Raw genomic sequence first — 115,343 nt, forward strand, 5'->3', positions numbered from 1 at the left:
TCAAAGACCCAGGTTGATGTGACGACATTGTCCATAAAAGCACGGTCATGCGAGATCAGTAGCAGGGTGCCTTTGTATTCCGCCAGCATTTCTTCCAGCAGTTCTAGCGTCACCATATCCAGATCGTTGGTCGGTTCGTCCATCACGATCAGGTTGGATGGTTTCAGTAATAGTTTGGCGAGCAGAATACGGTTGCGTTCACCACCTGAAAGGGCTTTAACTGGCGTACGGGCACGTTCTGGGGAGAACAGGAAGTCTTGTAAATAGCTATAGATATGACGACGTTGGCCATTCACATCGACATGATCTGAACCTTCCGAAACGTTATCTTTAACTGATTTTTCCAGATCCAGCACATTACGTAGCTGGTCAAAATAAGCAATTTCCAACTGGGTACCGGTTTTGACTGTACCGCCATGCTCGATTTCTCCCAGAATGGCTTTGATTAGTGTAGTTTTACCGACACCATTATCACCCACCAGACCGATCCGATCGCCACGCATTACCAGCGCCGAGAAATCATTAATGATCGGTGCATTGTCACCAAACTTCACGCTGAGATGTTCAATCTCGAACACCACTTTGCCTGAACGCTGTGCTTCCTGAGTCGACATGTTGACTTTGCCTTGCTGGAAGCGGCGTGCTTTAGACTCTTCACGCAATTCTTTCAGAGCACGGACACGACCTTCGTTACGGGTACGACGTGCTTTAATGCCTTGACGAATCCAGGCTTCTTCTTCAGCGAGTTTTTTCTCGAACAGGGCATTCTGTTTTTCTTCTGCTTCCAGCTGCTGAGCTTTTAGGTCGAGGTAACGTGAATAGTTGCCTTCATAGCTACGCAAAATACCACGGTCCAGCTCGACAATACGGGTCGCAATACTGTCCACAAAGGCACGGTCATGCGAAATAAACAGTAAGGTCAAGTTATTCTGCTCGAGCAAGAATTTTTCCAGCCATTCAATACTTTCGACGTCCAGATGGTTCGTCGGTTCGTCGAGTAACAGCACATCAGGTTGGGTGAGCAGGGCACGTGCCAATAGGACACGGCGTTTACGACCGCCAGATAAATCGGCCAGATCCGCTTCAGGATCCAGTCCCATTTTACTTAGGATTGAATTAACCTTAGTTTCTAAAGCCCAGCCATCCAGCTGATCCATCTGATGCTGCAAATGTCCCATGCGATCACAGGCTTCCATATCGCCCAGCACGCAAGCTTCACTGGCTTCATGATAGGCACGCAACACTTCTGAAGCTTCACCAGCGCCGTCGGCAACAATATCTGCAACCTTGCCAGAATCCATCGGCACGTCTTGGGCCAGCATGGAAATGGTGATGCCATTTTGTAACGAAACCTCACCACTATCCGGAAGTAAACTTCCTTCAATCAGTTTAAGTAAGGTAGACTTACCCTCACCATTACGGCCAATCAAACATACTCGTTCACCGCGTTCCAAATTAAAGTTGGCGCCGTCGAGCAAGGCAGGTCCGCCAAATGCCAGTTGGACATCCCTTAAAGTAATATAGGCCATAATGTTAATGTTTCCTGAAATCCCAAATGAGGACTTAAAATGACTAAACAACAAAATCTAAATGATCAGGCGTCATTTTCCGCACCCATTGAAGATTTGCAAGTGCGAATTGCATTTTTAGATGATTTAGTTGAACAGCTGAATCAGCAAGTCACTCGCCAGAATCTGGAAATTGCCGATTTAAAAAAACAAATGCAGTTGTTATATCAACGTGTTGAGTCTGCAGATTTGTCCGAAGGGATTGATGCTTTTGATCCGGTCACCAACCGTCCACCGCATTATTAATTTACAAATAATTTTTAAAAAGAAAGCAAAAAGAAAGCCCTCCAGTCGCGAGGGTTTTCTTTTAAGCTGGTGAAGCTCGATAAACCTAAACCAAGTCGCTACTTTTATTCCGTCCAAGATGATCTTTAAAATCTAAATATCGTCATGGAAGGTGGAAACTATTTGACCTTTCACACACTTCCTACTCTAATAGTATTTTCTAGCTCAGTTTTTAATCTTGCCTTATGCGCCAAAAAGTTGTCCTTCTTGATCTCGAAAATAACTTTCCTACAGCCAAACTGTTACGTGACATCGTTGAACATTATCCGACCTTGTATCTGTTTAACTGTGCCGGAAAATTCGAGTTTGCTCTAGAAGAACTGACTGAGTTGGCGAGCTGGATCAGCAGTGGACAAATTATCATTCTGGATGTCCCGGAAGCAGAGCATAAGGAATATGAATATGCTGTGATTGTGGGTCAGCTGATGGCTTTGCTGGAAGCAGATACTCAGGTCGAGCTGATCTCAGCTATGGATAGCAGTGAAATGCTAATGCAGATGCTGCAGGCTTCAGATGTTGATTGCAGCCTGATTCAGGTCCTACCAGAGGATGCATCCACAGAGACTCAAGATAAACCTAAAATCCAGTTGCCAAGTATTGAAGCCATTAAAGCAAAACCAGCTTTACAGCTGGTGAAAAAGTACTGTGATGCGCTCGGCAAGATGAGTGGCAAACCGACCACGCTCGACACCTTAAAAAATTCAGTCACTAATATTCTGCAAGTTTTACCAAGCAAAGCCCAGCATGTAGTTGGCATGCTGATTAATCTGAAAATAGTCAAACGCTATGACGAGCAGATCAGTTTCCGTAAAAAAGTGCTGAAACAGTGGGTGCAGCTAGATCTCAATGAACATGTATCCGCTGAAAAACCAGCTTTGGATCAGGTAGTCTCGAAGCTTAATCCTGAAGAGCCTGTTGTTGAGCCTGTTCAATCTCCAATCCAGTCTGCCCAGCAAGGTCTGTTCAAAAACTTTAATAAAATTGATCCGGTACAGCTTGAAGTCGCACGCAAGCTGCGCGAATTACAGGGAAATAAGCCTAAAGATATTTATGAATTACGTGATTTACTCGAGCAGTTATTTCCAAAGTCAGATGTCCGTCTTTTACTTAAAGAGTTGATTGAAAAAGGATATATTTATTGGAATGGTCACGAAGTGTTATATAGTCATGAGATGTTTCTAAATTAGAATAATCTCATGAGGGCATATGAAAAAAATACTGTTATTGGATATTGAAAATCAGCCTAAAACAGAAAATGAGTTACTCAGCCTGCTCAAATCCTATGCCCTTGTTTATCTGGTTTATGCAAAATCCCCTGTAGCCTTGAGTCTGGATGGATTGCAAAATCTGTCTGCTCATGTAGTTCAAAAGCGTCTGGTCTTAATTAAAATGCCAAAAACCGGACCTGATGCTGCTGATTTTGGCTTGGCATTTGTAGCCGGGCAGTTGTCTATACAAATGCAGGCATCTGAAGCTGAATTTGATGTCATGTCGAATGACAAGAAATTTGAATATATTGTCGATTTACTCAAAGTGATGGGGTTTCAGGCACAACAGAAGAAAAAAGAAATTCAGTCCACATGTTCCACTAAATTATCTTTAGAGCACATTCATCCAGAAAAAGCCGAATTCAAACTGCTTTTCGCTGCGGTTAAACTATTAGTAAAAAATCAGCCTAAACAATTTAACTCTCTAAACAATGCCTTAAAGTCTTGGCTAAAAGGAACTTCTGCCACTATCAAGCAGGTCATTGGCCAGTTAAAAAATTATCAGCTGATTCAGATTCAGGATCAAAAAGTAAGTTATGAGCTAAATCGGATGCACGAACTGTTAAAACTGGAAGCGCTCAAACAATCGAAACCCATAGCGATTACTCTACCAAGTATTGCTGATATTCAGTTAAAGCCTCATTTACAGCGGGTCAAAATCTATAGTGATTATCTGGCGAAGAGTGGAAGTAGCCGTCCGGCCAAAACTGCAAGTTTATTAAATTCAGTACGCTCAATCTTAGGCTTAGAACACCAGCAAGCGGCGCAAGATTTCATTCAGGTTTTAAAGAAGCAGGATATTCTCAAACAGGACAATACCAAGTTGATTTATAACAGCCTGCTCATACAGGCTTGGGCTAATCTGGATAAGTCCTGCCTGATTCCAATGGCGATACAACCGCATATCATCAATCAGCCAAACACTGAAATCTTATCTTAAAACAAAGACGTAAAAGTAATAAGTACAGAGAATAAAATAGTATTTCGCAAGCGGTGCTTGCCTTTTATAGCGGGCTTATGCAAATCTAATATAAGAACATAAAGGTTGAACTATGGAAAATACCGGAATCTGGGTGGCAGTTGTCATCATCGTTTTCGTACTGGGGTCTATTTTTGGTCTGCGTGTGAGTCCCAGAGAAAAGGCATTAGGACTCATGCGTGATAAAGCCCGCAAGATGGGCTTACATCCACGTCTGGTGGTTGCGCCGGACTGGACCAATATTCCCAAGGCGACTGAAAGTCGTGCCAGTATGGTGGCCTATTACAGTGTGCTGCTTCCAGATGCCCGTTTACCGCTGATGCGTGCCCGCGTGGTTGATAACAAACTTGAACTGGTGCATGGGGATGACAAATTTAAAGATTTTCCCATTGCATTAAAGGGCATTTATGCTATTGATATGCAGGCAAACTGTGTAGGACTCTATTGGGATGAAGAATCTGATCTTAGAGCCACACAACTTGATGACATCAAGGCACTATTACATTCTTTGGCTGAACTTTAATTTTAGAAATAAACAGGATTAAACGGTTAATATGGCGAACGCTCCTCGGTCCACATCAAAAAGCAGCACGGCGAAGTCTTCCGACGCTGGAAGTAAACGTGCCTTGGTGATTGTGGAGTCGCCTGCAAAAGCGAAAACAATCAACAAGTATCTCGGTTCAAACTACATCGTGAAATCCTCGGTGGGTCATGTGCGTGACTTGCCGACGGGCGGCTCTGCGAAAACTGCAGAGAAAAAACCGGTGACCCGAACCAAGCTGACTGAAGCAGAAAAAGCGGAAAAATCACAGCAGGCGTTGATTAACCGGATGGGTGTCGATCCAGAACATGACTGGAAAGCCAAATATGAAGTCCTTCCGGGCAAGGAAGGCGTAGTCGCTGAACTGAAAAAACTGGCATCGCAAGTCGATGAAGTGTATCTCGCAACGGATTTGGACCGTGAAGGGGAAGCGATTGCCTGGCATTTAAAAGAAGTGATCGGCGGCGATGATTCACGCTATCAACGTGTGGTCTTTAACGAAATTACCAAAAATGCCATTCAGGAAGCGTTTAAACAGCCCTCACGTCTAGATACCAATAAGGTCAATGCCCAGCAGGCACGCCGTTTCCTGGATCGTGTCGTCGGCTTCATGATTTCGCCACTGCTATGGGAAAAAATTGCCCGTGGTCTGTCTGCGGGGCGTGTACAGTCTGTCGCTGTAAAGCTGGTCGTGGAACGCGAACGTGAAATTCGTAAGTTCATTCCTGAAGAATACTGGCAGGTTTTTGCAGATACCAAATCCAAGAAAGATGATATTCGTCTGGAAGCGGTCAAGCAAAATGGCAAGACTTTAAAGCTGCATAATAAAGCTGAAACAGATGCTTTACTGAATCTGATTAAAGACGCTGAATATAAAGTTATTAGCCGTGAAGATAAGCCGACCAAGGTGAATCCAAGCGCGCCGTATATCACGTCTACCTTGCAACAGGCCGCAAGTACCCGTCTAGGTTTCTCGGTGAAAAAAACCATGATGCTGGCGCAGCGCCTGTATGAAGCTGGTTTCATTACCTATATGCGTACTGACTCCACCTTCCTGAGTGATGATGCAGTCAATATGGTGCGTGGTCATATCGAGTCTGAATATGGCGAGAAATATCTGCCAGCCAAGCCGAACCGTTATGGTAATAAAGCTGGTGCGCAGGAAGCCCATGAGGCCATTCGTCCATCCAATGTGGCATTGAAAGGCGATAGTCTGGCTGGAGTGGAACGTGATGCACAGCGTCTGTATGACCTGATCTGGCGTCAATTTGTAGCTTGTCAGATGACACCAGCAGAATATTTATCATCGACTATTTTAGTGGATGCGAATGGTGTTGAACTGAAAGCCAAAGGTCGTACTCTGGTATTTGATGGTTTCACCAAAGTTCGTGGCCAGAACAAATCTGATGATGATGTACTGTTGCCTGCTGTGAAAGTTGGTGAAGTGCTGAAGCTGGAAAAACTAGATCCATCTCAACATTTTACCAAACCACCGGCACGTTTTACTGAAGCATCATTGGTAAAAGAGCTTGAGAAAAAAGGTATTGGTCGTCCTTCGACTTATGCTGCCATTATCTCGACCATTCAGGATCGTGGTTACGTAAAACTGGAGAACCGTCGTCTCTTTGCTGAGAAGATGGGTGAGATCGTCACCGATCGTCTGGATGAAAGCTTCAATAACCTGATGAACTATGACTTTACTGCAGACCTTGAAGGTCAGCTGGATAAAGTGGCAGATGGTGAGCGTAACTGGAAAGATCTGTTAGATAGCTTCTATGGTGACTTCAAAAAACGTCTGACCAATGCTCAGGGTGAAAACGGCATGCGCCGCAATCAGCCTGTAGAAGTTGAAGCTGTACACTGTAAAGAATGTGACCGTCCGATGCAGATCCGTACCGGTACAACAGGCGTATTCCTGGGTTGTTCGGGTTATAACTTGCCACCGAAAGAACGTTGCAAAGGTACATTGAACCTGACTCCGGTTGAATCTCTGGCAGCACTGTCTGATGATGATGCAGCAGAAACCGCTGACCTGATGTCGAAGAAACGTTGTCCAGTCTGTGGCACTGCAATGGACAGCTATGTGATTGATGGCGGCCGTAAACTGCATATCTGTGGTAATAACCCGGACTGTACAGGTTATGAGCTGGAAGAAGGCGAATTCAAGATTAAGGGTTATGATGGCCCAACCATTCCATGTGATAAATGTGATGGTGAAATGCAGCTGAAAACTGGCCGTTTTGGTCCATATTTTGCCTGTACCAGCTGTGAGAATACCCGTAAAGTCTTGAAGAATGGTCAACCTGCGCCTCCGCGCGTTGATCCGATCAAGATGGAACACCTGCGTTCAACCAAGCATGACGATTTTTTTGTTCTGCGTGATGGCGCAGCCGGTCTGTTCCTGGCAGCGAGCAAGTTCCCGAAAGTCCGTGAGACTCGTGCACCGAAGGTGGCAGAGCTGCGTACTGTGGCGGATCAGCTGGATCCAAAATATCAGTTTATTTTGCAGGCGCCAGATGTGGATCCTGAAGGGAATCCAACCTTGGTGAAATTCAGCCGTAAGAACCAGTCTCAATATATTGGTTCGGAAACCCCTGAAGGCAAGCAAACCAAATGGTCGCTGGTCTATCAGGATGGCAAATGGGTTGAGGCCTAAGCTATAAGACATCAAGAAAATGCTGACGAAAGTCGGCATTTTTTTATGATGGACTATTTTTGATCAATATAGTTCTAGGATATTCTAGGCGTTAAATAATAAAAGATTAAAGTAGGAATCATGCATGACTTGGGTAGATAAATTCCTGTTCTTAAGTATTGGATTAGGATCTATCCTCTATTTCATGCTTAAAAAGATTAATGAAATGGGTATTCCTATGGATCGGGGAATGCTGATGATTCTGGTGATTATTATGTCACTGGTTAGTTTGAGCTGTGTTTTATATCTGCGCTCTGAAGATCAAAAAACGAAACAAAAATAACATTTAAATTAACTCTCTATTGGCATGTTCATATGTGGAAAAAAATCCGAATCCTGATTTTATTGATGATTTTGTTTGTGGTGGCAGTAAATGCTTATCGAGATCAGAATCAGGACTGGAACAAACCAATCTTTGTTCTGTTGCATCCGATCAATGCAGATGGATTGGCGACCACACAGCAATATATTCAGCAATTATCTGCTCAGGATCTAAAAGGAACACAAGAATATTTGGAAAAAGCGGCCCAGCAGTACCGTGGACAGCCCACTTATTTTTATTTTAATCTGGGACGTGAACTCAAAGAATTGCCACCTAAAGTGCCGGAGCAGGCCTCCTTACTTGGCACCATTTTATGGAGTCTGAAATTCCGTTTCTATGCCTGGCAACAGCAGCAAGGTTCAGATCCTTCATCGAATGTTACTCTCTTTTTAAATTATTATGATCCTGCACACACCCAGCAGTTAAAACATTCAACGGCTCTGCAAAAAGGCCGGATTGGTTCAGTCAATCTATTTGCTTCAAGCAGACAGTCTGACCAGAATAAGATTGTCCTAGTGCATGAATTACTGCATGCCTTTGGAGCTTCAGATAAATATGATCTCGCCACAGGCCAGCCGATATATCCCGTGGGTTATGCTGATCCGAATCAGCAGCCTTTATTTCCCCAAACCAAAGCTGAGCTGATGGCGGGTCACATTCCGGTATCGCAAAGCACCAGTAAAATGCCGGAATCTTTAAATCAGACCCTGATTAATGAAATCACGGCAATTGAAATTGGCTGGAAAAAATAATTAACAAAGTGCTGAATAAACCGGCATAACTTACTATTTTTATAGATAAACTCAGTGAGTTTCTAACAAATTTCTCCATGATTTAAGAGCATAATCAAAGTTATAGCCAATGACTTGAGAAGAATATGAAGACTGTTGGAAATGATCTGGTTCGGCATCAATTGCATGAAAACCGTAAATGGTATTTAGGCCTGGGTGCCTTATTAGTGTTATTTGGAATCGTACTGTTAGCATCACTGCCTTTTGCCACCTTATCCGTAGTATTCCTGTTTGGTGTCCTGATGATGATAGGTGGAGTAGTTCATCTGATCGCCGGGATTAAAATCTTCGATGGGGCATTTCGCTGGCTCTGGCTGCTATTCGGTATCATCTATTTTATTACGGGCTATTATGCCTTTAGCACGCCAGCGAAAACTGCGATTGTACTGACCAATCTGCTTGCGATTGCTTTGCTTGTGGCGGGAATAATTCGCGTCTTGAATGCTTTTATCTTTAAAGCATTCCGCGGCTGGGGCTGGACTTTATTTTCCGGGATTTTGACTTTAGCTACAGGTATCCTGATTCTATTGTCACCGAATGCACCGTTCTGGGTTCTAGGTGCTTTTCTGGCAATCGATATTTTGTTCCAAGGGATTAACTATCTGACTTTGGCTTCCTATATCAAGCATCGTGTACCAAAAAGCTCCGCAGATCTTTAAGTAAGACCAGTATAAAAAGAGTGCAATGAGCGCTCTTTTTTATTGGCATGTTCAGCTTTGGCTGTAAGATGGGTATGCATTTCAAATTAGTATATAACCTATCACGCGGCCGATCATATTCATGAAAACCTTTGTTCTAGCTCCAGATTCTTTTAAGGAAAGTATGACTGCCGAGCAGGCTTGTCAGGCGATGCAGCGTGGTATTTTGCAGGTCTTTCCGGATGCAAATTGTATCACTGTACCAATGGCAGATGGTGGTGAGGGAACTGTAGATGCATTAATTTCAAGCCTAAAGGGTGAACGAGTAAAGTGCCAAGTCACCGGGCCATTAGCCAGTCAGTCGATCGAAACTTACTTTGGCTTGGTTGATGCTGGTCAGACCGTAGTGATTGAAATGGCCAAGGCAAACGGGATTCATCTGCTCGAAGTTGCTCGGCGTAATCCTATGCTGACTTCAACCTATGGGACGGGTGAAATGATCAAGCAAGCACTGGATCTTGGTGTAAAGAAAATCATTATTGGACTTGGTGGCAGTATCACTAATGATGGTGGTTCCGGGATGGCGCAAGCATTGGGTGTGCAGTTTTTTAATGCTACAGGTGAAGTCATGCAGGTCTGTGGCGGTAATCTCAACCAGATTGATCGAATTGATTTTTCTCGCTTAGACTCCCGGTTAAAAAATACAGAAATCCTAATCGCTTCAGATGTGAATAATCCACTCTGTGGACCGAATGGTACTTCAGTGATCTTTGGGCCGCAGAAAGGTGCAACATCGGAAATGGTGCAACAACTGGATCGAAATCTAAGACATTTTGCTGATCTGGTTGAAACAAGCTTAGATATTTCTTTTAAAAACTTTCCCGGCGCAGGGGCAGCCGGTGGGTTAGGTTTTGGGTTGATGGCGTTTGCAGGAGCAAAGCTGCAATCCGGTGTAGCGTTAATTATGGAACAAAATAGGCTAGCGGAAAAAATTGCAGATGCAGATTATGTCTTCACTGGCGAGGGCAAGATTGATCATCAGACCGCTTTAGGAAAAACCCCGTTTGGCGTAGCGCAGGTCGCCCAGCAATTGAATAAACCGGTAATTGCTTTTGCAGGTTTGGTCGGTGAGGGGATTGAGTCGCTGTATCAGGCTGGATTTAGTCAGATTGTGGGGATTAATCCACCAGATTGTTTATTGAAAGATGCCTTAAAGAATGCAGAAATCAATCTGAAAAAAGCGGTTGTTCAAGCTGTTCAAAATATTCAGGAACAGGGTGTTTGAGTAAGATGGTCATTGCCGCAAAAGCTTTATAAAAAGATAAATATATACGCGTAAGCAGATTTTACTTTTCAGGGATGAGCATCCTCAAAATATATTTTGAGTTCGCAAGGTAACAAAAATCCTTGGCTAGGTTGAGAGTATATCCCTATACCCCCAATCCAGTAGACGGCATCCATGCCGTCAACCCTATAGCTAATTAAGAATAAAAGTTCGGTCTGTTTCAGAGCAGCTCAAAGCTATAATAAGAGTGATCTGTTAAACTACACCTATCCACAAATTGATGAGTGACCATGAGTTTAGCCTCCCTGATTGATGAACTGAATCCGCAACAAAAGCAAGCTGCGACGACAGAAGCAAAGCACAGTTTGGTTTTGGCTGGGGCAGGCTGTGGCAAGACCAAAACTATCGTGGCACGTGCAGCTTATCTGATTGATCAAGGCGTACCAGCGAATCAGATTCAGATTCTGACCTTTACTCGTCGTGCGGCGAGTGAAATCGTGGCACGGGTGGAACTGGCACTCGGTGAACAGGCCAAAGGCTTACGTGCATCTACGTTTCATACCTTCTGTATGTATCTGCTGCGCCGGATTCCAAAGGCTTTTGGTCTGGAACAGTTTTCAATTATTGACCGTGATGATCAGCTGATGATGTTCCGCCTGATTCGCGGGCGTGATGACAAGAAAAATCCGAATTATCTGCCGAAGCCACAGGAACTCTGTGACCTATATTCCTTTGCGCGGAATACCCGGCAAAAACTGAGTCTGGCTTTGGAGAAACAGATGCCGGAATATCTGGCACTGAAAGACCAGATTGCCGACATCATGAAAGAATATGAAGCGCGTAAGCGTGCGCGTAGTTTTCTGGATTATGACGATATCCTCGCTGTGGTAGCGACTGCTTTGGCACAGTCCGAAGGTCTGGTGGACTATGTGGCTTCGATCTGTCGGCATATGCTGGTGGATGAAATGCAGGATACTAACCCACTGCAATGGGCATTACTCGAACCTCTCAAAGAACATATTAGCCTGTTCTGTGTTGGAGATGATGCGCAGTCAATTTATGGTTTCCGTGGTGCCGATTTTGAAAATATTCATCATTTCAAAGAGCGTGTCCCTGATGCCCAGATTTTTAAATTAGAAAAGAATTATCGTTCAACCCAGGAAATTCTGGACTTGTCCAACTGGCTGCTGGATCAATCCGAAATCAAATATGATAAGCGTCTGGATGCGCATCGCGGTGAAGGCATCAAGCCAAAGATGCATATTTTCCCGAATGAGTTTGATGAAGCGAAATGGATCGCGATTGATATTAAAGAGCGCCATTATCTGCAAGGCAGCAAATGGTCCGATCATATGGTGCTGGTACGTTCCAGTTATGCAGCGCGACATATTGAAGCAGCCTGTATCGCGGCCAATGTTCCGTATCGATTCATCGGCGGGATGAAACTGTTAGAAACTGCACATGTAAAAGATCTGCTCAGCCTGTTGCGTGTGGTGGCCAATCCGCTGGACGATATTGCCTGGATGCGTTTTTTAACGTTGTGGAATGGCGTCGGTGATGTGGGTGCCAGCAAACTGTCTCAACAACTTTTAGCTGAGCCAGAGATGGAAAAGATTGCCGACAAGCTAGAAAAATTCGGCAAGATTCCGCTAGAAACTATTCTGATCATGAAACAAATGGCGGTACTCAAAACCGAAGTACAGGCTTGTGTTGGTTTGGCGGTACAGGCGATTGAAGCACAACTGGCCGAGAACTATAAGAAAGACTGGAGCCGCCGTCAGGGGGATTTCGAATTGGTAAAACAGCTGGCTTCCAAGCATGCACAAGTGAGTGAATTTCTGGAAGAGTATGTGCTCGATCCGGTCTCTATTTCCGAAATTGAACGCCAGTCGGATACAGATGTGGTGACCCTCATTACCATTCACTCGGCCAAGGGTACGGAACAGAAAGTCTGTTATGTGGCCAATGTCACGCCGGGACAATATCCGCATGCACGGGCGCAAGGGGATTTCGATGATGTCGAGGAAGAGCGTCGTGTGCTATATGTAGCTTTGACCCGTGCACAGAATGAACTGATTCTGACCAAGCAAAACCTGAATCACTGGGCACGTGAAACGGTGGATGAGCAGGGGCGTAAAATTGAAAGCTATTTTCTCAATGATTTGACCCGCAATTTATGTGTCACAGAAACCCATTACAAAACCCGTCAACAGACTGTGAAAAGTGCTTTAATTGAGCGCCAGTCGATTAATTTAGATTTTGGGATTGATCTCGATTAAACTATCCCTTCTGGGTTTGACGCAAAAAGTAGGGTAGGCACGTGCTTTTTGATTATTTTTGCCTATCTTCTTAAGGTTATCCGATGAAAATTTTAGTTCGTAACTTGGCACGTACAGTAACAGAAGCTGAATTGCTGACCCTGTTCCAACAGTACGGTACTGTTGAATCTTGTGCGCTAGTCATGGATGCAGAAACAGGCAAGTCTAAAGGTTTTGCTTTCGTAGAAATGCCACATGGCCGTGAAGCTGTTAAAGCAATTAAAGGTTTAAATACACTGCGCCTGCATGGTCAGGGGGTTCGTGTGAAGCAAGCTGAAGAAAAGCCACAGGCTTAAATAACAGCTGATAAAAAAGAGCATGTATGATGCTCTTTTTTTTGCCTTTAAAAAGGCCTAGATTTTTACTGAAGGGTTAATATCAGCAGTCTGAAGTATCAAGATCATGCAGAATAGAGCGGCAGCGTAGACAATCTTGCATTGCGTAATACGAGCGGACGTTTTACTTTATAAGAGCCAAAATTTGTTTTAATGCTTAGGAAATCTCGATGACACGAGTTGCTCGCTATCATGCGGACCGTACCAATCAAAAACTTTATTTCGCCCGTCTGGCCTGTCAGCAGGCTGAACAGACTGATCATGTGCAGCAGGCACAAGCTTATCGTGAAGCTGCTGTATTCCATCTGCATGGGGCACTGCTGGCCTTTTTACAGGAACTGGTACGTTATTACCGTCTGAATGACCTGAACCCGACGCTGAAATCGATTGAAGAGCTCATGGCGGCTAAGGGTCAGGTGTCACCTGAAGTGACCGTATTACAGCATTTATCCAAAGATGGTTTTTTGGCTGAACTGAAACGTGCTTACCGTCTCTGCCAATATGCGCCAGAGCCAAGTTCGCCACAACCCGAAGACGAAACTTCTTCAAATCTCATCATTAAAGTCACACAGACACCACAAGCCTGGTTACCTGATACTGCTATATTACGAGAATGGCATCGTGACCTGACGCAGCTTATTGATGGTTTTCGTAATGAGATGGTTGAATTTTAATCTGATCAGCTGTACTTGAAATTGCGATTATTAACCCTATATCAATTACTCTAATGATGCAAAGTGCAATCGCTCTTTGCCACCATGTTGAACATGGAGGATATATGTCTATAGAACAGTTGAAAGATTTATTTGGTAATCAAGACGCGATTTTGGAACTCGTTCAACTTGAAGGTGGCGCGTTGGCATTACGAAATGCGGGCTCAAAAAAACAGCCATTAGTCATGATTCAGTTTAATGACGAGGTGAAAGCCCTGTTGGGTGATCAAACGCCTGTGATTGCACAACACATGATTCAGGCCGCTTTATATGGTTTGCTGGAACAGCAGGTCAATGAATGGCAAGCTGAAGTTGTGGATGTAGAGCCCAAATATATGAGCTAAATTGCCTACCCTGGCGAGCAGGAAAGCACACTTGAAGTGTGCTTTTTTGTGTTTATAAAATGAAAAAAATAGAGAATAAGAGAAAAAAATTAAGTCTATTAAACAGAAAAGTAATCTGAAATTTTATGGTTTGCCGATGTGATAAATTCCAGTCCAATCAATAAAAAAAGAAGTTGTCAATTTTGACAACTTCTTTAATGAATCAGCCTGAATAATGCGTAGGTGGATGGTTATGTGCAATCTCGATCTGGTTCAAAATATGATTGCTCATATTTCTCGCCATTTCCTCTTTGGCATAGTACACCTCGCCAATATTGTCACGGCGAATCACTTCGGCTTCTTCCTTGCTTTCCGCACATAGCAGAATCTGAATAGCAGGGTTTAGGGTCTTGGCAATATCCACGATTTTATGGATATCAATAATATCCATCGGTGAGATCACCAATAGACGTGCATGCTGAATGTGAGCCTGAATCAACACACCGGGTTCAGTTGCGACACCAGAAACTGCCGCAATGCCTTTTTTACGCAAGTTCTCTACGATCTCACGGTTTTCTTCGGCAATGACTACCTTAATATCTTGCTCCATTAGAGATAAGGTAATTCGACGACCGACTTCACCATGCCCCACAATCACCACCTGATCACGCAGATAGTCCTGCGAGACCTCATCCGGTAGCATGGCAAGTGGATCACCACTACGCTCCAATAAGCGCGCTAGAGACGAACGTTCGCGGATCCATTTTTGTACCGGTTCTACTGCTGAGAAAATAAACGAGTTCAGGGTAATCGAAATCAGGGCACCCGCTAGAATCAGGTTTTGTCCATCGAGTGACAATAGATTTAGCGATACACCAAGTGCGGCCAGAATAAAAGAGAATTCACCGATTTGTGCCAGAGATGCACCGACGGTGAGTGCCGTATTGATTGGGTAGCGGAAGAACAGCACCAGTGCCATCGCTGCGATGGTTTTACCAATCATGATAATACCGAGCACCGCCAACACATGAAGTGGCTGATCCATCAGGATACGCGGATCAAACAGCATACCGACGGACACAAAGAACAGAATCGAGAAGATTTCACGCAGCGGTAAGGTTTCTTCTTCGGCACGGTGGCTGAAGTCAGACTCTTTCACTACCATCCCGGCAAAGAACGCACCGAGTGCCATGGATACGCCAAAGACCTTATAAGCCCCAAAGGCAATCGATACGGCTGCAGCTACGACGGTTAAGGTAAATAGCTCACGTGAGCCTAAACGTGCCACCACCTGCATGATCATTGGCACTAAACGTTTACCAATAATCAGCATGAAAGCAATAAAGCCGGCTACTTTGAGCAAGGTAATGCCTAAGGTGATCCAGACATTCTGATCGCTACTACTGCCTTCCAGAGCCTGACCACCGAGCAGTACTGCAGTTGCGGGTAATAATACCAGTGCCAGAACCATAACCAGATCTTCAACCAGAAGCCAGCCGACTGCAATTTTCCCGTTAATGGATTCGAGCAGGCCACGATCACCCAGGGCTTTGAGAAGTACAACAGTACTGGCACAAGACAGGCTTAAACCAAAGATCAAGGCAGAGCCAAAATTCCAGCCCCAGAGCATGGAGACCCCGACCCCGAGCAGTGTCGCGACTGCAATCTGCAAGACTGCACCCGGCAAGGCAATACGCCTGACCTGCATCAGGTCATTCAGAGAAAAGTGCATCCCGACACCAAACATCAGGAACATGACGCCAAGTTCGGCCAGCTGGTTCGCCAGATGCACATCTCCAACCACGCCTGGGGTGTTCGGGCTAATCAGAATCCCGGCAACCAGATAACCAATCAGTGGGGGAAGGCGTAGACGTGCAGCGATATAGCCAAAAACCAGGGCCAAGCCAAAACCGACAGCTAACAGGATAATGAGCTCTACGTCATGTGGCACTAAACACTCCTTTAAAATAAATTTTATGAAATTTCAGTTTTTTATGGGAAATAAGCACAGAAAATGCCAGAAGAAACAGAAAGTTTATCAAGTCGCATAAAAAAAATGCAAAAAAAAACGACCGAGAAGGTCGCTTTTTTCAAAAAACTAAAATTATTTGATTTTAGCTTCTTTGAAGATTACGTGTTGACGGATTTTTGGATCAAATTTTTTGATTTCCATTTTTTCCGGCATAGTACGTTTGTTCTTAGTAGTGGTATAGAAATAACCTGTACCAGCTGAAGAAACTAAGCGAATCTTATCACGCATTGTCCTGACTCCTTACTTAGATCTTTTGACCTTGAGCACGAAGGTCAGCAACAACCTTTTCAATGCCCAATTTGTCGATAATACGCATACCTTTAGTGGTTAAACGAAGACGTACAAAACGTTTTTCGCTTTCTAACCAGAAACGGTGGTGGTGCAGGTTCGGCTCGAACCGGCGCTTAGTTTTGTTGTTGGCGTGTGAGACGTTGTTACCAACGACTGGACGCTTGCCGGTAACTTGGCAAACCTTAGACATGGTGTAACTCCATTGATTTAGCCAACAGCAAATCTGTATGGCCAGTCAAAAATAAACGGATTGAATTCATTCAAGGGGCGTTTTATATCAAAAATGCGCTTAAAAGACAAGCGATTTTGTCTAAAACGAAGCATGAGCCCGTGTGATAGCTCATGCCTTGATCATTTATCGAAGAAGTGTCTTCGAAATCAGCTTATGGATCGGCTTATTAAACGGAGGCAGAATGTATTTCAAGCTATACAGCTTAGGATTCGACATTACAGACCGTTCATGCGACAAACTGAAGAAGCCTTCTGGCCCATGATATTTACCCATACCGGAAGCACCGACACCACCAAATGGCAGGTCATCCTGTGCGACATGGGTTAATACAGTGTTTTGCCCGAAATGCCCTGAATGGGTACGCTGTGCGACATAGTCAGCACGCGCCTGATCAAAGTCGAAATAGTATAATGCAAGTGGACGCGGACGGCTATTAATAAAGTCGATAACGTCGTCAATTTGATCATATTCCATGATCGGCAGGAGCGGCCCAAAGATTTCATGCTGCATGATCTGCATGCTTGGCATAACATTGGTCACGATGGTCGGTGCAATTTTACGCAGGTCTGCTGGCGATTCATTACGTGGATTGATTTCAATAATCTGCGCGCCTTGCTCACGGGCATCATCCAGATAACCTTGCAAACGATTGTACTGCTTGTCATTGATAATCGAGGTGTAATCCTGATTATGGCTGATGTCCGGATACATGCTTTCGACACAGGCTTTAAAATGATCGATAAACTCGGCAGTTTTGCCACGCGGCAGGAACATATAATCCGGTGCCACGCAGGTTTGACCCGCATTCCAGAGCTTGCCCACGGCAATACGCTGAGCCACATCACGCAGGTCAATCGATGGATGCACCAGTACAGGGGATTTGCCACCCAGTTCTAGAATTACTGGTACCAAATTTTCCGCAGCTGCCGCCATCACGGTTTTACCGACAGCCGTTGAGCCGGTAAAAATCATCTTGTCAAAAGCCAGTCGGCAGAAGGCATCGGACACCGTACCGCCACCATTCACCACGGCAACCAGTTCTTTAGGAAAGGCTTCAGCTAAGGCTTTTTCCAGTACCTTGCCAAAAGCAGCCGATGAACTGGAAATCTTGATCATGGCATGGTTACCCGCAGCCAACGCACAGATCAGAGGACCAATAGATAATAATAAAGGGTAGTTCCACGGTGCGATGATGCCGATCACGCCCAGAGGTTGATACTGTACCCAGGCTTTTGCCGGCTGGTGAATAATACCGACATGACGCTTGGATGGTTTCATCCAGCTGGTCAGGTTTTTGCTGTAATATTTAATATGTTCAAGACAAGTCAGTAACTCGCCAATTTTGGTTTCCCCGATAGAGCGGTTACCATAGTCTTGATTAATTGCATCGGCAAATTGATCTTGATACTTAACTAAGATACGCTTAAGCCGAGCTAAACGATCTATACGTTCCTTTGCAGTCGGCAGTGGGTAGCGTAAGTAGGCGTATTTTTGTTGAGCCAGAATTTCATTGAGGTGCTGGCTATCAAGAAAATGTGGTGTCATTGAAGTTGTTTTTGTGTGACTGTTCATGCCGCACTACCATTATTCAAAATCGATTAATTAATTTTTAGAGCAAATACTCTAATTAGTCAAGTTACTTTGTGTGTTAGTCTACTAATGCATGAACTGAATGGTTATTTTAGGATGTCCCAAACCAAAACGTTAAAAACCAAAGAGCGTATCTTACAGCTCAGCTTGCAGTTGTTTAATGAACGTGGCGAACGATCTGTAACCACCAACCATATTGCTGCTGAACTCGGCATGAGTCCGGGTAATCTGTATTACCATTTCCGTAATAAAAATGAAATTATCAAGGAACTGATGGAGCAGTATCAGCATCAGACGCTGGAAATGCTGGCACTTCCGGAAGACCGTGCTCTGGATGCCAATGACAAGATTCATTATTTTCAGGTACTGAGCAGTCAGCTTTGGGCTTATCGTTTTCTGCACCGTGATGTATACCATCTGGTCGAAAATAACGAAGATTTCCGCAAGCTTTATCCGCGTTTTGCCGGACAGGTGATGCAGCAGGGACAAAAAATTTATAAAGCCTTCGTAAATGCCGGCCTGATGGAAATGACCGATTCAGAAATTGAAGCGCTGATCATTAACCTCTGGATCGTGCTGACCAACTGGACCAACTTCCTGTATATGTCGGGTCATATTACCGATTCCAACACTCTGGAAGAAAAATGGGTCTGGCAGGCACTGCGTCAGATGGTGTTCCTGGAAGGTGCTTATCTGCGTGGTGAAAGCCGTCAGACGTATGAAAGCTTACTTAACTCGTTCGGTTCTTCAGAGCTATTTGCCAGTCTGTCGTCGCCTAAACCGCCTGAATCTGAACAAACTATTCAGAATATCTAAGAAACGCGTTAGAATACTCGGCTTATTTTTTTAATTTAACTAATTAGTGACCTTAACCAACATGAATATGACGACTGCTAATACCGCACGTTTATTGATTACTTGTGAAGACAAGCCAGGCATCGTGCAGGCTGTTTCAAGCTTCTTGTATCATCAGGGTGCCAACATTACGGCGCTTGATCAATACGCGACAGCAGCGCAGGGCGGACGTTACTTCATGCGTGTTGAGTTTGAACTGGACAATCTGCAAAGCCGTAAAGAAAGCCTGTTGCAGACTTTTGCTGGCAATGTTGCAGAGCGCTATGGCATGCACTGGCGTCTGGCACTGGTCAGTGATGTGAAAAAGGTCGGTATTCTGGTTTCTAAAGTCGACCATGCGTTGCTTGAGCTGCTATGGCGTCATGCACGCGGCGGTCTGCCATGTGAAATTACTAAAGTGGTATCTAACCATGAGACTCTACGTGAATCAGTAGAAAACTTTGGTATTCCGTTTGAAGTGGTTCCGGTGACCAAAGAGAACAAACGTGAGGCTTATGCACAGATTGATGAACTGATGCAGGGTAACGATCTGCTGGTATTAGCCCGTTATATGCAGATTCTCGATGAAGAATTCGTAAGTAAATGGGAAATGAAAGTGATCAATATTCATCATTCATTCCTGCCAGCATTCGTGGGCGCCAATCCATACAAACAAGCTTACGACAAAGGTGTAAAACTGATCGGTGCAACTGCACACTATGTGACAGCTGATCTAGATCAGGGTCCAATCATCGAGCAGGATGTGGAGCGTGTGAATCATGACTTTACTGTTGAACAGCTGCGTGAATTGGGTCAGGATGTTGAACGTAATGTGCTGGCACGTGCAGTGAGATGGCATCTGGAAGACCGTGTGATTGTCGACGGCAATAAAACTGTCGTGTTCCAATAAGCGCTTGCATCTCGGTTTAAAAAAGGCATACTTTAAGTATGCCTTTTTTGTTTGAAACAAAAATAATGGAGAAAAGTGGGATTAGTAGTTGCAAATGAAAACACTTCTCATTTATTATTGGCGTACTTTAATTGTGCTAACCGATGAGCTTGATAGTTTGTTTCGCATCATCTCTTCGAGGTAAATAGATTTAATGAGTCAAGTTGCTGCTCCCATGACACCACCACCGTCAAATCAGATGAAAAAGAAAGTCGTTTCTATTCTGGCGGCGGTTCTGGTTGGACACGTGGGTCTCTTATGGGCAGTCAGCCAGATGGAAGCACCTGAACTGAAACAGGTCGATAAAGAACCTTTAAAGGTTCGTTTCGTCAAACTTCAGGAAGCCCCAAAACCTTTACCACCGAAGCCAAAGCCGCCAGAGCCTAAACAAGAGCCACCAAAGCCGAAAGAAGTTAAAATTGTAGAAAAACCGCTGCCACCGCCACCCAAAAAAGTAGAAAAAATTGAGCAGGTGAAAAAAGCAGAAACGCCTAAACCTGTTACTGCACCGCCAGTTGAGGCCAAACCGGCACCAAGTCCAGTGGTTCCTGCGGTTGTGACTGAAACTAAAAAAGTGGCACCTGCGCCTGTGCCGGTTGCGCCACCCGCACCTGTCGCACCGCCGACTCCACCTGCACCGCCAGCACCGAAAAGTGTTGCAATTGGCGGCGGCGTATCTTGGCAGCGTGCACCAAAAGTGTCGCTCTCGGCAGGAGAGTTAAAATCAGCCTGTTCATTGGTGGTGGATGTATCTGCAAATGAGCAGGGGAAAGTGGTCTCTGCGACCGCACGAAATTCGAGTTGTAGTCCGGCCGTTACGCGCAAAGTTGAATCAGCGGTACGTCGTGCACAACTGACCAAATATGTTGAAAATGGTGTGGCTTATCCAACCCGTGTGGAACAGCCTTTCGATTTTCAGATTACCAAATAACGGCTAACCCATTAGGAGTTCGAATATGAACTTTTCAGTTTATTGGCAACACGCTGATGCAGTCAGTAAAACACTGTATTTCGTGTTATTGGCAATGTCGATTGCGACATGGACCATTTTTGTGCTGCGTTTGATGGGCACTCGCCAACTTAAACAGATTGCCTATGCTCAATTATCTAAAGCATTAGGACAATTGAAAAATAAAATGGCTCCTTTGGCATTTGAACAGCGTAAGGCAGTAGCTGAACAGGCTTTGTTACGTCAGATCGCATTAGAAAAAGGCAATGCAGAAAAAGGTGTATCCGTCCTAGGTACCATCGCTTCAATTTCACCCTTTGTCGGTCTGTTCGGTACAGTATGGGGGATCTTCCACGCACTGGTTGCCGTGGGTAAGAGTGGTCAGGCAGGTCTGGCACAAGTAGCAACTCCAGTGGGTGAAGCGCTGATCATGACCGGTCTGGGTCTGGCTGTGGCGATTCCTGCGGTACTTGCATATAACATCTGTGTACGTGTTAACCGTACTTTAAGCAATGAACTGCAAGACCATGCGCATAGCTTATTGATTGACACCATGTTGCAACAGGATTCTTCTGCAAAGAAGGCTGATGCAAAAGTAGCACAAGACAGTTTAGTTGGAGGTCAAGCTTAATGGCTTTTCAATTGGGTGAAGACAACGATACAGGCATGAATGAGATGAATCTCATTCCCCTGATCGACATTATGTTGGTATTGATGATCATCTTTCTGGTGACAGCGACCGTTGCGAACCCATCAATTCCATTAACCTTGCCGCAAACCACTGCAGAAATTATTGACCTGCCACCGGAAAATGTCACCATCAGCATCAATGCCAAAGGTGATGTAGCATGGAACGGCGATGTGCTGACCTTGGAACAACTTGAAACCCGTTTCAATGAGGCGAGCCAGGCACAGCGTCAACCGACCATCGTATTGAAAGCAGATAAAGAATCACGTTATGACACCGTTGCTCAAGTGATGTCACGCGCGAGTGGAGCCGGACTCAGCGATATTGCCTTTGCAACTGATAACTAATTTTTTACTCTCAATGAAAAAAGCGACTGATCTCAGTCGCTTTTTTATTACCTTAATTTAAGAGGGCATTTGATCAAGCCGCATCCAGATTAATGAGTTTTGAGCAGCGTCATAAACTTATGTTGTAATTTGTTCAGCTTGGGCGGAATCGCGAAATTACAGTAGCCCTGATTCGGATTCTTGGCAAAGAAATTCTGGTGATATTCTTCAGCAGGGTAGAAAGTCGGTGCAGGGCTAAGTTCAGTCACAATATTCAATCCTTCAGCTTTCAATGAGTCTATTGTGAGCTGTGCAGTTTCTTTCTGCTCATCATTAAAATAATAAATCACAGAACGATACTGCGTGCCGACATCATTGCCCTGACGGTTTAATGTCGTTGGATCATGGGTTGCGAAAAAGACTTCGAGCAACTGACTATACGTAATCTGATTTTCATCGAAATCGATCAGGATCACTTCGGCATGATTGGTATCACCGCCGCAGACTTGCTCATAGGTCGGATTAGGATTTTGTCCACCCGCATAGCCGCTGACGACCTTCTGTACGCCCTGAAGCTGTAAAAATACTGCTTCGGTACACCAAAAGCATCCACCACCAAATAGTGCTTGTTGCATGGTTAAGTCCTCATCATTGTAGAGTGCTGATTATTGAATGTTCATATGAGTATGAAAGATATAAAGCCTGCACGACACAGGTTTTTTGTAGTCAAAACTTAGCGAGGCTGTACTGCACTTTCTAACTGAATGAGTAAATTGCCATGACGGTCCATTAATTTCAGGGTTTTACCATAGACCTGATAATGAGTCACTTTGCTCAGTGCCTCTTTAAATTTCTGATCCAGACCTGCATTATCCAGACAAGCCATTTCGGTACTCGCCATCTGGCTTAAGTTAAGGGTGTCTTTGCCGGCAGTGTAGCTGCCCATTATACGGTTACAGCCATCTGCGCCAGACACGCGTTGAGTCGCTGCATCGAATTGCAGACTTGGAATATTGCGTGTTGTCGGTGTTGTAGTAATTTCGGTATTACCAATCTGGTTCACAATCCAGGTGCGATTTTGCAGGAGCTGTAAATTATTTTCAGTTTTGACTGATGAAGTACTCGGTACGGTTTCACAACCTGATATAGCAAAGACTGAACCTAAAATCATGATTGCTGTTAATTTTTTTAGCATGAGAGAGACTCTAATTCTGAGTTAGCTATTTGTATATAAACAAAAAAATGCAATATATGCCAGTTGATTTTGTATCTTTCTTTAAGTTGGATAACTTAGAAGATTATCTGGAACTCGGCTCAGGTAGGCCCTGACGCAGGCGTTGTGAATACTCCTGACTGGAAATCTGACCGGTATCTCTAACTCGTGGATTAACGTGTGCACGCTGATACCAGGTTTGTATATCCCAGCGTTGATCTAGCGCTTTTAAATCATATAAATAATCAGGTAAATACCCAGAAGCCAGCAAGCGGTAATCTGAAGGAAGCTGTTGTTGAGATACTGCCTGAGCCATATCAAAGACCAGCGTCGTGCAGTTACTGCTCAAGGTGTTATACCATTTAGGTTCTTTGGCCAGTTCATCAGCCTTACGCAGATATTCTTTAAATAGGGCCTGAGCTTCTGCTTGCGGCATTTTTACCGGAAAAAAGTAGACCTGCTCGCCACGAATATTGCTACGCGTATATACAATATCTTTCTCATCTGAGGCGACCAAACTCAGTTCATATTTTCGGAAGAAGCCACCAATAGCAGAAAATTTCTCATCCTTTTCTTTGCGAATTTCGATCGAGAAGGCGAGCGGTTTCTGATTGGCAAAATCAAAACTGACCAGCGTATGGGCAATTTTAGGTCCCATCCAGTAAGAGGTAATAATGTTTACCCCGGTAATGTCGTTTAGATCAAAACTCCGGCTTTCCCAGCGTTCGGTATATTGACCCTCTGCTTGCCAGTCAAAATTACGGATATTGTGCAAGGTGACTTGATTGCCTTGCTGCTCATAGGAGAGCAGTCGGGAAACTTCAGGATTCCAGTCACGATCCTGACGAGGTTCTATGCTTAAATAAGCCAGTAAGCTGACCAGAAAGGCTAGCAGATAAAGCACTGTATCCACCTGGCGGGAAATCAGATGCTTGGTGAAATAAATGCCCAAGACCACACAGGCAAATAGAAGCCAGAGACCGATCAGAATGATGCTGCCAATTTTACCTAAGGGTTGTTGCACCCAGAGCATCAGGCTCAGCCAAAGACTTGAACACAGGACAAATACACTAAACAGACTCCCTAATAACCACAGGCTCCAATGCTTTTCTGAATGGTCTTGTCCTTGCATGTTCAATCTTTTATAGAAAATAGGCTTTATTTTCTGTATGTTGCGAACTCAAATGCAATACCGGTTTTGTCATCGATATGTTGTTCTGATGCAACTTTTTTGAACTCGGCTGGAATTTCCGGATAGTAGGCGTGACCTTGCACATCCAGTTCAACATGGGTCAGTTCCAGACGATCAGCGATCTCCAGAGTCTGTTTAAAGATTTCACCGCCGCCAATGATAAAAATAGCATTCGGTTTCTCTGAAGCCTGCACATCGGCCACGGCTTGAGTCAAGGCATCTTCAATCGTATACGCAACTTTAACACCTTCAAAAGACCAGTCAGGATCGCGGGTAATGACCCAGTTCACACGTTTAGGCAACGCACGGCCCATCGACTCAAGCGTTTTACGACCCATGACAATCACGCCACCCTGGGTAATTTCCTTAAAGTGCTTGAGATCTGCTGAGATATGCCAAGGCAGATCATTGTCTTTACCAATACAGCGCTGCTGATCCATTGCCACGACATGAACGACTTCTAAATCCTGAAATGCCATACCCATACTCAAAAACAGATAAAAATTATTGCTATTAAAATGCAAAATCCCACTTTAAGCAAAGTGGGATTTGAATATTTTCCGGGGCTTAACCAGAATTAAACTGCAACTGGTGCTTTAATTCCTGGATGTGATTCATAACCGACAATTTCAATATCTTCGAATTTGAAATCAAACAGGTCTTTAACTTCAGGATTCAGTTTTAACTGGCATAGGCCTAAAGGCTCACGACTGAGTTGAAGTTTGGCCTGTTCAAAATGATTGGCATATAAATGCGTATCACCGCCCGTCCAGACAAAATCGCCTACATCCAGATCACACACCTGTGCAATCATATGAGTCAATAGGGCATAGCTGGCTATATTAAATGGAACGCCAAGGAAAACGTCAGCACTGCGTTGATAAAGCTGGCAAGACAATTTGCCATTATGTACAAAGAACTGGAACAGGGTATGGCAAGGCGGTAAAGCCACCTGACTCGCTTCATTCGGATTCCAGCCAGACACAATCAGACGGCGTGAATTTGGATTGGTCTTGATCTCATTGATCAGCCATTTGATCTGGTCAAAACCATCCTGATTGTAGCTGCCATCTGCATTTTGAGTGGCACCAAAATTACGCCATTGATGGCCATAGACTGGACCAAGTTCACCTTCTGGACGACCAAAGCGTGCGGTCTGTTCCGCAGTGGCCCATTCATCCCAGATGGTCACTTTATTATCCTGAAGATACTTTACATGGGTATCACCTTTCAGGAACCACAGCAGTTCAATCACGATCGAACGGAAATGAACTTTTTTAGTGGTAAGTAAAGGGAAGCCCTTGGAAAGATCAAAGCGCATCTGATGACCAAATACCGAGCGTGTACCTGTGCCGGTACGGTCGCCTTTATCGCCGCCGTTGTCGAGGATATGTTGTAAAAGGTCAAGATATTGGCGCATAGGTCTCTCTTAAAATCTGTTGCAAATTGCTTTTCTTTGAATTGGGCAATTTAAAATTGCGCTCATCATAACATTTTTTTGAGCACTTCCGCATAGCAGTGAAAATGATTAAACATGAGAGAAAAGGGCATAAAAAAGCACCCATGATGGATGCTTTTTTATTATCTTTTTTTAAGCTGTTGGCTTACCGGTGTGTACCGTATGGATCAGATCGGACAGGTCATAACCCAGAGATTCAGCATAAGCTAGATATTCTTGTTTGGTTGCTTCATCCAATGTCGGCTTACGATGCAGGAGCCATAGATATTTCATATTGGGCTCACCGACCAATGCAGTTTCATACTTGTCATCCAGTTTGAGAATCCAGTAATCCCCTTTGGTAAAAGGTACCCAGCGCAAACCTTCAGGCAAGAAACTGACTTCCAGTTTGCCATGTTCTGCATCCACAATAGTAGCTTCCCCAATGGATTCATCCAGTTTGCCCGCGCCATCCAGGCAACGGTTCTGGACGCGGACTGTACCATTTTCATTCAGGCTGTAAACTGCGGAAATATCCGTACTGTCTTCAGGTTGGTGTTTCATGGGCAGACGGGCAATTTCGTACCAGATCCCTAAATATTGTTCTAAATTGAAATTTGAAATAGTCTTTACATCATGACTCATATTTTTTCTTCCTCATCATCTCAATTTAAATTTACTAAATCAGTCTAATACGAGAGTTGCGGGCCAGAATGATGTAATCCTGTAGTGAAATGTTGACTTTATTATCGTGAGTAAAATTACAGATTTAGTCAGAAAGGCGCTCAAATATTGATTTAGAAATAGTCTGAGCAGGATCGGTAATAAATTTGAAAAGTAGTGAATTTATAACTTTTTTGTGAAAATTGTAAATTTTATAAATCTAAAAGAAATAACAAGTTAAGTAAAATTAAATAAATATGGAAAAATATATTTACATTTTTAACGTGAAAAGTAACATTTAACCGTCTAGTATTCACCGCGTGTTGAAGATTTGAAAGCCAAACTTACAGGCGAGGAGTACTTGGTCCAATATGATTTATGATCATCAAGTGAATATGAGCGAAGTGCATGCTCCTGTTCAAGCGAACGTCATAATTCGTTCCCAATCGGGACAAAATTCCAAACGTCAGCCTCAGCGCTATACCTCTGCGTCAGCTCGTAACAAAAACTCTGAATCTCGCAAGACTTTCAGGGCAATGAACGGCCAGCGTTTCGATATTGAAAAATTCACCAGCTACCTGCAAGGCATTACCCGCAGCACCAGTACACAGAAATGTGCACGCAGTATTCGTGTTGGTTTGCAGTCTTCAGGCGCAAAAATTGTGAATCATCCTGTTGCCGCAGCGGACTGGGGCAATACCTTACAGCAGTTAGGCTATCGAAAAATCAACCTGTCTTTTGACCGTCCGAAAAAAGGTGATATTTATATTATCGACCGGACTTCACAGCATCAGTATGGTCATATTGCAGCATATTCTGGTTCGGCCTGGGTTTCTGATTTTAAACAGAATGGCTATGCGGTCTATCGTAATTCCGATGTGAAATACACGTATTACCGTCTGGATTCGTATCTTTAAGCTAGAAATTGAAAGTTCCAGAAATTAAAAATGAAAGTCGCGAAATGGTTCAATCTTCGAAGCGTTTCGCACGTTTATTATAAATCGACACAATAAACAGTCCAATCGCCACAAAACCCAAGCATTGTAGACCTAGTGCTATAGTTTCCCAGATCTCACCCGTTTTGGGTAAATAACCGATCAGGCTAATTACTGCCACAATCGGAATCGCCATCGTTAAAGCACGAAAACCTTCGGCATAAGGATTTTCAGGAGCAAGCTTTAATCTGAATTCACGCAAGACGTGCATCAGCATTCCAATCGCCAGACTGATTCCAACAAATATCGAACCCAGTTTCGTTACAGTCGATGCTATGTAAATTACGATACATACCGCAATAATAATGATGAGCTTGAGCTGACGATTGCAGTGTTCGGAGTACCAGAACTCAAGCATGTGGGGAACCTGAATCCGACTTGTTCTGATTAAGCAAAGACAGAGGCGAAAACAGGCAGATCGCCAAAGCCATAAAGGCAATTCCCTGAGCGCCCGGTAGCAGAATTTCACCCTGTTTCATGTTCATAAAAATCAGGCTGATTAATAAGGCAATTGGAATCCAGGTCAGGACACGATAGAACAGGCCAGTCGGATTTTTTGCTGCGAAATGAATTTTGCAGTAACGACAAATCAGGAAAATAATTCCAGTACCAGCAAACATCAGGATGGCATCTAAAGGCAAAGGTTCCATCCAGTACAGACCTACGGCAATTGCAGCAATCACAACAAAGAACAGCAGTTTTTTCAGGAGCGACACCTGCGGATTGAACCAGAACTCAAGCATGATGATGTATGAACAGAAAAGATAAAAAGCACTTTAGCATATTTTAAATATAAAAAAGCGAGGCAGAGGCCTCGCAATATTTAGGAAAATTATCCGTTATTTTTCTGTGGACCCCAGTCATAAACTTTCTTCTGATAGGCATACCAAAGCATCCACAGACCAACCAGGATCATTGGCAGGCTCAGGAATTGTCCTTTACTCATCCAGCCAATAAATAGCTGACCATTATCCGGTTCACGGAAGAACTCGACGATAAAACGGGCTAGACCATAGCCGGTCAGGAATACCGCAGAAACTGCCATACGTGGACGTGGCTTGCTACTAAACCACCACAGTACGATAAACAGAATCAAGCCTTCACAGAGCGCCTGATACAGTTGTGAGGGATGACGTACCAGCTGCAGCGGATCGGTTGGGAAAATCATGCCTAAAGCAAAGTTTGGATCAGTCACCTGACGGCCATAAAGCTCTCCGCCAATAAAGTTACCGATCCGGCCAAACATCAGACCTGTCGGAACGCAGGGTGCAATAAAGTCCAGCGTCTGGAACCAGGCCATTTTGTATTTCTTGCACCACCATAACATCGCTACGATTACGCCGAGGAAGCCGCCGTGGAAACTCATGCCACCGGTCCAGATCTGGAACAGCCAGAGTGGATTTTCCAAAAACTGAGAAAAACCGTAGAATAAAACGTAACCGACCCGGCCGCCGATGATCACACCCAAAGCCCCAAAGAAAATCAGATCCGAGACCATATCTGGTGTCCAGCCGCGTTGTTTAGCGCGATAAGTCGCCAGTCCCCAGGCAAATAAAAAAGCCAAGAGATACATCAGTCCATACCAGTGGACTTGCAAAGGCCCGAGCGAAATTGCAACGGGATCTATGTTTGGATAGGTGAGCATTCCTGTTCCTTGTGATTCTGTTTTGCACAGATTTTAGCTGAAAGCGAAGAAAATTGTTGTACATTCAATGTGTAAAGATCGAGAGCATCAATTATGTGTATTGTGGCACTGGCTTGGCGAGTTCTGGATGAAACGCCTTTATGTCTGATTTCAAATCGTGATGAGTTCTATCAACGTCCAACACAGGCATTATATGAATGGGAGAACAGTCCGATTATTGCCGGGCAGGATCTGCAGTCTGGTGGTACCTGGATGGGTATAACTGCTTCAGGACGATGGGCAGTGATTACCAATTTCAGGGATGGTAATGACAAGAATAACTACCCAACTTCACGTGGACATATCATTCAGCATTTTCTGGAATCTGAATTGAAACCTATCCGGTTTGCTCAAGAGTTGGAAAAACGTCAATGTGATTATGCGGGCTTTAACCTGTTTGTCGGTGATCGTGATCAAGCCGTCTATATGAGTAATCGTGGTGAGGCGCCACAAGTACTGGCACATGGGGTATATGTAGTCTCAAATGGCCTAATGAGCGAAGACTGGCAAAAGACCAGGCATTTGCGCAAGCGCTTTACTCAGGAGCTTCTGCCGATGCTTCAACAGAACAACATTCCACAAGCGGATATATATCATGCTGCCTGGGATATTCTGGAAGATGAGCGTAAAGTGATTCCTGAACTGTTACCTGAAACAGGGATTTCGGTGGAAATGGAACATCTGCTGTCTTCGACATTTATTCAAAGCCCAGCCTATGGCACCCGCTGTTCTAATTTTTTGAGAATGACCAATGATAAATGGTGCTGGCTAGAAAAATCACAGCAGGGTGAAAATGTAGGACAGGTGATTGAAAAAATTATTCCATTGGACAAAAAACAAGGCTGACATAGGTCAGCCTTGTTTTGAAGTTGCTTGAGAATTAAGCTTGAGTCGTTTCTAAGGCTTCACCTGCAATGATTCCCCCATCTTTACGGGTAATAACCACTGTAGCCGAACGAGGGCGAGAGCCTTTGCCTGTACTGATTAAATTTGCAGGCTGGTTTGATGGCCAAGTACCACCCGGATGCTGAACATTCACAAAAATTGCTTTGTAGTCTGGTGTCATGGTCACACCCGTAATTTCACAATCTGCTGGACCGACCAAGAAACGACGTAACTTGGAGTCATCTAGTTGAGTGCCAAGTGGTGTTTTCTGAGTACCGGCACCTGCAGTAGCTGTAACTACACTACCATCACCAATTTGACCTGGTAAAGCAGCCAGCATCATACAGTTCGTGGTATCTGTATAAGCACCATCATCGGTTTGAATCCACAGTACGCCACGTGGATCGAACCACATGCCATCTGGACTAGAGAAGTCATTGTCATCGGTCAAGCCTGACAGGTTAACCCCAGGAATCGAATCTGCTTCTGCACCAAACAGGAAAATATCCCAAGTGAAGCCAGTCGAGCTGACATCATCCTGATCTTCACGGAAGCGGATGATATGGCCGTTGATGTTACCGCGCAAGCGATTAGTCGTATCATCATCGTCCGAGTACTGACGTGGGTTGGCTGCATCAATGGCATGGCCGGTACCGCGTTGCGAGTTATTGGTTAAAGTTACATAAACTTCACCATTTTCAGGATTTACGGCAACCCATTCTGGACGGTCCATTTTGGTCGCGCCCGCTGCATCGGCAGCTAGACGTGCATGTACCAAGATATCGGCCTGATCTTTAAACTGATACTTTTCATAACTAGTAATTTTCGGGTTATTCATGGACAGTTCAAGCCATTCACCACGCGCTTCACCCGTAGCTTCATTAAAATCAAACTTGGCGACATAGAACTTACCGTGGTCCATGTATTTATCACCAGCTGCATAGCCACCATTGATATCACTTGGATTCCAATTGGTTGCTGATACAAACTTATAGATGTATTCGCCCTGAGAGTCATCACCCATATAGAATGCAAGTGGCTTACCTTCAATCGCACGGCTAACACGGCAATCTTCATGCGCAAAACGACCCAATGCGGTACGTTTTACTGGGCGACTGCGGTTATCGAATGGATCAATTTCCACGATCCAGCCAAAGGTATTGATTGTATTTCGATAATCTTCTTGAGCTGTGTTCGCTAAAGCAGCAGTGTTCCAACGGCTGAACATATCTACAGATGAAAGTGTTGGAGTTGTAATACTCTGCCAGTTATAACCACTTGCCTTATTGCTCACTTTATAGCGAGAGATGGCATGTTCAGTCATGGCGTCACGTACATCCCCAGCATCATCTTCTGTTTGACGCGCGATGTACTGATTAAAATTTTCTTCAGTGGTGAGGTAAGTACCCCACGGAGTATAACCATTACCACAATTATTAATCGTACCGCGTGTGATCAAGCCAGTTGGGCTAAATGCTGTCTGTACCAAGGCATGGTTTTTTACAGGGCCTCTAAATTCGATTTCACTTGCTGCAGTAATACGACGGTTAAATGGTGAGTCCAGATTCACACTAACAGCTTGAGTGACTGGGTCTTTTTTCAAATGAACAATTGAAACACCATGCGCGTATATTTCACGAAGCGCTTCATCTTCAGTAATATCTTTTGGATCAAAAGCATTGCCGCGAGGGTGCAGATCACCACGTTGCAAATATTCATGGTTCATGACCAACAGACCTTGATCAGATACTGTTGCATCATAATTTTGCTTAGCGGCATTCATACCGAAAAAGGTCATGCCGTCATGGTTATCACCAACACGACGCTCATATGAAATACCACTTGGAATATTGTTTTCATCCCAAACTGGCAGGCTTGAATTCAGAGGATCGCCTACAGCGTGCAAGATTTTGAAATCGTAGCCTTCAGGCACCGAAAATTGTTCTAAAGTATTTTTCTCGACTGCCTTAAATTTTAGCGAGCTTGGTTTCGCTGTTAAATCTGGTTCAGTTGATGGTGGAGTAGGATTGTCTGAGTTATTTGGTTCATCATCGTCATCACTACAACCGGTTAAAGAAGCTGCTAAAGTTAAGGCAACTGCACCACCAGCTGTTTTTTTGATCAATTCACGGCGGTTAATATTTTTTTGCAAAAGTTGAGTGAACTCTGCATTCCCCGAATTGTTGCTGTCATAATCATCATTAAAATCTAAATAATCTGTCATTTTTTCTGATCCTGGTGAAAGGCTTGCTTTTCATTAAGTCAGAAATAAATTAGACCTAAAGTATGACAAAATGGTTAAGTCTATATTTCAATAAAATTAAATAAATCAATATATTGGTTTAAATGTAAACAAAAAGACAGCCAAGGCTGCCTGAGTGAAATACATTCTTTTTGTTTTTGGGTTCTTGTTATTGTTGATCGGTTAAACGGCGTTTTTCGATCAGTTTTCCTGCCAGTAAACCCAGTTCAAACAGTAACCACATGGGGATGGCCAACATGATCATCGACAAGGCATCGGGTGGAGTCACGAACATAGCTACAAAGAAACAGCCAACGATAATAAAGCGGCGTTTTTCGACCAGCGTCTGGGTTGAAACCACTCCAATCAAGATCAGAACCAAGGTAATAATCGGGATTTCAAAGGTAAAACCAAAGACCAGAAACAGCTTTAAACAGAAGCTGAGATAACTGTTGATGTCGGTCATTGGGGCTACGGTTTCAGGCGAAACACTGATAAAAAAATGCAGAATCGAGGGCAATGTTACAAAGTATGCAAAGCTGATGCCAGTATAAAACAGCACGATACTGCCGATCAGAAGTGGTAAAGCCAGACTCTTTTCTTTGGCATACAGCGCCGGCTTAATAAAGGTCCAGAGCTGGTACAAGATGAACGGCATCGCGATCATCAGTGCCACAAAAAAGTTCAGCTTAAACGGTGCCATGAAGGTTGCCGTCACATCAGTGGCAATCATGGTCGAGCTTGCGGGTAGCTGTGCACGCAGCGGTTCAGACAGCCACTGGTAAGTCTGATTGGCAAAGGGTAATAAACAGAAAAACAGGCCAATCAGGACAGCAACTACTTTAAACAGATGCTTTCTTAATACCACCAAATGCTGGGTAATTGGCATCTCTTCAAGATTTACCACTGCAGCATCATTTGAGGCTGGTGTGGTCGGTAAGGATGTCATACAGCCACCTTCATTTCCGTATAGCGTTGTTCGGAAATCGCAGCTTGTGTTATTGCCGGTTTAGGTAGATACACAGGGGATACAGGCTCTACGATCGGCTGATAGCTGACCGATACCTGAACAGGCTGAGGCTTTGCTTTTGATTTCTCAGTTGCGATCGGCTGCTGTAAATCTGCCATTTGTGCCTGCATCTTGGCTTCGAGTTGCTGAATCCGCTGCATTTCAGCCTGCATTTGTTCGCGTAGCTCAGACAGACGTAATTCACGATCAAGATCATTCTGAACATTGCTCACCATACGCTTGATCTTGCCGTACCATGTTCCGACAAAACGTACTGCCTCAGGAAGTTTCTCTGGCCCAAGGACTAAAAGCGCAATAATCCCGAAAATCAGCAGCTCGGTCATTCCGATATTGAGCATAGCGAACTCTTAACTCTTGATCGAGGTTTCAGGGGTTTTGACTTGTGCCTCGATGATGCGTGGCTCTGCTAACTTGGCCTGTTCAGCTTCTTCATCTTTGACCGATTTTTTAAAGTCTTTAATTGCGCCGCCAACATCTTTACCCAGATTTTTCAGTTTCGATGTGCCAAACAATAAAATCACCACAATTGCAAAAATCAGCACATGCCAAATTGATAATCCTGCCATTATTTTATCCTCCATATTTCATGCACCTATCTCAGCAGGCTTGTATGACAATGCAGTGACGCTTTAATGACAGTTTGCCGACACAGCATCAGTGCGATGAATAGCTCATATCAAAAAATCTACGATTCGATTAAAACCATGCTGTGCTAGCATATGGCCTGATATAGAAATCCCAGCAGTACTGTCATGGCCTTGATTCTTCCGCTCCTGTCTTTTCTGACCGGTTATTGGGGCGTGCAATATTTAAAACCGATTCGGCCTTTCTTGGCGGCTTTACTGGCCCGGGTCCTGATTCCGGTGCTGATTATTTACAACATGGTGTTCTACCAGGAAGGCAGTTTGTGGCTGATCAGCTTTAGCTTCTTTTGTTCCTGCCTGTTTTTTGCCGTATTTTATTGCATCCTTAAAAATAAACTGCGTGCCTTATGTCTGAGCTATTTAAATGGTGCATGGCTGGGGATTCCTTTTACCTTGGCCGTTTTTGGTCCACAAGCGACCAGTACCGTGGTGGCGCTGTACATTGGTGGTTCTTTGTTTGGCAATGTCTGTGCAGTCATGGCAGTCAGTGAAGCCAGACAAGACGCGCGTTATATTTTAAAAAATGTATTGCTCTCACCGCCAGTGGTGGCTTTGTCGATGGCAGCTTTATTGTCATTTTGGGATTTGAGTCACTGGCAACAAGTGGCTTGGGTAGAGATGCTGTATCAAGCCAATAAAGTGCTGGTGACTTTTAGTGGCATGTGTGTGCTAGGAATGTGGCTAAGCAATGTACGGATCAGCCGCTTCGATTTAATGCGCAGTCTACAACTAATTTTTAGTCGGGGATTGTTTGCGGTGTTACTGTGTGGTGCAGCTTATTTTTATTTGCCGATTCCACAGTTTACTCTAACGTATGCCGTCATGCTGATGTTCTTTTTATTACCGCCAGCAGCCAATATTGTGGCACTGGAAACCCATTATCAGGGCACAGGTTATTCAGCGAAATATATTGCCTCAGGAACGATTGCGAGTGCAATTTTGATTGGGGTGTATGGGATGGTGGTACATGCGGTGGTGCCAACGTTATGAAAGTTCCCTCTCCTACAAGGAGAGGGTTAGGGAGAGGTAATTTACTATTTAAATCCCTCCCAACCTCCCTTTGAAAAAGGGAGGGGCTCCTTCTCCCCAAGGGTGAGGAAATGGCCTCCCTCTAACTCCCTCCTAAAAGGAGGGAGGACTCCTTTAGGAATTAGATTTATTTTTCCAAACTCGCCTTAAACAGTTTCATCGCCTGACCACGATGGCTGATTTTATTTTTTTCTTCCTTGCTCATTTCCGCACTCGCAATACCCAGTTCAGGTAACCAGAACAGCGGATCATAGCCAAAGCCATTTTCACCACGGGCTGCTTCCAAGATCTCACCTTTCCAGATGCCCTGGAAGATTTGTGGTAATGGGTCTTCGGCATGTTGAACTAAGGCCAGTACACACACAAACATGCCTTCAATCGGTTCACCGTCTTTACGCAGTGGTTTCAGGTCAGCCAGTAATTTTTCGTTGTTCGCTGCATCATCACCATGTTCACCCGCATAACGTGCAGAGTAAATTCCAGGTGCACCGCCCAGAACTGGTACACAAATCCCTGAATCATCAGCAATCGCAGGTTTGCCAGAAATACGTGAGGCATGACGTGCCTTGATAATGGCATTTTCAACAAAGCTCAAACCATCTTCAATTGCGTCTTCAATATTCAGCTGACCTTGAGGAATCACTTCAACCGGAAGTTTAAGCTCAGCAAACATCTTTTCGAATTCTGCAATCTTGCCCTTATTATTACTTGCCAATACCAGTGTGCCTTGGGAGAGCCAGTCAGTTGAAGTCATATTAATTACTCATCTTTCAAATTACATATATGTAGTGTAGCAACTTGCTGCAGTTTTTAGGCCATAAAAAAAAGCACCCGAAGGCGCTCTTTTGCAGATCCAGCTTATTGTGCCTGAATCCAACGGTCTGCACGATCACGTGCTTGACGGATCTGTTCCTGGGTCAAGTTGGCTGCCAATGCAGTTTTTTTGCCTTCAGATAAAGTAATCACTTTATTGTCCAGCATGCCGTCACGGGTAGAGAGTTCATACCACTGATAAGCACCCATATAGTTTTTCTTTTTCTCTTCCATCATCGCCAGGTTAAAGCTGGCACGATTATCACCGCGGCTGGCTGCTTTTTCAAAGTACTGGCGAGCCAGTGTTTCATCTTTCTTGGTGCCAATACCATCTGCCAGCATACGGCCAACATTCAGTTGAGCCACTGCCAGACCTTGATCTGCTGCTGCTTTATACCAGGCAAAAGCCTGACGTTCATCTTTCTGAATGTCTTTACCATACTGGTATTTTGTTGCTAAATAAAATTGTGCACCAGGCTGACCTGCTTTAGCCGCTTTAGTCAGACTATGAATGTCCATTACTGAATATTGCGCTGCTTGGCTGGCCACAGAAGGCGTTGGTGCAACGTAATCGGCATGGGCCTGCATGCCAAAAAGTCCAGCCAGTAGCGTCGTACTTAATAATAATTTTTTCATAGAGCGCTCACTCGATAAATTGCGACTTCACCAAACAGATTTGGGAGATGTTTGCTAAGCAAACTATCTTCTTGATTCCCATTCACAGCGAGTCGATTAATAATTTTGATGTTGTTTTCCGCGCATAATGCTTCAAAGTCACGGAAGGTACATAGGTGAATATTCGGGGTGTTATACCACATATAGGGTAAGGCTTCCGAAACCGGCATTTTCCCTTTTAATGCCAAGAAAGAACGAGTCTTCCAGTGCGCAAAGTTTGGAAAGGTAATAATGGCCTGTTTCCCTACACGCACCATGTCACGCAATAATACGTCTGGTGCATCTACAGCTTGCAAAGCTTGTGCCATCACCACATAGTCAAAAGACTGGTCAGCAAAACGGCTTAAACCGAGGTTTAAGTCCTGCTGGATGATATTTAACCCGCGACTGATCGCAATTGCAATCTTTTCTTGATCAATTTCTAATCCATATGCACGAATATTGTGCTTTTTGCTCATATGGGCCAGCAGTTCGCCATCACCACAACCGAGGTCGAGGATACGTGAACCGGGCTTGATCCATTTCTCAGCAAGTTGTTGGTCAATACGCATTACACAGCCTCCTTCGGTGTTGATCGCAGATGTTCTTCACCGCCTAGAAAGGCGCGCAAGGATTTTACATACAGGGGAATCGGGAACAGGAAGGAGTCATGGCCTTGTTCAGCATCAATATCGACATAGCTGACAGGCTTATGATTGGTAATGAGGGCATCCACGATTTCAACAGAACGTGAAGGCGAGAAACGCCAGTCAGTCGTGAAAGAAACTACCAGGAACTTACATTTGGTTTGTGCCATCGCTTTGACCAGTGACTGCTGATATTCACGTGAAGGATCAAAGTAGTCCAGTGCCTTGGTCATGATCAGGTAAGTGTTGGCATCAAAGTTACGGCTAAACTGTTCACCCTGATAACGCAGATAGCTTTCGACCTGGAATTCTACATCGAAGCCATACATGAATTTGCCAGATTTTAAATCACGGCCAAATTTCTGCTTCATGGCTTCTTCAGACAGATAGGTAATATGACCGACCATACGTGCCAGAATCAGGCCACGTTTTGGATAGCTGTCATTTTCCAGATAACGGCCATGATGGAAGTCTGGATCAGACAGAATGGACTGACGCGCGACTTCGTTAAAGGCAATATTTTGTGCAGACAGTTTCGGTGCACTAGCAATAATCACGCATTTTTGCAGACGGTCCGGATAATCTACCGACCATTGCAAGGCCTGCATGCCCCCGAGTGAGCCGCCAATGATGGAATACCACACATCAATCCCCAGACGGTCAGACAGCATCGCCTGTGTTTTTACCCAGTCACGCACAGTGACCAGCGGAAAGTCTGGACCATATGGACGGTTATCATTTTCGGGATTAGGAGAGGTAGGACCAGTAGAACCATTACAACCGCCGATATTATTCAGCGCCACCACAAAGAATTTATTGGTATCGATTGCCTTGCCCGGGCCAATACAGGCATCCCACCAGCCTGGTTTTTTATCATCTTCATGATGATAACCGGCAGCATGGTGATGGCCAGACAGGGCATGGCAGATCAAAATGGCATTGGACTTATCGGCATTCAGTTCGCCATAAGTTTCTACCATCAGTTCAAAACGTGGGAGGATGCGACCGCATTCAAGCTCTAACGGCTGTTCGAATTGGAACTTTTGTGGGACAACAAGGCCCACTGAGTCAGCTGGAAAAGACACGGGAATGATTCGCCTTAAATCTTTAGTATGAATAAATAAAAGGATACCATTTGCAAGTATCCTTCTAAAGTCTTTTTAATGCTATGAATTATTGCTAATTCAAATACCGGGTTTAGACGGCAGCAGCAATCACCTGTTCAGTGCTTAACACATCCTGGTCGATCAGGCGGTTGGTACATGCGATAATCGCTTCAATTGAAGAGGTCACGATGTTGTCATGTACACCAGCACCAAAGGCAGATTTACCTGTGCCTTTTACTTGAAGTTCAACCAATGCCAAGGCTTTGGCATGTGCACCTGAGCTGATGCTACGTTCTTCATAGTTCAAGACATCGATTGGCAATTGTAAAGCATCCAAGATTGCAGAGATCGGACCGTTACCTTCACCACGTAAGTGCTGGGTTTCACCATTGACTTCAATATCCAGCTCAATGACCTGATTGCCATTTTCATCTGACAATTTGTAGTTTTTGGCAGAGTAATGAGCATCTTTCGCGGCAACATACGTCTCTTTGAACAAGCTCCAGATCGCTTGTGCTGAAATCTCAGTACCATCTTCATCAGTTTTTTGCTGCACGATTTGCGAGAATTCGATCTGTAAACGACGTGGCAAGGTCACGTTGTAGTTCGATTCTAACAAGTAAGCGATACCGCCTTTACCAGACTGTGAGTTCACGCGAATGACAGCGTCATAGTCACGGCCCAAGTCTTTCGGATCGATCGGCAAGTATGGCATATCCCAGATTTCTTCGTTTTTCTGGAATTCGAAACCTTTTTTGATGGCATCCTGGTGTGAACCAGAGAATGCTGTGAACACCAAGTCACCCGCATATGGATGACGTGGGTGGACTGGCAAGCCCGTACATTCTTCAACAGTTGCAATGATTTCGTTGATATTCGAGAAATCCAAGTTTGGTGCAACACCCTGGGTATACATGTTCAAGGCAATTGCTGCTACGTCCACGTTACCGGTACGCTCACCATTACCGAATACACAACCTTCAACACGGTCAGCACCGGCCATAATTGCTAATTCAGACGCTGCGATCCCACAGCCACGGTCATTATGGCAGTGAACTGAAATGATCACGCCCTCACGACGCTCGATGTTACGGTGCATCCATTCCACCTGATCGGCATATACGTTTGGTGTAGAGACTTCGACAGTGGCTGGCAAGTTCAAGATCACTTTGTTTTCTGGAGATGCTTCCCAGATTTCAGTCACAGCGTCGCAGACATCTTTGGCAACTTCTAATTCAGTTGCAGAGAAACATTCAGGACTGTACTGGAAGACAAATTCAGTTTCAGGCTGTTTTGCTGCGTATTCTTTCACTTTTTGCGCTGCATTTATCGCTAACTGTTTTGCACCTTCAACGTCTACGTTCAACACTTTTTGACGGAAGGTTGGAGAGTTAGAGTTGTAGATATGCACGATTGCGCGTTTCGCACCTTGTAAAGATTCAAAAGTACGTGCAATTAAATGGTCACGTGCCTGAACCAATACTTCGATGTAGACGTCATCCGGAATATGACCTTCTTCAATCAATTTACGAGTGAAGTCGAAATCAATTTGAGAGGCAGACGGGAAGCCGATTTCAATATGTTTGAAACCGATTTTTACCAACATCTGGAACATTTTGAACTTCTGCTCAATGTTCATTGGCTCGAAGATCGCCTGGTTACCATCACGCAGGTCAGTACTCATCCAGATTGGCGCTTTAGTAATTTCATTATTCGGCCATTGACGGTCTGGTAAGTCCACACGTTGATACATGCGACGGTATTTTTTACTTGGATCAGCCAACATCATGAGAGAGCTCCTTAGGTAGCCTGGCATACTTGCTTGGTGTAGCAGTTGCTCGGTCTACAGCATAGATTTTGTCTATATATTCGTTTACAGGCAGGTGAGGGTAAATTAGATCAATCCTGTCTTTTTTAAGTTTTGATCATCAGGATCAACCAGACACCTGCATGGTGAACCTATAATTAAATTTTAGTCCAGAAAACGTGAAAAGTTTTTGCTTTTTCTATGGATTTTAGTCGTATCTTAAAAAAGATTTTCTTATAAAGTTATTAATTGGAAAAATATTTCTATAATCTATTTTAATTTTGTTGGATTTTCCTGTAATTAAGCGATAAGGCTAAAATATTTCTTTATATAATAGCTTTGTTGGAAGTTCTTAAGCAATGCATACATGAAATCTTTCATATCAAAAAATAAAGGCTAGTTTGATGAATCCAGACTAGCCCTTAATATCATGAAGATTGCTCAGATCAGTATTTAAAATGCAGGCCTAAAACGGCACTGATGCCTTCTGCTTCAGTGGCATAGTGGGAAGAATAGGCTTTGGTAAAATAACGTGTATCGGACAGGTTATTGATATTTAGCTGTAGATCCACATTGGGGTTCACCTGATAACGTGCCATGGCATCGTAACGCACATAACCGGGAATAAATTTGGTATTGGCGGCATTGCCATAAACTTTATCCATTGCCACAGCACCGGTACCCAATGTTAGTTGAGGTATGACCTGATAGGTCATCCATAGAGTTGCACTGTTTTCTGCTACGTTCTGAACCTGATTGCCATTGTTTGTGCTTGGAACATAAACCGGTTCGGCCGTGGTTCCAATATTTTCAAAGCCACCATCAATCAGTTCACTATCCAAATAGGTATAGCCTGCGGAAATTGCCCATTTCTCGGTGACATTTCCATTGATACCCAGCTCAATCCCATCGACACGGGTCTCACCGATATTACGGGTACTGCCATCAGCATCGGTGGCGCGGGTATTGGTTTTTTTAGTACGGAAAATGGCTGTCGTCAGATTCAGTTTATCTTCCAGAAGATCCCATTTAGTTCCCAGTTCCATGGTGCGGACTTTTTCAGCTTTTAGATTTTCAATAGCTGCGCTAATACTTTCAGAGCCATCACCGCCATCGATACCGACCGGATTCGAGGAAGTGGCATAGCTGATATAAATACTGCCATTTTCTCTTGGCTTAAAGACCAGACCCGCCTGATAATTAAAAAAGTCTTCTTCATTTTCGAGGGTCAGCTGATCACCTGGAACGGCGGTAATCGGTGTATTGTTTGCACCTGTCACCGCATTATTGAATCGTCCATAGGTCAAGGTTTGCTGAGTTTTGTAATCATCCCAACGTATACCCAGATCCAGAATCCATTGCGGATGCAATTCGATACTGTCCAGTAAGTAGATCGATTTTGATTTGGTCTCGATATCATAACGGTCCGCACCATCTGTATTAAGTGTCCCCGTCCACGCACCCCGGTCTGGATTGTCTACAGAAGTACACCAACCTAAGGCCACATTGGCAGAAGTACCACAGGCCGCAAAAGAGCTTCCAGTAGCATTCAGACCATTAATAATATATTGGGTACGTTCGGTATCCTGATCTGAATATTCTGCACCCAGGTTAAAGCTGTGCTGAATAGCACCAGTATTAAATTTGCCTGTTAAAGCCAGTAGGTCAGTAAAGGTATCGGTATCTGAGATACGTGAATTGGCCCGCGCCCAGACATTGTCATTCAAAATGAAGTTCCCGCGTGAATCATCGGGGTTGGTCCAAAGATAGTCATTTTTGGAACGGTTAAATACTGCCGTATTACTCAGGGTCAGATTGTCATTCAAATCATGTTCTAATTTTAAAGTACCAATCTGGTTTTCCTGTTTCTGGAAATCACGATCTTTCCAGCCATAGTATTGACCAGCTTTGACATCAATTGGTTTACCATTGCCATTTAAAGCGGCATTGGCATTGCTCGCTGCAAATGGATTGTTATAGGGAACGCCGGAGTCTGGAATATCATCAGTTTTCAGATAGTAATAACTTAAAGTTCCACGCGTTGCGCTGTCCAGGCCAAAACTGAAGCTGGGTGCAATACCAGCACGTTTATATTCAGCACCGTCATGTTGACCCGCTTTTTCATTCTGGTGGCCCATGACCGCGATACGAGCCGCCATGCCATTGCCGAAGTCCTTGTTAGCATCCAAAGTGATACGGGCATACATATCTGTACCACCCGCAACAGAGCCTTCCAGCGCATCTCCCTTTTTCGCCACTTTGGAGATCATATTAATACTGCCACCCGTAGTGCCCGCACCGCCCATGGCAGAAGCAGAACCTTTGGTAACTTCGACCTGCTCAATGGCAAACATTTCCCGGTTTTGTGAAGTCGAATTTCGTACGCCATCGACGTACATCGAACTTTCCGAGTTATAGCCTCGAATAAAAGGCCGGTCCCCATTCGGATTGCCGCCTTCACCTGCGCCTAAAGTAATACCTGGTACGGTACGCAAAGCATCAGCCAGCGTAGTGACCTGCGTATCTTCAATCAGTTGTTGGGGAATCACGACCACAGATTTTGGCGTGTCCAGGAGTGGCGCAACAAACTTGCTATTGGCTGACTGATCGACTTTTAGACCCGGCACGGGTTCAGCTTGTACTTCCTGATGAATGGTCTCAAGCTCCACCACATTTTCCTGTGCAATCGTGTGTGCAGATGCAAAAGAAAGGGAAGAAACGATGGCTGAAGAAACTATTTTTTTACGAGATTTTATATAACTCATAATCATTCTTTTTTATTTTTAAGTTTGGATTCGCAAATAATAATTATTATTGTTATCGTTGCTATCCTTCTTGCATTGATATTGGCAATGAACAAAATTTAATCAATTTAAAAAATAGATAGACTAGAGTGCGAACTGAGAATTAAAACCATGTTTTTAATATAGATTGATTAAATATGGATCTTATTTGGTTTTTATTGATAATAGCTATTGATAGATAAAGCTGTGTTGAATTGCCTTTAAAGACGCTTCAAGGAGTTAAGGGTAAGATATTTAACTAATTTATTTTTCATTTTTATTTTCAATTAAATCCTAATTAATCAATTCCCCTAATAGACAGCTCGGTTGAATATCTGCCACGGTCGCTGTTCCCATTAAGGCCATGGTAATCTCAAATTCTTCTTTCAGGATTTTGATCACATGCGCTACGCCCAAAGCTCCGGCAGTCGCCAGACCATAAATATAAGGACGGCCAATCAGGACAGCAGAAGCACCTAAGGCAATAGCCTTGAATACATCCGATCCACGACGGATGCCACCATCATAGAGCAGAGGAAAATCTGCTGGCACCACCTTTTTAATTAGCTGCAAGGCAATGAGAGGAGAAATGCAGGTATCCAGCACGCGACCGCCATGATTGGAAATGATCAGGCCTTTTACGCCATGCTGAATCGCCAGCTGGGCATCCTGAGGATGCACAATGCCTTTCAGAATCACGGGTAAGTGAGTCTGCTGTACCATCCAGGCTATGTCTTCCCATGTCGGGGCAATTTTCATCAGCCCATGAAAGACCGGATGATCACCTTCTTTTAATTCTGGCAGGGGAATATGTGCTGGTGTATGCGGGTGCTGCATGTCTTTCGGTAAATGGAAAAAAGCACAACGTTCACGATCACGGATGCCGGTATGTGGTGAATCCACGGTAATCACCAGCGCCGTGTAATGATGTGCTTCAGCCATTTTGATCAAAGCTAAAGATTTTTCCCGATCCCCTTGCCAATACAGCTGAAACCATTTGCGTGGATTGTCCTGTTTCAATGCGCGCATATCGGTATTGGTAAACGTACTGAGAATCATATTGCTGCCCATCACTTCTGCCGCAAGTGCAGAAGCGGCTTCGGCTTCAGGATGAAACTGCTGCTGATGTCCAATCGGTGCCAAAAAAATCGGATGCGGAAATTTCTGTCCGAACATTTCAAGTTCAGTACTGCCTTGGGTCAGATCTTTCAGCATACGTGGCAGAAGCTGAATATCCTGAAACTGCTGTAAATTATCCTGGACACTGATTTCATCCATGGAGCCACCTTGCAGATAGTTCCAGACCATACTGGAGAGATGTTTTTCTGCTTCGACCTCATAATCGGCGATGGTTTGTAGGTAGGCCGGGATCTGGGTTAATGGCGCCATTGGTTCACGTGACATTATAAATCACCCCATTGACGAATCAGGTTGTGATAATGATGGGTCAGTTGTAGGACTTCTTCAGTATCGCCAATCTGCTGGCGTAGTTTGATAATGGTCATGTCCAGATCAAACAACATACTGCGTTTAGCATCTTCACGGATCATACTTTGAATCCAGGTTACGGCAGCAATACGTTTGCCTTGAGTTACTGGTTCAACCCGATGCAGGCTGGTCGATGGATAAACAATCACATCACCCGCATCCAGCTTGACTTCATGGCAGCCATACTGGTCTTCAACGACCAGCTCACCACCTTCATATTCATCGATTTCAGATAAGAATAAAGTTAGTGACACATCGGTACGAATGGCCTGTCCGAGTAGAGGAGAGTAATGAATGGCATTATCGACATGATTGCCATAGGTACCAGAATCCTGATAGCAGTTAAACAGGGGCGGCAGGATATGTTTCGGTAGGGCAGCAGAGGTAATTAAATGATGACTTTTAAGCGCTTGTAAAATGATAGGGCTAATCTGCTGATACAGGACAGAAGAAGAATCCAGCTGCAGGTTCCTTTTGATTTTCTGTGCCTGACTCCCGGCGCTGAGTTGCCCATTCATCCAGTGTTCTGAACGATCTAGTTGTTGTCTCAGTTCGGCAACTTGTGCTTTGCTTAATACTGCCGGGATATGTAACATCATTTTAAAAGCATTCCTGCAATTGAAAATATCGTGCATTCAAGAGAATACACGATATTGATAGATAGAGATAAAAGCTGAATTAAAATTTATAGTTCAGGGTTAAAGCTGCTGAACGTGGTTGGCCTAAGATCACACGGCCACCTCCATTATTCAGCGTGCTGATGTACTCTTTATCTGCCAGATTATAAACATTCAGGTTTAAGGAAGTTTGGTCATTAAAGGTATAACCGACCATAGCATCAAATACCACATAGCTTGGAATACTTGGCATATTCGCTGCTGCAGTACTATCGGTAATCACACGTTTTTGCTCATCCACATAACGTGCGCCCAAGCCCAGTTTTAAACCAGCAATGTTATAGGTCGTCCATAAAGAAGCGGTCCATTCAGGTGACCAGCGTACACTATTGGTCTGGGTCACTACACCCGTGTTGGAGTTGACACTGAACTGGTGTTTTTGCTCGGTTTTCATATGGGCAACACCTGCTGAAATATTCCAGGCATCAGTAATTTTACCGACAGCACCCAATTCGATTCCTTTAACTGTAGTTTTACCTTCCTGAACAGACTCTCGGGTAATCGGATCTTGGGTAAACTGGTTTTCATTTTCGGTGTAGTATGCCGCAGCATTTAAAGCCAGATCACCCTCTAGCAGATCCCATTTGGTGCCAATTTCATAATGATGAGTTTCTTGAGGGTCTGCGGCTGAGCTGTTTATTCCTGTGGATGAAAGGCTAAAGTTACTGCTACCCGGCGGTGTCAGGGATTTGGCATAAGATGCATAGACACTGCTGTAGGCGGTTGGCTTATATAAACCACCGAGCTTCCAGCTGAATAAAGTGTCATGGGCTTTTAAATCTGTTTTGGTTTCAGTCACTGCTAGTGTCGTACTGTCGGTTGAGTAACCCAGCGCATCGTAATTAGTATCGTAATAATCGACACGGACGCCACCATTAAGTTGAAAACGTTCGCCAAACTTGAGCGTATCGAAAAGATAAGCAGCCGCCGTTTGGGTTTCACCATCCGAATAAGCGCCCGTATACACAGGATCAGGCAGATTCTGGTGACGGTCAGGATGATATAGATTCGCGGGTGGTGTGGTGTTGCTTGGCTGTCCCGGCATTTGTGTGGCCAGTGTTCTGGAATGTTGCTGCTCTTTTAATAGTTCTACACCAGCGACCAGATCATGCTCCACTGAACCGGTTTTGACATTCCAGTTCACCGTGCTCTGATTAGCCAGAATTTTATTTTCCTGATCGACACCCTGGCGTGAACGGCTTACTGTCCAGTCTTGAGGATTGGTAGAGTCATTTCTTGAAAGGCTATTAATCCCCGTCAAAGTACGCTGCATATGGGTATTACCCAGACGGGTAATATTGGTAAATTTCAGATTTTCAGCCCAGTCACTTTCGATTTTTGCTGTATACATGTCAGCATCAACATCTTCATGGTCATCGGTATGGCCATAATAATTTTCACGGTCTACTTTAGGTGAACTGGCAATCAGTGGGTCAGCATTCCAGAAACCTTTCATGCCAATCGTTGGAATACCGCCATCCGGAATGTTACGTTGGCGGATATGCTGGGAATAAAGATACAGGCGAGTATCACTATCCAGACCAAAGGCGATAGAAGGGGCAACAGCCCAGCCTTGATTCTGGATAAAGTCGCGGCCTTCTACACCGCCATCTTGACCCATTGCATTTAAACGGACAGCAACGCTGTCATTGATCGCCTGATTAATGTCAGTGGCAAGACGCGTATGTTCAGCCGTATTGTAGGTGGCAGAGACTTCACGACTGTTTTCCAAATGAGGCAATTTGCTGACCAGATTCACATAACCAGACGCCGTACCACGCCCACCTTCGGCACCCGCAGGGCCTTTTACGACTTCCACCTGTTCCAGGTTAAACACATCACGACTTACAGCGCCGAGGTCACGAATGCCATCCAGATAGGTGGAGCTTTGAGTTGAAAAGCCGCGCATCTGGAAGGCATCGCCAGCACTGGTATTCCCATTCTCACCGAGTTGTAGGGTAATTCCTGGCGTATTACGTAAGGCTTCAACCAGGGTGGTTGCACCTTGTTCTTTTAATAAGTTTTTGTTGATAATCGAAACAGTCTGAGGCGTATCTACTAAAGCTTGGCTAGATTTAGCAGAACTCAATTGATCTACTTTATATTCATTTGCAGTTTTATTCTTAACTGTAATTTCTGGAAGCTGAATAACGCCTTCATTGGTGATGTTATCTGCATGAGTGATCAGTGGCAAAGTTGCAGCAAGTGCGACCAATGAAGTCTTGTAATGATGTTTTCGGCTTTTGATATGCGCCATGTGACAGAATTCCTGAATTGAATAATATTTCCCTTACCACCTTGATATGCTCGAGTTCATCAAATAGCAGCAATTATGGAGTTATTGTTATGGCCTTTAACAATTTTGCGAATTGTAGTGATAATAATTATCATTAACAATATTTAATTAAATCATTCTTATGAATTTATGGATGAAATTACTGTTTAATATTCAAACTTTAATCTGGGATTTCTATTAAGAAAAATTTCAAAATAAACTTATTTTTCAGTTTTTTACCTAAGATTAAAAAATGTAATTATTTTCTATTTAAAGCTTTTTATCAAAAGGTGTGTAAATACAACTAAATCTAGATTTAAAGTTTTATATCTTTCAGAAAATAAAAATAGCCTCACGAATGAGGCTATTTTTTGATGAGGGAAGAAGCTAAAACTTAGTATTTAAAGTTAAGAGAAAGGACTGCACTACGACCTTCTGCTTCAGTGGCATAGTGAGATGCATAAGCTTTAGTGAAATAACGTTCATCGGTCAGGTTGTTTACATTCAATTGTAAATCAAAATTTTTGTTCACGTTATAACGCGCCATGGCATCGTAGCGTACATAGCCTGGAACATATTTAGTATTGGCAGCATCACCGTATACTTTATCCATTGCAACTGCGCCAGCACCAAGGGTGAATGATGGTGTGAACGCATAAGTTGTCCAAAGTGTTGCACTGTTTTCAGGAACATTTGGTAAGCGTTTGCCTTTTGCAGCATTCGGGTAGGTGCACACACCAGCACGTGTACAAGATGGACCTGGATCTGTTTGTTCACTATCTAAGTAGGTGTAACCTAGAGAAGCTGCCCATTTATCCGTGATGTTACCGTTCAAACCAAGTTCAAAACCGTCTACTTTACTTTCGCCGATATTTGCATAGGTGGTTGAATCAAGCTGGATACGGGCATTTTGTTTTTCAGTACGGAAAATCGCAGCGGTTAAATTCAAGCGATCATCGAATAAATCCCATTTTGTACCCACTTCAAAAGTACGGCTTTCTTCTGGGTCAAGGTTACTGTAAGCCTCTCCGATACCTTCAGAGCCATCACCTGCATCAACACCAACTGGGTTAGCTGAAGTTGCATAGCTTGCATAGATTGAACCATTTTCAACAGGTTTGAAAGTTACCCCTGCTTGGTAGGTGAAAAAGTCGGTATCGCTTGTTACCGTGTCTTGATCACCAACGTTCTTCTTAGGAGGAATGACAACACCATCTACGGTTGTTGGCTTTGTTGCAGCGTTATTCGCGCCATAAGTCATGGTTTGCTCTGTATCAAATTTATCCCAACGAAGACCTAGATCCAAAATCCATTGAGGATTAAATTCAATACTGTCTAAGAAATAGATCGAGGTAGATTTGGTTCTTGTGTTGTATTGATCAGCGCCCTCTGTACTAATTGTGCCAGTCCATGGGCCTCGGTTGGGATTTTGAACTGGAGTACACCAACCAGCTGGTGCACTATCAGGACATGTTTGATAGGCACTACCAGTAGCATTTAAACCATTGATAATGTACTGAGTACGGTCATTTTCTTGGTCAGAATATTCGGCACCCAAGTTAAAGCTATGTTGTAGTGAGCCAGTATTGAATTTACCTGTAAGTGCTAATTGATCCGTAAAAGTATCTGTATCAGCTACACGTGAATTTGCACGTGCAAAAACACTATTATTTAGATAAATGTTACCTTTTGAGTCATCAGGATTGGTCCACAGGTAATCATTTTTAGATTTACTGTAGCTAGCAGTATTGGAAATTGTCAGATTGTCGGTTAAATCATGTTCAAGTTTGATCGTACCGATTTGATTTTCCTGTTTTTGGAAGTCGCGATCTTCCCAACCATAGTAAACGCCTTGTTTAACATTAATTGGTTTACCATTGCCATTTAAAGGTCTATTGTCTGTCGCACCAGCAGCTGGGGCACCAAATGGATTGTTATAAGGTACACCTGAATCTGGCGTGTCATCAGTTTTTAAGTAGTAATAACTTAAGGTTGCACGGGTAGGGGTATCCAGGCCAAAAGTAATACTTGGCGCAATACCTGCACGTTTATATTCAGTACCGTCTTTTTGACCGGCTTTTTCATTATGATGACCCATCACCGCCACACGTGCGGCAATGCCATTACCAAAATCTTTGTTACCATCTAAGGTAATACGTTGGTAATTATCCGTACCGCCAGCAACTGAACCTTCTAAAGAATCACCTGCTTTCGCGACTTTAGAAATCATGTTGATGCTACCGCCAGTCGTACCGGCACCGCCCATTGCAGAAGAAGAGCCTTTGGTCACTTCAACCTGTTCGACCGCAAACATTTCACGGTTTTGTGAAGTCGCGCTACGAACTCCATCTACATACATTGAGCTTTCAGAGTTATAACCACGAATAAATGGACGATCGCCATTCGGGTTGCCACCTTCACCCGCACCCAAAGTAATACCAGGTACAGTACGTAAAGCATCAGAAAGTGTAGTGACTTGAGTGTCTTCAATCAGTTGCTTAGAAATGACTGATACAGATTTAGGTGTATCCAGTAAAGGTGCAACAAATTTCTTATTTGCGGAATTATCTACTTTTAAACTTGGTGTCTGTTCAGCTTTAACTTCTTGATGAATAGTTTCGAGCTTGACCACATTTTCATCAGCCACAGCATTTACGGTTACAATCGAGAGGGAAGAGGCAATCGCCGATGAAACGAGTTTTTTACGTGATTTGATAAACGACATGTGGGAACCCGAAAAAAAGCTTAAAATTTATGTATGCGAATAATAATAATTCTTATTTAAATTAAGAATTACTTGCCGATAGGAAATGACGATTTTAAGAATTGTATTAATTGGTTTGATCAATGTGATAGTGTATCAAAATGTTTCTAAGTTAATGTATTTAAAATAGATCTGATTAATAGATTATTATCGTTACTTTTATTGAGATTATTAGAGTTTAAAAATTTTGAAGAAAAGATAAAGAAAAGTTTACTAAAAGTCCTATAAAAATCCATAAATGCCGATGAATGAGATGATCTGTCCAGTTTGAGTAATCAATATATCTACTCTTATTTGAGGGAAGGGATATTTAATCAAAGAAAAATGAATTTGACTGAATAAATTTGATTATTACAGCATCAATAAAGACGATTCAAGTATTGTGTTTTGTATATCTGCAAATGTTGTCATATAATGTGGCACATTTTTATAAACCTGTTATTACCAAATATATAGAGGAAGCCATGCAAGTAACTTCTGAAGCGGTTTCGGGCGTTGCCCGTCGTTTAAATGTTTCTGTACCGACGAGCCGTATTAATGAGCAATTTGAAGCTCGTTTAAAACGCACTGCTAAAACTGCGAAGATCAACGGCTTCCGTCCAGGTAAAGTACCTGTAAACGTAGTTCGTCGTGAATACGGCGCTGGTATCTACCAAGAAGTTGTCAACGACATCATTCGTGACACAGTTTTCGAAGCAATCCAACAAGAAAAAATCAACGCTGTTGGTATGCCAAACATCGAAAAAACTGAAATGAAAGATGATGCTTTAGTTTATGAAGCGACTGTTGAAGTTTATCCAGAAGTTGAAGTGAAATTCGAAGGTCTGGAAGTTGAACGTAAAGCGTCTGAAGTAAATGATAAAGACGTTGAGAAGATGATTGAAAATCTTCAAAAACAACGCGCTTCTTGGGCTGAAACTAAAGGCATGGCTAAAAAAGACATGCAAGTAACTTTCGACTTCGAAGGTACTGTTGATGGCGAAAAATTTGAAGGCGGCGCTGCGCAAGACTTTAAACTTGTTTTAGGTTCTGGTCGTATGATCCCTGGCTTCGAAGATGGCATCATCGGTATGAAGAAAGGCGAAGAGAAAGTGATCGATGTTACTTTCCCTGAAGATTACCAAGCTGAAAACCTTGCTGGTAAGCAAGCTCAATTCAAAATCAATGTGAAACTTGTTGAAAAACAAAAACTTCCAGAAATTGATGCTGAATTCCTGAAAATCTTTGGTATTTCTGAAGAAGATGGCGTTGAAAAACTGAAAGCTGACGTTCGTAAAAACATGGAACGTGAAGTGAAAAACGGCCTGCGTAACCAGGTTAAAGGCGCAACTTTCGATGCACTTGTAGCTGCAAACGAAGTTGAACTTCCATCTGCAATGGTTGCTCAAGAAATTGACCGTCAACGTCAACAAATGATCCAGCAGTTCACTCAACAGTTCGGTGCTCAAGGCGCGAAAGCATTTGATTCAAGCATGCTTCCAGATGACCTGTTTAAAGAACAAGCTGAGAAATCAGTTAAACTTGGCGTATTGGTAAGCCGTATTCTTGCTGATGCGAAAATCGAAGTAGATCAAGCGCGCGTTGAAGCTTATATCGAAGATATGGCTTCTTCTTACGAAGATCCAAACGAAGTAATCGAATACTTCAAAAATGACAAGCAACAACGTGCTCAAATCGAAGCAGTTGTACTTGAAGACCAAGTTGTTGATCACATCCTGGCATCTGCTAAAGTGACTGATGCGACTGTAAGCTATGAAGACTTATTGAAAGAGCAACAAGCTCGTCAACAAGGCTAATTCAAGCTTTCCATAAAAAGGCGCTTCGTGCGCCTTTTTTCATATTAGTAATTTCTTGACATATCTGATTTTCACAAAACTAATGCAAAAAATATGATGGAATTATTCGCGATTATTTTGCAATTTCATTGATTATCCCTCATATTGTGATTATGGATTAAGTCACAAAAATTTAGGAATAAATAAACCTATGTATGTTCCAACGATTGAAAACGCTTTAGTGCCAATGGTGGTAGAACAATCCTCTCGTGGTGAGCGTTCTTTTGATATTTATTCACGCCTTTTACGTGAGCGGGTAATTTTTCTGACAGGTGAAGTTGAAGACAATATGGCCAACCTGATCGTTGCGCAAATGTTGTTTTTAGAAGCTGAGAACCCAGATAAAGATATTCATTTATATATCAACTCACCGGGTGGTTCAGTGACTGCTGGCATGGCGATCTACGATACCATGCAGTTTATTAAACCGGATGTTGTGACTTACTGTATGGGTCAGGCAGCATCAATGGGTGCATTCCTGCTCAATGCAGGAACTAAAGGCAAACGTTACTGCCTTGAAAATGCACGTGTCATGATTCACCAGCCTTTGGGTGGTTTCAAAGGCCAGGCATCAGATATTGAAATTCACGCACGTGAAATTCTGTTCATTAAAGAACGTTTAAACCGTTTAATGGCTGAACATAGCGGTCAGGACTATGAAAAAGTGGCACGCGATACAGACCGTGACAACTTCATGACTGCTCAGCAAGCGAAAGAATACGGTCTTGTGGATGAAGTTCTAACGAAACGTCCATAAGTTTTAGAGATTGAGATATTGGAGTAAATATGTCCGAACATCCTCAAGGACAAAAGCATTGTTCATTTTGCGGTAAAACGCAGTCTGAAGTCGGAAAGCTGATTGCAGGCGAGGACGCATACATTTGTAATGAATGTGTGGACGTATGCTTAGATTTGGTTCAAACCAGTCAACAGGTCGAAACCAATGACTGGGCGAACCGTCCTTTACCGAAACCGCATGAAATCCGTGCGGCGCTCGATCAATATGTGATTGGTCAGGACGTAGCGAAAAAGACATTATCTGTGGCCGTATACAACCATTACAAACGTCTGAAAGTACAGACCAATGGTAAGAAAGCAGATGATTCCGTTGAAATTGCCAAAAGTAATATCCTGCTGGTCGGTCCGACCGGTTCAGGCAAAACCTTGCTGGCACAAACCCTTGCCCGTCTTCTGGACGTTCCATTTGCCATGGCAGATGCAACAACCCTAACTGAAGCAGGTTATGTGGGTGAAGATGTTGAAAACATTGTACAAAAGCTTTTGCAAAAAGCTGATTATGATGTCGAAAAAGCGCAAAAGGGTATTATCTATATCGATGAAATCGACAAGATTACCCGTAAATCTGAAAACCCATCCATTACTCGTGATGTATCAGGTGAAGGCGTACAGCAAGCCTTGCTGAAAATGATCGAAGGTACGGTTGCTTCAATTCCACCACAAGGTGGTCGTAAGCATCCGCAGCAGGAATTTATTCAGATTGATACCTCGAATATCCTGTTCATCTGTGGCGGTGCATTCTCAGGTCTTGAGAAAATCGTACAGCAGCGTCAGGAGAAAGGTGGTATTGGCTTTACTGCAGAAGTCCGTAATAAAGACGAAAGCAAAAAGTTGTCTGAATTGTTCCGTCAGGTCGAAGCGACTGACTTAGTGAAATTTGGTCTGATTCCAGAATTCATTGGTCGTTTACCCGTGATTGCGACTTTGGATGAGCTCGATGAAGAAGCTTTAATGCAGATTCTGACTGAGCCGAAGAATGCATTAACTCGTCAATATAAACATTTGTTTGAGATGGAAAATGTGGACTTGGTCTTTGAAGATTCAGCACTACGTGCCGTTGCGAAAAAAGCACTGGAACGTAATACTGGTGCGCGTGGCCTGCGTTCGATTCTGGAAAATTCATTGCTAGAAACCATGTATGACCTGCCGAGTCGTAGCGATGTAGGCACCGTGGTGGTGAATGAAGCTGTCATTAATGGTGAAGCTGCACCAGAATTTCGTGCTGAACGTCAACCACATGACGAGCCAGAAACAGCGGCAAAAGTTGATTTAAAGGTGGTGAATAGCAAATCTGCTTGATTGCTATTCGTCAGAAACGTGCGAAAACCCCGTGTTTTCGCACGTTTTTTATTTCCAAAAGATAAAAGCAGATGCTAATCTCAACATCTAGGCGTGGACGCCGAAAGCTATAAAAATATATCGCAAAGCACTTGCATACAAGAATAAAGACGCAGTGAGGGATAAGCATGCGTGGAGTCGCAATGGTGCTCATCGGCAGTTTGGCGCTGATGGGTTGTCACGGTAAAAAAGCTGTAGTTGAGCCTACACAGCCACTCAGCACTTTAAAAAATATTGATCTTGAAAAAAAACCAGGCTTCGTCGAACAGCATCGGGTGGGGATGTTCACAATTGGCGGCTGGGTCAACCAGAAACAGGGCAATCATTTTCAGGCAGTTAAACCTCAGCATGAGGATGCAGCAATTGTTTATTTATACCGCCCGGATTCCAAATGGAACCGTCAGGAAATTGTCGCTGCCAGCCTATTTATCAATCAGCATCGTATTCCGAGTTTATTGCATAATCATCATTACTGGATTGAGTTACCTGCAGGCACTTATCGCTTGAGTACCAGCCGTCCTTTAGGTGCTTTGCACTTCCAGAAACCTAAATATCTGGACTTTACCGTAGAAGCGGGTCAATCCTATTTTATTAAGTATGATGAAGAAAATCTAAGCACCCGTCGTAGTGTTCCGGGACCTTTGATGCTGATGCCGAGCAGTGTGGGCCTCAATGAAATTGCTTTTACCCAGTTAAAATCGGACAGTTTTAACTTTTTTGCACAGGATCAGGAAACTGGGAAAATCCGCAAGAAAGCTCAGAAAATTAAGGCAACTGAATATGATCCATCTACAGATGTACAGTTAACCACACCGTTTAAACTCTGGGATCCAAGAACCTGGTAATTAATTTTAAAATTCCAATAAAAAAGCACCCATTAAGGGTGCTTTTTTATATAGCTTAAATTAACCCGCAGCAGCGTCAACTACTGGAATTTTGCCAATTTTCGCTTGCCAGATTTTTGGAGCAGTCGCGTGTACAGATGTACCATTTACGTCAACTGCTACAGATACAGGCATATCTTTCACTACAAACTTGTAGATCGCTTCCATGCCCAAATCAGCAAATGCAACCACTTCAGCTTCACGGATTGCTTTAGATACGAGGTATGCAGCACCACCAACCGCCATGAGGTAAGTCGCTTTGTTGTCTTTAATTGCTTCAACAGCAGCAGGACCACGGTCCGCTTTACCGATCATGCCATAAAGACCAGTTGCTTCTAATACCTGACGAGTGAATTTATCCATACGAGTTGCAGTTGTTGGACCTGCAGGACCTACAACTTCGTCACCCACTGGATCAACAGGACCTACGTAGTAGATGAATTTGCCTTTTAGATCAACAGGGAGTTCTTCACCGTTGTTCAGCATGTCTACCATACGTTTGTGTGCAGCATCACGGCCAGTATAGATTGTACCGTTTAGAAGCAGCGTATCACCTGGTTTCCAAGAGTTCATTTCTTCTTGAGTGATGTTGTCTAGGTCAACACGTTTAGAAGATGAAGAATCCCAAGTGACTGATGGGTAGTCTTCAAGGCTTGGTGCTTGAATATGCGCAACGCCTGAACCATCAAGTGTGAAGTGTGCGTGACGGGTTGCAGCACAGTTCGGGATCATGCCGACTGGTTTGCCCGCAGCGTGACAAGGGTAATCTTTGATCTTGATGTCTAGAACAGTGGTTAAACCACCAAGACCTTGAGCACCAATGCCCAATGCGTTTACTTTCTCGAAGATTTCGATACGAAGTTCTTCAAGTTTGTTTTGTGGGCCACGACGAAGCAATTCGTCCATGTTGATCTCTTCCATCAATGCTTCTTTTGCAAGCATCATGGCTTTTTCAGCAGTACCACCAATACCGATACCCAGCATACCAGGAGGACACCAGCCTGCACCCATAGTTGGAACAGTTTTTAATACCCAGTCCACGATTGAGTCAGACGGGTTCAACATTGCCAGTTTAGATTTGTTTTCTGAACCACCACCCTTAGCAGCAACAGTGATGTCTACTTTGTTACCTGGAACAAGTTTGTGATAGATCACAGCAGGCGTGTTGTCTTTGGTGTTCTTACGGCCAAAAGCAGGGTCAGCCAGTACAGATGCACGAAGTACGTTAGAGTTTTCAAGATAACCTTGACGTACACCTTCGTTGATCGCATCGTCCAGGCTCATGGTTAAATCAAATTTAACGTCCATGCCCACTTCAACAAATACGTTGACGATACCAGTATCCTGGCAGATAGGGCGGTGGCCTTCTGCACACATGCGTGAGTTAATTAAGATTTGCGCGATCGCATCTTTCGCAGCTTTGTTCTCTTCACGGTCGTACGCACGGCTCATCGCTTGGATGAAGTCTTGTGGATGATAGTAAGAAATGAACTGAAGCGCATCTTTAACCGATGTGATCAAGTCATCTTGCTTGATAATAGTTGTCATACAAATATCTCTTGAGCGGGCTGTTAGCTAGCGGGCTAAATTATAAGACAAATGAATCCGGTTGTGGGCGTTTTGCAGGGACATTGGCCAAAAGTTTATAGTTTAAGCAATAAGGAAAATTACTTTGGCTGAAAGATTGGTTAAAAATGACAGGTTTTTGTCATATTTACTGTCATATTTCAGCTTAAAATTTATTGGAATATAATTAAATATATTCTAAATATATGATTTTTATTAATTAATTAAAATTATGAAAATTTCATCATTGTCATATAACTGTCATAAAACTTTTACATAATGCGCTTATCAAATGAATGATGAGTTTTCTTTATGACCCTGACTAGTGTATTGATGGTAATTGCTTTTAGTCTTTATATCGCTGCTACTTGGTTCTACGGCCAGAAAGAAGATCAAGCTTAAGCTTTATCTTCTTTTTTACATTTTAAGAGCTAAAAAATTAGCCTATCTTCAAATCTTCAAATCTTCAAATCTTCAAATCTTCAAATCTTCAAATCTTCAAATCTTCAAATCTTCAAATCTTCAAATCTTCAAATCTTCAAATCTTCAAATCTTCAAATCTTCAAATCTTCAAATTACCTTAATAAAAAAACAATATTTCAATCATCTTGGCCTTGCCACAACATGCCTGTGACACAGTTATTTTTCTTCATTACATTATTAACCCAGAAAAACCCAAAGCCTGAAAACCCTTACACACAGCCAATTTTTTAGGGCTTAGACTGAGGTCTCTCAACTTCTATAAATAGGGCAATTGGAATGAGTAACTTTAATACAAATGACATCAAAGAACATGCTTCAGTAATTGCTTCAGATGGTACTCAAGTTGGTAAAGTGGATCATTTAGAAGGTCAGGACAAGATTAAATTGACAAGAAGTGATGACGAGAATAATGAGCATCATCTGATCCCGATCAGCTGGGTAAGTGAAGTGAAAGATGACAGTGTGATCTTGAATAAAACAGCAGAAGATGTGCACAAAGAATGGACCACGGTATAAGCATGATCTTTGCCTGACTTATTCTGGTTTGGCTTAAATAGTCAAACTGGATTTAAGTTTAAAATAGGCAAGTCTGATCTGTTAAAGTGGTAAATGCCAGCCTGTTCAGCTGGCATTTCTTTTGTGTCATCAATCTGTTTATTTTAGTTTTATTTACTCATAGAGCAGATTAAGAACCTGCATAATTTTTTGAGCTAGATAATCTGTAGATTATAGAACGTCTAATGATTACCGAGAAAACTTATAAAATAGATCAATAAAAAAACCACCCGATCTTTTGACCGGATGGTTGTGGAGTGTTAAAGAAAATTAACTAGCTTGCTGATCAGCCTGAATCGCAGTTAAAGCAATGGTAAATACAATGTCATCGACCAGCGCACCACGTGACAGGTCATTCACCGGCTTGTTCAAGCCTTGCAGCATCGGACCGACACTCACGACATTTGCTGCACGTTGTACCGCTTTATAAGTGGTGTTACCAGTATTTAGATCAGGGAAGATAAACACATTAGCACGACCAGCTACTTGTGAATCTGGTGCTTTCTGACGACCCACACTTTCAACTGAAGCGGCATCGTATTGCAGTGGACCATCAATCAACAGATCAGGACGACGCTGTTTCGCAATCTCAGTCGCTTTCGCCACTTTTTCTACGTCTGCACCTGTGCCTGAAGTCCCGGTAGAGTAAGAAATCATGGCAATACGTGGATCAATGCCAAAGGCTTTTGCAGAGTCAGCAGACTGAATTGCAATTTCAGCCAGTTGTTCAGCATCCGGATCTGGATTAATCGCACAGTCACCATAAACATAGACCTCATCTGGCAGCAGCATAAAGAATACTGAGGAAACCAGTGAATATTCAGGCGCTGTCTTGATCAACTGGAAAGCAGGACGAACGGTATTGGCAGTCGTATGTACTGCACCAGAAACCAGACCATCCACCTGATCAAGTGCCAGCATCATGGTACCGAGTACGACAGTATCCTGTAGCTGTTCACGCGCCTGCAATTCATTGATTTTGCCTTTACGCAATTCAACCATTTTTTCGACATAATTCTCGCGAATCAGGTCTGGATCAATAATTTCAAGATCGTGCGGTAATTCAATATTGCGTGCTTTAGCAACTTCAACCACTTCTTCCGGTTTTGCCAATAAGATACAGTGTGCAATCCCGCGAGATTGACAGATTGCAGCCGCCTGAATGGTACGTGGCTCATCACCTTCCGGAAGCACAATACGTTTTTTCGCAGTAATCGATTTTTGTACCAGTTCATGACGGAATGCAGAAGGAGACAGACGTGGCTTGTAAGAACCATTGATTAGCTGTGCAATCCATTCTTCATTTAAATGACTGGACACAAAACGAGTGACCTGTTCAGCACGTTCAGTATCATCACATGGAATTTCATTGCTTAAATTGGCCAGACTTTGGGCAGTTTCAAAAGTGCTGAGTGGCGTATGCAGAATAGGCAGACCATGTTTAATCGCTGTCTGGCAGAACTCCAGTACAGCCGAATTTGGCTCATAATGTTCAGTCAGTACCAGACCTGCCAATGGAATGCCATTGCTGCTCGCCAGGCTACTTGCCAGCAAGACATCAATACGGTCTGATGCACTGATAATCAGTTCGCCAGCTACAAATTTATGCAATTCATGTTCAATGTTGGACGCAATTAAACTGCTGTGTAAGACACGGCGCTGTTTTGCTTCACCCAGATTGACCCAGTCTGCTGAAATATGCGCTGCCAGGTCAGAAATACGTGGCACACTTAAAGTATTGCTGAATGGAACCAGACCAATGACTGGAAGCTTTTCAGACCCAATATGGGCATGAGTTTTCTGAATAGCTGCTATAAATTTGTTGGTATCACTGATCAGGCGTAAACCGGGATCAATAGTCACCGGGATATGGGCAGAATCTTCAGGTAAGCCTTTGGTGCGCATAAATAATACGCCAGCCATACGGGTAGAAGAGGACCCACCCAGATAACGTAATTGGCTTTCAATTTTTTCAGCTGCCACTTCAGGCTGGTTGATATCAGCATTGCTGACAATGATGACTTTGGCATCGAGTGCCTGCGCCAAGGCTGCATTAAAGCTTGGCGCAAAGGTATCGCGGCTATTGGGTACCAAACCTTCAACAATAATCAGGTCGTGATTTTTGGCAATCTCACGATGCAGGCGTACTGCATCTTCAAGCAATTCATCTGTTTCACCAAGATTAAAGCGCTGAATCAGACTTTCATAAGCAATCGGTTCAACGGTTTCACTTTGGGATAAATGATGATAGAGTGCTGTAGTGCGATCTGTATCCTGACTTTTTTCCTGTGAAAAAGGTTTCACAAAGCCTGCCTTTACCCCTTGGCATTCTAAAGCATATACCAAACCTAAACAGGCTGAAGTTAAGCCGACGCCTTCCCCGGTCGGCACCAATAAAATCGTTTTCATAAGTAATATCAGTCGCGCAATAATAGAAATTAGGTAAAAGGGAACCGGGCTTGCTTATGCAAGCGCAGCCTCAGGTTCAGACTTTTTTGCAGTGGCTGGCTCCACTTCATTCTCTACCACAGAATGAGTTTCTTTCGCGATTCGGCCTTCTTCATCAGTCGGAACTACCCAGATTTGTGGGCCTGTACCATTATCGATCCGGCCTTCAGTACCGCGCTTCAAACTGCTATTAGCATCTTTATCCAGGTTGAAACCGAAATGTGGTAAATAAGCCATGGTTTTTTCACGGATATAAGCCGAGTTTTCACCAATACCACCGGTAAAGAACAGACCATCAATACGTGGCAGACCACAGCTTAAAGCAGCTAAAGATTTCGCCAGACGGTAGCAGAATACTTCAATCGCAAGTGTCGCATCTTCATTGCCTTGTTCTGAGGCTTCAATCAGAGTACGCATGTCATTAGACAGGTTGTCAGACAAACCAAGCAAGCCACTTTCTTTATTCAGCATCTTGTCAATTTTATATACATCCCAGCCTAGGTTTGCAGCCAGGAAGCTATGCAAACTTGGATCGACATCACCACTACGGGTCCCCATCACCACACCTTCAAGTGGCGTCAGACCCATTGAGGTATCTACACTTTGGCCATTCCACACCGCACAGGTCGAACTACCATTACCGAGATGCGCTGTTAACCAGCCACCTTGCTTAAAGCTGCCCGCCAGTTCAGAACCGCGATCGGACACATAAGCATGGCTAGTACCATGGAAACCATAACGACGTACGCCATATTCGGTATAAAGGAATTTAGGCAGCGCATAACGGTAAGCATGTGCCGGCATGGTTTGATGGAAAGCAGTGTCGAATACTGCGACTTGTGGCAAGTCTGGGAATAAACGCTTAGTTGCTTCGATCCCGATCAGGTGAGCCGGGTTGTGTAAAGGCGCAAGTGGAGTTGCTTCGCGAATTTTTTCAATAATCTCGTCAGTAATCAGTTCTGCCTTGGTCAGGCTGCCGCCATGTACCACACGGTGACCAATCGCATCCGGCTTATAGTTCGCCAGACGCTCTAAACCTACTTCTAACGCTTTTTTATGATCTGCAAAAGGAATATGAATATCGACTGGTTCATTGCCGACAGTCACACCTTTAATACGGGCATTTTCTGTGCCTAAGTTCTCAGCTAAGCCGTGAATACGGAAATTCTTTTCTTCAAGCAATAGGGCAAACTTGATTGAAGAAGAGCCACAATTAATAACTAATACTGATTTAGACACGATTGTTTACCCGATTCTAATTAAAATTCTCATCCATTTCGTTGACCTGTCTGCTGGCAAAAGCGACACAAGATAGGTCTGTGATCATGTTTTAACATGGGTTTTTTTACTGTCCTAGATAGACTTTAGCCGATTAGACTTAAGCATTATCGACCACAGCGACAATAATAATTAAAATTTATCAGTTCATAGTTTTCATTTATAAATAAAATACTGCTAAAAAATGATCTATTAAACTGTAGCTTATATTTCTTAAAAATAATGTTTATTTATTCTATCTTTTAGGTATGGATATGAAGAAATTATATGCAATTTTATAAAGGCTGCATATTTACTTGAGCATGTCTTTTATTCATTCAATGCATAAAAAATCAGCCTTGCGAACAAGGCTGATTTTATTATCTATTTACTGGCGAATCTGACCATCACCGAAGACTACCCATTTCTGGGAAGTCAGGCCTTCTAGGCCAACCGGGCCGCGGGCATGAATCTTATCCGTCGAAATACCGATTTCCGCTCCTAGGCCATATTCGAAGCCGTCAGCAAAGCGGGTAGAGGCATTGATCATGACTGAACTCGAATCTACACCAGCTAAAAATTCACGAGCGATACTGTAATTTTCAGTGATGATTGAATCGGTATGATGCGAGCCATATTTATTGATATGTTCAATGGCTTCCTCAACACCCGATACGATTTTAACTGCCAGAATCGGACCTAGATACTCGGTGTACCAGTCTTCTTCTGTTGCGGCAACTACCTGATTGCCCAAGATACGCTGGGTTTCACGACAACCACGAAGCTCTACCTGTTTTTCCTGATACAGCTCAGCAATTCGAGGCAGGAAATCTTCAGCAACTTTTTCATCAACCAGCAAAGTTTCCATGGCATTACATACGCCATAACGATGGGTTTTGGCATTCAAAGCAATGGGTAGGGCTTTGAGCAGATCAGCCTGTGCTTCGACATAGACATGACAATTCCCGTCCAGATGTTTAATCACAGGTACACGCGCTTCTTCAGTAATGCGTTCAATTAAGCCTTTGCCACCACGCGGTACGATCACATCGACATATTCAGTCAGGGTAATCAGCTGGCCAACCGCAGCACGGTCAGTCGTATTGATCACCTGAACTGACGCTTCAGGTAAGCCTGCCACTTTTAAGCCATGCTGGATGGCAGTTGCAATGGCCTGGTTAGATTCCAGAGCTTCTGAACCGCCACGCAGAATAATCGCATTTCCAGATTTCAATGCCAGTGAAGCAGCCTCCAGAGTTACATTGGGACGCGATTCATAAATCATGCCCACTACGCCCAAAGGCACACGCATCTTGCCAAGCTGAATCCCTGTAGGACGGTAAGCCATATCAGTGATTTCACCAATTGGATCTTTCAGGCTGATCACATCTTTCAGGCCCTGTAACATACCTTTAAAGCGTGCGGGGTTGAGTTCTAAGCGATCAAGCAGGGCACTATCCAGATTGTTCTGGTGAGCTTTATTCATATCAATCTGGTTAGCAGCCAGAATAGCAGCTTGACTGTTTTCTAAAGCGGTATAAATTGCTGACAATGCGCTGTTTTTAGTTTGGGTAGACGCACGAGCCAAAATGCGAGAAGCCTGGCGTGCCTGCTGTCCTACCGTTTGCATATATTGTTCAATAGACTCTTGCATAGCGGTTCAATCACTTAGAAATTTCACTTTGATATTAACAGTCTGATGCCGGACAATGAAGCCCAACACTTAAAAATCATAAGCTTTTCACTGTTTCTAAACATTTTGAAATTGTTTTATCTTTAAAAGCAGATAAGTGGTTGTCGAATCAGTTGCTTGTGAAAAGCCGCTCTGTATAGAATGAAATGTAGCGACATAGATGTCATTGATATAATTACTACAGCGCAGGATGCGTGTTCAGGATAATCGGAATAATCCTGAAGCATAAGATCTGTAAATAATGACTTGCACAATAAAAATAAGGCAAGGACGGAGGAAAGGAATATGAATTCCATTATCCAGATGGATGCCCAGGCATTGGACCAACATAGCCATTACGGTTTTTTTGATCTTTATGATAAGCACAGTTTCAAGCAACCAGCACGTACGACATGGATCGATGGCTGGAAAATCGAGTATATGGCCATTGCGCGTCCTGATACTTTACATATGCGCCCAATGGTGATTATTGGGGGAGCTTTTCAGAACTTTAATTCTTACAAATATTGTGTAGAACAGTTATTTGATGCGGGACCTATTATTTTAATTGATTTACCTTCCATGGGGGCCAACCAGCAAATTACTAACGTTGATACCGGCTTATCTGCAGGAACACTTGAACTGGAAGATCTGGCAGCGATGCTAGGCCAATGGCTGGAGCAGATGCAACTGCCTAAGGTGGCTATTCTAGGGATGTCTTTAGGTTCAGTGGTGGCTTCCTGCCTGGCAGATCAGCGTCCTGAACTGGTAGACCGTATGATTTTGATGGGTGTAATGCAGAAAACCCGCAAAAGCTGGCGCATGCTGCTGGAAGAATCTTTGCATTTAATGAAAGAACAGCGCATGGACGAATTTGGCCAAGCGGTGATTCTGTACTTGGTCAATCATGCACGTTTAAAAGAAACCCGCATGTCACCAACAGCAAAACGGCTGTTCTTTAAGCAGATGTCCGAGTTTACAGCGACAGAACAGGACCGCTATGACATCAACTGTAACCGTCTTTTAAGACTGACCAATGTACCGATTCCTCAATGCAAAGTTTTGGTGGCTTGCGGGCAGTATGACAGCTTTACCTTGCCGCATGAAAATGCCAATTTTGCCCTGCAATGTCCAAATATGCAGTATGTGCAGATTGCTTCTGCAGATCATGTACCTCAGTTACAGCGCCGTAAAGAAACCATGCATCTATTTGCAACTTTCCTGCGTGATGAGCCGGTTGATCAACTCGAAGGTATTATCCCGTTCACCCGTGAACAGATGCAGCAGATCGAACGACGTGGGGAAGAGCGGATTACGGTTCAGGATCCACAGCGTTATTTAAGTCATCGTCATTCTGATCTGGTATTCAAGGCAGAAATTATCGATATGAATTTCTTTGGGGTGTTGCTGGAATTAGAACCTGGATTAACTGATCAGGCAGCCGCGTATCCACGTGATCTGGCTTTACATCTGGAAGATGAAGAAGGCGAGTTCAAGATCGAATGTCTGATCTTCGAACATGATGACACTCAGTTACGTGCCTTGTTCAAGCATGGCAGTTTTGATGTAGCAGAGCGTTTATTACGCTTTGTCCAGAAAGAGAAAGCAATTCAACAGGCTGAAGTATTCGATGCAGTCATCTAAAACAATAGAATTCATAAAAAAACAGCGTAATTAAACGCTGTTTTTTTTCACCGCATGAATCATCCAGACTAAATCGCCCAAATGTTCATCCTGTTCATAATGAGGACTCTGCTGTCGAGGTTCTGCAAAATAACGTTGTGGCTGTTCGACCTCCACCCGCATAAACCCAGCTTGCTGAAAAAACTGCTGTAGTTCTTGGGGCGATTTAAAATGAAAGGTGAATGCACTGCGTGAGATAAATTTTAGCAGACGACTACAGGCCCAGATAAAGCTTGCCAGTCTGTTTTTGACCGGTTCAGGGTAAATATCACTGAGATAATGCACTTCACTGAAACCTTGACCATATTCGTTAATACCTTTGAGCAAGGTAAACAGCATTTTTTGATCAAAGTAATTGATCAGGCCTTCATTAATAATGACTAAAGGCTGCTGCGGGTCAAAGACTTTAAAAATATTCGCCAGTTCTGCACTAAAAATATCGCCGCTCAATACTTCCGGGGCATCCTGATCAATCTGCTGCAAAGCATTAGTTTTGATCTTGGCCATATCGGGCAGATCCAATTCCCGATAATTAATCCCGGGAAATTTCTGTCTAAAATTCCAGCTGCGTGGGGATAAGCCACTGGCAATTTCCAGTACCTGTAATTGAGGATATTCACTAATTAACTGACCTAAGTGTTCGTCAATCATTTGATGACGCTGTTTCAGGGTGGTGCGCATACTGCCACCTACATGACGCTCAGCCCATGACTCCAATGGATGAACCAGTTTGGCAAGGAATTTACCTTTAGAGGTGGCAAATACCGGATGTGAAATCCCCATTTTGTACCAGATATAGCCGGTATAGTGTGCAGTAAAAGAAATATGGCGATGTTGTGAAAGAGATTCTGTCATGTCGTCCTGACCTTATTGTTGTTTTAATTCAATGCTGCTCATCAATATAGCAGTCTTTTCAACATGATAATAAAAAAGGAACACCTTGTCGTGTTCCTTTGTCGTATTCAGATCATTTAAAAATTACAGAACCTGATCTTTAAACTGGCTGATTTCATCACGGATCTGGCGCCATTCATCTCCAAGATCCAGCTCAGTACCGATCTGAATCTCTGGAATTTTTCCGCGCATGCGTTCCAGACGCTGCTGATTGGGCAGTGGCAGCTCCTGAATGCCCTCAAGCGCAATACATTGTGCTGCGCGATCATTGCAGACCAATCCCATATCACAACCTGCTTTCAATGCTGCCTGAATACGGGCATCGGCACCGCCAGCCACACAGGCAGCCTGCATGCTTAAATCATCCGAGAACAGTACGCCGTCGAAGCCAAGTTCTTGACGTAACACTTTCTGAATCCAGAATTCTGAGAAACCGGCTGGATTTGGATCAACCTGACTATAGATAACATGGGCAGGCATAAGCGCATCGAGTTGTGATTGTAACTGGATAAAAGTCTGCATATCCTTTTGCTGGATTTCTTCATAGCTGCGCATATCAATGGCAGCGGCCACATGCGAATCGGCCTTAACCGAACCATGTCCCGGGAAATGCTTACCGGTCGAAGCCATGCCAGCACGTTTCATACCTTTCAGAAAAGCACTAGCTAGTGGAATAATATCCTGAATATTTCTGGCAAAGCTACGGTCGCCAATCACATCACTAATATCATTCAGATCTAGTACAGGCGCAAAACTGAAGTCAATTCCGACAGCCAGTACTTCAGTCGCCATCAACCAGCCACATTTCTCGGCCAGTTCCAGCGCTTTTTCACGATCCGTCTGATAAAGCTCACCAAATTTGCCCATGGCAGGCAGCAGGGTAAAACCCTGTTTCAGGCGCTGTACCCGGCCACCTTCCTGATCCACTGCAATCAGAATGTCTGAACGAACCTGACGCATATGATCAGTCAAAGCGCGGACTTGGGCAGGAGATTCAATATTGCGACCGAATAAAATCACACCACCGACTTGTGGTGCACCCAAGAGTTCAATATCTTCTTGAGTAAGGGTAGTGCCTGCGATGTCGAGCATCAATGCGCCAATCATATGCGGAATCCATTTTAGAATTTTCGGGGAAAACAATACCTGAATTCTGCAATGATTTGCTACACTTTGTCAGCACAGAATATGATAAAACTACACGACATAAACATATTAAGTTGTTTAAGATGCTGAATACTTTAAGTTCTGCTCGAAAAGCAACACGGTCAAATTGGTCTTGAGGCCAAGGAAGTACGAATTATTTATGAAATTTCAAACAATAGCTTGTGCAGTTGCGATTGCGACAGGCGGATTATTTTTTACCCATGTGGTGAATGATGCAATTGCAGCTGATGGTAAAGAAGTAGTCAGCAAAGCAGTGCTTCAACCTTCTCAAGAACAGGCATTGGTATCCCGACAACTGGCAACTCTCGTTGATCGCCAACATTATTTGAATATGCGTCTGGATGCTCAGACTTCACAGCGTATCTTTGATTTTTATATTGATAGTCTGGATGCAGATCACAGTCTTTTTCTGGCATCTGAAATAGAAGATTATAAAAAACGCTATGGCGCTACTTTTGGTGCCAATCTGAAAGCTGGTAATTTGTCTGGCCCTTATGAAATTCATGCGCAGTATCGTGAGCGTTTAGCCCAGTTCTATACCTTTATGCTGGAAGAACTGAAAAAACCGCAAAATCTGAACCAGAAGAATGTATATATTGAAACGGATCGCGAAAAGGCGCCGTTCTTTAAAACTCAGGCTGAACAACGTGCTCACTGGTCAAAAATGCTGGTCTCTCAGCTGATTAACCTGACGATCAGTAAGGAAGAAGAGCAGGCCAAGCAAAATGCACTTAAAGCCAATCCTGAACTGGCGAATGGTCAGGACCTAACTGGGCCGGAAGATTTAACGCCTGCTCAAACCCTGACTAAGCGTTATACCCGTCAGTTAGAGCGTCTCAGCCGGATCAAGAGTGATGATGTGCTGGACAAAACCCTGAATGCGATGATGCTGACTTATGATCCGCACAGTAATTATTTCCCGCCTGTAGATGCGATGGAGCTGAACCGTCAGACTACATTGCAGCTGGAAGGGATTGGAGTGTCGATTCGCCCGGAACGTGGTAATGAAGATTACACCAAGATTGAAACCATTGTAGAAGGTGGGCCTGCCAGCAAATCAGGACAGGTAAAATCAGGTGACCGTATTGTTGGCGTTGCTCAAGACGGCGAACAGATGGTTGATGTAATTGGCTGGCCAAGCAATGAAATTGTTGGTCTGATTCGTGGTAAGCGCGGCACCAAAGTAACACTGAAGTTACTAGGCCCGGGTGCGACCATGGGACAGGCGCGTAATGTCAGTCTGGTACGTGATGTGATTCAGGAAGAAGATGCCGGGGTTAGAACCCGTACCGTGGAAATCCAGCGTGATGGTAAAAAATATCAATATGGTGTGATTGAAATTCCATCTTTCTATCTGAACTATCGTGCCCGTCGTGCGGGTACCGACTACCGTTCCGTATCAGAAGATACCAATAAGGCCCTGAAAGAGCTGGCTGCGAAGAATGTTGCCGGTATTATTGTAGACTTGCGCAATAACCCGGGTGGTTCACTTGAAGAAGTGGCACGTATGCTGGGACAGGTGATCAAGTCAGGTCCTGTGGTTCAGATTCGTGATGGTAACGGTAATGTCAGCGTCTTTGAAGATGATGATGGTGGTGCACAAACTTATGCCGGTCCATTGGCAGTAATGGTGAACCTGGCTTCTGCATCTGCAAGTGAAATTTATTCAGCAGCAATTCAGGATTATGAACGTGGCATCGTGATTGGTAGTACCACAACAGGTAAAGGAACTGCGCAGGTTCAGCTGGATAGCTTGGCACATGGTCAGGCAACACTGACTCAGCGTAAGTTCTACCGTGTGACCGGTGGTAGTACCCAAAACAAGGGCGTGATTCCGGATATCAAGCTGGTCGACATCTATAACGAAGAGTTTGGTGAACGTAAGGCTAAAAATGCCCTAGAGTGGGATACGATTCCAACTGCGCCATTTAAACGTGAAGGTGTGGTGCAGAAATATGTACCGGAACTGGCCAAGTTATCTCAACAGCGTGTCGCCCAGAACCCTCAATTCAAGTATCTGGAACAGCGTACAGCGGCCATGAAAAAAGTCGAAGACCAAAAACGTGTAGTTCTGGATCTGGAACAGCGTAAAGCTGAGTTGCTGGATATCGAGCGTAAAGCTTTAGAAGCTGAAAATGCCCGCCGTGCTGCAACCGGCTTAAAACCTTATCCAAACTGGGAAAGTTATCAGGCTTCTCTGGATGCTATGGTTGAAGCTCGGGCGAAAATGAAAGCCAAAGAGCGTCCGGCATTACCGGAAGAAGAAGCTTTTGTACTGGAAGCCGCGCATGTCTTGGCTGACTATGCTCAAGTACAGTCAAAACAGTAACTTTAACATAAAGTAATATAAGTTCTAAAAACAGCCTATTTCGATAGGCTGTTTTTTTGTGCAAATAAAATGCAATATCAATTAAATATAAAGTGCTATGTAACTAAATAAAAAAGAAAAATTTGTGATTTATGTCGAATAAAAAAGCTGGAATATTAAATTTAATCAATTGATAAAATCTCAAAGACTTCTAATATATAAGCTGAATTTTTTATTTTATCGATTCAGGGCAATTTTAAACTCCACTCCAGCTACTGAAGAGATAAAAATATTGCAATAAATTTTGTATATAGCTTCAAGTTTGAAGCAGTCGGGATGAACTCTGAAAAGAGTATTTTATTTTTTATAGGGCGTAAATTTAGCGGGGAATCGTGCGAATACAGCTGCGCAATAAAATAAAAATGATCGCCCAGATGGAACATTTTATATGATTCATGCTCATCATGATGTCAGTCTGCTCATTGGATCGATGGCTGTGGCATTTATTGCCTGCTATTTGACGCTTACGCTTGAGCAGATGCTATTTCGTAATGTATCGCTAAGGTTGAAAACCCTTATTTTACTGTTCAGCGGTGGCTTGCTGGGGCTAGCAATCTGGGGAATGCATTATGTCGGCATGACGGCAGCTCATTTTCCTGATGCTTATGATATAGATACTGCACTCACCTTAAGTTCTTATGTGATTGGCTTTGTGGGAGCAACCTTTGCCATCTGGCTCACCACCCGTAAAACTTTGCCTTGTGCCCGTCTGATTCTAGGGGCTGTCCTGATGGGGCTGGGTATGTCAGGAATGCACTATGTGGGCATGCTGGGCCTGAATGTTAAAAATCATGTGACTGCCTATCACCCTTTATTAATGATCTGTTCGATTCTGATTGCGACAAGTGGGGCTGGACTCAGTTTCTGGGTGGCATTCAAATATCGACAGGCAGTGCAAAGTACGATCCGGATGAAGCTCGTGGTCGCAAGTATGCTCACGTTGACCATTGTCGGGATGCATTATACGGGAATGGCGGCACTCAGTTTTTATGAAAATGCCCATCCATTGAGCCAGATCAGTCATTCCCACTATGACTTGCTATTTTCAGTCATCCTGATTAGTTGTCTGGTACTGGTGACTGCATTTGGCGTAGCCATGCTGGAGTTACGCTTTGAATCACGTAACCGTCAGCTGATGCTGGCCAATAAAGAGCTGGCGAATCAGGCGATTCAGGATAATCTCACCAAACTGCCAAACCGTTTATATCTGGTCAAATATGCACAATTGCTGTTTTCTGGCCGGCAGCAAGATGCTCAGCATGAAATCGCTTTTTTATATATTGATTTGGATCGCTTTAAAGCCGTGAATGATGTGTTTGGCCATCACGTTGGGGATCAGCTACTGATTCAGCTGGCTTATCGTATTCATCAAATTCTGGGAGATGATTCCAAACTGCTGCGTATCGGTGGCGATGAATTTCTGCTGGTGCTGGAAAATACTACAGTAGAACAGGCCTCGAAAATATCAGAAAAGATTCTGGAACTGATTCAGGAAAGTTTCCAGATCAGTGGCAAGACCATCAATATCTCGGGCAGTATCGGGATCGCCATGTATCCGAAGCATGGCCAGAATCTGCAGGATCTGCTGATCAATGCAGATGCCGCCATGTTGACTTCCAAGTATCAGGGACGGAATACCTATTCTGTTTTTAATTTCTCGACCGATCAGCATGAAAGCAAAAGCCAGAGTAAACTGATCAATGATCTGTATAAGGCAGTAGAAGAACAGCAATTTATCTTGGTTTATCAGCCAAAATTTACCCATGATGAGCAGATCTGTGGTGTAGAAGCGCTAATCCGCTGGAAGCACCCATTGCATGGTTTGCTGGGTCCGAATATGTTTATTCCCGGAGCAGAAAAAACCGGTTTGATTATTCCGATGGGCTACTGGGCTCTAGAGCAGGCCTGCAAACAGATTCAGCTCTGGGAAGCTGATCATGCTGATTTTTTCCCAATCGGCGTCAATTTATCTGCGGTTCAGTTTGAGCATAAGCATCTGATCAGCACACTGGAACAACTTCTGAATCAATATAAAATTGATCCTCAACATTTGATGATCGAGATTACCGAATCGACTGCCATGCATCATATTGATTCGAGTATCCGGACTTTGCAGCAGTTGCGTCAAATGGGCATCCAGTTGGCGATTGATGATTTTGGTACCGGGCATTCTAGCTTCCTGTATTTAAAAAACCTGCCTGTCGATGAGCTGAAAATTGACAAGGAATTTATTCAGGGTCTGAGTGCAGGTTCCAAGGAAGAAATGATTCTTGAAAGTATTATTCAGCTGGCCATTAACCTCGGTTTAAAAGTGACAGCTGAAGGAATTGAAACTGTGCAGCAGGCAGAAATTTTAACCCGTTTGGGCTGTCAGCAGATGCAGGGCTATCTGCTGGGTAAACCGATGGATGTCGAGCAACTTGAAGCTAGGGCTTTTGTTTCTTGAACCCGGTAAATCACTATTTAGAATTTTTTATTATTAAACTAATCAATTGTAAATTATAAAATTTATGTGGTTATCGATTTATAATTTCTAGATTGGGTAGTGAATTAAATCCGTTAAATCGACGAGCCAAAAAAATATCAGTTCAACCAGAAAAGAGAATGGGAAACTGCGATTTCTCCAGTTTATAGGGCTGCTTATTGGCTCTAGAAATCTGCTACAATATCGTCAATTTTTCATATTGATCGTATTTGATCTTGAGCACTGCGGTTCTGCAGTAGGTATTTTCCATGAGTTTTAAAGATGAGTTAGCGGCGCAGGTCGCTCAGCGACGTACATTCGCCATTATTTCCCACCCCGATGCCGGTAAAACTACCATGACAGAAAAACTGCTGTTATGGGGTCAGGCCATTCAGGTTGCAGGTATGGTGAAAAGCCGTAAATCGGATCGTGCAGCCACTTCTGACTGGATGGAAATGGAAAAAGAGCGTGGGATTTCGATCACCACGTCCGTCATGCAGTTCCCGTTCAAGGACAAGATGATTAACCTGCTCGATACCCCGGGACATGAAGATTTCTCGGAAGATACTTACCGTACCCTCACTGCGGTAGACTCAGCGCTGATGGTGATTGACGGTGCAAAAGGTGTCGAGGAACGTACCATTAAATTGATGGAAGTGTGTCGTATGCGTGACACCCCCATCATTTCTTTCGTCAACAAAATGGACCGTGAAATCCGTGAGCCTTTAGAGCTGCTGGATGAAATTGAAAATGTCCTGAAAATTAAATGTGTGCCGATTACCTGGCCACTCGGTACAGGACGTGACTTTGCAGGTGTCTATAACCTGCTCGAAGAAAAGTTCTATGTCTATAAAGCCGGTTTTGGTTCAGTGATTACTGATATCGAAGTTCGTGATGGCTATGATCATGCAGACTTACGTGAAAAAGTCGGAGAGCTGGCTTGGGCGGCATTTGAAGAATCGTTGGAACTGGTACAAATGGCCAATGAGCCATTAGATCGTGAAGAATTCCTGGCAGGCCGTCAAACTCCAGTTCTGTTCGGTACTGCTTTGGGGAACTTCGGTGTCGACCATGTTCTGGATACATTAAGCGAATATGCACCGCCTCCAAAAGCGCATCCAACTCAAGACCGTAAAGTAGAGGCGGATGAAGAAGGTTTCACAGGCTTTATCTTCAAGATTCAGGCCAATATGGACCCGAAACACCGTGACCGTATTGCTTTCATGCGAATCTGTTCAGGTAAGTATGAAAAAGGCATGAAAATGAAGCATGTGCGTATCGATAAAGATATCCGCATTAGCGATGCCTTGACCTTCCTGGCTGGTGACCGTCAGCATCTGGAAGAAGCATGGCCGGGCGATATTATCGGTCTGCATAACCACGGTACCATCCAGATCGGTGATACCTTCACTTCAGGTGAAAAACTGCAATTTACCGGTATTCCGCACTTTGCACCAGAAATGTTCCGCCGTGTCCGTCTCAAAGATCCATTAAAGTCAAAACAGCTGCAAAAAGGTCTGAAAGAGCTGTCTGAAGAAGGTGCGACTCAGGTCTTTATGCCACAAAACAGCAATGACCTGATTGTCGGTGCTGTGGGTGTGTTGCAGTTCGAGGTGGTAGCGTATCGTCTGAAAGAAGAGTACAAGGTGGACTGTATTTATGAGCCAGTGAGCATCAATACAGTACGTTGGGTATCTTGTGAAGATGAGAAAAAATTTAACGAATTCAAGAAAAAAGCCCATGACCAGTTATCTGTTGATGGTGGTGGTCACTTGACTTATCTTGCACCAAGCCGGGTGAATTTACAGCTGATGCAAGAACGTTATCCAGATATCGTATTCCGTAATACACGCGAACACTAAGCCTTCAGGCTTGAAAAATGTTAAACAGCTTCTCCGGAAGCTGTTTTATTTTGTGCTACATTTAAACCACTCATTACTTATATCTCTAAAAAATCATGAAGTTTAGTAAGGAAATCCTGCTCGGTTCAGTCATTGGCTGTAGTTTGTTACTTGGAGCATGTGATAAAAATGAAAAAAAACAGCCAGCTACAGAACAAAAAAAATCTGCAGCAGCCACCCCTGAAGAAAAAGCCAAATTTTTGCCTTACCTGAATATTCAGGAGAAATCGGCCGATATTGCCTTGCCATTTTGTGAAACTAAAAACTGTATTAATCTGGATATTCAGACCTTAAAGACAGCCGATGCCTGGCTAAACCAGTCTATTGAAAAGCAGCAGGCGAAAGTGATTCAGGATCAAATTGGCCTAAAGCAGGATATGAGCCTGCAGCAGGCGGTTAATGCCTATGTAAAAAAATCCGATGCCTGGCAAGCCCAGCTCAAACTGAATAAGGCCTACGAATTATCTCTTTATACCCGTATTCCTTATCAGCGCAATCAATTTGTGTTAATGCAAATTGGGGTAGACAGCACTCAGGAAAATATCCGTGTCAATGAACGCTATTATTTCTTTGTGGCTGATCGTGTGCAGCAAAAAATACTCAGTCCTCTGGATATTATCAATCCTGAACAGCAGTTGCAGATGGACCAAATTGTGCAGCAGGCTTACCAAAAATGGTTAAAGGACAATAATGCAGAAGTCCAGCAGAAAGCTCCAAAAAAACTGTATTGGGGGCAGGCGGACTGGTTCTTTGATCAGGAAGGAATTGGTCTACATTATCGGAGTCAGGAAATTAGCAAAGATGCCAAACAACTGGACATCTATTTAACCAAAGAACAAACACAACAAGTCTTGAAAGTGGATATTTATCAGAATATGTTCTAACAGGTAGGTCCTGCAAGGATAAATGATGATGTTGAACAAAGGTTAATGCATGTCAAATTATAAGAATGTTTTATGTGTGTCAGTATTGGCATCAGCAGTTTTGCTGAGTGCCTGCCAGCCTAAGGAAAGAGAGCCGAAAGAACCTGCTGCACCTGAAGTGGTACAGGCTCAGCCTGAAGTGCTGAAGCTGAGTGGTGATACTGAGAAGCTGAAACTGGCCTTGCCTGAATGTGAAGGAAAAAACTGTCCTGAGATTTCTATTGAGCGATTGAAAAGCAATCAGCCATTTATTGATGAATGGATAGATCAGCAGATTCTGCAGCAGCTACAGGGTATTTTGTCTATTGATGCGATCGAACCGGCGAAAGCATCAGCTGCCAGTGAAGCTGAAGCCGCTGCTTCCGAACCGCAAACTGCATTAGCCAATGTCCAAACTCCGAAACAGCAGCTTGAACAGCAGATTCAGCCGCATATGCAGACTTTCCTGAATCTGGATAAGGAACTGAAAGCACTCAGTGCCAGCCATAGTATCAGCCTGATGATCAAACCGAGAATTCTGCAGTCTGGTGATCCACTCGCGACTGTGGTCTTAAACAGTACTCATTATCTGGGTGGTGCGCATGGCGCTTCTGCTCAAACCTACTACAATTTTGATCTTGAGCAGAAAAAGCTGTTTAAGCTGGACGATATCATTCTGCCTAAACAAAAGGCTCAGCTCGAAGCCAAAGCTTATGAGGCTTTTAAAACCTGGGTGATGGAATCTAAACTGGCCAATGATGTAGCCGAATATGAACAGGCCTGGAAATTCAAACTGACGGATAATTTCTATCTGTCTAAACAGGGACTGGCGCTGCAATATGCTGAATATGAAATTGGTCCTTATGTGGTCGGTTTGCCACGTCTGGTCATTCCTTATGAACAGTTGAATGGCATTTTGAAACCTGAATATCTGCCTCAAACAGAGAACGCTGCTTCAGAAGCCCAGCCTGCAACTCCTGCCAAAGCACGCTGATGGTTTCGTTATTTGATACCCATACCCATTTTGATGTTCCCGATTTTGATCATGATCGGGAACAGCTGGCTTATGCATCCAAAGCAGCAGGGGTGGAGCATCTGGTTTTAATCGGTTTTTTACAGAGCCGGTTTAAGGATTTATTGCAGACGCATCATTTTATTAATCAGTTAGACAATGCGCCTCAAAGTCATCTGGCACCCGGCCTGCATCCATTTTATATTGAGCAGCATCAACCTGAGCATTTACAGGATCTGGAGCAGTTATTAAGCACAGAGCCTTGTATTGCCATTGGTGAAATTGGTCTGGATACTTTCGATAAACGGCATAAACAGCCGGAACTTTTTCAGAAACAGAAAGATTTTTTTGCTGCACAGCTGGAACTGGCGCAGCAGTTTGATAAACCTGTGTTACTGCATATCCGCAAATCCCATGCCGATGTTTTACAGATTCTAAAACAGCATCAGTTTAAACAAGGTGGTATTGCCCATGCTTTTGGTGGCGGGATTGAAGAAGCCAAAGCCTTTATTAAACTGGGCTTTAAGCTTGGGATAACAGGGCAAATCACCAATCCGAATGCCAAAAAACTGCACCAAGTCGTACAGCAGGTAGGACCGGAACATCTGGTGCTTGAAACCGACTGTCCGGACATGACGCCCTTATGTTGCCAGCATTCTACTGAGCAGCGAACTCGCAATACGCCTGCCAATCTGCCTTATGTCCTGCAAGGCCTGGCCAAGAGTCTGCACATGGATCAAGATGAACTGGCACAGCAGCTCTGGAAAAATACCCATCAGGCTTTACATCTAGCGATCTAAGATAAAACCCTACATCGGTCGGAAAGCGTATTTCAATGTATGATCCAGTGAAAAAAGGTGCATTATGCAATTTCTAAAATGCTTGAGACTTGGCATCATGCATATAAATTATTTTGAGTGAGATTCACATGGCACAAGGACTATTGGCGGGTAAGCGCTTCTTGATCGCAGGTATTGCAAGTAAATTATCAATTGCTTTTGGTATTGCTCAGGCATTACATCGTGAAGGTGCAGAACTCGCTTTTACTTATCCAAATGAAAAGCTGAAAAAACGTGTAGATGATTTTGCTGCACAATTCGGTTCGGAATTGGTTTTTCCTTGTGATGTGGCTGTAGATGCAGAAATTGACAATGCATTTGCAGAACTGGCAAAACACTGGGATGGTCTGGATGGTGTCGTACATTCAATCGGTTTCGCACCAGCACATACTTTAGATGGTGATTTTACTGATGTGACGGATCGCGAAGGCTTTAAGATTGCCCATGACATCAGTGCTTACAGCTTTATCGCGATGGCACGCGCTGCGAAGCCATTACTGACTGCACGCCAAGGCTGCCTGTTAACCCTGACTTATCAAGGTTCTGAGCGTGTGATGCCAAACTACAACGTGATGGGTCTGGCGAAGGCCTCTTTAGAGGCAGGTGTACGTTATCTGGCATCTAGCCTGGGTGCAGAAGGTATTCGTGTCAATGCGATCTCAGCAGGTCCAATCCGTACATTAGCAGCATCTGGCATTAAATCATTCCGTAAAATGCTGGATCTGAATGAAAAAGTGGCTCCACTAAAACGCAATGTGACCATTGAAGATGTCGGTAATGCAGCATTGTTCCTGTGCTCACCATGGGCGAACGGGATTACTGGTGAAATCATGTATGTCGATGCTGGTTATAATACAGTGGGCATGAGTGCTGAACTGATGCTGGATGCAGAATAAGTCTCTTTAAGAGATTAATTCTCAGCAGAGAAAAACCCTCAAGTTTTTGAGGGTTTTTTATTTTTAACTCTAATTGTTAATGATGTAAGTCTGATGACAAGGGATACAAGAATTTGGATCAAAATAATTTATCTTTCAGGACTTTCCCACTAAGATGTTTAACATAAAAACAATACAGGACAATTAAGGATGTTTAAAAATTTTTTAATCAGCATGATTTTTGTGATGGGAACTGTGGGGATCACCACGTCGGGCATGGCAGCAGACAATCACTATCATGACAATATGCATGAACTTGACCATCATTTAAAAAATTTCAAATCTGCCAAGGATAGCAAAGAGGCGCGGGCAGCATTGCAAGGCATGCAAAAATCTGTGGAAGTCTGCCAGAAAAATTTACCATCAGGTCTACAAAAGCTAAAATTCAAAGATGCAAAAGTTACGGCTTATCAGGGATTGTTAACTGACTTATTGAAAGAGATTAAACAAGCTGAGCAACTTGTTGCAGCCAATCAGCTAGCCAAAGCCCAAACCCTCACAGTGAAAATGGATCAGATTAAAAAGCAGGGGCATCAAGCCTTTAAATAAGCCATAAAAAAGACCGCAATTACGGTCTTTTTTAACTTCAAGATCAAGTGATTAAGCTTGACCTTCAACAGCAGCAGCTTGCGCACGTTGCATGTTCGCTTCAAATTCAGCATCGAAGTTGATTGGAGTAAGCAGCAATTGCGGGAAGCTACCTTTAGTGACCATATCATTTACCGCTTCACGAAGGAACGGGAACAGAATGTTCGGGCAGTAAGCACCAAGAATGTATGGCAGACGCTCTTCTTCCACGCCATCAATCAGGAAAATCCCTGCTTGAGTCACGTCAACGATAAACGCTGTATCACCTTCATTGGTTGCTTGAACCACAACTTTTAAAGCCACTTCAAAATGAGTCGGATCAATTTTTTCTGCAGAAGAAGAAAGGTTGATGTTTAACTCAGGTTGCCATTGCTTGGTAAAAACTTGTGCCCCAGGAACTTCAAAAGAAATATCTTTAGTGTAAATACGCTCTAATGCCAATTGTGGTTGAGCTTGTTGTTCTTCACTCATTCTTTAATCCTTGATATGAGGTAGGTTTTAGTAGATTAAGCCAGTAATTCGTCTAGTTTGCCTTCACGCTCTAGGGCATAAAGTTGATCAAAACCGCCGATGAATTGTTCATTAATAAAAATCTGTGGCACGGTACGATGATTGGTGCGTTGCATCAATTCAAGACGTACTTCAGGGGCTTCATTCGATAAATTAATTTCTTTGAATGCAACACCTTTGCGCTCAAGGAGCTGTTTTGCACGGATACAATACGGACATACTGTCGTCGAATAGATAGTAACTTCAGCCATGATCAATCTCCTGTTCGCAGATTATTTGCTTTTCACCAAAGGTAAACCTTGAGCTTTCCAGTTTGTAATGCCGCCATCCAGACGGTAGGCATCTGCATGACCTACCTGTTGAAGTGCAGAACCTGCAACTTGCCCAAGATTACAAATGAACACCAACGGGCGATCAGATGCTTTTAACTCATCAACGTGTTTTGTAATTTGGCTATATGGAATGTTACGGCTACCACTGATGTGACCTTCACGGAAGTCTTTGGCATCACGTAAATCAATCAGCATGGCATTTTTTGCTTTAACTAAAATTCCCAGCGATTGCGGAGAGATTTTGCGACCATTACGTTGACCTTCGATGATGAAGAAGACAACCACGAGTACCGCGAGTGTTCCAAACAAGAAGGGGTGATTCCCCATAAACTCGAACCAACGTTCCACAATTCACCTAATTACAATTTTAAAATTGCCAAGAGTATAGCTCATAAATATGGTGATCAAAATCACCGCTTCAAGGGCTAAGCCTTAAGAAAATTAATTTTTTTGCTGCGCTTCGTTAATTTCGTCAGTTAAACGTAAATAGCTGTCCAGTCGGCGCGGCAAAATTTCCCCTGTTGATGCTGCCTGACGTAAGGCACACTGTTTTTCATGTTTATGTGTGCAGTTACGGAACTGGCAGTGACCGAGCAGATTTTCAATTTCCGGAAAACCACTTTGAACTTTGTCCAAGGTCAGATGCCAGAGACCAAATTCACGGATTCCCGGTGAGTCGATGAGAGCAGCGCCATTGCCAAAGGAAATCAGACGTGTGGAGGTCGTCGTATGCTGACCCAGTGCCGAGTTTTCAGAAATGACATTGGTTTTCTGTGCAGCATCCGGAACGATCGCATTAATCAGCGTACTTTTACCCACACCAGACTGACCGACAAACGCTACAGTTTCCTCATTCAGACGAGCGGACAGTTCTGTCAGATCGCCATCGGACTGGGTTTGCATGACTTCATAACCCAAATCTTTATATTCTTTAAGCAAATCCAGAATCGGATCATTTTCCTTGAGCAAATCTGATTTATTGAGCACTAAAAGTGCTGGAATCTCTGCATCTGCACAAGCCACCAGATAACGGTCAATCAAACCTGGTGCTGGTTCAGGCAATGGCGCGAACACAATCACAATCAGGGAAATATTGGCGGCAACCGGTTTAACCTTGTGGTAACGGTCAGGACGGGTCAGCAAAGAAGTGCGCGGATGAATCGCTGTAATAATGCCGAGTCCGGTATTGGGATCAGCCTGCCATTTGACCCGGTCACCTGTTACCAGCAATTCCAGGTTAGTTCGGGTATGGCAGCGCCAGACACTCCCTAGTTCAATCGGCTTCCAGAATGGCTCAGGTTCACCTTCAGCCACGACCGGTTTTTCAGGATGCTGTTCAGGTACAGACAAGGCCTGGACTTCAAGCTGGCGGCCATAATGCTGCACGACCAGTCCTTCCAGGTCTTGAGAGGTATCGATCTCTTCCTGACGCGTTTTGTGCTGTTTTTGAATACGACGTTGTTGTTGTTCAGTTAAACGACGTTTACGTATTAAAGCCATTCAAATCCTAAAAAACCATGGGAGCGAGATGGCAAAAATAGCATGAAGCGGGGTGTCAGTTACAGCATCGACGTAATAAATTTGCTACTATAAATGTTTTATAGCCTAATAAGATTGCACATTTATGAGCAGCACCCCGGATAGCCGCCTGATTTGGATTGACCTGGAAATGACAGGTCTAGATACAGACAATGACCAGATTATTGAAGTTGCCACGATTGTAACGGACGATAACCTAAATATTCTTGCCGAAGGGCCCGTGCTAGCTGTGCATCAATCTGACCGTATCCTGAATGCGATGGACGAGTGGAATACTCGCCAGCATGGTCAGTCTGGCCTGATTGAGCGTGTACGCCGCAGTAAATTGACTGCTCAGGATGCAGAACGTGAAACGATTGAATTCCTGAAAAAATGGGTCAATCCAAAAGTATCGCCGATGTGTGGTAACTCGATCTGTCAGGACCGTCGCTTTCTGCACCGTTTAATGCCTGAACTGGAACAGTATTTCCATTACCGTAATCTAGACGTATCTTCAGTAAAAGAGCTGGCAAAACGCTGGCGCCCTGAAATCATGAGTGGTCTGAAGAAAAATGCTTCGCATCTAGCGATGGATGATATCCGTGATTCGATTGCTGAACTGAAATATTATCGTGAATATTTCTTCATTATGAATAAATAATCCGAGCAAATAAAAAAGAGGCGAAAGCTTCTTTTTTATTGCTTGGCAGAAAGTTTCTTGTGATAAAAGTTTTCACTGCTTTCAAACAGTACCCAGGTCAGAAGCACCAGAGCAAGATGGGTCTGGGTTTCATATTGATCCAAGATAATCAAAGCAAATAATCCTAAAGTCAGGATACGGATCATGATACTGAGATAATAATTTTTCTGCTTTTTAAAGGTTAAACCGTAAAGATAGAGCAGGAACAGCAAAACCAGCAGGGCAAAAAGGGCGTTAAATAGCATGCTGATCTGGCTCCCTTTAGGACAATAATAATTGAAATATTTTGAAGATTATTATGATGGTAATTTGATCAATTTTACGTGTTTTAGCGATGGCACAAGAATGCTTTTTTAACTGATTTTGTATCTGGATTTTAATGGCAGTAAAGTGTCCATGATTTTGCTAAAATGCTCTGGTGTTTTTCTTGCTATTGATGACCTATGACTGATCTGCTTCAAGATGATGAGTATGACCGCCGTTTTGCGGGTGTAGCCAAAATTTATGGTGACGATAGCTTTCATCATTATGAAAACAGTCACGTGATGGTGATCGGAATTGGCGGTGTTGGTTCATGGGCAGTCGAAGCATTGGCACGTACCGGGATTGGTGAGCTCACACTGGTCGATATGGATGTGGTCGCAGCATCGAATATTAACCGTCAGTTACCAGCTATGACGGCGACACTAGGATGTGAAAAAATCGAAATCATGGCAGAACGCTGCCGTTCGATTAATCCACGCATCAAGATCAATCTGATTGACGATTATCTGACGCCAGAAAATGTGAAAGAAATTCTGTCAGGAAATCCTGACATCATTCTGGACTGTATCGATGACGTCAAAGCGAAATTTGCCTTGATGCTGCATTGCCGTTTTAACAAGGTTCCATTGATTGTATCCGGTGGAGCAGGCGGTAAACTGGATCCCTTAAAAATCCGGGTAGCCGATTTATCCAGAACCGAACAGGATCCAATGCTGGCAAAATTACGTGCGCAATTACGTGCTAAAGGCATCTGTAAAAAGCCAAAAGAAAAATTTGGCATCACTTGTGTCTACTCTATCGATAATCCATTCTCGAGTGCAGATGTTTGTGCAAGCGCAGGCTTACGCTGTGGTGGTTATGGGTCTGCAGTGGTAGTGACATCTAGCTTCGCCATGGTTGCGGTATCGGAAGTATTGAAAAAGCTCGATAGTAAAAGACTGAAAGCCTGATTGAGTCAAAAAAAAGCACACGATCTGTGCTTTTTTTTATGCTAAGTTTAAAATGAATTTTTATACATATAACAAAAACAATCTTTTGGTTTTGGAGCAGCTATGTGGTTTCTGCTAGTGCTGGTTTTGGGGATTGGGGCTTTAGCAATCTGGATGTGGAAACGTCCTGATCCGGTGAAACGTGATCAGGCCAAAGCCGTGCATCATGATCTATGGATTGAGCAGATTGATGCTCAATTGAAATATGCAACCCGTCTAAGTACGGATCCGCATCACCCGGACTATGAACGTGCCTATCAGATTTATCAGGGGCTAGCCCAACAGCAGGAATTGCCGCAGGCTTATGTGGGCATGGCCCTAATGCACTTAAACGGACAGGGCTGTGAGCAGAGCACAGAAAAAGCGATTAGTTTTCTTGAAAAAGCTTATAGTTTAGGTGGTGAGGATGCGGCCTATCATTTAGGCCAGATCTATGATGGTCATCAATACCAATTAAATGATCCTGAAAAAGCCTTGTACTGGTATCGGCATGCGGTCGCGCGTGGTCATCTGGATGCGCAGTATCGCATCACTGAGCTGGCTGAATCTGACCATGACACTGCAGAACAGCAACGTCTGCAACTGTTAATCCAAAATGCCGAGCAGGGACATGCCAATTCACAGTATCAGTTAGCCCAATATTATTTGGCGGATGGTGCAGCGCAAGATTTAAGTCTGGGTATTCACTATCTGTTTCTGGCAGCACAGCAGGACCACTTGGCGGCCAATCAGGATATTGCCGAAGCCTATGCAAATGGCAAAATCTTGCCCAAAGATCAACAGCAGGCTTTGAGTTTCATTAAACGCTGTATTCATCTCGGTGATCAGAGTGGTTTATATGATTACTATGCCGGCGTGTTACTCGGTACTATTGATCCTGATCAACGTCAACGGGTGTTTCAGCATCTATTACAGCAGTCCAAAGAACATAAAGATGCACAGGCCAAAACCCTGATCGGTCTGGCTTATTTTCATGGCTGGTATGTACAAAAAAATGAAACCATGGCATTTCGCTACTGGTCTGAAGCAGCACAAACCCGGCATCCACAGGCCTTGAGTCTGATTGCCGCACTATATTTTGAATCCTATCTGGTCGCACATGAACTGGAGAAAGCGTTTGAACTCTATCAACATGCATTGCAAAGCGATCCTGATCATGGTTTTAGCCAGATGGGCGTGGCGCTCTGCTATTTAAACGGAGTAGGGGTAGCCAAGGATACGACTAAAGCTACCCAAATGATTCAGGCAATCGCACAGCAAGAGCAACTTGCAGCACAGTCTGAAGCTGATCTGATTTATATAGTGGGACGTTTTTATGGCTTGCCTGAATATCCGCTGCCGACCCGAGAAAAGGCAATTCAATATTTGAATCAGGCGGTGGCGAAAGGATCAAGTAAGGCTGCCTGGTATCTGTATCAAGCATATTCTGGTTTTTATCCAGTCTTTGAAGTGAATGAGGAACAGGCCAAACGTTATCTGCATCAGGCAGCTCAATTGGGCAATGCACAAGCCCAGACCGAATTAGGCTTAATGTATTTAAAGGGCAAAAAGGTGGAGCAGGATACGGCTTTAGGACTGAAATATCTGGAACAGGCTGCGAGCCAGCATAATGGTCTCGCACTAAATGCTTTAGGTGAGGCTTTGGAACAAGGAATTGGCATTGAAGCCAATTTGGATCAGGCAATCCAGTGCTATCGTAAAGCGGCTGCGCAGGTGAATGCTGATGCTTATAGTCATCTGGGGCGCTTATATACCAAAGGCATTGGTGTAGAACGTGATATTGCAATTGCCCGTCAATGGCTAGAAAAAGGCAGTCTGTTAGGACATGAGCCTTCTATTGAACAGCTCAACAATGTAAATGCTTATCTGCATATGTAAACTTCAATAAAAAAACCGCTGACTAACAGCGGTCTTTTTTGAGTCAAATATATTGCTTAAGGTAGTTGTTTGATCGGGCTACCACCCAAAGCTTGCATCAGGGTCACATAAGCATTGTATTGGCTTTGTCGGGTTTGCACCAAAGACAGACGGGCATTCCGCGTAGTTTCCTGTGCATCCAGCAGATTTTTCAATGCTACTGCACCATTACGATAACGCACTTCGGTCAAACGTTCAGTACGTTCAGCCAGTTCAACGTTACGCTGTTGTAACGCAACCTGTTTGGTGAGTTCAGTACGATTAGACAAGGCATTCTCTACATCGGCAAAAGCTTCATACATGGTCTGACGATACTGGATAATCGCTTTTTCATATTCCAGTTCATTCACCTGCAAATCACGCTTCATGTCATTCCATTGCAGGAATGGCAGGCTGAGTCCAGCACCTAAGGTCGCCACCGGATTTTTAAGTGTATCTGACAATGATGAACTGGTGCCCACGCCGGTACTTAGGCTGCCAGTCAGGCTGATCGAAGGATAATAACTGGCTTTATTGGCATCCTTGTTGGCCAAGGCTTTACGCAAACGTAATTCAGTAGCTCTCAAGTCAGGACGGCGGGAGAGAAGGCTAGCAGGCAAGCCAGCTTCAATCGACGGTAAAGCAATATTCGGTAAACGTTTCGGTTCCTGAATCGAAAGCTGTTGCACAGGCATATTCATGAGTACTGCCAGCGCCGTACGTGTTTCCACACGTTGCTGCTCAATCTGACTTAAGGTCGCTTGCTGGCTTTGGATCGCCTGTTCAGCCTGAGTTAAATCCAAACCAGACACAGCACCGGCACGATACTGGACATTGACCAGATCATAGGTACGCTGTGCAGTCGCTAGGTTTTGTTGAACCACGCTATAACGTTCATTTAGATAACCCAGCTGCCAGTACAGTTGAGCAGTCGTACCAATCAGACTTTGTGCAGTCGCTTGCAAGTCTTCTTCAGATGCCAGGGTTTCCCAGCGTGCTGCTTCAGTCTGATTGGCCAGTTTACCGAACAGATCCAGTTCATAGCTTAAGCCAGGGAAATTAACCCCAAAGCCGGATGAACTGCTGCCATCTTCCAGATCAAAGCTTCTACGCGTGGTTAACCCCGCATCACTGATACGTACACCTTGCTGGCTTTGTGTTTGTCTGGCCTGAATACGGGCTTGCTGTAAATTGATCCCGGCAACGGCCAGATCACTATTGGCTGCCAGTACGTCATTCACCAGATTATTCAATTGCGGATCTTTAAATAGAGTCCACCATTGATCTGCCAGAATATCAGCATGGATTTGCTGGCTTACAGCTTTACTGTTTTGAAAGTTGTTAGGCACCTGTACAGCAGGCTGTTCATACGGCGTTTTCACCACGGCCGCACAGCCAACCAATGAACTCCCTAGAATCAGGGCACTGGCAAGTTTGGTAAGAGTATGCATATCAGATTCCTTATTCTCGAGAAAGTGCATCGACCGGATTCAAACGGGCTGCATTACGTGCCGGGATAAAGCCGAACACAATACCGATCAGGCTTGAGCAGACAAAGGCCGCGACAATCGATGTGGTCGAGTATGCCATCTGGAAGGTTCCTCCAGCAAAATGGGTAATCAGCTGACCGATACCGAGTGACAGCAATACGCCTAAAATACCGCCCAGAATACAAACCAGAACAGCTTCAATCAGGAACTGCTGCAGAATGTCACTTTGGCGCGCACCGACCGCCATCCGTACCCCGATTTCCTGAGTACGTTCAGTCACGGAAACCAGCATAATATTCATTACGCCGATACCACCGACGACCAGAGAAATCACCGCAATCGCAGAGATCAGCAAGGTCATGGTTTGAGTCGTTTGCTGAATCGTTTCACGGATACTGTCTGCATTTTGCGTAAACACATCCTGCGCACCGTGACGTTGGACCAGTAAAATCAAAATGGCATTTTCCGCGGCTGCGCTTGGATATTCATCCTTAATGCGGACAATGATCTGACGCACATTCGGTTGACCCAGCATACGGCTCATGACCGTAGAGTAGGGCAGATAGACATTCAGGCTATCATTATTTCCCATCATGCCTTTTTGCGCATCAATGACGCCAATCACCCGGCTCGGTACACTGCCTAAGAGCAGTACCTGACCGACAGGATTGGTGCCATCCGCAAAGAAAGTATTTTGGGTGTTGGTATCAATCACCACATCCTGCGCCTGTTCAGTGATACTTTCCTTATCAAATGGCTGACCTGATTTAAAGGTCATACCTTTAACATAGAAGAAGTCTTCACTAACGCCGTTGACAGTGGTCGATGCTTCGATCTCTTTGAAGCGTCCAGTGACACTGCTGTTGACCGATGGGCTGACTCCATCCACATAAGGCTGTTCTGCCAGTGCATCTGCATCAGCGGGAATCAGGGTCTTGGATTGGGAGGATCGTGAATTATCACCGAAGCCCCGGCCCTGGAACACGGTAATGGTATTGGTCCCGAGACTGCTGATATTCTCCAGAATCTGCTTTTGTGAACCGTTACCGAGCGCAACGACCGAGACCACCGACGCGATCCCGATAATGATGCCGAGCATGGTCAGGAAGGTCCGCATCCGGTGTGCATTCATGGCCAATAAAGCCATACGGAAAGCTTCACCGAGACGGTCTACCGCGGAACGCCAGCTCGAGATTTTCTTCTGTTCATTTCGAACCAGATTTTCTTTCTCGAAACCATCATCAACTTCAGGCACATTCGGTTTATCTGAAATAATATTCCCGTCTGAAATCTCGATAATACGCGTCGCATTTTTTGCCACGTTATGATCATGTGTGACCAGAATAATGGTATGACCTTTGGCATTCAGCTCACGCAGAATCCGCATCACTTCAATACCGCTATTCTTGTCGAGTGCACCGGTTGGTTCGTCGGCAAGAATCACGTCACCGCCATTCATCAGGGCACGGGCAATCGAAACACGCTGCTGCTGACCACCAGACAATTGACTCGGACGGTTCTGGGTTTTTTCACCCAAGCCCAAATCAGTCAGTAATTTGACAGCACGTTCGTGACGGGTATCTGAATCTGCACCGGCATAAATTGCAGGAACTTCGACGTTACCTGCCGCACTTAAATCACTGAGCAGATGATAACGCTGGAAAATAAAGCCGAAATATTCACGACGTAACTGCGCTAGTTCATCAGCTTCAAGTTCGCGGGTTTCACGGCCTTTAACTTTATAGCTGCCCTTGGTCGGCTTATCCAGACAGCCCAGAATATTCATCAGGGTGGATTTACCCGAACCGGACTGACCGACAATGGCGACCAGTTCGCCCGGATAAATCTCCAGATTGACCCCTTTTAAAATCTGGACCGTGCTTTCACCCGCAGGGAATTCACGAACCAGATTCTTGACCTCGAGTAGAGGTTGCTGTTGTTGATTCATGCTTACATTCTCATTGGGCCGGCGCCACCAGGACCACGGCCACTGCCGCCACGTTTAGCACCGTCATTAGAAGTATCAGAGCCATCTGCAATCACAACCTGATCACCACGTTTCAAGCCTTTGATCACTTGTGCGGTTACACGGTTATTCAGACCAATCAGGACAGGGGTTGGTTTTGCTGTTCCGTCTGCCTGCAATACACGAACCATGGCACGCTGAGCTTTGCCTTGTTCAATCAGGGCACGTTCAGCATCAGAAAGTTCTAAGCGAGGAGGACGGTCACCTTCCAGACGTTTACTATCGCCACGGGCTTGATCCTGACCTTCGCCACGTGCAGATGGGTCACCGGCGCCGCGAGAGCCTTCACCACGATTCGGACGTTGTGGACGGTTTGAACCTTGAATGGCAGCCGCTGGAACAGTCAGTACATTACGTGCTTCATCAAGAACAATATAGACTTGCGCCGTCATATCAATACGCAGCTTGCCATCTTCATTCGGTACATCAAACAGGGCGTTGTAATACACTGCAGAGCCTGAAGTTGAGCTTGAAGTATTGGTTTCGGTATTAATTGAATTTGGTGCAGGTTCAACCTGACGAAGTTTGGCGTAAATTTTCTTATCAGTATTACCCAAAGTAGTGAAGTACACTGTTTGGCCTTCCTGAACTTTCATGACATCGGCTTCGGAAATCTCAGCCTTAATCGTCATGGTATCCAGTTGTGCCAGTTTCACAATCGTTGGTGCGCTTTGATTGGCGTTTACAGTCTGACCTTCTTCAGTCACGATCGCTACGATAGTTCCATCCATGGGTGCCACGATTTGGGTATAACCGAGATCTTCTTTCGCGGTTGCCAAGGTTAAACGTGACTGCTCAATCTGTGCATTAATCGCAGTGATATCTGCCTGAGCGGTTTTGTAGCTGGCTAATGCAGATTCCAGTTCTGAACGCGAGGTTGCATCTTGGGCATACATGGCTTGCTGACGCTTATACTCGGCTTCCACCTTGGCAAGGTTGGCCTGTTTCACGGCAAGCTGTGCCATCTGGTTTTTAATGCTGGCTTCAGCAGTCTTTAAATCATTTTCCTGACGAACAGAGTCAATTCGGGCAATCAGTTGGCCTTGTTTGACCTGATCGCCGAGTTGCACATACATTTTTTTAACCTGACCCGAAACCTGAGCACCGACACTGACCATTTTGGTGGCTTCAAGTACACCAGTTGCTAGTACCGAATTTTCAATATCCCCTTGGGTCACTTCAGCTGTAATGTATTGTGGCTGCTGCTCTTTTGGTTTCAGAAAATACCAGGCAGTGACTGCCACCAGGATGGTAATTACAATCGCCATAATGAGTTTCGTAGGTTTTATTTTTGGCATATGGATTCAGATTCGGGTCGTAGGATAACAGTTGATTATAAAAGCGAAATTAGGATAAAACGTGAATTTTTTTTATTTAAAATGAGAACTATTTTCCACTGCCTGGTCTAAAAAAGCATATAAGATAAAACCTGATTTTATATAAGGGATTCATTGAACTGCTCCTATTAGAGTTATCTTTTTTAGGTGAAATTTTATACGATTTAGCTATCCAAAAAATATTGATCATATGATGAATCAATTAAAACTTCATGGGAGTATAAAGTACTTCTCAGATAGACTGCATGCAAAAAGCTGGCCACTAAATTGCTGATAAAAATACGCCATAGTGCTGCTCAATATCATGGAAGTTTTTAATGATATTTGTTGTAAAAATAATTCTGCGCTAAAGCCAACCTCTTTTATTTTTTAATCTAATTTTTCGAATGATATGTTCTATTAAAATTTAAAAAATCTATGTTTTACATATAGATTTAAGCAAATAAAGTTTGTAATATTTAATTCCATAAAAAAAATATGGGTTTATTTATTAAGAGAATATGCTCATTTAATGAGCGGAAAAATAATACGACTTTACTAAGAAAATTGATGAGGTTCATAGATGGAATGGAATGAAAGTTACAATATTGGAATTGAGGTGATTGATCATCAACATCGCCAGATTCTGGACTATATAAATGCCTTAGAGCAGGTCAAAAGTACCGGAGATCGCGATAAAATCCGGGAGGTTTTAGACGATTTAATTGACTATACCCAGTCACATTTCAGCTTTGAAGAAAACCTGCTGGAACAGGTGAGTTATCAATATTTGCCTTCACATCGCGGCATACATGAATTATTTGTCAAAAAATTAAATGATTATCGTCTGAAGTTTGAGCAAGGTCAGTCCATTGAAAAAGATTTATATCGTCTTCTGTCCAAATGGCTCATCAACCATATTCAGCACGATGATCAGGATTATGTAGAAGCAGTACGGGACAATATGCTGAGCTACCTGCGAACGCAGGAGAAGAAAAAAGGCAAAGGCTGGTTTGCGCGTTTCTTTAGTTAGGCACTCGGAGATGCAAACAAGCTTTGACCGCACATTTCAGCAATGGCCTGCAAGATCAGATGTTCAGGGTTCTCTCTGGACATCCCTTTGATTGCAGCATCGATCCGGATCAAAAGCTGAGGCCAGCTTAAAAAGCGCTGTGGACTTAAACGACGCAAGGCTTGCTGATATAAGCTCACTTTAGTCTTCCAGATACCGATTTGTAAGGCATTTTGTGGCTGTTCAAATAATTGCATCAATAGACGCATTTCTTTGCTGATACTCCACAAAATCAGGCTCATCGGTTCACCTGAGGCAATCAGATACTGAAAGATCTTAATTGATTGTGCCAAATTCCCATTGAGCAAGGCATCACTCAGATCATAGGTGCTGTAACGAGACTGATCCTGCAAGCAGGCATATAGATGGTCAATCTGGATAATATCTACTTCAGCAAAGGTATCTGCGACGCGCATCAGGCTATTTTTGGCTGCCAGCAAATTGTGCTCATGATGCTGCTCTAGCCATTGCCAGGCGTCATTGGCCAGCTTAATTCCCAGTTTTTCCGCTTCAATTCCGAGGATCTGTTGACGATCTTTTGGGTAGTTGGCCACTAGCGATACATTTACGCCATTGGCATCAATGGTCTGGAAAAAGCTGGATTTCAGGCTGCTGGCATCCTGCTTCGGCATGACCACCAAGAGCAGATTATCACTGTCCTGTTGGAGATAGCTTTTTAATAGTTTGAGACCGCTGGCATCCGGTTTGATATTGCCATGCACTTCAATTGCCAGTTGGCTAGAAAATAATGACAGGCTGTTTAAAGCATTAAAGACATTTTTCCAGTCAGAGGCAGAGCTAATATCATAACGCTGGCGTTCAACTTCACGGTTTTGCCAGCTGCTACGGAAAGCATCTACCAGATTCTGTTCCAGTAAAGGCTCCTGACCATGCAACACCCAGGCACCGCGAGCTTCATTGACACGTTTTAATGCCTGGAGGTAGTCAAGTTTCATTGGGTCGTCTTATTGGGCTGGTTGAGTCGAAGTTTCTGGTTTTGCCAATGGCAAACGATTCGATGAAATTTGACGCGCAATTTGCTGTGCAATGTCATCAATAATGACTTGGTTTAAATATTTTTGTTCCTGGTCATCAGTGTTGACGGTTTCAATATCATATTGATAGGTACGAGTTGCTACCACAGTACGTGGTTCAGTCACCGGATTGCCTTGTGCATCTTCGATTCGGAAAGTCACATTCAGACGCAATAAGGTTTCCACCAGTTTGCCATTCAATTCTAAACGGCGAGGGGTGTAATCTAGGACACGTAAGACATAAGCATCAGGTGCATTACTCAGCTGTACTCCAGCAGCACCCAGGTAAACAGCCAGTTTTTCCTGAAGATCTTCAGTATTGTCAGGGAGGGCCAGACTCATGACTGAGTAAGCTACAGGTGCGGAACTCGGATTGGTTCCTTTTAAATGAAAGCCACAGCCGACGAGGCCTGCACTTAGACCACAAGTTAAAACAATTGCTGCTAAACGTTTGCCTAAATGCATGAGTATCCTCTTTTCCCTTGGGGAAATATTTGAAATCCTGAACCGGATTGTAAAGTCAAAGCCCGTTGGCTGGCAACGGGCTTTGTTTGGAATTGTTTTTTAATCCCTCCCTACCTCCCTTTAAAAAAGGGAGGAGAACCCATTTTTTATATATGGACGGGAATTCCCCCTCTTTATTAAAGAGGGGTTAGGGGAGATTAAATCCCTCCAAACCTCCCTTTCTTGCGCTTCAATATAAAGCAGTGCTTTATATCTTGCTCAAGGAGGCTTCAAGGAAATTAAACCACCAAGTTCACTAACTTATTCGGCACCACAATTTCTTTCTTGGTTGGACCAGTCAAGAATTGCTGAACTTCCGGCAATGCTTTGGCTTGAGCAAGAATGTCATCTTTAGATGCATCCACAGACACTTCAAGTTTGCCACGAAGTTTACCGTTCACCTGAACCACGATGGTTTGTGTATTACGAGTCAATGCAGATTCATCCACTTGTGGGAACTGCGCTTGAGTTAACTCGATTCCAAACTGAGCCAATAAAGTCTGGCTTAAGTGTGGTGCAAATGGTGCAAGCAAAGTTAAAAGCGTAGTGATCGATTCACGAGCTACAGCAACGTCATTGTCATCTTTCGCTTCAAACTTGTTGTTCGCATTTAACAGTTCCATCATCGCTGCAATGGCAGTGTTAAATGCATGACGACGTTCAATGTCATCACCCACTTTCTGGATGGTTTCGTGAGTCTTGCGGCGTAAATCTTGCGCAGCTGTAGAAAGAGCGGCTTTATCGAAGTCAGTCGCGGTATTACCTTTTTCAAGGAAACCGGTTGCCAAACGCCATACACGTTTCAGGAAGCGGTTTGCACCTTCAACACCGGCATCAGACCATTCAAGTGATTGATCAGGTGGGGCTGCGAACATCATGAACACACGTGCAGTGTCTGCGCCGTATTGGTCAATAATCGCTTGCGGGTCGATACCGTTGTTTTTCGATTTCGACATTTTTTCCTGACCGCCAACAATGACGTCCTGACCATCACCTTTGTATTTCGCAGAAGTGATGCGACCTTTCTCATCACGCTCAAGTTCGATGTCGGCAGGGTTGAACCAGGTTTTCTTGCCAGACTCAGACTCACGGTAATAAGTATCCGCAAGCACCATACCTTGAGTGAGCAAGTTAGTGAACGGCTCGTTACCTTGTACCACGCCTTCGTCACGCATCAATTTGTGGAAGAAACGTGCATAGAGCAAGTGCAGAATCGCGTGTTCAACACCACCGATGTATTGGTTTACAGGAAGCCAAGTTTGACCTGCTTCAGGTTTTACCATGCCATCAGTAAAGTCTGGAGATGCATAACGTGCATAGTACCAAGATGATTCTACGAAGGTGTCGAGCGTATCTGTTTCACGACGTGCATCGCCACCACAGCAAGGACAAGTGGTTTCGTAGAATTCAGGCATCTTGTTCAGTGGGTTACCTGAACCGTCTGGAACAACGTCAGTCGGAAGTACCACAGGAAGTTGATCTTCAGGTACCGGCACTTGACCGCACTTGTCACAGTTGATCATTGGAATTGGACAACCCCAATAACGCTGACGAGATACACCCCAGTCACGTAGACGGAATTGAACTTTTACATTCGCAAGACCTTGTGGTTCAAGTTTCGCCAAGAATGCATCAAATGCGCCTTGGAAGTCTAAACCGTCAAATTCGCCTGAATTAACCAGTTTACCGTCTTTAGAGCCGTACCATTCTTGCCATTGAGTTGCGTCAAAGTCTGTATCTTCTGCACCTTTGGCATCAATCACTTGCTTGATGGTTAAGCCATATTTATTGGCAAATTCGAAGTCACGTTCATCATGTGAAGGCACCGCCATCACCGCACCTGAACCGTAAGACATAAGCACGTAGTTTGCGATCCAGACTGGAACTTCTTCACCTGTTACAGGGTGTTTCACAGAAAGACCTGTTGCCATGCCTTTCTTCTCAGCAGTCGCAAGATCCGCTTCTGCCACAGAACCCATACGGCATTCTTCGATGAATGCTTGAAGTTCAGGATTGCCTGCTTCTGATTGGAGGGCAGCTGCTTTTAGCGCCATTGGATGTTCTGCTGCCACAGCAACATAGGTCACACCCATCAATGTGTCGGCACGCGTGGTAAATACAGTTAAACCGTCTGCATACACGTCTGGATTCGCTGAAGGGAAGGTGATTTCCATACCTTGTGAGCGACCAATCCAGTTGCGTTGCATGGTCAGGACTTGTTGTGGCCAGCCGTCTTTTAATGTTTCAAGATCGTCCAGTAATTCTTGCGCATAATCAGTGATGCGGAAGTAGTACATTGGAATATCACGTTTCTCAACCAATGCACCTGAACGCCAGCCGCGACCATTTTCAACCTGTTCATTGGCAAGAACTGTTTGGTCTACTGGGTCCCAGTTGACTGTAGAAAGTTTACGGTAGATCAGGCCTTTTTTATAAAGCTGAACGAATAGCCATTGTTCCCAGCGATAGTATTCTGGTGTGCAGGTTGCGAATTCACGATCCCAATCTACAGACAGGCCAAGTTTCTTCAACTGATTACGCATGTAATCAATATTTTCGAAAGTCCATTTTGCAGGAGCGACCTGGTGTGCAATTGCAGCGTTTTCCGCAGGAAGACCGAAAGCATCCCAACCCATGGGTTGTAATACAGTTTCACCTTTTAAACGGTGAAAGCGGCTGATCACGTCACCAATGGTATAGTTACGCACATGACCCATATGCAGTTTGCCACTTGGGTAAGGGAACATCGAGAGGATATAACGACGTGGACCTTCTACAGTGTCGGCAACTTTAAAGGCTTTGCGAGATTCCCAGTCCTGCTGGACTTGAGGTTCAATCGCACTGGCTTGATATTCTGAGTCAATGTGAGTAGTCATATACGTAATACAAGAGAACGGTTAAAAAAAATATAAGGCACAGCATAGCGCAAAATGCACCTAAAAGTGAATTTTGCGGATGGTATTCTGCAGGAAAAATCTAAATTGGCAGACGAGTATGATTAGAAGGCTACACGCTCAGACTGACCACGTTGTAAAGCTTCATTGGCTTCACGCTGTTGCTGCTCATTTTCAGAAACGACAGGCACAGGTGCAGATGAGTTTGAGTTACCCGTTTCGGTCCGGTTCTCATTTTCGGTTGTTCTTGCTGGAGTAGGCGCGGAATTGGTCCAGCCATAGGTTTCTACTTTGCTTTTATGCTTGGCATTTTTAGGAGGCGGGGTTTTGGTATAGTGAGTCACGCCTTTGGCATCGACCCATTTATAATATTCAATCGCTAAAGCAGAGCTGCTTGCTACACCTAAAACAAGCGTAGTGGTAAAACTTAATGCGGTCAGGAAAGATCTTTTCATGAGTAAAAGTCCTGAAAATTTCAAGCGGTTAAATAGGGTTGTTATTGTAGAGAATTTTTTGCCATAAGATGATTTTTAATTCAATTAATTTTGTGATCAATAGCGGTCTTAACGTTCTGAGCTGATACCTAAAAAGAGTAATTTTATATAAAAAGAAATTTATTTATAAACAGTTGCATTGAATTTCTTTAAAATTCATTCAATTTTTTTATATAAGACATATTAAAAATTTATAAAATTAAAGTTTTAAGTGTATGAAATTTATTGATTTAAATTTAAATTTTAAAGCTAAAACCCAGAGTTAAAGTCGAAATTGTCTGTAAAAGCAGCAAATTTTAGACGTATAAACAATAATAGCCTGTTTTTTAAACTTGACTTTAAAGGCTGAAAACACAAGAATGCAGCAATAGTTTTATATGCCTTAGATCGATCACCCTTCGAATAAGTGTCATGTCATGCAATGGGCAATTTTTCTAGCCGAAAAATTGAACAAAGCGAACAAAATATGTTTACCCCAACATGTTTTAGATCTTGTATTGCTCGAACAGCAGGTAGATCGGATTTTTATTCCTATTGCTTTGAAAACTATCAAATTTGTGTGCTATAACAGTGCAGACAGTTAATGAATGAACACTGCAAATGCCTCCCATTTGTGCAGTGAATAATATAGGGTGAATCACGTTGGAACTTCTATCTGGTGGTGAAATGCTCGTTCGCGCATTAGCGGATGAAGGCGTTGAACATGTTTTTGGATATCCAGGCGGCGCAGTACTGCATATTTATGATGCGCTATTTCAACAAGACAAAATTAATCATTACCTCGTACGTCACGAACAAGCTGCCGGTCACATGGCGGATGCTTACTCACGCGTAACAGGTAAAACTGGTGTTGTGCTGGTCACTTCTGGTCCAGGCGCGACCAATACCGTTACTCCAATTGCAACGGCTTATATGGACTCCATTCCAATGGTGATCCTGTCTGGTCAGGTTGCAAGCCATTTGATCGGTGAGGATGCGTTCCAAGAAACTGATATGGTCGGTATTTCTCGCCCAATCGTGAAGCACAGCTTCCAGGTTCGCCATGCCAGCGAAATTCCTTCAATTATCAAAAAAGCATTCTATATCGCGTCATCTGGCCGTCCAGGTCCAGTCGTAGTTGATATTCCTAAAGATGCAACCAACCCAGCAGAGAAATTTGCTTACGAATATCCTGAAAAAGTGAAGATGCGTTCGTATCAACCACCATATCGTGGTCACTCAGGTCAAATCCGTAAAGCGATTGATGAACTGATTCATGCGAAACGCCCAGTCATTTACTCAGGCGGTGGTGTGGTTCAGGGCAATGCTTCAGCACAATTAACTGAGCTTGCACATCTATTGGGTTACCCAGTTACGAATACCCTGATGGGTCTTGGCGCATTCCCGGGCGATGATCCACAATTCATCGGCATGTTGGGTATGCACGGAACTTACGAAGCCAACATGACCATGCACAATGCAGACGTGATTCTGTGTGTAGGCGCGCGTTTCGATGACCGTGTAACCAATAACCCGGCGAAATTCTGTCCGAATGCCAAAGTCATTCACATTGACATCGATCCGGCGACCATTTCTAAAACCATCATGGCGCACATTCCAATCGTGGGTGCAGTAGAACCTGTGCTGAACGAAATGCTGAACCAGTTGAAGCAAATGAATGTGTCCAAGCCAAATCCTGAAGCGATTGCGGCATGGTGGAAACAGATTGATGAATGGCGTCAGGTTCATGGTTTGAAGTTCGATGTACCGACTGATGGCTCAATGAAGCCTCAGCAAGTGGTTCGTGCTCTAGACAAAGTCACCAATGGCGAAGCGATCATCACGTCTGACGTTGGTCAGCACCAGATGTTCGGCGCGTTGCACTATCGCTATAAGCGTCCTCGTCAATGGATCAACTCTGGTGGTCTAGGTACGATGGGTGTTGGTCTGCCATATGCAATGGCGGCTAAGCTTGCATTCCCGGATCAGCAAGTAGTTTGTATTACTGGTGAAGCATCGATTCAGATGTGTATCCAGGAACTTTCTACCTGTAAGCAATATGGCTTGAACGTGAAAATCCTGTGCCTGAACAACCGTGCCTTGGGTATGGTGAAACAGTGGCAGGACATGAACTACGAAGGCCGTCACTCTAGCTCTTATGTAGAGTCTTTACCTGACTTTGCAAAATTGATGGAAGCTTATGGTCATGTGGGTATTCAGATTGACCATGCGGACGAGCTTGAGTCTAAGCTTGAAGAAGCGATGGCAATCAATGATAAGTGCGTATTTATTAACGTAATGGTTGACCGTACAGAACACGTATATCCAATGCTAGTTGCGGGTCAATCGATGCAGGATATGTGGTTAGCAAAAGGGGAGCGCACGAAATGAGACATATTATCTCTGTACTCGTAGAAAACGAAGCAGGCGCGCTTTCTCGCTTGGTGGGTTTATTCTCACAACGCGGCTACAACATTGAAACATTGAACGTTGCGCCAACTGAAGACCCAACACTTTCACGTCTGACTTTGACGACTTATGGTGATGATCACAAGATCGAACAGATCACTAAACAGCTGAACAAGCTGGTAGAAGTGGTTAAAGTGGTGGATCTGTCTGAAGGTGCACACATTGAACGTGAATTGATGCTGATCAAAGTGAAAGCTTTAGGCGCAACCCGTGATGAAATCAAACGTACGACCGATATTTTCCGTGGTCAGGTGGTTGACGTAACACCAACAACTTACACGATTCAAATCGCGGGTACGACTGAAAAAATCGACGGTTTTATTGATGCATTAGCAGAAAACACGATTTTGGAAGTGGTGCGTTCAGGCGTATCAGGTATCGCACGCGGCGAAAAAGTACTAACCATCTAAATTTTTTAAATTATTTCCTCATTCTAATAAGAAGGGGGCTTCAGGCAATGTGATCAAGGATCATTGCCTGATGAAACGGACACACAAGCATTTAAGCGGAGACAGCAATGCAAATTTTTTACGATAAAGACTGCGACTTATCTATTATCCAATCTAAGAAAGTAGCAATCATTGGTTATGGTTCACAAGGTCACGCACACGCGCTTAACCTTAAAGATTCTGGCGTTGACGTAACTGTTGGTCTACGCGCGAATTCTACTTCTTGGAAAAAAGCTGAAAACGCTGGTCTTAAAGTTGCTGAAGTTCCTGCTGCTGTAGCTCAAGCTGACGTAGTAATGATCTTGACTCCAGATGAGTTCCAAGCTCAACTTTACCGCGACGTGATCGAGCCAAACATCAAAGAAGGCGCGACTCTTGCATTTGCTCACGGTTTCTCTGTTCTTTACAACCAAGTTGTTCCACGTAAAGACCTAGACGTAATCATGGTTGCGCCTAAAGCTCCTGGTCACACTGTACGTTCTGAATACCAACGTGGTTCAGGGGTTCCTGACTTAATCGCGATCCACCAAGATGCTTCTGGTAATGCACGTAACGTTGCGCTTTCTTACGCTTCAGGCGTAGGTGGTGGCCGTACTGGTATCATCGAAACTTCTTTCCGTGAAGAAACTGAAACTGACTTGTTCGGTGAGCAAGCGGTTCTTTGTGGTGGTGCTGTTGAACTGGTTAAAATGGGCTTCGAAACTCTGGTTGAAGCTGGTTATGCGCCTGAAATGGCTTACTTCGAATGTCTACACGAACTTAAATTGATCGTTGACTTGATGTTCGAAGGCGGTATCGCTGACATGAACTACTCAGTATCTAACAATGCTGAATACGGCGAATACGTAACTGGCGTTGAAGTAATCAACGAACAGTCTCGTGAAGCAATGCGTAATGCGCTTAAACGTATCCAATCTGGTGAATATGCGAAGATGTTCATCCAGGAAGGTGCGTTGAACTACCCATCTATGACTGCTCGTCGTCGTCAAAACGCTGCACACGGTATCGAACAAACTGGTGCTAAATTGCGTGCAATGATGCCTTGGATCCAAGCAAACAAAATCGTTGATAAAGAGAAAAACTAATTTCTTGGATCATTTGATTTGAATGCGAAAACCCACTCACTAGAGTGGGTTTTTTTATATAGTCGAATAATAATTTAAATAAATATAAAAAGATAAGATGAAAGATCGAACTGAATTTTTAATATAGAAAATCATATCTATGCTTGGACTGAAGTAGGAGTAGGTGATCAAGAGTTTGAGCAATATGCATTCGAATTAAAAAATACCAAAACTTCATGGCAGCAAATCCAAACAATTATTTATCGTGATGTATTGTGTGGTAGTTGGCTTTCATTAAGTTTGTGGTTAGCTGTCTTAATTTTAATTTTATTGCTTAGAGCAGCTTTGTTGGTTGACTGGGGATTTGAAGATAAAATGTTATCTCAAAAAAATAAATCATATTCAAAAATGGCAACTATTTTACAAGTTGAATTCATTGGCATGGATCAGGTATTTAATCGGTTATTAGTTGAGCATAAGTATAGTAAAGAAGTTGAAAAGGTAGATGGAACAGACATAAAGCATCAGCAAGTTTGATAATGTAAAAAATGCTAAGCTCCCATAAATCAATTCATAAAACGGTCACACCTTAATTTCATACTTGATCAAAAGTATAGATAGTTATATCTCATTAACTTTTAAATGCTTGGGAATAACCAAATTTTGATTAAGACCAAGGCAGAAAGTGGCTCACAGATACATTTTCACCAAAGTCTTGGGCGCTATAACTGCACTATACTCGAAACACATTCGAGCCTTCTCAGGTTTTGTTGAAGGCTAGATAAATATTCCTAAAGAATGAATTTAATGTAGTGATCCAGACGTATTTCAATGAATACCAGTACAAATAAATCATCTATTAACAGTTCAAGGATAGGTCGGATTGAAAGGTTAAAAATATAGTGCAGGAGGCGATGGCCAGCGGTGGAGCAGTGATCGCTAATGATCATGGACGTACTGATTTACAGGTGCAACATGATTGGACAGGTTGGCTGAGTAGGTTGAGATAGTGGCAAGAATTCATCTGTTAGATGTCTGAATTAAGCGATTTATAACGATTACAGAAGGATGCGGACATTAACAAACTAAAAAGGTGAATAGCGATTATCTCATGTGTCAATTTGAACAAGCTCTATTTTTCAGTCGTGCAAAACCTGAAATACAGGGCATAAAACAATAAGAGCTCTACAATGAAATTTCAGAATGCAAAACTAAAATTTTTAGAAATTGATTTAAAAGGCTGTATTTATCTTAATCATTTTTCACATTCAGAACGCATTGCAGCTTTTTTCAAAATCATTAGCCGGTTGGGCAATGGCGTATTCTGGTATTTGATGCTAATTGCCGTCTGGCTGATTCAGGGCCTGATGTATACCTTGCAGATTGTTTATCTGGTGTTTGGCAGTATGGTTGGAACCCTGATTTATAAACTTTTAAAAACCAAGACAGTACGGCCACGTCCTTATCAGGTCCATCAGGTGATTCGGCTCTGTGAGCATCCGCTGGATCATTTTAGTTTTCCTTCGGGACATACCTTGCATGCAGTGATGGTGACTATTGTGCTGGGTTATATCGTGCCTTTTTTACTATTTTTGATGCTGCCATTTGCTATTCTGGTGGCGATCTCTCGAATGGTTTTAGGCTTGCATTATCCAAGCGATGTAGCGGTAGGGGCAATATTGGGCGCGCTGGTAGCCACCATGATTGTATTTACGGCACCTTTTTTTAATATCATGTTGTAAAAAATCACAAGATGATCCGGCAAAGACTCGCAGAAATTTGCAGATTTGCTAAAGTACTACATCACAGTAAATAGGCTTAGGAATAGACATGGGTTTACGTTGGACAGATACCCTCGATATCGCGATTGAATTGTATGAAGCGCATCCAGACGTGGATCCGCAATGGGTTCGCTTTACTGACTTGCATGCCTGGGTATGTGCACTTCCTGATTTCGAAGACGATCCAACCAAATCAACCGAAGGGCTTCTGGAAGCCATTCAAATGGCATGGATTGACGAAGCACGTTAATTACCAATTGAAAAAAGCAATTTTTTTACAGTTTAAAGGCAGAAAAAAGTCCATTATTCGGTATAATGCGGCAAATTTTCATGTCAACAATTGACTTAAGGAGCCAATCATGGCTATTGAACGTACATTATCTATCGTAAAACCAGACGCAGTTGCTAAAAACCACATCGGTGACATCTTTGCTCGTTTCGAAAAAGCAGGTCTTAAAATCGTTGCGACTAAAATGAAACACCTGACTCAAGCTGAAGCTGAAGGCTTCTACGCTGAGCACAAAGAACGTGGTTTCTTCGGTGACCTAGTTGCATTCATGACTTCTGGTCCAGTTGTTGTTTCAGTTCTTGAAGGCGAAAACGCTGTTCTTGCTCACCGTGACATCCTTGGCGCGACTAACCCTAAAGAAGCTGCTCCTGGTACAATCCGTGCAGACTTCGCTGTAAGCATCGACGAAAACGCTGCTCACGGTTCTGACTCTGTAGCATCTGCTGACCGCGAAATTAACTACTTCTTCGCGCAAACTGAGATTGCTCCACGTACTCGTTAATACGCAGTATTCAAACCAGATAAGTGTTATTATACTTATCTGGTTTTTTTATTCTCTGAATAATTCTTTGCTCAGATATTGAGCTTCTCCTTTCATCTTTAGACATGGTTTAGGTATACACATGAGTACTGAAGTGGTCGCTACATCAGCAGTTTCTGATGCACAGCAACAATCTCCGTCCACTCCTGCACAGCAAAATTCTGTGGAAAAAGTGAACTTACTAGGCATGTCACGTCCGCAAATGGAAAAATTCTTCGAAGATATGGGCGAGAAGAAGTTCCGTGCCGGTCAGGTGATGAAATGGATTCATCAGTATTTCGTGACTGATTTTGCCGAGATGACCAATATCTCGGGCAAGCTGCGTGAAAAACTGGAAAAGATTTGTGAAATTAAAGCGCCAGAAGTGGTGCATAAAAACTATTCTAAAGACGGTACCCGTAAATGGGTGTTCCGTGTCGGTGATGGTGATGGCTCTCTGGTTGAAACCGTGCTGATTCCGGCAGAAGACAAAACCGGCTCACGTAAGACCCTGTGTATTTCTTCACAAGTGGGCTGTGCCCTGGACTGTTCATTCTGTTCAACCGGTAAGCAAGGTTTCCAGCGTGACCTGACTCAAGCTGAAATCATTGGTCAGTTATGGATGGCCAACTACTCCTATATGGAAGAAGTGCCTGTGGCTGAGCGTGAGCGTTCAGTGACCAATGTGGTGATGATGGGCATGGGCGAGCCATTGCTGAACTATGATGCTGTATTAAACTCTATGCGCATTATGCTGGATGATTTTGCTTATGGCATGTCTAAACGCCGCGTAACGCTTTCAACTTCAGGTGTCGTGCCGAAAATTGACCAGTTGGCACAAGATATTGATGTGGCTTTGGCGATCTCATTACACGCAACCAATGATGAACTGCGTAATGAACTGGTGCCAATCAATAAAAAATATCCGCTAGAGCAGCTTATTGCCGCTTGTCAGCGTTATATCACTAAAGATGGTAATGAAAGTGCGCGTAAGCACGTAACCATCGAATACGTAATGCTGGATGGCGTAAATGACAAGCCTGAACATGCCCAGCAGATGATCAAGCTGCTCAAAGATCTGCCAAGCAAGATTAACCTGATTCCATTTAACCCGTTCCCGCATGCGCCATATGGCCGTTCAAGCCGTAACCGGATTATTTCTTTCCAAAAAACTTTGTCTGATGCCGGTTTTGTGTGTACGATTCGTCAGACACGTGGTGATGATATCGACGCTGCGTGTGGACAACTGGTAGGACAAGTCGCTGACCGTACCCGTCGTGCGGAACAGTGGAAAAAGAAAATTGCGCAGTCCAACGAGATTATGCGCTCACAAGGATAACAAGAGGTCGCCAATTGAGTAATCTGACATCTAAACTTGCTTTGGTTTCAGTAGTATGTGGGTCTTTGGTTTTAACTGCGTGTCAAACGCCAGATCTGGGTCAGAAGGACCCGGAAAAAGCCACCAAGGTTCGTACTCAGTTGGCGGTTGAATATCTTAAAAACGGTGATCTGGATTCAGCTAAACGTGCGCTGGATCAGGCACTGGAAACTAATCCGCGTGATTCGCAAGCCAATATGATGATGGGGGTGCTGCTTCAGCAAGAAGGCAGCAAACCTAATCTTGAAAAAGCTGAAGGTTATTTCAAGCGTGCAATTTCGGCAGATCCAAAAAATGCCCAGGCACGAAATAACTACGGCACCTATTTATATCAGCTTGAGCGCTATAAAGATGCAATCGACCAGTTCGAAATTGCCGGCGCAACTTTAGGTTATGACCAGCGATTTCGTGCCCTTGAAAATATGGGACGGATTTACCTGAAACAGGATGATCTGGTGAATGCTGAAAAATCATTCAAACAGGCACTACAGGCTAATCGCGCTTCGTATATATCAATGTTAGAGTTGGCAGAAATTTTTTATCTGAACCAGCAGTTCCCGGCCGCGACTCAAATGTATGAACAGTTTGTACGTGGCGTGGGGCAGAAAAACCAGAGTGCCCGTGCGCTCTGGATTGGCATTCGCACTGCGCGTGCCAGTGGCGATCAGTTAGGCATGCAGGTATTGGTGAATCAATTACGTGCATTGTTCCCTGAAAGCCCGGAATACCAACGTTATTTGCAATTACAGTACAGTACTGAGGCCGTATGGAAGTAAATCCTAATTCAGATTCGAATAATTCGAGCGTAGCTCCAAACGCGTTAGGAAATGTTCAGCGTCCAGGCGAGTACTTACGCAAGATTCGTATTAATCAGCAACGTGAGCTTGAAGACGTTGCCAAAGAACTCAATATTCCGGTAAAGACCCTGAATGCCTTGGAAAAGGATGATTATAAATCCTTGCCTGAAGCGACTTTTATTAAGGGTTATTACCGCACCTATGCCAAATATCTCGGTGTCGATGCTTCTAGCCTGATTCAGCGTTTTGATGAAATTTATGCCAATGATACCGGTATGGTTGCAACGCATGCTCTGAAAGATTCTCCAATCAAGATCATGGGTAAATTGCCAGGATCAAAGCGTGATCGTAACCGCAAATGGTTAAAACGCGGTCTGATTGCGCTGGTCGTAGTACTGATCTTGGGTGCACTGGTCGCCATGATCCAGAACTGGTCAGAAAGCAGTTCAAATAATGCTGAAGTTGCTGACACTTCTTCTGATGTTGAGATTTTGAATCTGGATGCCGGTGCTGCCATGTCCGGTGATCAGCTTAAGCTTGATTTTAGCCGTCCAACCTCTGTGCATATTGTAGATGCAGGCGGTAATGTGCTGGCCACTGGCCGTCAGGCGTCTACTATAGAGCTGAACGGTGAAGCGCCATTCCAGATCCGACTGGATGATGCGACAGCAGTATCACTCAGTTTAAATAATGAAAGTATTGCATTGTCACCTTATACGGTTAACGGAAAAGCAGATTTCCGTTTATCACGTTAATGGTGAGCAGATAGGGCGAAATCATGATCGTAAATCCAATTCAGCGCCGTCCAACACGTAAAATCCGTGTCGGTTCTGTCTATGTCGGTGGTGATGCACCGATCACTGTTCAGTCAATGACCAATACTGAAACCTGCGATGTCGCAGCAACTGTTGCACAAATTCAGCGTTGTGTAGATGCAGGTGCGGATATCATGCGTGTCTCTGTCCCAAGTATGGAGGCAGCGGCTGCATTTGGTGAAATCCGTAAGCAAGTCGACGTACCACTGGTTGCAGATATTCACTTCGACTATAAGATTGCGCTGGCTGTTGCTGATCTGGGTGCAGACTGTCTGCGTATTAACCCGGGGAATATCGGTTCAGAAGCCAAGATTCGTGAAGTCGTGGCAGCAGCACGTCACAACGACATTTCCATGCGTATTGGCGTGAATGCCGGTTCACTGGAAAAAGATATTCAAAAGAAATATGGCGAACCAACTGGTGAAGCATTGCTGGAATCTGCGATGCGTCATATCGACATTCTGGATCGCCTGAATTTCCATGAATTCAAAGTATCGGTCAAAGCATCAAACGTGTTTTTGACGATGGATGCCTATCGTCTGCTGTCTAAACAGATTGATAATCCACTGCACTTGGGTGTGACTGAAGCGGGTGTGTATCGTACTGGTTCAGTGAAATCAGCGATTGCTTTGGGTGGTCTGCTGATGGAAGGTATTGGCGATACCATGCGTATTTCTCTGGCAGCTGAGCCTGAAGAAGAAATCAAGATTGGTTTTGATATCCTGAAATCGCTGGGCCTTCGTTCTAACGGAATTAACTTCATTGCCTGCCCAAGCTGTTCACGTCAGGAATTTAACGTGATTAAAGTAATGCAGACCCTTGAAGAACGTCTGGAGGATGTCCGTGTTCCGATGGATGTGTCTGTAATTGGCTGTAAAGTGAATGGTCCGGGCGAAGCCAAAGAAGCCGATATCGGTGTAGTAGGTGCAAGTCCGCGCTCACTGGTGTATCGTAATGGTGAAAAGAGCCATTTAATCGATACCAATCAACTGGTTGATGAAATCGAATCAATGGTTCGTCAACGTGTTTCCGAGCTTGAAGAAGCCAAATCAAAAGAAATTATTCGCACAAGTTTTTCTGAGTAGATCATGAGTTCAATCGTCGCAATCAAAGGTTTTAATGACATTCTCCCAACGCAAACCCCAGCTTGGAGACGTCTTGAACAGCATCTGTCAGGTCTGATGGATGCCTATGGCTATCAACAGATCCGTTTGCCGATAGTTGAACAGACTAATCTGTTTAAACGTTCGATTGGTGATGCCACAGATATCGTTGAAAAAGAAATGTACACCTTTCTGGACAAAGGTAATCCGCCTGAGTCTCTGACTTTACGTCCTGAAGGAACAGCGGGCTGTGTACGTGCGATGCTGGAACATAACCTGCTTCGTGGTGCGACCCCGAAAGTCTGGTATATCGGACCGATGTTCCGTTATGAAAAACCGCAAAAAGGCCGTTACCGCCAGTTTCACCAGTTTGGTGTGGAAACATTTGGTGTGGCAACGCCTGATCAGGATGCAGAATTGATCCTGATGACAGCACGTCTATGGAAACGTATGGGTGTGGCTGACAAGGTGCAGTTGGAGCTAAATACTTTGGGTGAGTCTGATGAACGTGCAGCGTATCGTGCGGCGCTGGTAGACTTCCTACAAGCGCATAAAGCGGATCTGGATGAAGATTCTCAACGTCGTCTGACGACTAATCCGCTACGTATTCTGGATTCTAAAGATGCCAAAACTCAAAGCATCCTAGAAAATGCACCAAAACTTCACGACTTTATGGGTGAAGAAACACTGGCGCACTTTAACCAGTTGCAACAGTATTTGTCAGATGCTGGTATTAGCTTCGTTATTAATCAAAAACTGGTACGTGGTCTGGACTACTACAACAAAACCGTATTTGAATGGACCACGACTCATTTAGGTTCACAAGGTACTGTGTGTGCTGGTGGTCGTTATGACGGCTTGGTCGGTCAATTGAAAGGCAAAGCGGATCAATCTGTGCCTGCAGTTGGTTTCGCGATGGGGATGGAGCGATTATTGCTTCTACTGGAACAGGTTGAAGACAATACTCCAGTACGTGATTGCGAAGTATTCCTGGTTGCTGATCCTGCTTCGCAAGGTAAAGCACTGGTATTGGCTGAACAGATTCGTGATCAATTGGAAGCTGCAGGCAGTAATATTCGTCTGAAAGTCGGCTCACAAGGTTCAATGAAATCGCAAATGAAAAAAGCCGATCAGGCCGGTGCTTTATATGCAGCCATTATCGGTGAGCGTGAACTTGAAGCACAAAGCTTTACGGTGAAAGAGCTGGCGACGGCAGAGCAATCTACTGTGCCATTTGCTGACTTTGTCGCATTTTTCAGTACTAAAATTTCTTCAAAATAATCGATAAAACATTAGGAAAAAGGTAATCGCATGAGCGCAATGACTGATGATGAACAACTTGAAAGTTTAAAATCCTTCACGAAGAAGTATGGTTCTTCGATCATTATCGGGATTCTGGTTGCGCTGATTGCCTTTTTCGGATGGGAATATTGGCAGAAGAAAAACCTGGCGGAATCGCAAATGCAGACTGCCAAGGTTCAGCAACTGATGGATGAAGCACAGGCTGCAGATGGTGATGCTTTTGCCAAGCTATCTGAAACTGCAGACAAGATTGTCAAAGAAGCGCCAGATTCAGCTCAAGCGATTCAAACCCAGTTGGTCATGGCGAAACTGGCTTATGACAAGCAGGATTACGCTGCCGCTGAGAAAGCATTACAAAAAGTTGAAAACTCTAAAGTTGACGATAAAGGTCTGGTTCAGGTCGTTAAATTGCGTCTGGCTTATGCACAATTAGCACAGAAAAAATATGATGCAGCTCTGAAAACTTTAGATGCAGTGACTGAACCAGCATTTAAAGCAACAGCGGATGAAGCACGTGGCGATATCTATGTTGCCAAAAATGATATTGAAAATGCCAAAAAAGTATATCAAAGTGCATGGGATGCTTTGATTGAACGTAAAGAAGAACGTCAAATTTTACAAATTAAGCTCGAAAGCGTAGGCGTGTTGGTCGATGACCCGGAAATCGAACGCCCAATTATAGAAACACAAGTGGAAGAAGCTGAATGAACAGAACATATAAAATCACCTGTGCTTTAACTGTTTTAACTCTTGCACTCGCTGGCTGTGCGGGTAAGACCAATAAAGTACCAGAAGTAAAACCGAATCCACTTCCAAAAATCAGTCAGACTAAAACACTTGTTCCTGTATTTTCGACCAGTGTTTCTTCAACAGAGAAGGCTGATCCGCTACGTTTACGTCTGGATGCGGATAACGGAGTCGTATTTGCGATCGACCCTAAGGGTGAAGTCACTGCTTTTAATGGCAAGCAGCGCCTGTGGCAGAAAAAAGTCAGCAAAGATACTTTAAGCTCTGGCGTTGAAGCCGCTGATGGGATCGTGGTGGTTGGCAGTAACAAAGGCCAATTGATCGCGCTAGATCAGCAGACTGGCGAACAACGCTGGACTGCACAATTGACTGGTGCCATCTTGGCGCCTTCTTTGATTCATGCAGGTCGCGTAATTACTGTCACTAATGACGGTACTGTATATGCTCACGAAGTGGCCTCAGGCGCTCAGGTCTGGACCTATGATTTACCGAATGTCCAGTTTAGCCTGCGTGGCATGGCGGCTCCGGTGCCTTTAGATGCGCGTAATGTATTGATTGCGACTTCAAATGCTTATATTTATGCAATCGATGCCTTAAGTGGTGTGCCTAAATTGCAGCGCCGTGTTGCAATCTCGGATGGTCGTTCGGACATTCAGCGTTTGATCGATATTGACGGTGATCCTGTCGTAGCAGGTCAGTTTATTGTGACCACCAGCTATCAAGGTCAGGTGACTGTATTTGATCTGGCTTCACAACAGGTGATCTGGAGCGAAGATGCCAGCAGTATCCAGCGTCCGGAAGTGGTGGGCAATGGCGTCTTCGTTGCCCAAACTGATGGTAAAATCAGTGCTTATGAAATTACCACTGGTCAGCCTTTATGGGAAAATGATCAGTTGTTGAATCGTCAGCTGAGCAATCCGGTAATGCTCGGAACTGAGCTTGTCGTAGGTGATCTGGACGGAGTATTGCACCTGCTGAATCCATCAACAGGGCAGATTATTGGCCGTGCTAAAACTTCTGGTGAAGTGCGTCATTTACGTGTAATTGACAACCAGCTCTATGTTTCTACACGCAAGGGTGCATTAAGCATCTGGCAGAATCGTTAATTTTTGTTTGGCTTATGCTAAAATAAGCCAACCGTATTTTTTACGCGGGGTGATTGAATGTTCAATGCCCCGTGTTTTTATTTATTTTAGGCTTTAATCCTATTCCCTTTTTCTTCCAAAACTTTCTGATGTTCAGGCCATTTTTAGACAGCCTGATATTGAATAAAGGTTAATCTATGAAACCCGTAATTGCGCTCATTGGTCGTCCGAACGTCGGAAAATCAACTCTGTTTAACCAGATAACCAAGAGCCGTGACGCATTGGTGGCAGACTTTGCTGGTCTGACACGCGACCGTAAATATGGTGATGCGATCTATCAAAACAAATCTTTCATTGTCGTGGATACTGGTGGTATCGGTGAAAATGAAGGCGGTATTGACTCCTACATGGCTGAGCAGTCTAAAACTGCGATCCATGAAGCCGACATGATCATTTTTGTGGTCGATGCACGTGCCGGACTACTGGCATCTGATGAACAGATCGCTCGTGAACTGCGTACTTTGGGCAAGAAAGTTTTCCTTGTAGCTAACAAAGTTGATGGCGTACATGCTGAAGCTGCTCTGGTCGAGTTTTATAAACTCGGTATGGGCGAGCCTATGCAAGTGGCTGCTAGCCACGGCCGTGGCGTACAGCAAATGCTGGAAGAAGTACTTGAAGATGTGCCTGAAGATGAAAGTCTAGAAGAACATGACAAGAATACTGGTCTACGTCTTGCAATTATTGGTCGTCCAAACGTAGGTAAATCGACACTAGTAAACCGTCTATTGGGTGAAGAGCGTGTTGTAGCGTTTGACCAGCCAGGAACGACGCGTGACTCAATCTATATTCCTTTTGAGCGCGATGGTCGTCAATACACCCTGATTGATACCGCTGGGGTACGCCGTAAAGGTAAGGTTGATGAAATGATTGAGAAATTCTCAATTGTGAAAACCTTGCAGGCGATGAAAGATGCGCACGTAGTGGTGATCGTGGTGGATGCCCGTGAAGGCATTGTAGAGCAGGACTTGCACCTGATCGGTTATGCACTGGAAGCTGGCCGTGCCATGGTGATTGCGATCAATAAATGGGACAACATGTCCGAATATGATCGTAAACAATGTAAGCTCGATGTAGAGCGTCGTTTTGACTTTATTCCTTGGGCGAAAATCCATTTGATTTCTGCGCTACACGGTACAGGTGTCGGTGAGATGTATCCATCGATTCACCGTGCTTATGATTCTTCACATCTGAAAGTATCACCAGCGAAGCTGACTCAGATCCTGAATGATGCCACTGAAGCGCACCAACCGCCTACTGTACAAGGTCGTCGTATTAAGATGCGTTATGCGCATATGGGCGGACAGAATCCACCGACTATCGTGGTTCATGGTAATAAAGTAGATAAGACACCTGCAGATTATCGCCGTTACTTGGAAAATGTATTCCGTAAAGTTTACAAACTTGAAGGTACACCAGTAAAAATTGAATTTAAAACCTCAGAAAACCCATTTGAAGGTCGCAAGTCACAGCTGGATGAACGTACTGCTGCGCGTCGCCGTCGTTATGTACAGAAATTCAAGAAAGCCGAGAAAAAATTTAAACGTGGTTAATTGCCATAGTTAAATAAAAAAGCCTGCGAAAGCAGGCTTTTTTATTTATTCATTTTTTAGATTGAGCATTTTTTTGCTTTTTGATAAATACGGATATTTTCAAGATTAGCTAAAGCTACGTCAGCATCGGCTTGAGACGCGGCAATATTATTTTGATTATTATTGCCAGTAAAAGCATTGGTAATTTCAGTTGCGCGCGCAACTGTTTGTGATTGACCTGCAAAAGCAGATAGCGCACCACTTGCAATACCTGCCAATTTAGAAACAGGATTATTGGCTTGAGCATTCGCTTGGTTTAGTGCATTTTGACTTGCTTCTAAGGTGCGTTCAAAACTGCGCGCTTCTACTGCCAAATCCGTACAATCTAAACCTTTTAAATATGTTGTTGAGTAGACACCGTTATTTTGATTTGAAGCATTATTATAATTAGAAGCATAGGCACGGTCTGCACGTGCAACAGCAGCATTCGCCTGTGCACGGCTGCGCTCCATATTTGCTTCAGCCTGATCCATGATGGCGCCGTTTCTAGCTCCCATAACTGCAGTAGCAGCTTCTAGCCAGGAGCCAGCTTGTGTTGAAAATGATAGTGTAGCAATTGTCGTACTGAATATGATTCGCTTAAACATATGACCCTCTGTTTTTCTATGTATAAAATTGTAGCTGGATTGTAACTATTTTTTATTCGATTAAAAATAGCTTGAAAGCTCAATTATTTATTTTGATTTACAGTATATTTTATTGTTTTAATTAAGTTTTATTAAAATATATTTTAAGATATTACCTATAGTTTGTCAGAGAGGCAATCAGGTTGATTTATACTGAAGGCCTTAAAAGTAACATTTTTTATAAGGGCGACTATTTTTGAAGTCTATTATTCATATTGATTGGATCGCGCTGGCACCACGACTTAGACATTTACAAGACTTAGATCGGAAAACCTATATTCAGCAGCGTAAACAATTAATTTATAACTATCGTAATCAGTTGCTAGCTGCACATTTAGGTTGTGTTATTGACCAGCAGGACTTTACTACAACCGAATACGGCAAGCCTTATTTTCCAGCCCATCCAGACTTTGGTTTTAATCATACCCATAGCCAAAACTTCTATGCATTAGCAACAAGCAAAAGTATTCAGAATTTGGGGATCGATATCGAAGAACTTAATCGAAATGTACGTTTTGAAGCCTTAGCCCAACATGCTTTTCATCCTGAAGAGCTGAAACAGTGGCAGGCATTGGGTTATGATCCTGAATACTGGTTTAAAGTCTGGACCACCAAGGAGGCGGTCCTAAAAGCGTCAGGACTTGGAATCCGGATAAACCTGAATGAGCTGAATACCCAGATTCATCCACATCAGGATGGAGGACGTTGTGAACATCCAGAAATTGGAATTTATGCCTATCAAAACTATATCTTAGCGGGTTGCATGCTCACTGTGGCCTGGCAAAGCGAGCATTCCTGTAAAGGCTTAAGATTTCCAACGATTCAGATTCATCAAGCTGTTTAAAAGTAGAGTAAGCCCAAAATATTTCTTATTGTTTGGCAATCATTAAATTACTCAGCCGGTTAACGAACTGTGGACTCATTCGAGATAAGTGAAATAAAAACTTACTCTTGAATCCGACTGGATGATGCGTCACTTGCCAGATCGAATCTTTTAGCTGTGCCAATTTGAAAATATCTTGTGCAACATCCTCAGCTTTTAGATGCACGCCCATTTTTTTGATACTTTCGGCCTGCATATCTTTCACCATTGCAGTGCTAACAAAAAGCGGCATCACATCAAATACCCGAATGCCATATTTTTGCCATTCGATATCTAGTCCTTCAGTCAAACCACGAACCGCAAATTTGCTGGTTGCATAGGAAGCCAGATCCGCTTGGCCATAAATCGCCGATGCTGAAGACAGGTTAATGACCCGGGCAAAGGAAGCCTGCTTTAAGTAGGGTAAAGCAGCATGACAGCCATTCAGGACGCCTTTGATATTCACGTCAAGGGTGCGATGGTGATTAGTAATATTCGTTTCTTCAAAAGGACCGGAATATAAAATCCCGGCATTATTTACCAGAATATTGATTTCACCTGACCAGGATGCGAATTCAGATAGAGCAGTCTCCCATGACGCATAATCGGTTACATCCAGAAAGCCGGCTTTGGCATGTTCACCGAGTTGCTGGGCCAATTGTTCTGCCTGTTCAAGATTAATATCATAAATTCCGACTTTATAACCTTGCTGGTAAAATAGCCTGGCTGTCGCGGCACCAATTCCTTGTGCTGCACCACTAATCAATATACTGTGCATGTGCTTGATCTCCTTATTGTCTTTTTTTCTTGAGCATAGCAAGAAACAGGCAAAATAATGCGGCTATTTGGTAAAGAAGAGGTTTTACGGTGGAACAATTACTCCAAGTCATGCGTGAGTTACGTGAAAAATGTCCATGGGATCAGCAACAGACTCCCGAATCTTTAACCAAATATGCGATTGAGGAAGCCTATGAAGTTGAAGCAGCAGTGCGCTCTGGCCAAGCTGATGAGGTGCGGGATGAACTGGGTGATTTGCTGTTACAGGTCGTATTTCAGTCACAAATGTATAGCGAGCAGGGCGCTTTTGATTTTCATGATGTAGTTCAGGCGATTACGGATAAGCTGATTCGTCGTCATCCGCATGTATTTCAGGCTGAACAGTTTGCACAGCTGAGTCCTGAAGATGTCTCGGTACTCTGGAAAGAAATCAAGCAGAAAGAAAAACAGGGTAAGCCACGTTCACGTTTGGATGAGATCAAGCATGCACCTGCACTGCAACAGGCGGATGAGATCCAGAAAAATGTCGCCAAAATCGGCTTTGACTTTCCAGATGTCGCGGGTGCCTATGGCAAGCTGGAAGAAGAACTGGCTGAACTCAAAGAAGCCGTTGCTGGACAAAATTCCGATGAAATACTCGAAGAATTTGGAGACTGCTTATTTTCACTGGTGAATGTTGGTCGTAAACTTGGTGTCTCAAGCGAGATGGCATTATTGGGCACGATCCATAAATTCCGGACTCGCTTTGCCCTGATGGAAGATCGGGCAGAACAACAGCAACTCAATCTGGAAAGCCTGTCATTGGCTGAATTGGATCAGCTCTGGGAACAGGCCAAATTAGAATTAAAACAAAGAGCCGCTCATGAACAAAGTACAACATCGCATAGGTCCAGCATGGATTAATACTGTCCTGCTAGGCATTTGGCTGGCCTATACTTCAATTGGAACAGTACATGCAACTGCAACCGATTATGCAGAATGGAAAGTACGTCAGCAGCAGCATGATGCACGCCTGAAGAAGAAAATTGCTGCTGCTACCCCCGTTTCTGAAAACAATCATTATCTGGCTAAACCTGCATTATCCGCCTCTTCAGCTGCTGATAAAATCAGTCTGAATCAGGCCAGTATTGAGCAGTTACAGCAGTTAAATGGCATCGGGCAGAAGAAAGCGGAAGCGATCATTGAATACCGGCAGAAAAACGGTAAATTTAAAACAATTGAAGATATTCAACAGGTCAAAGGCATCGGGCCGGCCTTATTTGCCAAAAACAAGGATAAACTGGCTTTGTAACCCTGCTGAATTTATTGTAAATAAGCCATCCATCTGAACCATGAGAATGACATAATCAAATTGCCCTTTAGCGGTGTAAGCGATATGATTAGCGTCATCTTAGAATTTTACGTTCAGACGTAGGAGACAGCGTCTTTTGCAAACTTTGCGCGCGTCAAAATGTGGTTTATCAACCGCTCAATTACCTTCTTATATTCTCGATGTGATTGATGCCTTAACCAAGGCAGGCTATGAAGCTTATATCGTAGGTGGTGGTGTCCGGGATCTGATGCTGGGTTTAAATCCCAAAGATTTCGATGCAGTGACCAATGCTACACCAGCTCAGGTTAAAGAAGTGTTCGGACGGCGTTGTCGGATTATCGGACGACGTTTCGAGCTGGCGCATGTCTATTCGGGCCGTGAACTGGTTGAAGTGGCAACTTTCCGTGCGCCTCCTAAAAAAGCGGTGACCTCTGCAGCAGGGATGATCCTGCGCGATAATAACTGGGGCACCATTGAGCAGGATTTTGCTCGTCGAGATTTTTCGATCAATGCCATGTATTACCAGCCACGCAAAGGTATCGTGCTGGATTTTTGCAATGCAGTAGATGATATTAAACACAAAACGCTGCGTTTACTGGGTGATCCGACTCTAAGATTTGAGGAAGATCCGGTCCGGATGCTGCGAACTTTACGTTTTGCAGCCAAACTCAATTTCAGTATTGATAAAGCCATTCTGGATATTTTCACTCCGGAAATGACCCAGCTTCTACGTGATGTGTCTCCACACCGTCTCTATGATGAATCGCAAAAGCTGTTTACTATAGGACATTTGAATCGTGTGTTGCCAATGCTGATTGATTTTGGCATCTGGCGTCAGCTGTTTGCCGATATCAAGCCAAACATTACTGCATTTATTGAACTGGCAGCGAAAAATACCGATCAGCGTATTTCGATTGGCAAGACCATCAACCCGGCTTTCTTCTATGCGGTATTGTTGTGGCAACCGTTCCTGGAGCGCTGTGATTTTTATCTGTCTAAAGGGGTAGTGCCTGCGGAAGCACGTGCGCAAGCAGGACTGGATGTACTGAAACGTCAGGCTACCCGTACTGTGATTCCACGCTTTGCGGAAACTTTCATTCGTGAAGTCTGGGAAATGCAAACCCGCTTGCTCAATCCAAAACCGCAACAGATTGAAGCATTATCAGGTCATGCACGTTTCCGTGCCGGCTTTGACTTTTTGTTGCTGCGTGAAAAATCAGGCGATGAAACTGCACAAGGTATGGGAAGCTGGTGGGAAGCCTATCAGCAAATGGGCAGCGATGAAAAAGAGCGCGCCATTGCCCAATATAACCGTCAGCGTGCCAAGAGCCGTCGCAAGGCTTCTCAGGAAGAACATCTGGAACAGCGTCTGGCTGCACAAGATGTAGTAACCGAGATTGAACCTCTGGTGAATGAGCCGGAACCACGTAGCCGTCGTGCGCGTAAAGCCAAATTTGAGAATGAGCGTAGCAAACCGGTTTCTCATGTGGCGGCCAGTGCCAGCGGCGACATTGGTGCAGACCATCCAATTACCAAGCGTAAACGGGTGCAGCGTGATTTAAGCCAGGTTATTTTTGGGCCTACACAATGACAGTGACCTATATCGGTTTAGGAAGTAACCTGGGCGATTCACGCCAGATTCTGGCTGAAGCCGTGCAAAAGCTGGCAAGTCTGGGGCAGGTCAAAACCTCGCATCTATACCAAAGCCCACCTATGGGGCCACAAGATCA

Annotated in this window: 107 protein-coding genes (2 of these 107 cut by a window edge); 59 read left to right on the forward strand and 48 right to left on the reverse strand. The window is 43.8% G+C overall.

Annotation, left to right across the window (positions count from 1 at the left end):
• A protein-coding gene (locus FTV34_RS01740) for an ATP-binding cassette domain-containing protein (RefSeq protein WP_180052971.1) crosses the window boundary here: on the reverse strand, positions 1 to 1,529 show its 5' portion. The gene continues 379 nt to the left of window position 1, outside the view; only the first 1,529 of its 1,908 coding nucleotides appear in the window; it begins with the start codon at positions 1,527 to 1,529; the stop codon falls past the left edge of the window.
• 39 nt (positions 1,530 to 1,568) lie between these two features.
• Between FTV34_RS01740 and FTV34_RS01745 the strand changes: the two genes are divergently transcribed.
• The 13 genes from FTV34_RS01745 (at position 1,569) to FTV34_RS01805 (ending at position 14,082) form a co-directional block, all read left to right on the forward strand.
• Positions 1,569 to 1,814 (forward strand): SlyX family protein, encoded by a 246-nt coding sequence (locus FTV34_RS01745; RefSeq protein WP_004781873.1) that lies wholly within the window; start codon positions 1,569 to 1,571, stop codon positions 1,812 to 1,814.
• A 224-nt stretch (positions 1,815 to 2,038) separates the two neighbouring features.
• On the forward strand, positions 2,039 to 3,040 hold the full coding sequence (locus FTV34_RS01750; protein WP_180068596.1) for a hypothetical protein: 1,002 nt from the start codon (positions 2,039 to 2,041) through the stop codon (positions 3,038 to 3,040).
• Between the two features lie 19 nt (positions 3,041 to 3,059).
• A complete protein-coding gene (locus FTV34_RS01755; protein ID WP_166136250.1) occupies positions 3,060 to 4,061 on the forward strand; it encodes a PIN domain-containing protein in 1,002 nt (333 codons plus the stop codon).
• A gap of 112 nt (positions 4,062 to 4,173) precedes the next feature.
• Positions 4,174 to 4,623, forward strand: a complete 450-nt coding sequence (locus FTV34_RS01760; RefSeq protein ID WP_004781877.1) for an ammonium transporter — start codon at positions 4,174 to 4,176, stop codon at positions 4,621 to 4,623.
• 31 nt (positions 4,624 to 4,654) lie between these two features.
• Entirely contained in the window at positions 4,655 to 7,297 is a 2,643-nt protein-coding gene (topA, locus tag FTV34_RS01765; RefSeq protein WP_005232311.1) for a type I DNA topoisomerase, read from the forward strand.
• A 124-nt stretch (positions 7,298 to 7,421) separates the two neighbouring features.
• Positions 7,422 to 7,619, forward strand: a complete 198-nt coding sequence (locus tag FTV34_RS01770) for a hypothetical protein (protein WP_180068598.1) — start codon at positions 7,422 to 7,424, stop codon at positions 7,617 to 7,619.
• 32 nt (positions 7,620 to 7,651) lie between these two features.
• On the forward strand, positions 7,652 to 8,410 hold the full coding sequence (locus FTV34_RS01775; RefSeq protein WP_180068600.1) for a hypothetical protein: 759 nt from the start codon (positions 7,652 to 7,654) through the stop codon (positions 8,408 to 8,410).
• Positions 8,411 to 8,535: 125 nt separating this feature from the next.
• Positions 8,536 to 9,108 (forward strand): HdeD family acid-resistance protein, encoded by a 573-nt coding sequence (locus FTV34_RS01780; RefSeq protein ID WP_180068602.1) that lies wholly within the window; start codon positions 8,536 to 8,538, stop codon positions 9,106 to 9,108.
• 121 nt (positions 9,109 to 9,229) lie between these two features.
• Positions 9,230 to 10,372 (forward strand): glycerate kinase, encoded by a 1,143-nt coding sequence (locus FTV34_RS01785; protein WP_180068604.1) that lies wholly within the window; start codon positions 9,230 to 9,232, stop codon positions 10,370 to 10,372.
• Positions 10,373 to 10,662: 290 nt separating this feature from the next.
• Positions 10,663 to 12,651: an ATP-dependent helicase gene (locus FTV34_RS01790; RefSeq protein WP_180068606.1), complete on the forward strand. Its 1,989-nt coding sequence runs from the start codon at positions 10,663 to 10,665 to the stop codon at positions 12,649 to 12,651.
• 83 nt (positions 12,652 to 12,734) lie between these two features.
• Positions 12,735 to 12,986 (forward strand): RNA-binding protein, encoded by a 252-nt coding sequence (locus FTV34_RS01795; protein WP_180068608.1) that lies wholly within the window; start codon positions 12,735 to 12,737, stop codon positions 12,984 to 12,986.
• Positions 12,987 to 13,195: 209 nt separating this feature from the next.
• Entirely contained in the window at positions 13,196 to 13,699 is a 504-nt protein-coding gene (locus FTV34_RS01800; protein ID WP_180012678.1) for a DUF6586 family protein, read from the forward strand.
• Positions 13,700 to 13,803: 104 nt separating this feature from the next.
• Positions 13,804 to 14,082, forward strand: coding sequence for a hypothetical protein (locus FTV34_RS01805; protein WP_180068610.1), 279 nt, complete (start codon positions 13,804 to 13,806; stop codon positions 14,080 to 14,082).
• Between the two features lie 202 nt (positions 14,083 to 14,284).
• On the opposite strand, the gene FTV34_RS01810 is transcribed toward FTV34_RS01805, so the two are convergent.
• The 4 genes from FTV34_RS01810 to FTV34_RS01825 all read right to left on the reverse strand — a co-directional run bounded on the left by FTV34_RS01810 (position 14,285) and on the right by FTV34_RS01825 (position 18,188).
• The gene (locus tag FTV34_RS01810) at positions 14,285 to 16,012 is read right to left on the reverse strand and encodes a cation:proton antiporter (RefSeq protein WP_159123619.1); all 1,728 of its coding nucleotides are present in this window, start codon (positions 16,010 to 16,012) and stop codon (positions 14,285 to 14,287) included.
• Between the two features lie 153 nt (positions 16,013 to 16,165).
• Positions 16,166 to 16,321: a 50S ribosomal protein L33 gene (gene rpmG, locus FTV34_RS01815; protein WP_001205031.1), complete on the reverse strand. Its 156-nt coding sequence runs from the start codon at positions 16,319 to 16,321 to the stop codon at positions 16,166 to 16,168.
• A 16-nt stretch (positions 16,322 to 16,337) separates the two neighbouring features.
• Positions 16,338 to 16,574 (reverse strand): 50S ribosomal protein L28, encoded by a 237-nt coding sequence (gene rpmB, locus FTV34_RS01820; RefSeq protein ID WP_000048256.1) that lies wholly within the window; start codon positions 16,572 to 16,574, stop codon positions 16,338 to 16,340.
• A gap of 165 nt (positions 16,575 to 16,739) precedes the next feature.
• On the reverse strand, positions 16,740 to 18,188 hold the full coding sequence (locus tag FTV34_RS01825) for a coniferyl aldehyde dehydrogenase (protein WP_180068612.1): 1,449 nt from the start codon (positions 18,186 to 18,188) through the stop codon (positions 16,740 to 16,742).
• A 114-nt stretch (positions 18,189 to 18,302) separates the two neighbouring features.
• On the opposite strand from FTV34_RS01825, the gene FTV34_RS01830 reads away from it, so the two are divergent.
• The 5 genes from FTV34_RS01830 to FTV34_RS01850 all read left to right on the forward strand — a co-directional run bounded on the left by FTV34_RS01830 (position 18,303) and on the right by FTV34_RS01850 (position 21,973).
• Positions 18,303 to 19,022, forward strand: coding sequence for a TetR/AcrR family transcriptional regulator (locus FTV34_RS01830; RefSeq protein ID WP_034580311.1), 720 nt, complete (start codon positions 18,303 to 18,305; stop codon positions 19,020 to 19,022).
• A gap of 61 nt (positions 19,023 to 19,083) precedes the next feature.
• Positions 19,084 to 19,950, forward strand: a complete 867-nt coding sequence (purU, locus tag FTV34_RS01835) for a formyltetrahydrofolate deformylase (protein WP_004781900.1) — start codon at positions 19,084 to 19,086, stop codon at positions 19,948 to 19,950.
• Between the two features lie 193 nt (positions 19,951 to 20,143).
• Positions 20,144 to 20,920, forward strand: a complete 777-nt coding sequence (locus FTV34_RS01840) for a TonB-dependent receptor (RefSeq protein WP_180068614.1) — start codon at positions 20,144 to 20,146, stop codon at positions 20,918 to 20,920.
• A 25-nt stretch (positions 20,921 to 20,945) separates the two neighbouring features.
• Positions 20,946 to 21,569 (forward strand): MotA/TolQ/ExbB proton channel family protein, encoded by a 624-nt coding sequence (locus tag FTV34_RS01845; protein WP_180012675.1) that lies wholly within the window; start codon positions 20,946 to 20,948, stop codon positions 21,567 to 21,569.
• On the forward strand, positions 21,569 to 21,973 hold the full coding sequence (locus tag FTV34_RS01850) for a biopolymer transporter ExbD (RefSeq protein WP_159123616.1): 405 nt from the start codon (positions 21,569 to 21,571) through the stop codon (positions 21,971 to 21,973). Before FTV34_RS01845 ends, FTV34_RS01850 begins: the two co-directional genes overlap by 1 nt.
• Positions 21,974 to 22,062: 89 nt before the next feature.
• Here the strand turns inward: FTV34_RS01850 and msrA are convergent, their stop codons facing one another.
• The 6 genes from msrA to FTV34_RS01880 all read right to left on the reverse strand — a co-directional run bounded on the left by msrA (position 22,063) and on the right by FTV34_RS01880 (position 26,440).
• On the reverse strand, positions 22,063 to 22,587 hold the full coding sequence (gene msrA / locus FTV34_RS01855; RefSeq protein ID WP_004781907.1) for a peptide-methionine (S)-S-oxide reductase MsrA: 525 nt from the start codon (positions 22,585 to 22,587) through the stop codon (positions 22,063 to 22,065).
• A 98-nt stretch (positions 22,588 to 22,685) separates the two neighbouring features.
• Positions 22,686 to 23,147 (reverse strand): META domain-containing protein, encoded by a 462-nt coding sequence (locus FTV34_RS01860; RefSeq protein WP_004781908.1) that lies wholly within the window; start codon positions 23,145 to 23,147, stop codon positions 22,686 to 22,688.
• 103 nt (positions 23,148 to 23,250) lie between these two features.
• Positions 23,251 to 24,297, reverse strand: a complete 1,047-nt coding sequence (locus FTV34_RS01865) for a DUF4105 domain-containing protein (protein WP_004781909.1) — start codon at positions 24,295 to 24,297, stop codon at positions 23,251 to 23,253.
• A gap of 26 nt (positions 24,298 to 24,323) precedes the next feature.
• Positions 24,324 to 24,836 (reverse strand): trimethoprim-resistant dihydrofolate reductase DfrA40, encoded by a 513-nt coding sequence (gene dfrA40 / locus FTV34_RS01870; RefSeq protein WP_180068617.1) that lies wholly within the window; start codon positions 24,834 to 24,836, stop codon positions 24,324 to 24,326.
• 98 nt (positions 24,837 to 24,934) lie between these two features.
• The gene (gene thyA, locus FTV34_RS01875) at positions 24,935 to 25,777 is read right to left on the reverse strand and encodes a thymidylate synthase (RefSeq protein WP_034169878.1); all 843 of its coding nucleotides are present in this window, start codon (positions 25,775 to 25,777) and stop codon (positions 24,935 to 24,937) included.
• 171 nt (positions 25,778 to 25,948) lie between these two features.
• Complete coding sequence (locus FTV34_RS01880; RefSeq protein ID WP_180002393.1) at positions 25,949 to 26,440, reverse strand: lipocalin family protein; 492 nt, start codon at positions 26,438 to 26,440, stop codon at positions 25,949 to 25,951.
• A 389-nt stretch (positions 26,441 to 26,829) separates the two neighbouring features.
• On the opposite strand from FTV34_RS01880, the gene FTV34_RS01885 reads away from it, so the two are divergent.
• A complete protein-coding gene (locus tag FTV34_RS01885; RefSeq protein ID WP_180068619.1) occupies positions 26,830 to 27,375 on the forward strand; it encodes a CHAP domain-containing protein in 546 nt (181 codons plus the stop codon).
• Between the two features lie 49 nt (positions 27,376 to 27,424).
• Here the strand turns inward: FTV34_RS01885 and FTV34_RS01890 are convergent, their stop codons facing one another.
• The 3 genes from FTV34_RS01890 to lgt form a co-directional block, all read right to left on the reverse strand.
• Entirely contained in the window at positions 27,425 to 27,811 is a 387-nt protein-coding gene (locus FTV34_RS01890; protein ID WP_180068620.1) for a hypothetical protein, read from the reverse strand.
• Positions 27,804 to 28,196, reverse strand: a complete 393-nt coding sequence (locus FTV34_RS01895) for a hypothetical protein (protein WP_159123610.1) — start codon at positions 28,194 to 28,196, stop codon at positions 27,804 to 27,806. Before FTV34_RS01895 ends, FTV34_RS01890 begins: the two co-directional genes overlap by 8 nt.
• Positions 28,197 to 28,285: 89 nt before the next feature.
• The gene (gene lgt, locus FTV34_RS01900) at positions 28,286 to 29,098 is read right to left on the reverse strand and encodes a prolipoprotein diacylglyceryl transferase (RefSeq protein WP_034704387.1); all 813 of its coding nucleotides are present in this window, start codon (positions 29,096 to 29,098) and stop codon (positions 28,286 to 28,288) included.
• Positions 29,099 to 29,191: 93 nt separating this feature from the next.
• Here lgt and FTV34_RS01905 point away from each other — a divergent pair, with 93 nt between their 5' ends.
• On the forward strand, positions 29,192 to 29,983 hold the full coding sequence (locus tag FTV34_RS01905) for an NRDE family protein (RefSeq protein WP_180068623.1): 792 nt from the start codon (positions 29,192 to 29,194) through the stop codon (positions 29,981 to 29,983).
• Positions 29,984 to 30,017: 34 nt separating this feature from the next.
• Here the strand turns inward: FTV34_RS01905 and FTV34_RS01910 are convergent, their stop codons facing one another.
• From FTV34_RS01910 to FTV34_RS01925, 4 genes are all read right to left on the reverse strand, one after another.
• Complete coding sequence (locus FTV34_RS01910) at positions 30,018 to 32,246, reverse strand: PhoX family phosphatase (RefSeq protein ID WP_180068624.1); 2,229 nt, start codon at positions 32,244 to 32,246, stop codon at positions 30,018 to 30,020.
• Positions 32,247 to 32,433: 187 nt separating this feature from the next.
• The gene (tatC, locus tag FTV34_RS01915) at positions 32,434 to 33,213 is read right to left on the reverse strand and encodes a twin-arginine translocase subunit TatC (RefSeq protein WP_179992407.1); all 780 of its coding nucleotides are present in this window, start codon (positions 33,211 to 33,213) and stop codon (positions 32,434 to 32,436) included.
• Complete coding sequence (gene tatB / locus FTV34_RS01920) at positions 33,210 to 33,632, reverse strand: Sec-independent protein translocase protein TatB (protein WP_179992406.1); 423 nt, start codon at positions 33,630 to 33,632, stop codon at positions 33,210 to 33,212. The genes tatC and tatB overlap by 4 nt, the downstream gene beginning before the upstream one ends.
• Positions 33,633 to 33,641: 9 nt before the next feature.
• On the reverse strand, positions 33,642 to 33,860 hold the full coding sequence (locus FTV34_RS01925; protein ID WP_159123604.1) for a Sec-independent protein translocase subunit TatA: 219 nt from the start codon (positions 33,858 to 33,860) through the stop codon (positions 33,642 to 33,644).
• A gap of 186 nt (positions 33,861 to 34,046) precedes the next feature.
• Between FTV34_RS01925 and FTV34_RS01930 the strand changes: the two genes are divergently transcribed.
• Positions 34,047 to 34,928 (forward strand): permease, encoded by an 882-nt coding sequence (locus FTV34_RS01930; RefSeq protein ID WP_180068626.1) that lies wholly within the window; start codon positions 34,047 to 34,049, stop codon positions 34,926 to 34,928.
• Between the two features lie 166 nt (positions 34,929 to 35,094).
• Here FTV34_RS01930 and rdgB read toward each other — a convergent pair whose 3' ends face one another.
• The 10 genes from rdgB to FTV34_RS01980 form a co-directional block, all read right to left on the reverse strand.
• On the reverse strand, positions 35,095 to 35,721 hold the full coding sequence (gene rdgB, locus FTV34_RS01935; RefSeq protein WP_180032206.1) for an RdgB/HAM1 family non-canonical purine NTP pyrophosphatase: 627 nt from the start codon (positions 35,719 to 35,721) through the stop codon (positions 35,095 to 35,097).
• A 104-nt stretch (positions 35,722 to 35,825) separates the two neighbouring features.
• The gene (locus FTV34_RS01940; protein ID WP_166136288.1) at positions 35,826 to 36,416 is read right to left on the reverse strand and encodes a tetratricopeptide repeat protein; all 591 of its coding nucleotides are present in this window, start codon (positions 36,414 to 36,416) and stop codon (positions 35,826 to 35,828) included.
• The gene (gene metW / locus FTV34_RS01945; protein ID WP_004781976.1) at positions 36,413 to 37,006 is read right to left on the reverse strand and encodes a methionine biosynthesis protein MetW; all 594 of its coding nucleotides are present in this window, start codon (positions 37,004 to 37,006) and stop codon (positions 36,413 to 36,415) included. Before metW ends, FTV34_RS01940 begins: the two co-directional genes overlap by 4 nt.
• Positions 37,006 to 38,166 carry a homoserine O-acetyltransferase gene (locus tag FTV34_RS01950; RefSeq protein WP_034704397.1) on the reverse strand — a complete coding sequence of 387 codons (1,161 nt, stop codon included), beginning with the start codon at positions 38,164 to 38,166 and terminating at the stop codon, positions 37,006 to 37,008. The genes metW and FTV34_RS01950 overlap by 1 nt, the downstream gene beginning before the upstream one ends.
• 112 nt (positions 38,167 to 38,278) lie before the next feature.
• A complete protein-coding gene (leuA, locus tag FTV34_RS01955; RefSeq protein WP_180068628.1) occupies positions 38,279 to 39,976 on the reverse strand; it encodes a 2-isopropylmalate synthase in 1,698 nt (565 codons plus the stop codon).
• Between the two features lie 464 nt (positions 39,977 to 40,440).
• Entirely contained in the window at positions 40,441 to 42,759 is a 2,319-nt protein-coding gene (locus tag FTV34_RS01960; RefSeq protein ID WP_180068630.1) for a TonB-dependent siderophore receptor, read from the reverse strand.
• Between the two features lie 312 nt (positions 42,760 to 43,071).
• The gene (locus FTV34_RS01965; RefSeq protein ID WP_180068632.1) at positions 43,072 to 44,181 is read right to left on the reverse strand and encodes an alpha-hydroxy acid oxidase; all 1,110 of its coding nucleotides are present in this window, start codon (positions 44,179 to 44,181) and stop codon (positions 43,072 to 43,074) included.
• Positions 44,181 to 44,864 (reverse strand): Fe2+-dependent dioxygenase, encoded by a 684-nt coding sequence (locus FTV34_RS01970; protein WP_180068634.1) that lies wholly within the window; start codon positions 44,862 to 44,864, stop codon positions 44,181 to 44,183. Before FTV34_RS01970 ends, FTV34_RS01965 begins: the two co-directional genes overlap by 1 nt.
• A gap of 79 nt (positions 44,865 to 44,943) precedes the next feature.
• Positions 44,944 to 47,199 (reverse strand): catecholate siderophore receptor Fiu, encoded by a 2,256-nt coding sequence (locus FTV34_RS01975; protein ID WP_180068636.1) that lies wholly within the window; start codon positions 47,197 to 47,199, stop codon positions 44,944 to 44,946.
• A gap of 412 nt (positions 47,200 to 47,611) precedes the next feature.
• Complete coding sequence (locus FTV34_RS01980) at positions 47,612 to 49,942, reverse strand: TonB-dependent siderophore receptor (protein ID WP_180068638.1); 2,331 nt, start codon at positions 49,940 to 49,942, stop codon at positions 47,612 to 47,614.
• 503 nt (positions 49,943 to 50,445) lie between these two features.
• Here FTV34_RS01980 and tig point away from each other — a divergent pair.
• From tig to FTV34_RS02000, 4 genes are all read left to right on the forward strand, one after another.
• Positions 50,446 to 51,777, forward strand: coding sequence for a trigger factor (tig, locus tag FTV34_RS01985; RefSeq protein ID WP_005232218.1), 1,332 nt, complete (start codon positions 50,446 to 50,448; stop codon positions 51,775 to 51,777).
• 190 nt (positions 51,778 to 51,967) lie between these two features.
• Positions 51,968 to 52,573 (forward strand): ATP-dependent Clp endopeptidase proteolytic subunit ClpP, encoded by a 606-nt coding sequence (gene clpP / locus FTV34_RS01990; protein WP_004781985.1) that lies wholly within the window; start codon positions 51,968 to 51,970, stop codon positions 52,571 to 52,573.
• Positions 52,574 to 52,602: 29 nt separating this feature from the next.
• Positions 52,603 to 53,913 (forward strand): ATP-dependent protease ATP-binding subunit ClpX, encoded by a 1,311-nt coding sequence (clpX, locus tag FTV34_RS01995; RefSeq protein ID WP_004781987.1) that lies wholly within the window; start codon positions 52,603 to 52,605, stop codon positions 53,911 to 53,913.
• Positions 53,914 to 54,080: 167 nt separating this feature from the next.
• Positions 54,081 to 54,797 carry a DUF2846 domain-containing protein gene (locus FTV34_RS02000; RefSeq protein ID WP_004781989.1) on the forward strand — a complete coding sequence of 239 codons (717 nt, stop codon included), beginning with the start codon at positions 54,081 to 54,083 and terminating at the stop codon, positions 54,795 to 54,797.
• Positions 54,798 to 54,857: 60 nt separating this feature from the next.
• Here FTV34_RS02000 and FTV34_RS02005 read toward each other — a convergent pair whose 3' ends face one another.
• Positions 54,858 to 56,384: a fumarate hydratase gene (locus FTV34_RS02005; protein WP_005232211.1), complete on the reverse strand. Its 1,527-nt coding sequence runs from the start codon at positions 56,382 to 56,384 to the stop codon at positions 54,858 to 54,860.
• 777 nt (positions 56,385 to 57,161) lie between these two features.
• Between FTV34_RS02005 and FTV34_RS02010 the strand changes: the two genes are divergently transcribed.
• A complete protein-coding gene (locus tag FTV34_RS02010; RefSeq protein WP_004781996.1) occupies positions 57,162 to 57,401 on the forward strand; it encodes a DUF2171 domain-containing protein in 240 nt (79 codons plus the stop codon).
• Between the two features lie 309 nt (positions 57,402 to 57,710).
• On the opposite strand, the gene pta is transcribed toward FTV34_RS02010, so the two are convergent.
• From pta to FTV34_RS02025, 3 genes are all read right to left on the reverse strand, one after another.
• Positions 57,711 to 59,849, reverse strand: a complete 2,139-nt coding sequence (gene pta, locus FTV34_RS02015) for a phosphate acetyltransferase (RefSeq protein WP_180068640.1) — start codon at positions 59,847 to 59,849, stop codon at positions 57,711 to 57,713.
• A 54-nt stretch (positions 59,850 to 59,903) separates the two neighbouring features.
• The gene (locus FTV34_RS02020) at positions 59,904 to 61,127 is read right to left on the reverse strand and encodes an acetate kinase (protein WP_180068642.1); all 1,224 of its coding nucleotides are present in this window, start codon (positions 61,125 to 61,127) and stop codon (positions 59,904 to 59,906) included.
• Positions 61,128 to 61,533: 406 nt separating this feature from the next.
• A complete protein-coding gene (locus FTV34_RS02025; protein WP_034703231.1) occupies positions 61,534 to 62,799 on the reverse strand; it encodes a glutamate-5-semialdehyde dehydrogenase in 1,266 nt (421 codons plus the stop codon).
• A gap of 324 nt (positions 62,800 to 63,123) precedes the next feature.
• Between FTV34_RS02025 and FTV34_RS02030 the strand changes: the two genes are divergently transcribed.
• Complete coding sequence (locus tag FTV34_RS02030) at positions 63,124 to 64,461, forward strand: alpha/beta fold hydrolase (RefSeq protein WP_180068644.1); 1,338 nt, start codon at positions 63,124 to 63,126, stop codon at positions 64,459 to 64,461.
• Between the two features lie 30 nt (positions 64,462 to 64,491).
• Here the strand turns inward: FTV34_RS02030 and FTV34_RS02035 are convergent, their stop codons facing one another.
• Both FTV34_RS02035 and nagZ read right to left on the reverse strand, forming a co-directional pair.
• The gene (locus FTV34_RS02035) at positions 64,492 to 65,355 is read right to left on the reverse strand and encodes a class I SAM-dependent methyltransferase (protein ID WP_180010887.1); all 864 of its coding nucleotides are present in this window, start codon (positions 65,353 to 65,355) and stop codon (positions 64,492 to 64,494) included.
• A 123-nt stretch (positions 65,356 to 65,478) separates the two neighbouring features.
• On the reverse strand, positions 65,479 to 66,501 hold the full coding sequence (gene nagZ / locus FTV34_RS02040) for a beta-N-acetylhexosaminidase (protein WP_180068646.1): 1,023 nt from the start codon (positions 66,499 to 66,501) through the stop codon (positions 65,479 to 65,481).
• Between the two features lie 199 nt (positions 66,502 to 66,700).
• Here nagZ and FTV34_RS02045 point away from each other — a divergent pair, with 199 nt between their 5' ends.
• The 8 genes from FTV34_RS02045 to FTV34_RS02080 all read left to right on the forward strand — a co-directional run bounded on the left by FTV34_RS02045 (position 66,701) and on the right by FTV34_RS02080 (position 77,531).
• The gene (locus FTV34_RS02045; RefSeq protein WP_166136328.1) at positions 66,701 to 68,890 is read left to right on the forward strand and encodes a carboxy terminal-processing peptidase; all 2,190 of its coding nucleotides are present in this window, start codon (positions 66,701 to 66,703) and stop codon (positions 68,888 to 68,890) included.
• A 427-nt stretch (positions 68,891 to 69,317) separates the two neighbouring features.
• Positions 69,318 to 71,375 (forward strand): EAL domain-containing protein, encoded by a 2,058-nt coding sequence (locus FTV34_RS02050; protein ID WP_180068648.1) that lies wholly within the window; start codon positions 69,318 to 69,320, stop codon positions 71,373 to 71,375.
• A gap of 287 nt (positions 71,376 to 71,662) precedes the next feature.
• Positions 71,663 to 73,255: a peptide chain release factor 3 gene (locus FTV34_RS02055; protein ID WP_180068650.1), complete on the forward strand. Its 1,593-nt coding sequence runs from the start codon at positions 71,663 to 71,665 to the stop codon at positions 73,253 to 73,255.
• A 95-nt stretch (positions 73,256 to 73,350) separates the two neighbouring features.
• The gene (locus tag FTV34_RS02060; protein WP_180068652.1) at positions 73,351 to 74,178 is read left to right on the forward strand and encodes a hypothetical protein; all 828 of its coding nucleotides are present in this window, start codon (positions 73,351 to 73,353) and stop codon (positions 74,176 to 74,178) included.
• Between the two features lie 49 nt (positions 74,179 to 74,227).
• Entirely contained in the window at positions 74,228 to 75,190 is a 963-nt protein-coding gene (locus FTV34_RS02065; protein WP_180068654.1) for an RsiV family protein, read from the forward strand.
• Complete coding sequence (locus FTV34_RS02070; RefSeq protein WP_171505610.1) at positions 75,187 to 76,008, forward strand: TatD family hydrolase; 822 nt, start codon at positions 75,187 to 75,189, stop codon at positions 76,006 to 76,008. The genes FTV34_RS02065 and FTV34_RS02070 overlap by 4 nt, the downstream gene beginning before the upstream one ends.
• 128 nt (positions 76,009 to 76,136) lie before the next feature.
• On the forward strand, positions 76,137 to 76,943 hold the full coding sequence (locus tag FTV34_RS02075; RefSeq protein WP_180068656.1) for an enoyl-ACP reductase: 807 nt from the start codon (positions 76,137 to 76,139) through the stop codon (positions 76,941 to 76,943).
• A 189-nt stretch (positions 76,944 to 77,132) separates the two neighbouring features.
• Positions 77,133 to 77,531, forward strand: a complete 399-nt coding sequence (locus FTV34_RS02080) for a cytochrome b562 (protein WP_180002373.1) — start codon at positions 77,133 to 77,135, stop codon at positions 77,529 to 77,531.
• Between the two features lie 51 nt (positions 77,532 to 77,582).
• On the opposite strand, the gene secB is transcribed toward FTV34_RS02080, so the two are convergent.
• The 4 genes from secB to rsgA form a co-directional block, all read right to left on the reverse strand.
• On the reverse strand, positions 77,583 to 78,041 hold the full coding sequence (gene secB / locus FTV34_RS02085; protein WP_004782070.1) for a protein-export chaperone SecB: 459 nt from the start codon (positions 78,039 to 78,041) through the stop codon (positions 77,583 to 77,585).
• Positions 78,042 to 78,076: 35 nt separating this feature from the next.
• The gene (gene grxC, locus FTV34_RS02090) at positions 78,077 to 78,334 is read right to left on the reverse strand and encodes a glutaredoxin 3 (RefSeq protein WP_171064789.1); all 258 of its coding nucleotides are present in this window, start codon (positions 78,332 to 78,334) and stop codon (positions 78,077 to 78,079) included.
• Positions 78,335 to 78,352: 18 nt separating this feature from the next.
• Positions 78,353 to 78,760, reverse strand: coding sequence for a rhodanese-like domain-containing protein (locus FTV34_RS02095; RefSeq protein ID WP_005232169.1), 408 nt, complete (start codon positions 78,758 to 78,760; stop codon positions 78,353 to 78,355).
• Between the two features lie 93 nt (positions 78,761 to 78,853).
• Positions 78,854 to 79,912: a ribosome small subunit-dependent GTPase A gene (gene rsgA / locus FTV34_RS02100; protein ID WP_180002372.1), complete on the reverse strand. Its 1,059-nt coding sequence runs from the start codon at positions 79,910 to 79,912 to the stop codon at positions 78,854 to 78,856.
• Positions 79,913 to 80,036: 124 nt separating this feature from the next.
• Between rsgA and orn the strand changes: the two genes are divergently transcribed.
• On the forward strand, positions 80,037 to 80,591 hold the full coding sequence (gene orn / locus FTV34_RS02105; RefSeq protein ID WP_004782074.1) for an oligoribonuclease: 555 nt from the start codon (positions 80,037 to 80,039) through the stop codon (positions 80,589 to 80,591).
• A 35-nt stretch (positions 80,592 to 80,626) separates the two neighbouring features.
• Here the strand turns inward: orn and FTV34_RS02110 are convergent, their stop codons facing one another.
• Positions 80,627 to 80,875, reverse strand: a complete 249-nt coding sequence (locus FTV34_RS02110) for a hypothetical protein (protein WP_004782075.1) — start codon at positions 80,873 to 80,875, stop codon at positions 80,627 to 80,629.
• Between the two features lie 198 nt (positions 80,876 to 81,073).
• Here FTV34_RS02110 and FTV34_RS02115 point away from each other — a divergent pair, with 198 nt between their 5' ends.
• Both FTV34_RS02115 and FTV34_RS02120 read left to right on the forward strand, forming a co-directional pair.
• Complete coding sequence (locus FTV34_RS02115) at positions 81,074 to 81,844, forward strand: ThiF family adenylyltransferase (RefSeq protein ID WP_004782076.1); 771 nt, start codon at positions 81,074 to 81,076, stop codon at positions 81,842 to 81,844.
• Positions 81,845 to 81,946: 102 nt separating this feature from the next.
• Positions 81,947 to 83,761, forward strand: coding sequence for a tetratricopeptide repeat protein (locus FTV34_RS02120; protein ID WP_180068658.1), 1,815 nt, complete (start codon positions 81,947 to 81,949; stop codon positions 83,759 to 83,761).
• 56 nt (positions 83,762 to 83,817) lie between these two features.
• Here FTV34_RS02120 and FTV34_RS02125 read toward each other — a convergent pair whose 3' ends face one another.
• Genes FTV34_RS02125 through FTV34_RS02135 form a run of 3 tightly spaced genes read right to left on the reverse strand, consistent with a single transcriptional unit; the run spans position 83,818 to position 88,593 of the window.
• The gene (locus tag FTV34_RS02125; protein WP_180068659.1) at positions 83,818 to 85,230 is read right to left on the reverse strand and encodes an efflux transporter outer membrane subunit; all 1,413 of its coding nucleotides are present in this window, start codon (positions 85,228 to 85,230) and stop codon (positions 83,818 to 83,820) included.
• 10 nt (positions 85,231 to 85,240) lie between these two features.
• Complete coding sequence (locus tag FTV34_RS02130; protein WP_180068661.1) at positions 85,241 to 87,217, reverse strand: MacB family efflux pump subunit; 1,977 nt, start codon at positions 87,215 to 87,217, stop codon at positions 85,241 to 85,243.
• 2 nt (positions 87,218 to 87,219) lie between these two features.
• On the reverse strand, positions 87,220 to 88,593 hold the full coding sequence (locus FTV34_RS02135; protein ID WP_180068663.1) for a MacA family efflux pump subunit: 1,374 nt from the start codon (positions 88,591 to 88,593) through the stop codon (positions 87,220 to 87,222).
• A 601-nt stretch (positions 88,594 to 89,194) separates the two neighbouring features.
• On the opposite strand from FTV34_RS02135, the gene FTV34_RS02140 reads away from it, so the two are divergent.
• The gene (locus FTV34_RS02140; RefSeq protein ID WP_166136355.1) at positions 89,195 to 89,644 is read left to right on the forward strand and encodes a bacteriohemerythrin; all 450 of its coding nucleotides are present in this window, start codon (positions 89,195 to 89,197) and stop codon (positions 89,642 to 89,644) included.
• On the opposite strand, the gene holA is transcribed toward FTV34_RS02140, so the two are convergent.
• The 4 genes from holA to FTV34_RS02160 all read right to left on the reverse strand — a co-directional run bounded on the left by holA (position 89,641) and on the right by FTV34_RS02160 (position 94,570).
• A complete protein-coding gene (gene holA, locus FTV34_RS02145; protein ID WP_180068665.1) occupies positions 89,641 to 90,639 on the reverse strand; it encodes a DNA polymerase III subunit delta in 999 nt (332 codons plus the stop codon). The genes FTV34_RS02140 and holA overlap by 4 nt on opposite strands.
• A gap of 9 nt (positions 90,640 to 90,648) precedes the next feature.
• Positions 90,649 to 91,182 (reverse strand): LPS assembly lipoprotein LptE, encoded by a 534-nt coding sequence (lptE, locus tag FTV34_RS02150; protein ID WP_166136360.1) that lies wholly within the window; start codon positions 91,180 to 91,182, stop codon positions 90,649 to 90,651.
• Positions 91,183 to 91,460: 278 nt separating this feature from the next.
• Entirely contained in the window at positions 91,461 to 94,097 is a 2,637-nt protein-coding gene (gene leuS / locus FTV34_RS02155; RefSeq protein WP_180068667.1) for a leucine--tRNA ligase, read from the reverse strand.
• Between the two features lie 122 nt (positions 94,098 to 94,219).
• Complete coding sequence (locus FTV34_RS02160; RefSeq protein WP_180068668.1) at positions 94,220 to 94,570, reverse strand: DUF4124 domain-containing protein; 351 nt, start codon at positions 94,568 to 94,570, stop codon at positions 94,220 to 94,222.
• A gap of 681 nt (positions 94,571 to 95,251) precedes the next feature.
• On the opposite strand from FTV34_RS02160, the gene FTV34_RS02165 reads away from it, so the two are divergent.
• From FTV34_RS02165 to der, 15 genes are all read left to right on the forward strand, one after another.
• Positions 95,252 to 96,979 (forward strand): acetolactate synthase 3 large subunit, encoded by a 1,728-nt coding sequence (locus tag FTV34_RS02165; RefSeq protein WP_004782089.1) that lies wholly within the window; start codon positions 95,252 to 95,254, stop codon positions 96,977 to 96,979.
• Positions 96,976 to 97,467 carry an acetolactate synthase small subunit gene (gene ilvN, locus FTV34_RS02170; RefSeq protein WP_004782091.1) on the forward strand — a complete coding sequence of 164 codons (492 nt, stop codon included), beginning with the start codon at positions 96,976 to 96,978 and terminating at the stop codon, positions 97,465 to 97,467. Before FTV34_RS02165 ends, ilvN begins: the two co-directional genes overlap by 4 nt.
• Positions 97,468 to 97,574: 107 nt before the next feature.
• Positions 97,575 to 98,591: a ketol-acid reductoisomerase gene (gene ilvC / locus FTV34_RS02175; protein ID WP_005232140.1), complete on the forward strand. Its 1,017-nt coding sequence runs from the start codon at positions 97,575 to 97,577 to the stop codon at positions 98,589 to 98,591.
• 279 nt (positions 98,592 to 98,870) lie between these two features.
• A complete protein-coding gene (locus FTV34_RS02180; protein WP_180068670.1) occupies positions 98,871 to 99,107 on the forward strand; it encodes a hypothetical protein in 237 nt (78 codons plus the stop codon).
• 653 nt (positions 99,108 to 99,760) lie between these two features.
• Positions 99,761 to 100,312, forward strand: a complete 552-nt coding sequence (locus tag FTV34_RS02185; protein WP_004782094.1) for a phosphatase PAP2 family protein — start codon at positions 99,761 to 99,763, stop codon at positions 100,310 to 100,312.
• An 88-nt stretch (positions 100,313 to 100,400) separates the two neighbouring features.
• On the forward strand, positions 100,401 to 100,601 hold the full coding sequence (gene iscX / locus FTV34_RS02190; protein WP_005232138.1) for a Fe-S cluster assembly protein IscX: 201 nt from the start codon (positions 100,401 to 100,403) through the stop codon (positions 100,599 to 100,601).
• Positions 100,602 to 100,710: 109 nt separating this feature from the next.
• On the forward strand, positions 100,711 to 101,142 hold the full coding sequence (gene ndk, locus FTV34_RS02195; protein WP_004782097.1) for a nucleoside-diphosphate kinase: 432 nt from the start codon (positions 100,711 to 100,713) through the stop codon (positions 101,140 to 101,142).
• 121 nt (positions 101,143 to 101,263) lie between these two features.
• Complete coding sequence (rlmN, locus tag FTV34_RS02200) at positions 101,264 to 102,499, forward strand: 23S rRNA (adenine(2503)-C(2))-methyltransferase RlmN (RefSeq protein WP_005232136.1); 1,236 nt, start codon at positions 101,264 to 101,266, stop codon at positions 102,497 to 102,499.
• Between the two features lie 14 nt (positions 102,500 to 102,513).
• A complete protein-coding gene (gene pilW / locus FTV34_RS02205) occupies positions 102,514 to 103,314 on the forward strand; it encodes a type IV pilus biogenesis/stability protein PilW (RefSeq protein ID WP_180068672.1) in 801 nt (266 codons plus the stop codon).
• Entirely contained in the window at positions 103,305 to 104,090 is a 786-nt protein-coding gene (locus FTV34_RS02210) for a helix-turn-helix domain-containing protein (RefSeq protein WP_180068674.1), read from the forward strand. The genes pilW and FTV34_RS02210 overlap by 10 nt, the downstream gene beginning before the upstream one ends.
• A 23-nt stretch (positions 104,091 to 104,113) precedes the next feature.
• Positions 104,114 to 105,235 (forward strand): flavodoxin-dependent (E)-4-hydroxy-3-methylbut-2-enyl-diphosphate synthase, encoded by a 1,122-nt coding sequence (gene ispG / locus FTV34_RS02215; protein ID WP_004782104.1) that lies wholly within the window; start codon positions 104,114 to 104,116, stop codon positions 105,233 to 105,235.
• A gap of 3 nt (positions 105,236 to 105,238) precedes the next feature.
• Positions 105,239 to 106,534: a histidine--tRNA ligase gene (gene hisS, locus FTV34_RS02220; protein ID WP_180052460.1), complete on the forward strand. Its 1,296-nt coding sequence runs from the start codon at positions 105,239 to 105,241 to the stop codon at positions 106,532 to 106,534.
• Between the two features lie 30 nt (positions 106,535 to 106,564).
• Entirely contained in the window at positions 106,565 to 107,263 is a 699-nt protein-coding gene (locus FTV34_RS02225; protein WP_005232125.1) for a tetratricopeptide repeat protein, read from the forward strand.
• Positions 107,260 to 108,408 carry an outer membrane protein assembly factor BamB gene (bamB, locus tag FTV34_RS02230; RefSeq protein ID WP_180011822.1) on the forward strand — a complete coding sequence of 383 codons (1,149 nt, stop codon included), beginning with the start codon at positions 107,260 to 107,262 and terminating at the stop codon, positions 108,406 to 108,408. The genes FTV34_RS02225 and bamB overlap by 4 nt, the downstream gene beginning before the upstream one ends.
• A 176-nt stretch (positions 108,409 to 108,584) precedes the next feature.
• The gene (gene der / locus FTV34_RS02235) at positions 108,585 to 109,997 is read left to right on the forward strand and encodes a ribosome biogenesis GTPase Der (RefSeq protein WP_180068676.1); all 1,413 of its coding nucleotides are present in this window, start codon (positions 108,585 to 108,587) and stop codon (positions 109,995 to 109,997) included.
• 56 nt (positions 109,998 to 110,053) lie between these two features.
• Here der and FTV34_RS02240 read toward each other — a convergent pair whose 3' ends face one another.
• The gene (locus FTV34_RS02240) at positions 110,054 to 110,623 is read right to left on the reverse strand and encodes a hypothetical protein (protein ID WP_180068678.1); all 570 of its coding nucleotides are present in this window, start codon (positions 110,621 to 110,623) and stop codon (positions 110,054 to 110,056) included.
• A gap of 244 nt (positions 110,624 to 110,867) precedes the next feature.
• On the opposite strand from FTV34_RS02240, the gene FTV34_RS02245 reads away from it, so the two are divergent.
• A complete protein-coding gene (locus FTV34_RS02245) occupies positions 110,868 to 111,506 on the forward strand; it encodes a 4'-phosphopantetheinyl transferase superfamily protein (RefSeq protein WP_262738153.1) in 639 nt (212 codons plus the stop codon).
• A gap of 25 nt (positions 111,507 to 111,531) precedes the next feature.
• Here FTV34_RS02245 and FTV34_RS02250 read toward each other — a convergent pair whose 3' ends face one another.
• Complete coding sequence (locus FTV34_RS02250; RefSeq protein WP_180068680.1) at positions 111,532 to 112,302, reverse strand: SDR family oxidoreductase; 771 nt, start codon at positions 112,300 to 112,302, stop codon at positions 111,532 to 111,534.
• Between the two features lie 89 nt (positions 112,303 to 112,391).
• On the opposite strand from FTV34_RS02250, the gene mazG reads away from it, so the two are divergent.
• The 4 genes from mazG to folK all read left to right on the forward strand — a co-directional run.
• Complete coding sequence (mazG, locus tag FTV34_RS02255; RefSeq protein ID WP_179992369.1) at positions 112,392 to 113,204, forward strand: nucleoside triphosphate pyrophosphohydrolase; 813 nt, start codon at positions 112,392 to 112,394, stop codon at positions 113,202 to 113,204.
• Positions 113,164 to 113,592: a ComEA family DNA-binding protein gene (locus FTV34_RS02260; RefSeq protein ID WP_159124105.1), complete on the forward strand. Its 429-nt coding sequence runs from the start codon at positions 113,164 to 113,166 to the stop codon at positions 113,590 to 113,592. The genes mazG and FTV34_RS02260 overlap by 41 nt, the downstream gene beginning before the upstream one ends.
• Positions 113,593 to 113,728: 136 nt before the next feature.
• A complete protein-coding gene (gene pcnB / locus FTV34_RS02265; protein WP_180068682.1) occupies positions 113,729 to 115,204 on the forward strand; it encodes a polynucleotide adenylyltransferase PcnB in 1,476 nt (491 codons plus the stop codon).
• Positions 115,201 to 115,343, forward strand: partial view of a 2-amino-4-hydroxy-6-hydroxymethyldihydropteridine diphosphokinase gene (gene folK / locus FTV34_RS02270; protein WP_180068684.1) — the 5' portion only. The gene runs 343 nt beyond the window's last position; 143 of the gene's 486 nt are visible here — the first part of the coding sequence; the start codon lies at positions 115,201 to 115,203; its stop codon lies off the right edge, out of view. The genes pcnB and folK overlap by 4 nt, the downstream gene beginning before the upstream one ends.

The organism is Acinetobacter sp. YH16038 (genome assembly GCF_013417275.1).
GTDB lineage: Bacteria > Pseudomonadota > Gammaproteobacteria > Pseudomonadales > Moraxellaceae > Acinetobacter.

Coding starts and splice junctions, on each gene's coding strand:
- FTV34_RS01745 (WP_004781873.1), top strand. CDS start 1,569: ATGACTAAACAACAAAATCTAAATGATCAGGCGTCATTTTCCGCACCC.
- FTV34_RS01750 (WP_180068596.1), top strand. CDS start 2,039: ATGCGCCAAAAAGTTGTCCTTCTTGATCTCGAAAATAACTTTCCTACA.
- FTV34_RS01755 (WP_166136250.1), top strand. CDS start 3,060: ATGAAAAAAATACTGTTATTGGATATTGAAAATCAGCCTAAAACAGAA.
- FTV34_RS01760 (WP_004781877.1), top strand. CDS start 4,174: ATGGAAAATACCGGAATCTGGGTGGCAGTTGTCATCATCGTTTTCGTA.
- topA (WP_005232311.1), top strand. CDS start 4,655: ATGGCGAACGCTCCTCGGTCCACATCAAAAAGCAGCACGGCGAAGTCT.
- FTV34_RS01770 (WP_180068598.1), top strand. CDS start 7,422: ATGACTTGGGTAGATAAATTCCTGTTCTTAAGTATTGGATTAGGATCT.
- FTV34_RS01775 (WP_180068600.1), top strand. CDS start 7,652: ATGTGGAAAAAAATCCGAATCCTGATTTTATTGATGATTTTGTTTGTG.
- FTV34_RS01780 (WP_180068602.1), top strand. CDS start 8,536: ATGAAGACTGTTGGAAATGATCTGGTTCGGCATCAATTGCATGAAAAC.
- FTV34_RS01785 (WP_180068604.1), top strand. CDS start 9,230: ATGAAAACCTTTGTTCTAGCTCCAGATTCTTTTAAGGAAAGTATGACT.
- FTV34_RS01790 (WP_180068606.1), top strand. CDS start 10,663: ATGAGTTTAGCCTCCCTGATTGATGAACTGAATCCGCAACAAAAGCAA.
- FTV34_RS01795 (WP_180068608.1), top strand. CDS start 12,735: ATGAAAATTTTAGTTCGTAACTTGGCACGTACAGTAACAGAAGCTGAA.
- FTV34_RS01800 (WP_180012678.1), top strand. CDS start 13,196: ATGACACGAGTTGCTCGCTATCATGCGGACCGTACCAATCAAAAACTT.
- FTV34_RS01805 (WP_180068610.1), top strand. CDS start 13,804: ATGTCTATAGAACAGTTGAAAGATTTATTTGGTAATCAAGACGCGATT.
- rpmG (WP_001205031.1), bottom strand. CDS start 16,321: ATGCGTGATAAGATTCGCTTAGTTTCTTCAGCTGGTACAGGTTATTTC.
- rpmB (WP_000048256.1), bottom strand. CDS start 16,574: ATGTCTAAGGTTTGCCAAGTTACCGGCAAGCGTCCAGTCGTTGGTAAC.
- FTV34_RS01825 (WP_180068612.1), bottom strand. CDS start 18,188: ATGAACAGTCACACAAAAACAACTTCAATGACACCACATTTTCTTGAT.
- FTV34_RS01830 (WP_034580311.1), top strand. CDS start 18,303: ATGTCCCAAACCAAAACGTTAAAAACCAAAGAGCGTATCTTACAGCTC.
- purU (WP_004781900.1), top strand. CDS start 19,084: ATGAATATGACGACTGCTAATACCGCACGTTTATTGATTACTTGTGAA.
- FTV34_RS01840 (WP_180068614.1), top strand. CDS start 20,144: ATGAGTCAAGTTGCTGCTCCCATGACACCACCACCGTCAAATCAGATG.
- FTV34_RS01845 (WP_180012675.1), top strand. CDS start 20,946: ATGAACTTTTCAGTTTATTGGCAACACGCTGATGCAGTCAGTAAAACA.
- FTV34_RS01850 (WP_159123616.1), top strand. CDS start 21,569: ATGGCTTTTCAATTGGGTGAAGACAACGATACAGGCATGAATGAGATG.
- msrA (WP_004781907.1), bottom strand. CDS start 22,587: ATGCAACAAGCACTATTTGGTGGTGGATGCTTTTGGTGTACCGAAGCA.
- FTV34_RS01860 (WP_004781908.1), bottom strand. CDS start 23,147: ATGCTAAAAAAATTAACAGCAATCATGATTTTAGGTTCAGTCTTTGCT.
- FTV34_RS01865 (WP_004781909.1), bottom strand. CDS start 24,297: ATGCAAGGACAAGACCATTCAGAAAAGCATTGGAGCCTGTGGTTATTA.
- dfrA40 (WP_180068617.1), bottom strand. CDS start 24,836: ATGGCATTTCAGGATTTAGAAGTCGTTCATGTCGTGGCAATGGATCAG.
- thyA (WP_034169878.1), bottom strand. CDS start 25,777: ATGCGCCAATATCTTGACCTTTTACAACATATCCTCGACAACGGCGGC.
- FTV34_RS01880 (WP_180002393.1), bottom strand. CDS start 26,440: ATGAGTCATGATGTAAAGACTATTTCAAATTTCAATTTAGAACAATAT.
- FTV34_RS01885 (WP_180068619.1), top strand. CDS start 26,830: ATGATTTATGATCATCAAGTGAATATGAGCGAAGTGCATGCTCCTGTT.
- FTV34_RS01890 (WP_180068620.1), bottom strand. CDS start 27,811: ATGCTTGAGTTCTGGTACTCCGAACACTGCAATCGTCAGCTCAAGCTC.
- FTV34_RS01895 (WP_159123610.1), bottom strand. CDS start 28,196: ATGCTTGAGTTCTGGTTCAATCCGCAGGTGTCGCTCCTGAAAAAACTG.
- lgt (WP_034704387.1), bottom strand. CDS start 29,098: ATGCTCACCTATCCAAACATAGATCCCGTTGCAATTTCGCTCGGGCCT.
- FTV34_RS01905 (WP_180068623.1), top strand. CDS start 29,192: ATGTGTATTGTGGCACTGGCTTGGCGAGTTCTGGATGAAACGCCTTTA.
- FTV34_RS01910 (WP_180068624.1), bottom strand. CDS start 32,246: ATGACAGATTATTTAGATTTTAATGATGATTATGACAGCAACAATTCG.
- tatC (WP_179992407.1), bottom strand. CDS start 33,213: ATGACATCCTTACCGACCACACCAGCCTCAAATGATGCTGCAGTGGTA.
- tatB (WP_179992406.1), bottom strand. CDS start 33,632: ATGCTCAATATCGGAATGACCGAGCTGCTGATTTTCGGGATTATTGCG.
- FTV34_RS01925 (WP_159123604.1), bottom strand. CDS start 33,860: ATGGCAGGATTATCAATTTGGCATGTGCTGATTTTTGCAATTGTGGTG.
- FTV34_RS01930 (WP_180068626.1), top strand. CDS start 34,047: ATGGCCTTGATTCTTCCGCTCCTGTCTTTTCTGACCGGTTATTGGGGC.
- rdgB (WP_180032206.1), bottom strand. CDS start 35,721: ATGACTTCAACTGACTGGCTCTCCCAAGGCACACTGGTATTGGCAAGT.
- FTV34_RS01940 (WP_166136288.1), bottom strand. CDS start 36,416: ATGAAAAAATTATTATTAAGTACGACGCTACTGGCTGGACTTTTTGGC.
- metW (WP_004781976.1), bottom strand. CDS start 37,006: ATGCGTATTGACCAACAACTTGCTGAGAAATGGATCAAGCCCGGTTCA.
- leuA (WP_180068628.1), bottom strand. CDS start 39,976: ATGATGTTGGCTGATCCAAGTAAAAAATACCGTCGCATGTATCAACGT.
- FTV34_RS01960 (WP_180068630.1), bottom strand. CDS start 42,759: ATGAGTTATATAAAATCTCGTAAAAAAATAGTTTCTTCAGCCATCGTT.
- FTV34_RS01965 (WP_180068632.1), bottom strand. CDS start 44,181: ATGTCACGTGAACCAATGGCGCCATTAACCCAGATCCCGGCCTACCTA.
- FTV34_RS01970 (WP_180068634.1), bottom strand. CDS start 44,864: ATGATGTTACATATCCCGGCAGTATTAAGCAAAGCACAAGTTGCCGAA.
- FTV34_RS01975 (WP_180068636.1), bottom strand. CDS start 47,199: ATGGCGCATATCAAAAGCCGAAAACATCATTACAAGACTTCATTGGTC.
- FTV34_RS01980 (WP_180068638.1), bottom strand. CDS start 49,942: ATGTCGTTTATCAAATCACGTAAAAAACTCGTTTCATCGGCGATTGCC.
- tig (WP_005232218.1), top strand. CDS start 50,446: ATGCAAGTAACTTCTGAAGCGGTTTCGGGCGTTGCCCGTCGTTTAAAT.
- clpP (WP_004781985.1), top strand. CDS start 51,968: ATGTATGTTCCAACGATTGAAAACGCTTTAGTGCCAATGGTGGTAGAA.
- clpX (WP_004781987.1), top strand. CDS start 52,603: ATGTCCGAACATCCTCAAGGACAAAAGCATTGTTCATTTTGCGGTAAA.
- FTV34_RS02000 (WP_004781989.1), top strand. CDS start 54,081: ATGCGTGGAGTCGCAATGGTGCTCATCGGCAGTTTGGCGCTGATGGGT.
- FTV34_RS02005 (WP_005232211.1), bottom strand. CDS start 56,384: ATGACAACTATTATCAAGCAAGATGACTTGATCACATCGGTTAAAGAT.
- FTV34_RS02010 (WP_004781996.1), top strand. CDS start 57,162: ATGAGTAACTTTAATACAAATGACATCAAAGAACATGCTTCAGTAATT.
- pta (WP_180068640.1), bottom strand. CDS start 59,849: ATGAAAACGATTTTATTGGTGCCGACCGGGGAAGGCGTCGGCTTAACT.
- FTV34_RS02025 (WP_034703231.1), bottom strand. CDS start 62,799: ATGCAAGAGTCTATTGAACAATATATGCAAACGGTAGGACAGCAGGCA.
- FTV34_RS02030 (WP_180068644.1), top strand. CDS start 63,124: ATGAATTCCATTATCCAGATGGATGCCCAGGCATTGGACCAACATAGC.
- FTV34_RS02035 (WP_180010887.1), bottom strand. CDS start 65,355: ATGACAGAATCTCTTTCACAACATCGCCATATTTCTTTTACTGCACAC.
- nagZ (WP_180068646.1), bottom strand. CDS start 66,501: ATGATTGGCGCATTGATGCTCGACATCGCAGGCACTACCCTTACTCAA.
- FTV34_RS02045 (WP_166136328.1), top strand. CDS start 66,701: ATGAAATTTCAAACAATAGCTTGTGCAGTTGCGATTGCGACAGGCGGA.
- FTV34_RS02050 (WP_180068648.1), top strand. CDS start 69,318: ATGATTCATGCTCATCATGATGTCAGTCTGCTCATTGGATCGATGGCT.
- FTV34_RS02055 (WP_180068650.1), top strand. CDS start 71,663: ATGAGTTTTAAAGATGAGTTAGCGGCGCAGGTCGCTCAGCGACGTACA.
- FTV34_RS02060 (WP_180068652.1), top strand. CDS start 73,351: ATGAAGTTTAGTAAGGAAATCCTGCTCGGTTCAGTCATTGGCTGTAGT.
- FTV34_RS02065 (WP_180068654.1), top strand. CDS start 74,228: ATGTCAAATTATAAGAATGTTTTATGTGTGTCAGTATTGGCATCAGCA.
- FTV34_RS02075 (WP_180068656.1), top strand. CDS start 76,137: ATGGCACAAGGACTATTGGCGGGTAAGCGCTTCTTGATCGCAGGTATT.
- FTV34_RS02080 (WP_180002373.1), top strand. CDS start 77,133: ATGTTTAAAAATTTTTTAATCAGCATGATTTTTGTGATGGGAACTGTG.
- secB (WP_004782070.1), bottom strand. CDS start 78,041: ATGAGTGAAGAACAACAAGCTCAACCACAATTGGCATTAGAGCGTATT.
- rsgA (WP_180002372.1), bottom strand. CDS start 79,912: ATGGCTTTAATACGTAAACGTCGTTTAACTGAACAACAACAACGTCGT.
- orn (WP_004782074.1), top strand. CDS start 80,037: ATGAGCAGCACCCCGGATAGCCGCCTGATTTGGATTGACCTGGAAATG.
- FTV34_RS02110 (WP_004782075.1), bottom strand. CDS start 80,875: ATGCTATTTAACGCCCTTTTTGCCCTGCTGGTTTTGCTGTTCCTGCTC.
- FTV34_RS02115 (WP_004782076.1), top strand. CDS start 81,074: ATGACTGATCTGCTTCAAGATGATGAGTATGACCGCCGTTTTGCGGGT.
- FTV34_RS02120 (WP_180068658.1), top strand. CDS start 81,947: ATGTGGTTTCTGCTAGTGCTGGTTTTGGGGATTGGGGCTTTAGCAATC.
- FTV34_RS02125 (WP_180068659.1), bottom strand. CDS start 85,230: ATGCATACTCTTACCAAACTTGCCAGTGCCCTGATTCTAGGGAGTTCA.
- FTV34_RS02130 (WP_180068661.1), bottom strand. CDS start 87,217: ATGAATCAACAACAGCAACCTCTACTCGAGGTCAAGAATCTGGTTCGT.
- FTV34_RS02135 (WP_180068663.1), bottom strand. CDS start 88,593: ATGCCAAAAATAAAACCTACGAAACTCATTATGGCGATTGTAATTACC.
- FTV34_RS02140 (WP_166136355.1), top strand. CDS start 89,195: ATGGAATGGAATGAAAGTTACAATATTGGAATTGAGGTGATTGATCAT.
- holA (WP_180068665.1), bottom strand. CDS start 90,639: ATGAAACTTGACTACCTCCAGGCATTAAAACGTGTCAATGAAGCTCGC.
- lptE (WP_166136360.1), bottom strand. CDS start 91,182: ATGCATTTAGGCAAACGTTTAGCAGCAATTGTTTTAACTTGTGGTCTA.
- leuS (WP_180068667.1), bottom strand. CDS start 94,097: ATGACTACTCACATTGACTCAGAATATCAAGCCAGTGCGATTGAACCT.
- FTV34_RS02160 (WP_180068668.1), bottom strand. CDS start 94,570: ATGAAAAGATCTTTCCTGACCGCATTAAGTTTTACCACTACGCTTGTT.
- ilvN (WP_004782091.1), top strand. CDS start 96,976: ATGAGACATATTATCTCTGTACTCGTAGAAAACGAAGCAGGCGCGCTT.
- ilvC (WP_005232140.1), top strand. CDS start 97,575: ATGCAAATTTTTTACGATAAAGACTGCGACTTATCTATTATCCAATCT.
- FTV34_RS02185 (WP_004782094.1), top strand. CDS start 99,761: ATGAAATTTCAGAATGCAAAACTAAAATTTTTAGAAATTGATTTAAAA.
- iscX (WP_005232138.1), top strand. CDS start 100,401: ATGGGTTTACGTTGGACAGATACCCTCGATATCGCGATTGAATTGTAT.
- ndk (WP_004782097.1), top strand. CDS start 100,711: ATGGCTATTGAACGTACATTATCTATCGTAAAACCAGACGCAGTTGCT.
- rlmN (WP_005232136.1), top strand. CDS start 101,264: ATGAGTACTGAAGTGGTCGCTACATCAGCAGTTTCTGATGCACAGCAA.
- FTV34_RS02210 (WP_180068674.1), top strand. CDS start 103,305: ATGGAAGTAAATCCTAATTCAGATTCGAATAATTCGAGCGTAGCTCCA.
- ispG (WP_004782104.1), top strand. CDS start 104,114: ATGATCGTAAATCCAATTCAGCGCCGTCCAACACGTAAAATCCGTGTC.
- hisS (WP_180052460.1), top strand. CDS start 105,239: ATGAGTTCAATCGTCGCAATCAAAGGTTTTAATGACATTCTCCCAACG.
- FTV34_RS02225 (WP_005232125.1), top strand. CDS start 106,565: ATGAGCGCAATGACTGATGATGAACAACTTGAAAGTTTAAAATCCTTC.
- bamB (WP_180011822.1), top strand. CDS start 107,260: ATGAACAGAACATATAAAATCACCTGTGCTTTAACTGTTTTAACTCTT.
- der (WP_180068676.1), top strand. CDS start 108,585: ATGAAACCCGTAATTGCGCTCATTGGTCGTCCGAACGTCGGAAAATCA.
- FTV34_RS02240 (WP_180068678.1), bottom strand. CDS start 110,623: ATGTTTAAGCGAATCATATTCAGTACGACAATTGCTACACTATCATTT.
- FTV34_RS02250 (WP_180068680.1), bottom strand. CDS start 112,302: ATGCACAGTATATTGATTAGTGGTGCAGCACAAGGAATTGGTGCCGCG.
- FTV34_RS02260 (WP_159124105.1), top strand. CDS start 113,164: ATGAACAAAGTACAACATCGCATAGGTCCAGCATGGATTAATACTGTC.